The 113,607-nt window shown below is 70.4% G+C and carries 103 protein-coding genes and 3 tRNA genes; 52 read left to right on the top strand and 54 right to left on the bottom strand.

The window, feature by feature from the left end; all coding sequences use genetic code 11:
- Positions 1-29: 29 nt before the first annotated feature.
- Together BOSE125_RS10620 and BOSE125_RS18190 are read left to right on the top strand one after the other, a co-directional pair.
- A complete protein-coding gene (locus BOSE125_RS10620; RefSeq protein WP_159552386.1) occupies positions 30-836 on the top strand; it encodes an ABC transporter permease in 807 nt (268 codons plus the stop codon).
- The gene (locus BOSE125_RS18190) at positions 833-1,450 is read left to right on the top strand and encodes an ATP-binding cassette domain-containing protein (protein ID WP_159552388.1); all 618 of its coding nucleotides are present in this window, start codon (positions 833-835) and stop codon (positions 1,448-1,450) included. Before BOSE125_RS10620 ends, BOSE125_RS18190 begins: the two co-directional genes overlap by 4 nt.
- On the opposite strand, the gene BOSE125_RS10630 is transcribed toward BOSE125_RS18190, so the two are convergent.
- Together BOSE125_RS10630 and BOSE125_RS10635 are read right to left on the bottom strand one after the other, a co-directional pair.
- Positions 1,447-2,094, bottom strand: coding sequence for a response regulator transcription factor (locus BOSE125_RS10630; protein WP_115931925.1), 648 nt, complete (start codon positions 2,092-2,094; stop codon positions 1,447-1,449). The two genes, BOSE125_RS18190 and BOSE125_RS10630, sit on opposite strands and share 4 nt — an antisense overlap.
- Positions 2,091-3,359: an ATP-binding protein gene (locus BOSE125_RS10635; protein WP_159552390.1), complete on the bottom strand. Its 1,269-nt coding sequence runs from the start codon at positions 3,357-3,359 to the stop codon at positions 2,091-2,093. The genes BOSE125_RS10630 and BOSE125_RS10635 overlap by 4 nt, the downstream gene beginning before the upstream one ends.
- Positions 3,360-3,483: 124 nt before the next feature.
- On the opposite strand from BOSE125_RS10635, the gene BOSE125_RS10640 reads away from it, so the two are divergent.
- The 7 genes from BOSE125_RS10640 (at position 3,484) to BOSE125_RS17975 (ending at position 10,115) form a co-directional block, all read left to right on the top strand.
- Complete coding sequence (locus BOSE125_RS10640; RefSeq protein ID WP_159552392.1) at positions 3,484-4,893, top strand: PspC domain-containing protein; 1,410 nt, start codon at positions 3,484-3,486, stop codon at positions 4,891-4,893.
- Between the two features lie 35 nt (positions 4,894-4,928).
- A complete protein-coding gene (locus BOSE125_RS10645; protein ID WP_201301181.1) occupies positions 4,929-5,273 on the top strand; it encodes a hypothetical protein in 345 nt (114 codons plus the stop codon).
- 43 nt (positions 5,274-5,316) lie between these two features.
- The gene (locus tag BOSE125_RS10650) at positions 5,317-5,571 is read left to right on the top strand and encodes a PspC domain-containing protein (protein WP_159552394.1); all 255 of its coding nucleotides are present in this window, start codon (positions 5,317-5,319) and stop codon (positions 5,569-5,571) included.
- Positions 5,572-5,591: 20 nt separating this feature from the next.
- The gene (locus BOSE125_RS10655) at positions 5,592-6,623 is read left to right on the top strand and encodes a 6-phosphofructokinase (protein ID WP_159552396.1); all 1,032 of its coding nucleotides are present in this window, start codon (positions 5,592-5,594) and stop codon (positions 6,621-6,623) included.
- A 68-nt stretch (positions 6,624-6,691) separates the two neighbouring features.
- Positions 6,692-7,471: a GNAT family N-acetyltransferase gene (locus BOSE125_RS10660; RefSeq protein WP_159552398.1), complete on the top strand. Its 780-nt coding sequence runs from the start codon at positions 6,692-6,694 to the stop codon at positions 7,469-7,471.
- A 67-nt stretch (positions 7,472-7,538) separates the two neighbouring features.
- Positions 7,539-7,937, top strand: a complete 399-nt coding sequence (locus tag BOSE125_RS10665) for a VOC family protein (protein ID WP_159552400.1) — start codon at positions 7,539-7,541, stop codon at positions 7,935-7,937.
- A 384-nt stretch (positions 7,938-8,321) separates the two neighbouring features.
- On the top strand, positions 8,322-10,115 hold the full coding sequence (locus BOSE125_RS17975) for a DUF222 domain-containing protein (protein ID WP_159552402.1): 1,794 nt from the start codon (positions 8,322-8,324) through the stop codon (positions 10,113-10,115).
- Positions 10,116-10,252: 137 nt separating this feature from the next.
- Here BOSE125_RS17975 and BOSE125_RS10675 read toward each other — a convergent pair whose 3' ends face one another.
- The 4 genes from BOSE125_RS10675 to BOSE125_RS10690 form a co-directional block, all read right to left on the bottom strand.
- A complete protein-coding gene (locus BOSE125_RS10675; protein WP_201301182.1) occupies positions 10,253-11,419 on the bottom strand; it encodes a folate-binding protein YgfZ in 1,167 nt (388 codons plus the stop codon).
- 14 nt (positions 11,420-11,433) lie between these two features.
- The gene (locus tag BOSE125_RS10680) at positions 11,434-12,084 is read right to left on the bottom strand and encodes an FABP family protein (protein ID WP_159552404.1); all 651 of its coding nucleotides are present in this window, start codon (positions 12,082-12,084) and stop codon (positions 11,434-11,436) included.
- A 160-nt stretch (positions 12,085-12,244) separates the two neighbouring features.
- Positions 12,245-12,592, bottom strand: coding sequence for a hypothetical protein (locus BOSE125_RS10685; protein WP_159552406.1), 348 nt, complete (start codon positions 12,590-12,592; stop codon positions 12,245-12,247).
- A gap of 18 nt (positions 12,593-12,610) precedes the next feature.
- On the bottom strand, positions 12,611-13,405 hold the full coding sequence (locus BOSE125_RS10690; RefSeq protein ID WP_159552408.1) for a hypothetical protein: 795 nt from the start codon (positions 13,403-13,405) through the stop codon (positions 12,611-12,613).
- 60 nt (positions 13,406-13,465) lie between these two features.
- Here BOSE125_RS10690 and BOSE125_RS18195 point away from each other — a divergent pair, with 60 nt between their 5' ends.
- From BOSE125_RS18195 to asd, 8 genes are all read left to right on the top strand, one after another.
- Positions 13,466-14,149: a response regulator transcription factor gene (locus tag BOSE125_RS18195; protein ID WP_159552410.1), complete on the top strand. Its 684-nt coding sequence runs from the start codon at positions 13,466-13,468 to the stop codon at positions 14,147-14,149.
- A gap of 25 nt (positions 14,150-14,174) precedes the next feature.
- Positions 14,175-15,161, top strand: a complete 987-nt coding sequence (mshD, locus tag BOSE125_RS10700) for a mycothiol synthase (RefSeq protein WP_159552412.1) — start codon at positions 14,175-14,177, stop codon at positions 15,159-15,161.
- 87 nt (positions 15,162-15,248) lie between these two features.
- On the top strand, positions 15,249-16,250 hold the full coding sequence (locus BOSE125_RS10705) for an NUDIX hydrolase (protein WP_159552414.1): 1,002 nt from the start codon (positions 15,249-15,251) through the stop codon (positions 16,248-16,250).
- A 14-nt stretch (positions 16,251-16,264) separates the two neighbouring features.
- On the top strand, positions 16,265-16,612 hold the full coding sequence (locus BOSE125_RS10710; protein ID WP_159552416.1) for a GNAT family N-acetyltransferase: 348 nt from the start codon (positions 16,265-16,267) through the stop codon (positions 16,610-16,612).
- A gap of 150 nt (positions 16,613-16,762) precedes the next feature.
- Positions 16,763-17,539: a thymidylate synthase gene (locus BOSE125_RS10715; protein ID WP_236558173.1), complete on the top strand. Its 777-nt coding sequence runs from the start codon at positions 16,763-16,765 to the stop codon at positions 17,537-17,539.
- 22 nt (positions 17,540-17,561) lie between these two features.
- Positions 17,562-18,080 (top strand): dihydrofolate reductase, encoded by a 519-nt coding sequence (locus BOSE125_RS10720; RefSeq protein WP_159552420.1) that lies wholly within the window; start codon positions 17,562-17,564, stop codon positions 18,078-18,080.
- Complete coding sequence (locus tag BOSE125_RS10725) at positions 18,077-18,298, top strand: NF038396 family protein (RefSeq protein ID WP_159552422.1); 222 nt, start codon at positions 18,077-18,079, stop codon at positions 18,296-18,298. Before BOSE125_RS10720 ends, BOSE125_RS10725 begins: the two co-directional genes overlap by 4 nt.
- A gap of 10 nt (positions 18,299-18,308) precedes the next feature.
- On the top strand, positions 18,309-19,484 hold the full coding sequence (gene asd / locus BOSE125_RS10730) for an aspartate-semialdehyde dehydrogenase (protein ID WP_159552424.1): 1,176 nt from the start codon (positions 18,309-18,311) through the stop codon (positions 19,482-19,484).
- Here asd and BOSE125_RS10735 read toward each other — a convergent pair.
- From BOSE125_RS10735 to nirD, 9 genes are all read right to left on the bottom strand, one after another.
- Entirely contained in the window at positions 19,481-20,284 is an 804-nt protein-coding gene (locus BOSE125_RS10735; RefSeq protein ID WP_159552426.1) for an SGNH/GDSL hydrolase family protein, read from the bottom strand. The two genes, asd and BOSE125_RS10735, sit on opposite strands and share 4 nt — an antisense overlap.
- An 80-nt stretch (positions 20,285-20,364) precedes the next feature.
- Positions 20,365-21,348 carry an NAD(P)/FAD-dependent oxidoreductase gene (locus tag BOSE125_RS10740; RefSeq protein WP_159552428.1) on the bottom strand — a complete coding sequence of 328 codons (984 nt, stop codon included), beginning with the start codon at positions 21,346-21,348 and terminating at the stop codon, positions 20,365-20,367.
- 71 nt (positions 21,349-21,419) lie between these two features.
- On the bottom strand, positions 21,420-22,541 hold the full coding sequence (locus BOSE125_RS10745; protein WP_159552430.1) for a UDP-N-acetylmuramate dehydrogenase: 1,122 nt from the start codon (positions 22,539-22,541) through the stop codon (positions 21,420-21,422).
- On the bottom strand, positions 22,538-22,963 hold the full coding sequence (locus tag BOSE125_RS10750) for a MaoC family dehydratase (protein ID WP_371300591.1): 426 nt from the start codon (positions 22,961-22,963) through the stop codon (positions 22,538-22,540). The genes BOSE125_RS10745 and BOSE125_RS10750 overlap by 4 nt, the downstream gene beginning before the upstream one ends.
- A 5-nt stretch (positions 22,964-22,968) precedes the next feature.
- Complete coding sequence (locus BOSE125_RS10755) at positions 22,969-23,415, bottom strand: MaoC family dehydratase N-terminal domain-containing protein (RefSeq protein ID WP_159552434.1); 447 nt, start codon at positions 23,413-23,415, stop codon at positions 22,969-22,971.
- Between the two features lie 68 nt (positions 23,416-23,483).
- Complete coding sequence (locus BOSE125_RS10760) at positions 23,484-26,438, bottom strand: esterase-like activity of phytase family protein (RefSeq protein ID WP_159552436.1); 2,955 nt, start codon at positions 26,436-26,438, stop codon at positions 23,484-23,486.
- 120 nt (positions 26,439-26,558) lie between these two features.
- Positions 26,559-26,798, bottom strand: a complete 240-nt coding sequence (locus tag BOSE125_RS10765; RefSeq protein WP_159552438.1) for a hypothetical protein — start codon at positions 26,796-26,798, stop codon at positions 26,559-26,561.
- Positions 26,747-27,523, bottom strand: a complete 777-nt coding sequence (locus tag BOSE125_RS10770) for a sirohydrochlorin chelatase (RefSeq protein WP_159552440.1) — start codon at positions 27,521-27,523, stop codon at positions 26,747-26,749. The genes BOSE125_RS10765 and BOSE125_RS10770 overlap by 52 nt, the downstream gene beginning before the upstream one ends.
- Positions 27,520-27,915, bottom strand: coding sequence for a nitrite reductase small subunit NirD (nirD, locus tag BOSE125_RS10775; protein ID WP_159552442.1), 396 nt, complete (start codon positions 27,913-27,915; stop codon positions 27,520-27,522). Before nirD ends, BOSE125_RS10770 begins: the two co-directional genes overlap by 4 nt.
- A gap of 185 nt (positions 27,916-28,100) precedes the next feature.
- Between nirD and nirB the strand changes: the two genes are divergently transcribed.
- Genes nirB through BOSE125_RS10790 form a run of 3 tightly spaced genes read left to right on the top strand, consistent with a single transcriptional unit; the run spans position 28,101 to position 32,700 of the window.
- Positions 28,101-30,740: a nitrite reductase large subunit NirB gene (gene nirB / locus BOSE125_RS10780; protein WP_159552444.1), complete on the top strand. Its 2,640-nt coding sequence runs from the start codon at positions 28,101-28,103 to the stop codon at positions 30,738-30,740.
- Complete coding sequence (gene cobA / locus BOSE125_RS10785) at positions 30,737-31,561, top strand: uroporphyrinogen-III C-methyltransferase (protein ID WP_236557922.1); 825 nt, start codon at positions 30,737-30,739, stop codon at positions 31,559-31,561. Before nirB ends, cobA begins: the two co-directional genes overlap by 4 nt.
- Positions 31,558-32,700 carry a uroporphyrinogen-III synthase gene (locus tag BOSE125_RS10790; RefSeq protein WP_236557923.1) on the top strand — a complete coding sequence of 381 codons (1,143 nt, stop codon included), beginning with the start codon at positions 31,558-31,560 and terminating at the stop codon, positions 32,698-32,700. Before cobA ends, BOSE125_RS10790 begins: the two co-directional genes overlap by 4 nt.
- Here BOSE125_RS10790 and BOSE125_RS10795 read toward each other — a convergent pair.
- From BOSE125_RS10795 to BOSE125_RS10820, 6 genes are all read right to left on the bottom strand, one after another.
- Entirely contained in the window at positions 32,672-34,270 is a 1,599-nt protein-coding gene (locus tag BOSE125_RS10795; RefSeq protein ID WP_159552446.1) for an FAD-dependent oxidoreductase, read from the bottom strand. The genes BOSE125_RS10790 and BOSE125_RS10795 overlap by 29 nt on opposite strands.
- Entirely contained in the window at positions 34,267-36,426 is a 2,160-nt protein-coding gene (locus tag BOSE125_RS10800; RefSeq protein ID WP_201301184.1) for a molybdopterin oxidoreductase family protein, read from the bottom strand. The genes BOSE125_RS10795 and BOSE125_RS10800 overlap by 4 nt, the downstream gene beginning before the upstream one ends.
- A gap of 95 nt (positions 36,427-36,521) precedes the next feature.
- On the bottom strand, positions 36,522-37,931 hold the full coding sequence (locus tag BOSE125_RS10805) for an MFS transporter (protein WP_159552448.1): 1,410 nt from the start codon (positions 37,929-37,931) through the stop codon (positions 36,522-36,524).
- A gap of 151 nt (positions 37,932-38,082) precedes the next feature.
- Positions 38,083-38,156: transfer RNA gene (locus BOSE125_RS10810), tRNA-Met, on the bottom strand.
- Between the two features lie 56 nt (positions 38,157-38,212).
- Positions 38,213-38,284, bottom strand: a tRNA-Thr gene (locus BOSE125_RS10815).
- 101 nt (positions 38,285-38,385) lie between these two features.
- Positions 38,386-40,305: a DEAD/DEAH box helicase gene (locus BOSE125_RS10820; protein WP_159552450.1), complete on the bottom strand. Its 1,920-nt coding sequence runs from the start codon at positions 40,303-40,305 to the stop codon at positions 38,386-38,388.
- Positions 40,306-40,677: 372 nt separating this feature from the next.
- Between BOSE125_RS10820 and BOSE125_RS10825 the strand changes: the two genes are divergently transcribed.
- A complete protein-coding gene (locus tag BOSE125_RS10825; protein WP_159552452.1) occupies positions 40,678-41,259 on the top strand; it encodes a hypothetical protein in 582 nt (193 codons plus the stop codon).
- A 35-nt stretch (positions 41,260-41,294) separates the two neighbouring features.
- On the opposite strand, the gene BOSE125_RS10830 is transcribed toward BOSE125_RS10825, so the two are convergent.
- A complete protein-coding gene (locus tag BOSE125_RS10830) occupies positions 41,295-42,008 on the bottom strand; it encodes a FadR/GntR family transcriptional regulator (RefSeq protein WP_159552454.1) in 714 nt (237 codons plus the stop codon).
- A gap of 123 nt (positions 42,009-42,131) precedes the next feature.
- Here BOSE125_RS10830 and BOSE125_RS10835 point away from each other — a divergent pair, with 123 nt between their 5' ends.
- From BOSE125_RS10835 to BOSE125_RS10850, 4 genes are read left to right on the top strand one after another with little or no spacing between them, the layout of a single operon-like run.
- The gene (locus BOSE125_RS10835; protein ID WP_159552456.1) at positions 42,132-43,496 is read left to right on the top strand and encodes an SLC13 family permease; all 1,365 of its coding nucleotides are present in this window, start codon (positions 42,132-42,134) and stop codon (positions 43,494-43,496) included.
- A gap of 55 nt (positions 43,497-43,551) precedes the next feature.
- A complete protein-coding gene (locus BOSE125_RS10840) occupies positions 43,552-44,727 on the top strand; it encodes a CaiB/BaiF CoA-transferase family protein (RefSeq protein WP_159552458.1) in 1,176 nt (391 codons plus the stop codon).
- On the top strand, positions 44,724-46,265 hold the full coding sequence (locus BOSE125_RS10845; RefSeq protein ID WP_159552460.1) for a carboxyl transferase domain-containing protein: 1,542 nt from the start codon (positions 44,724-44,726) through the stop codon (positions 46,263-46,265). The genes BOSE125_RS10840 and BOSE125_RS10845 overlap by 4 nt, the downstream gene beginning before the upstream one ends.
- A gap of 21 nt (positions 46,266-46,286) precedes the next feature.
- Positions 46,287-47,069 (top strand): sulfite exporter TauE/SafE family protein, encoded by a 783-nt coding sequence (locus BOSE125_RS10850; protein ID WP_159552462.1) that lies wholly within the window; start codon positions 46,287-46,289, stop codon positions 47,067-47,069.
- Here BOSE125_RS10850 and BOSE125_RS10855 read toward each other — a convergent pair.
- Together BOSE125_RS10855 and BOSE125_RS10860 are read right to left on the bottom strand one after the other, a co-directional pair.
- Complete coding sequence (locus tag BOSE125_RS10855; protein ID WP_159552464.1) at positions 47,066-48,253, bottom strand: cystathionine gamma-synthase; 1,188 nt, start codon at positions 48,251-48,253, stop codon at positions 47,066-47,068. The two genes, BOSE125_RS10850 and BOSE125_RS10855, sit on opposite strands and share 4 nt — an antisense overlap.
- A gap of 11 nt (positions 48,254-48,264) precedes the next feature.
- Positions 48,265-49,758, bottom strand: coding sequence for a cystathionine beta-synthase (locus BOSE125_RS10860; protein ID WP_159555059.1), 1,494 nt, complete (start codon positions 49,756-49,758; stop codon positions 48,265-48,267).
- Between the two features lie 141 nt (positions 49,759-49,899).
- Between BOSE125_RS10860 and BOSE125_RS10865 the strand changes: the two genes are divergently transcribed.
- The gene (locus tag BOSE125_RS10865) at positions 49,900-50,886 is read left to right on the top strand and encodes a DNA-3-methyladenine glycosylase (protein ID WP_371300592.1); all 987 of its coding nucleotides are present in this window, start codon (positions 49,900-49,902) and stop codon (positions 50,884-50,886) included.
- Here BOSE125_RS10865 and BOSE125_RS10870 read toward each other — a convergent pair whose 3' ends face one another.
- Entirely contained in the window at positions 50,887-51,273 is a 387-nt protein-coding gene (locus BOSE125_RS10870; RefSeq protein WP_159552466.1) for a co-chaperone YbbN, read from the bottom strand.
- Positions 51,274-51,477: 204 nt separating this feature from the next.
- On the opposite strand from BOSE125_RS10870, the gene BOSE125_RS10875 reads away from it, so the two are divergent.
- Together BOSE125_RS10875 and BOSE125_RS10880 are read left to right on the top strand one after the other, a co-directional pair.
- Complete coding sequence (locus BOSE125_RS10875) at positions 51,478-51,975, top strand: hypothetical protein (RefSeq protein ID WP_159552468.1); 498 nt, start codon at positions 51,478-51,480, stop codon at positions 51,973-51,975.
- Positions 51,976-52,023: 48 nt separating this feature from the next.
- Complete coding sequence (locus BOSE125_RS10880) at positions 52,024-52,956, top strand: NADP-dependent oxidoreductase (RefSeq protein WP_159552470.1); 933 nt, start codon at positions 52,024-52,026, stop codon at positions 52,954-52,956.
- A 58-nt stretch (positions 52,957-53,014) separates the two neighbouring features.
- Here BOSE125_RS10880 and BOSE125_RS10885 read toward each other — a convergent pair.
- A tRNA-Tyr gene (locus BOSE125_RS10885) sits at positions 53,015-53,096 on the bottom strand.
- A gap of 240 nt (positions 53,097-53,336) precedes the next feature.
- Between BOSE125_RS10885 and BOSE125_RS10890 the strand changes: the two genes are divergently transcribed.
- Complete coding sequence (locus tag BOSE125_RS10890; RefSeq protein WP_159552472.1) at positions 53,337-53,825, top strand: YajQ family cyclic di-GMP-binding protein; 489 nt, start codon at positions 53,337-53,339, stop codon at positions 53,823-53,825.
- 28 nt (positions 53,826-53,853) lie between these two features.
- Positions 53,854-54,342 (top strand): hypothetical protein, encoded by a 489-nt coding sequence (locus tag BOSE125_RS10895; protein ID WP_159552474.1) that lies wholly within the window; start codon positions 53,854-53,856, stop codon positions 54,340-54,342.
- 30 nt (positions 54,343-54,372) lie between these two features.
- Here the strand turns inward: BOSE125_RS10895 and htpX are convergent, their stop codons facing one another.
- The 5 genes from htpX to BOSE125_RS10920 form a co-directional block, all read right to left on the bottom strand.
- Positions 54,373-55,242 carry a zinc metalloprotease HtpX gene (gene htpX / locus BOSE125_RS10900; protein ID WP_159552476.1) on the bottom strand — a complete coding sequence of 290 codons (870 nt, stop codon included), beginning with the start codon at positions 55,240-55,242 and terminating at the stop codon, positions 54,373-54,375.
- Between the two features lie 104 nt (positions 55,243-55,346).
- A complete protein-coding gene (locus BOSE125_RS10905) occupies positions 55,347-56,657 on the bottom strand; it encodes an MFS transporter (protein ID WP_159552478.1) in 1,311 nt (436 codons plus the stop codon).
- Complete coding sequence (locus tag BOSE125_RS10910; protein WP_159552480.1) at positions 56,657-58,054, bottom strand: FAD-dependent oxidoreductase; 1,398 nt, start codon at positions 58,052-58,054, stop codon at positions 56,657-56,659. Before BOSE125_RS10910 ends, BOSE125_RS10905 begins: the two co-directional genes overlap by 1 nt.
- Positions 58,055-58,296: 242 nt before the next feature.
- Complete coding sequence (locus tag BOSE125_RS10915) at positions 58,297-58,596, bottom strand: hypothetical protein (RefSeq protein WP_159552482.1); 300 nt, start codon at positions 58,594-58,596, stop codon at positions 58,297-58,299.
- A gap of 75 nt (positions 58,597-58,671) precedes the next feature.
- A complete protein-coding gene (locus BOSE125_RS10920; protein WP_159552484.1) occupies positions 58,672-59,037 on the bottom strand; it encodes a hypothetical protein in 366 nt (121 codons plus the stop codon).
- A 274-nt stretch (positions 59,038-59,311) separates the two neighbouring features.
- Here BOSE125_RS10920 and BOSE125_RS10925 point away from each other — a divergent pair, with 274 nt between their 5' ends.
- From BOSE125_RS10925 to BOSE125_RS10955, 7 genes are read left to right on the top strand one after another with little or no spacing between them, the layout of a single operon-like run.
- Positions 59,312-59,737: a hypothetical protein gene (locus BOSE125_RS10925; RefSeq protein ID WP_159552486.1), complete on the top strand. Its 426-nt coding sequence runs from the start codon at positions 59,312-59,314 to the stop codon at positions 59,735-59,737.
- A gap of 1 nt (position 59,738) precedes the next feature.
- A complete protein-coding gene (eccD, locus tag BOSE125_RS10930) occupies positions 59,739-61,091 on the top strand; it encodes a type VII secretion integral membrane protein EccD (RefSeq protein ID WP_159552488.1) in 1,353 nt (450 codons plus the stop codon).
- Positions 61,091-62,188: a hypothetical protein gene (locus tag BOSE125_RS10935; RefSeq protein WP_159552490.1), complete on the top strand. Its 1,098-nt coding sequence runs from the start codon at positions 61,091-61,093 to the stop codon at positions 62,186-62,188. Before eccD ends, BOSE125_RS10935 begins: the two co-directional genes overlap by 1 nt.
- Positions 62,185-66,249: a type VII secretion protein EccCa gene (gene eccCa / locus BOSE125_RS10940; RefSeq protein ID WP_159552494.1), complete on the top strand. Its 4,065-nt coding sequence runs from the start codon at positions 62,185-62,187 to the stop codon at positions 66,247-66,249. Before BOSE125_RS10935 ends, eccCa begins: the two co-directional genes overlap by 4 nt.
- Positions 66,246-67,187 carry an EamA family transporter RarD gene (gene rarD, locus BOSE125_RS10945; RefSeq protein ID WP_159552495.1) on the top strand — a complete coding sequence of 314 codons (942 nt, stop codon included), beginning with the start codon at positions 66,246-66,248 and terminating at the stop codon, positions 67,185-67,187. Before eccCa ends, rarD begins: the two co-directional genes overlap by 4 nt.
- 22 nt (positions 67,188-67,209) lie before the next feature.
- Positions 67,210-67,725 carry a hypothetical protein gene (locus BOSE125_RS10950; protein WP_159552497.1) on the top strand — a complete coding sequence of 172 codons (516 nt, stop codon included), beginning with the start codon at positions 67,210-67,212 and terminating at the stop codon, positions 67,723-67,725.
- Positions 67,722-68,207 (top strand): HIT family protein, encoded by a 486-nt coding sequence (locus BOSE125_RS10955; RefSeq protein WP_159552498.1) that lies wholly within the window; start codon positions 67,722-67,724, stop codon positions 68,205-68,207. The genes BOSE125_RS10950 and BOSE125_RS10955 overlap by 4 nt, the downstream gene beginning before the upstream one ends.
- Before the next feature lie 48 nt (positions 68,208-68,255).
- On the opposite strand, the gene BOSE125_RS10960 is transcribed toward BOSE125_RS10955, so the two are convergent.
- Both BOSE125_RS10960 and BOSE125_RS10965 read right to left on the bottom strand, forming a co-directional pair.
- Positions 68,256-69,311, bottom strand: a complete 1,056-nt coding sequence (locus tag BOSE125_RS10960) for a polyprenyl synthetase family protein (protein ID WP_236558175.1) — start codon at positions 69,309-69,311, stop codon at positions 68,256-68,258.
- Positions 69,312-69,377: 66 nt separating this feature from the next.
- The gene (locus BOSE125_RS10965; RefSeq protein ID WP_159552501.1) at positions 69,378-70,784 is read right to left on the bottom strand and encodes a geranylgeranyl reductase family protein; all 1,407 of its coding nucleotides are present in this window, start codon (positions 70,782-70,784) and stop codon (positions 69,378-69,380) included.
- 65 nt (positions 70,785-70,849) lie between these two features.
- Between BOSE125_RS10965 and BOSE125_RS10970 the strand changes: the two genes are divergently transcribed.
- A complete protein-coding gene (locus BOSE125_RS10970) occupies positions 70,850-72,271 on the top strand; it encodes an isochorismate synthase MenF (RefSeq protein ID WP_159552502.1) in 1,422 nt (473 codons plus the stop codon).
- 91 nt (positions 72,272-72,362) lie between these two features.
- Here BOSE125_RS10970 and menD read toward each other — a convergent pair whose 3' ends face one another.
- From menD to BOSE125_RS10990, 4 genes are all read right to left on the bottom strand, one after another.
- Complete coding sequence (gene menD, locus BOSE125_RS10975; RefSeq protein WP_201301186.1) at positions 72,363-74,321, bottom strand: 2-succinyl-5-enolpyruvyl-6-hydroxy-3-cyclohexene-1-carboxylate synthase; 1,959 nt, start codon at positions 74,319-74,321, stop codon at positions 72,363-72,365.
- A 162-nt stretch (positions 74,322-74,483) separates the two neighbouring features.
- Entirely contained in the window at positions 74,484-76,550 is a 2,067-nt protein-coding gene (locus tag BOSE125_RS10980; protein ID WP_159552504.1) for a PhoX family phosphatase, read from the bottom strand.
- Positions 76,551-76,699: 149 nt separating this feature from the next.
- A complete protein-coding gene (locus BOSE125_RS10985) occupies positions 76,700-77,734 on the bottom strand; it encodes an o-succinylbenzoate synthase (protein ID WP_201301287.1) in 1,035 nt (344 codons plus the stop codon).
- Between the two features lie 100 nt (positions 77,735-77,834).
- Complete coding sequence (locus tag BOSE125_RS10990) at positions 77,835-78,437, bottom strand: hypothetical protein (protein WP_159552506.1); 603 nt, start codon at positions 78,435-78,437, stop codon at positions 77,835-77,837.
- 163 nt (positions 78,438-78,600) lie between these two features.
- Here BOSE125_RS10990 and BOSE125_RS10995 point away from each other — a divergent pair, with 163 nt between their 5' ends.
- Positions 78,601-79,611, top strand: coding sequence for a phosphatase PAP2 family protein (locus tag BOSE125_RS10995; protein ID WP_159552508.1), 1,011 nt, complete (start codon positions 78,601-78,603; stop codon positions 79,609-79,611).
- Here the strand turns inward: BOSE125_RS10995 and BOSE125_RS11000 are convergent.
- The 6 genes from BOSE125_RS11000 to BOSE125_RS11025 form a co-directional block, all read right to left on the bottom strand.
- Positions 79,608-80,912 (bottom strand): MFS transporter, encoded by a 1,305-nt coding sequence (locus BOSE125_RS11000; RefSeq protein ID WP_115931988.1) that lies wholly within the window; start codon positions 80,910-80,912, stop codon positions 79,608-79,610. The genes BOSE125_RS10995 and BOSE125_RS11000 overlap by 4 nt on opposite strands.
- A gap of 90 nt (positions 80,913-81,002) precedes the next feature.
- Entirely contained in the window at positions 81,003-82,268 is a 1,266-nt protein-coding gene (locus BOSE125_RS11005) for an ABC transporter substrate-binding protein (protein WP_236557924.1), read from the bottom strand.
- The gene (locus BOSE125_RS11010; RefSeq protein WP_159552510.1) at positions 82,265-83,314 is read right to left on the bottom strand and encodes a branched-chain amino acid ABC transporter permease; all 1,050 of its coding nucleotides are present in this window, start codon (positions 83,312-83,314) and stop codon (positions 82,265-82,267) included. The genes BOSE125_RS11005 and BOSE125_RS11010 overlap by 4 nt, the downstream gene beginning before the upstream one ends.
- The gene (locus BOSE125_RS11015) at positions 83,314-84,198 is read right to left on the bottom strand and encodes a branched-chain amino acid ABC transporter permease (protein WP_236557925.1); all 885 of its coding nucleotides are present in this window, start codon (positions 84,196-84,198) and stop codon (positions 83,314-83,316) included. Before BOSE125_RS11015 ends, BOSE125_RS11010 begins: the two co-directional genes overlap by 1 nt.
- Positions 84,198-84,908 carry an ABC transporter ATP-binding protein gene (locus tag BOSE125_RS11020; protein WP_159552512.1) on the bottom strand — a complete coding sequence of 237 codons (711 nt, stop codon included), beginning with the start codon at positions 84,906-84,908 and terminating at the stop codon, positions 84,198-84,200. Before BOSE125_RS11020 ends, BOSE125_RS11015 begins: the two co-directional genes overlap by 1 nt.
- The gene (locus BOSE125_RS11025) at positions 84,895-85,707 is read right to left on the bottom strand and encodes an ABC transporter ATP-binding protein (protein WP_159552514.1); all 813 of its coding nucleotides are present in this window, start codon (positions 85,705-85,707) and stop codon (positions 84,895-84,897) included. The genes BOSE125_RS11020 and BOSE125_RS11025 overlap by 14 nt, the downstream gene beginning before the upstream one ends.
- Before the next feature lie 286 nt (positions 85,708-85,993).
- Between BOSE125_RS11025 and BOSE125_RS11030 the strand changes: the two genes are divergently transcribed.
- The 3 genes from BOSE125_RS11030 to BOSE125_RS11040 all read left to right on the top strand — a co-directional run bounded on the left by BOSE125_RS11030 (position 85,994) and on the right by BOSE125_RS11040 (position 90,763).
- Complete coding sequence (locus tag BOSE125_RS11030; RefSeq protein ID WP_236557926.1) at positions 85,994-87,496, top strand: NCS2 family permease; 1,503 nt, start codon at positions 85,994-85,996, stop codon at positions 87,494-87,496.
- A 90-nt stretch (positions 87,497-87,586) separates the two neighbouring features.
- Positions 87,587-88,330, top strand: coding sequence for a 3-hydroxyacyl-CoA dehydrogenase (locus tag BOSE125_RS11035; RefSeq protein WP_159552518.1), 744 nt, complete (start codon positions 87,587-87,589; stop codon positions 88,328-88,330).
- Between the two features lie 93 nt (positions 88,331-88,423).
- Positions 88,424-90,763, top strand: a complete 2,340-nt coding sequence (locus tag BOSE125_RS11040; RefSeq protein WP_159552520.1) for a S9 family peptidase — start codon at positions 88,424-88,426, stop codon at positions 90,761-90,763.
- 25 nt (positions 90,764-90,788) lie between these two features.
- On the opposite strand, the gene BOSE125_RS11045 is transcribed toward BOSE125_RS11040, so the two are convergent.
- From BOSE125_RS11045 to BOSE125_RS11060, 4 genes are all read right to left on the bottom strand, one after another.
- The gene (locus BOSE125_RS11045; RefSeq protein ID WP_159552522.1) at positions 90,789-94,064 is read right to left on the bottom strand and encodes an FtsX-like permease family protein; all 3,276 of its coding nucleotides are present in this window, start codon (positions 94,062-94,064) and stop codon (positions 90,789-90,791) included.
- Positions 94,061-94,789: an ABC transporter ATP-binding protein gene (locus BOSE125_RS11050; RefSeq protein ID WP_159552524.1), complete on the bottom strand. Its 729-nt coding sequence runs from the start codon at positions 94,787-94,789 to the stop codon at positions 94,061-94,063. Before BOSE125_RS11050 ends, BOSE125_RS11045 begins: the two co-directional genes overlap by 4 nt.
- A 68-nt stretch (positions 94,790-94,857) precedes the next feature.
- Entirely contained in the window at positions 94,858-95,541 is a 684-nt protein-coding gene (locus BOSE125_RS11055) for a PadR family transcriptional regulator (RefSeq protein ID WP_159552526.1), read from the bottom strand.
- Between the two features lie 149 nt (positions 95,542-95,690).
- Complete coding sequence (locus BOSE125_RS11060; protein WP_159552528.1) at positions 95,691-96,425, bottom strand: tyrosine-protein phosphatase; 735 nt, start codon at positions 96,423-96,425, stop codon at positions 95,691-95,693.
- Between the two features lie 406 nt (positions 96,426-96,831).
- Between BOSE125_RS11060 and BOSE125_RS11065 the strand changes: the two genes are divergently transcribed.
- A complete protein-coding gene (locus tag BOSE125_RS11065; protein WP_236558177.1) occupies positions 96,832-98,421 on the top strand; it encodes an MFS transporter in 1,590 nt (529 codons plus the stop codon).
- Here BOSE125_RS11065 and BOSE125_RS11070 read toward each other — a convergent pair whose 3' ends face one another.
- The gene (locus BOSE125_RS11070) at positions 98,422-99,396 is read right to left on the bottom strand and encodes a YafY family protein (RefSeq protein ID WP_159552530.1); all 975 of its coding nucleotides are present in this window, start codon (positions 99,394-99,396) and stop codon (positions 98,422-98,424) included.
- Between the two features lie 63 nt (positions 99,397-99,459).
- Here BOSE125_RS11070 and BOSE125_RS11075 point away from each other — a divergent pair, with 63 nt between their 5' ends.
- The 5 genes from BOSE125_RS11075 to BOSE125_RS11095 are packed head-to-tail and all read left to right on the top strand — an operon-like array spanning position 99,460 to position 104,538.
- Complete coding sequence (locus BOSE125_RS11075) at positions 99,460-100,512, top strand: ATP-binding cassette domain-containing protein (protein WP_201301187.1); 1,053 nt, start codon at positions 99,460-99,462, stop codon at positions 100,510-100,512.
- Complete coding sequence (locus tag BOSE125_RS11080; RefSeq protein ID WP_159552532.1) at positions 100,509-101,270, top strand: ABC transporter permease; 762 nt, start codon at positions 100,509-100,511, stop codon at positions 101,268-101,270. The genes BOSE125_RS11075 and BOSE125_RS11080 overlap by 4 nt, the downstream gene beginning before the upstream one ends.
- Before the next feature lie 42 nt (positions 101,271-101,312).
- Positions 101,313-102,305 (top strand): 1,4-dihydroxy-2-naphthoyl-CoA synthase, encoded by a 993-nt coding sequence (locus BOSE125_RS11085; RefSeq protein ID WP_371300593.1) that lies wholly within the window; start codon positions 101,313-101,315, stop codon positions 102,303-102,305.
- Between the two features lie 50 nt (positions 102,306-102,355).
- Positions 102,356-103,609 (top strand): AMP-binding protein, encoded by a 1,254-nt coding sequence (locus tag BOSE125_RS11090; RefSeq protein ID WP_159552534.1) that lies wholly within the window; start codon positions 102,356-102,358, stop codon positions 103,607-103,609.
- Between the two features lie 59 nt (positions 103,610-103,668).
- Complete coding sequence (locus BOSE125_RS11095; RefSeq protein ID WP_159552536.1) at positions 103,669-104,538, top strand: 1,4-dihydroxy-2-naphthoate polyprenyltransferase; 870 nt, start codon at positions 103,669-103,671, stop codon at positions 104,536-104,538.
- On the opposite strand, the gene BOSE125_RS11100 is transcribed toward BOSE125_RS11095, so the two are convergent.
- On the bottom strand, positions 104,535-104,831 hold the full coding sequence (locus BOSE125_RS11100; protein ID WP_159552538.1) for a DUF4229 domain-containing protein: 297 nt from the start codon (positions 104,829-104,831) through the stop codon (positions 104,535-104,537). The genes BOSE125_RS11095 and BOSE125_RS11100 overlap by 4 nt on opposite strands.
- 88 nt (positions 104,832-104,919) lie before the next feature.
- On the opposite strand from BOSE125_RS11100, the gene BOSE125_RS11105 reads away from it, so the two are divergent.
- The 4 genes from BOSE125_RS11105 (at position 104,920) to BOSE125_RS11120 (ending at position 108,436) form a co-directional block, all read left to right on the top strand.
- Positions 104,920-105,351 carry a PLD nuclease N-terminal domain-containing protein gene (locus BOSE125_RS11105; protein WP_159552540.1) on the top strand — a complete coding sequence of 144 codons (432 nt, stop codon included), beginning with the start codon at positions 104,920-104,922 and terminating at the stop codon, positions 105,349-105,351.
- 105 nt (positions 105,352-105,456) lie between these two features.
- Positions 105,457-105,795 carry a hypothetical protein gene (locus BOSE125_RS11110; protein ID WP_159552542.1) on the top strand — a complete coding sequence of 113 codons (339 nt, stop codon included), beginning with the start codon at positions 105,457-105,459 and terminating at the stop codon, positions 105,793-105,795.
- 10 nt (positions 105,796-105,805) lie between these two features.
- The gene (locus BOSE125_RS11115; RefSeq protein ID WP_159552544.1) at positions 105,806-107,782 is read left to right on the top strand and encodes an alpha/beta hydrolase; all 1,977 of its coding nucleotides are present in this window, start codon (positions 105,806-105,808) and stop codon (positions 107,780-107,782) included.
- A gap of 30 nt (positions 107,783-107,812) precedes the next feature.
- Complete coding sequence (locus BOSE125_RS11120) at positions 107,813-108,436, top strand: hypothetical protein (RefSeq protein WP_159552546.1); 624 nt, start codon at positions 107,813-107,815, stop codon at positions 108,434-108,436.
- 8 nt (positions 108,437-108,444) lie between these two features.
- On the opposite strand, the gene ccsB is transcribed toward BOSE125_RS11120, so the two are convergent.
- The 5 genes from ccsB to BOSE125_RS11145 form a co-directional block, all read right to left on the bottom strand.
- Positions 108,445-109,584 carry a c-type cytochrome biogenesis protein CcsB gene (ccsB, locus tag BOSE125_RS11125; RefSeq protein WP_159552548.1) on the bottom strand — a complete coding sequence of 380 codons (1,140 nt, stop codon included), beginning with the start codon at positions 109,582-109,584 and terminating at the stop codon, positions 108,445-108,447.
- A gap of 3 nt (positions 109,585-109,587) precedes the next feature.
- On the bottom strand, positions 109,588-111,315 hold the full coding sequence (locus BOSE125_RS11130; RefSeq protein WP_201301188.1) for a cytochrome c biogenesis protein ResB: 1,728 nt from the start codon (positions 111,313-111,315) through the stop codon (positions 109,588-109,590).
- Positions 111,312-112,100: a cytochrome c biogenesis CcdA family protein gene (locus BOSE125_RS11135; RefSeq protein WP_159552550.1), complete on the bottom strand. Its 789-nt coding sequence runs from the start codon at positions 112,098-112,100 to the stop codon at positions 111,312-111,314. The genes BOSE125_RS11130 and BOSE125_RS11135 overlap by 4 nt, the downstream gene beginning before the upstream one ends.
- A gap of 8 nt (positions 112,101-112,108) precedes the next feature.
- Entirely contained in the window at positions 112,109-112,783 is a 675-nt protein-coding gene (locus tag BOSE125_RS11140; RefSeq protein WP_159552552.1) for a TlpA disulfide reductase family protein, read from the bottom strand.
- A 134-nt stretch (positions 112,784-112,917) separates the two neighbouring features.
- Entirely contained in the window at positions 112,918-113,586 is a 669-nt protein-coding gene (locus BOSE125_RS11145; protein ID WP_159552554.1) for a histidine phosphatase family protein, read from the bottom strand.
- Positions 113,587-113,607: the final 21 nt, after the last annotated feature.

The raw sequence follows: 113,607 nt of genomic DNA on the forward strand, positions 1-113,607 counted from the left end.
CACCGAGCCGAAAGGTGCGGGCCCGAGAGGTGCGGGTCCGCCCGCCGGCCGGGCTGGCCGTCGTCGGGATCCTGGGCGGGGCTGTGCTCTTGGTGCCGTTCGTCGCCCTGGTGGCCGGCGTCGATCTCACCCGGCTGCCCGAACTGCTCACCTCACCCTCCGCCCTGGACGCCCTCGGGCTGTCGCTGCGGACCGCGCTGACGGCTACGGCTATCTGTCTGGTGATCGGCACCCCGCTGGCCCTCGTTCTCACCCGGCTGGACTTCCCGGGCCGCAGCTTCGCCCGGTCCCTGGTGCTGTTGCCGCTGGTGGTCCCGCCCGTGGTCGGAGGGATCGCGCTGACCGAGGCGTTCGGGCGGCGCGGACTGATCGGCGAGCATCTGCAACTGCTCGGGATCGACATCGCGTTCACGTCAGCGGCCGTGGTCATGGCACAGGTCTTCGTGTCCCTGCCGTTCCTGGTGGTGGCACTCGAAGGTGCCCTGCTGACCCGCGGTGAGGCCCATGAGCGCACCGCGCTGTCCCTGGGAGCCTCCCCGCTGCGCACATTCCTCACGGTGACGCTGCCGCTCCTGGTGCCCGGACTCGTCGCCGGACTGGTGCTGACCTTCGCCCGCGCCCTGGGCGAGTTCGGTGCGACGATCACCTTCGCCGGCTCCCTGCAGGGCACCACACGCACCCTGCCGCTGCAGGTCTACCTCGAGCGCGAGACCGATCCGGAGGCCGCCGTCGCCCTCTCCCTCGTGCTCGTGGTGGTGGCCCTCGTGGTCATCACCGTGGCCTATGGACGCAGGGACAGACGCCGGGACGGCCGGCGGACGGGGGCACGGGCATGACCGGCCTGGACTGCCGCGTGGTCGTCCCCGAACGCGGGGTGGACCTCGCCTTCACCATGGACGGGGGCCAGACCCTGGCCCTGACCGGGCCCAACGGCTCGGGCAAGTCCACGGTGCTGTCCGCGCTCGCCGGCTGGCTGCGCCCGGAGACCGGGCATGCCCGGCTCGGGGACAGGACCCTTTTCGACGAGCACACCTGGATCCCGGCACGACGCCGGAATGTCGGCTACCTGACGCAGGACCCCCTGCTCTTCCCCCACCTCACGGCCGAGGCGAACGTCTCCTTCGGGCTGGCCCGCGCCGGCGTCGTGGGCCGGAGGGACCGACGGGAAGCGGCCCGGGACTGGCTCGAGCGGGTGGGCGTGGGGCAGCTGGCCTCACGCCGGCCCGGGGAGATGTCCGGCGGCCAGGCGCAGCGCACGGCGATCGCCCGGGTGCTGGCCTCGGGGCCGGAGCTGGTGCTGCTGGATGAGCCGCTGTCCGCCCTGGACGCCCAGGTGGTCCCGCAGATCCGCGAGCTGCTGGCCGAGGTCCTGACCGGGCGCACCACGGTGCTCGTCACGCACCACGAGGCGGACGTGATGGCGCTGGCGGACACGGAGTTCCGGATCTAAAGCAGCCCCCGCTCCCCCGCCCAGCGCGTGAGCTCGTGGCGGTTGGAGAGCTGGAGCTTGCGCAGCACATTGGACACATGCGTCTCGATGGTGCGCACGGAGATGAACAGGTCCTTCGCGGCCTCGCGGTAGGTGTAGCCACGGGCGATCAACCGCATGACCTCGAGTTCACGGGCCGAGAGCAGGTCGAGCTCCTCGTCCCGTACGGCCACGTCCGCGGTGCCGAAGGCGTCCAGGACAAAGCCGGCCAGCCGGGGCGAGAACACGGCGTCGCCCCCGGCCACCCGCTGCACGGCCGCGGACACCTCGGCCCCGGAGATGGTCTTGGTGACGTAGCCGCGGGCGCCGGCGCGGATGACGGAGACCACGTCCTCGGCGGCGTCGGACACGGAGATCGCCAGGAACCTGACCTCGGGGGCCAGATCCTGGCAGGACGCCGCGACCTCCGCCCCGCCGCCGCCCTTGCCGCCGGGCAGGTGCACGTCCAGCAGCACCACCTCCGGCTCGAGCTCGTGGATGATCCGGATCGCCGAGTCGACGTCCCCCGCCTCCCCCACCACCGCGATGTCCGCCGGATCCAGGTCGGCCTTCAGGCCGGTGCGGAAGATGGCGTGGTCGTCGACGATGACAACGCGTGTGGTCATGGTGTTGCCCCTTCTGTGGCCTCTGCTGAGGCGTCTGCTGCTGCACGGCCTGCTGCGTGCTCGGGCACCGGCAGCTGCAGGCGGACCTCCGTGCCGCCCTCGCCGGTGGAGATCGTGGCCGTACCGCCGGCACGCTCCATGCGGCCGATCACGGATTCGCGGATGCCGAGGCGGTCCTGCGGGATGGCGTCCAGGTCGAAACCATCGCCCCGGTCCTTGACGAAGATCTCGACGGCGGCCGGGCCGGCTTCGGCGTAGACGCGCGCCGGACCCGCGTGGCGGACTGCGTTGAGCATGGCCTCACGGGAGGCCTGCAGCAGCGGGTCGAGCCAGGGCCCGGTGGCCACGCCGACCGTGACGACCTCGATCGGCTGGCCGTGGTTGTCCTCGATGGCGGCCGCCAGGTCCTGGAGGCGGTCCGTCAGGCTGCCGTCCGGGCGGGTCGGGTCGGCGTAGAGGTACTGGCGCAGGTCTCGCTCCTGGGCACGGGCCAGCCGGGCGACCATGGCCGAGTTGTCCGCGTTCTTCTGGATCAGCGCCAAGGTCTGGAGCACGGAGTCGTGCAGGTGCGCGGCGATCTCCGCGCGTTCGGTCTGGACGGCGAGCGCGGACGACTTCGCGGCGGCGTCCCGCCACAGCTTGATCACCCACGGTGCGGCCACGAGTACGACGCCGGCCAGGATGACGATGGCGACGACGAGACCCAGCCACATGTCCTGGGCACCGACGAGCCCGGCGGCGAGCGCCAGGATACCGGCCATGACCAGCAGCAGGCCGAGCACGAGGGAGGTGATGCGGTGGGTCCTCCCGGCCCGGTCCGTGGCATCGCCCCGGAGGGAGTCGAGCTGCAGCCAGGCCAGTGCCACCCCGAGGAGCACGACGGCGGCCGGCCCGATCAAGCCCCAGTTCAGCCGGACCCCGGTCACCTGCAGACCGAGGGCCGCGGCCAGCACGAGGAGCACGATGCCGACGATGACCTGCCAACCGCGACCGTCGGAACTGCTCAGCCGGTCGCCGAAGGCCCACGTCCGGGTCTGCTCGGCTGCTCCGCGCACCGGTTCGGCGGCCCCGATGACGGCCTCCTGCTCATCCGGGACGAAGATCCACAACCAGGCGTAGAACACCACACCGACCCCGCTGAGCAGCGCCAGGGCCACGACGCCGACCCGCACCCAGGCCACGGGCAGACCGAGATGTCCGGCCAGCCCGGCGCAGACGCCGGCGATGGCCCGGTGATCGCGGGGGCGGGTGAGGACAGTGGTCATGCCTCCATCCTGCCTCAATCGGCGGCGTCCGGGTGGCGCTACGGACGTAGATCCGGGGGTTCTCCGGGTCCGATCAGGGGCTCCCCGGATACCGCCCGGCAGCCACAGGCGGAACGATGGAGACATGAACGAGAACCCCGCCCCCGGCAGCACCAGCGGCTTCTACACCTGGATCGACTCGCTGCACACCGTGCGCTCCCCCCACCGCTGGATGGGTGGCGTCGTCGCCGGCCTGGCCGACCGTATCGGCATGGACCGCACCCTGGGCCGCGCCCTTTTCGTGGTCCTGACCCTGCTCACCTCCGGGCTGACCGTGCTGTTCTACGGCCTGGCCTGGATGTTCCTGCCCGAGCCGGACGGCCGCGTCCACTCCCGGGAGGCCGGTCAGGGACGGTGGACCGCCGGCATGACCGGTGCGCTCGTCTTCACCGTGCTCGGCATCGGCAACCTCTTCAACTGGCCCGGCTTCCTCGGCGGGAGCGACGGCTTCTGGAGCTTCGGCAGCGTGATCGGCCTGGGCATCATCGGCTTCTTCGTCTGGCTGGTCCTGTCCCAGGACGGCGAGCGTGGCCGCCCCCGGGAGCTTCCGTCCGGCACCGACCCGGCCGCCGGCCCGGAACCCTCCCAACCCGAAAGCCAGCCCAGCGCCCAGGCCACAGAGCCCCTCTACGTGGCGCCCACGGATACCGGTTGGTACTCAACCCCGGCTGCCGGTACTGCCGGTACTGCCAGTACTGCCCACCGTTCCTCGGAAGGACCCGAACCCATGAGCGCCACCGCCTCATACCCCCACCAGCCCGACTACCGACGTGCCGACCCTGCTCACCCGGCTTCGACAGTGCCGCCCGCTCCCCCAACTGACCGCACCCCGCCGTCACTGTCCGGCGCGACCCAGCTGGTCGTCGTCGGGCTGGCGGTGCTGGCCGGTGCCGCGGTCTCGCTGCTGCGCTATCTCGACGTCTTCACGGCCGCCTGGCCGGTCATCTGGGCCGCCAGCCTGGCCACAACGCTGGCCGTCATGGCGATCGGCGTCATCGCGGGAGCCATAGCCGGCCGCGGCGGTGGCGGACTGACCGTCACCACCGCGATCCTCGCGATCCCCGTGGTGGGCGCGACCGCCAGCGCCTATGTCCAGGACGGCCCATGGGGTACGAACTGGACGGACACCGGCAACTGGGACGGCGGCGTGGTCACCGGCAACGTCACCGAGGGATACGACCTGAGCTTCGGCGAGGGCACCATCGACCTTCGGCAGCTCACGGGAACCAGCGCCGCCGAGGCCACCCCGGTGGACGTGAACCTGAGCTTCTCCACGGCCGACCTCGTGGTCCCGAACAATGTGGACGTCTTCCTGGACGCGGACAGTTCCTTCGGCAGCGTCAACTCCCCCTCCGTCGGGACCGACGACGCCGGCCGCCTCCAGGTGGTGGACGCCCCCGGGGACGAGCAGATCGTGGTGAAGGCGGACGTCTCCTTCTCCACCCTGAACGTACGCGCAGAGGCCCCGACCACGACCGGCACCTCCCAGAACTGACGTCGATTAGCCAAGACTGCCCAGGAGTGAATGACATGAGCACCCATCCCCACGACTTCTCCCACGATCCCACCCACGACGAGGACCAGGCCCTCGAAGACGAGATCACGCGCGGCACGGTTCACGACCGGAACTACGCCGCCCACCGCTCGGACAGCGATGGCCAGCCGGCCGACGTCGGGCCGGAGAAATCCACCCTCCGCACCGGAACCCTGGTGTGGGGCGTGATCGCCCTGCTGCTGGCCCTGTGGTCCCTGTCCGTGACCGTGCTTGACTGGAACCTCGACCCGGTTCTGGTGATGATCGGCCTGGCCGTGGTCGGCGGCGTGGCCCTGGTCGCCGGTGGCATCGCCGGCGCGGCCCGCAGCAAGTCGTTCTGATCCATCCACACTCACCACACAGACAAGCGCATCGAGGAGCACCATGGACACCTTCTACCGTTCCCTGAGGAACATCCCCTTCCGCCGCGGCCCGAAGCGGTGGGTCGGCGGCATTGCCGGCGGACTCTCGGCAAAATTCGGCTGGGACCCTACGCTGGTCAGGATTGTTATTCTGCTCAGTTTCATCCTGCCGTTCATCGGCGTTGCCACGTACCTGGTGGCATGGGTGCTGCTGCCGTGGCAGGACAACACGATTCCGTTGGAGCGCGTGTTCCCCGGAACGCAGCGCCCGCTCTAGCCCCTCCAGAAAGGCACCACATGCGCGTCGGCCTCCTCACCAGCGGCGGAGACTGCCCCGGCCTCAACGCCGTCATCCGTTCGGCGGTCCTGCACGGGATCAAGTCCTACGACTACGAACTGGTCGGCATCCGGGACGGGTGGCGCGGGCTGATCGAGGGCGACGTCGAGGACCTTCCGCGCCAGAAGGTCCGGGGGCTGGCCCGGACGGGAGGCACCATCCTCGGTACCTCCCGCACCCACCCGTACGACCACCCGGGCGGCGGGCCGGAGAACATCAAGGCGCGGATGGCGGAGCTGGGCCTGGACGCGGTGGTCGCCATCGGCGGCGAGGGCACGCTGGCCGGCGCGAAGCGGTTGTCCGACGACGGCGTGCCCCTGGTCGGCGTGCCGAAGACCATCGACAACGACCTCAAGGCCACGGACTACACCTTCGGTTTCGACACCGCCGTCTCCATCGCCACCGATGCCATGGACCGGTTGCGCACCACGGGCGAGTCCCACCACCGCTGCATGGTCGCCGAGGTCATGGGCCGCCATGTCGGCTGGATCGCCCTGCACTCGGGCATGTCCGCCGGTGCGCACGCGATCCTCATCCCGGAACAGCGCACCTCCATGGAGCAGGTGTGCGAATGGGTGAAGCAGGTGCACGACCGCGGTCGCTCTCCGCTCGTGGTGGTGGCCGAGGGCTTCATCCCCGATGGCCACGACGATCCCCTCTCCGAGGCCGGCGCGGACGCCTCGGGGCGCGCGCGGCTGGGCGGGATCGGTGAGTGGGTCACGCAGCAGATCGAGGAGATGTCCGGCATCGAGACCCGCAGCACCGTCCTCGGCCACATCCAGCGCGGCGGGGCGCCCACCGGATTCGACCGCGTCCTGGCCACCCGCTTCGGGATGGGCGCCATCGACCTGGTGGCCCAGGGCCGGTTCGGCCAGATGGTCGCCCTCAATGGCACCGAGATCGTCCAGGTGTCCCTGGGCGCCGCCCTGGACGGCCTCAAAGAGGTCCCCCAGCACCGCTACGACGAGGCCAAGGTACTCTTCGGCAGGTAGCCGACGGGCCGGCGTCGGGCCCGGCGGGGCAGCGTGGAGGGGTAGTGCGGAAGGGTAGCGTGGAGGGCATGCCAGTCGACGCCCACACCCGCCAGATCATCGAGTTGGCCTGGTCCCGGATTCTGGGGCTGGACGACGGCGCCTTCGCCGCTGCTTCTTCCTCTACTTCTTCCTCTCCGGCTTCTTCCTCTGGCGGCCGCCGGATCGAGGTGCCGACCGATGCCGACTCGCAGCAGGGCGAGGACGACCAGATCGCCACGTTCGTCCGGCTGTATGGGTCCTCCGTGCTGTACGGGCCGGCCTGGCTGTTGGAGGCCGCCCGCGGTCTGCACGACGAGGAGCTCGCCCTGGAGTCCACCATGATCCGGCTGGGTGCCGGTCACGCCGCCCGCTCCCTCGGCGAGTGGGTGCTCTACTACGCCGAGGACATCCCGGACATCGCCCGCTCCTCCTCCGTCTCGGTGTCCTACGAGGCCTCCGACGCCCGTGAACTCGAGACCCAGTGCCCCGCGGACGACGTCACCGAGGTGGGCCTGTCCGCCCTGGACTCCACCTTCACCCTCATTCCCGACGACGGCACGGGCACCCCGACCGGCCAGCCGGTCGCGGGCGCGGGGTACGAGGAATGGCAGGGCCTCATCGGCCACCTGGGCGTGTTGGTCCGGCCCGACCTCCGCCTCAAGGGCCTCGGCGCCTACGCTGGGGCGATCGCCATGGAGGAGGCCTTCACCGAGGGGCTCATCCCCCAGTGGCGGGCCGCCCTGGGCAACACCGGCGCGCAGCGGGTGGCGGCGTCGCTGGGATTCGAACTCGCCGGCTCACAGACGACGGTGCTGTTCAACCAGTAGGGGCTGGCCCGCCCGTCCAGCGGGCCGGTGCTGTTCAGCGGGTCGACGTCCGCCCTACCCTGTTGGCATGTCACTGAGATGGTATTCGACAGTGGTGGAATCCACCGATCACCGGGCCCTGGCGCGCTGGTGGGCGACCGCGCTCGACTGGGAGATCGCCTATGAATCCGATCTCGAGTCCGTGGTGATCCCCCGCTGGTCGGCCGAACTCTCGGGCTCGTTGCCGTTCCATCGCGTTCCGCCCGGCATGGTCTTCGTCCCGGTGGAGCACCAGAAGTCCGGCAAGAACCGCCTGCACTGGGATTTCGCGCCCCATACCTCGGACGACCGGGACGCGGAGATCCACCGCCTGGTGACGCTGGGGGCCACCCTCATCGACGTCGGCGAACCGGAGGACGCCACCTGGACCGTCCTCGCCGATCCGGACGGCAATGAATTCTGCGTGCTGTCCGCCCGGGACGAGTAACCGACCGGCGAGGCCAGGTCCTCCACAGCGACTGGAAGCAGGGAAGCCGGGAAGCCGGGAAGCAACTTATCCCCAGCATGGACGACTCTCTTTACCATGTCCGCCATCACACGTAGAGTAGTACACATGTTCGAATCGGCAGGGCGCGCATCAATCCCAGGAGACACCTCCGGGCGCGCTGATGCCAGCCAGACAGTCGAGCTGCCGACGGTTCCCACATTGGAGGGCGCCCGGTCGCTCATCGCCCTACGTGCGTCCCTCGCTGGCATGATTCCCGCCGCCACCACCCCGGTTACCCCTGCAATCCCCAGCAACCCTGCTGGCCCTGCTGCCGCACGCACACCCAGGCCACGCTTCGGTCCGAGCGAGGAGGATCTGGCTGCCGTGGCACGCGAGGCCGAGGCCATCACCCGGATCCGCGCGTTGGAGGACCTCAAGGCCGCCTGTGCTGCAGCCCAGGCCCGCGAGACGGCGGCCCTCCACCAGCACCGACACCGAGAGGAAGCGGCGCGAGGTATCCCGGCGTCCCAGCGCGGGCGCGGACTGGGTGCTGAGATCGCGCTGGCCCGCCGCGTGAGCCAACAGCGCGGCAGCATCCAGCTGCGCCAGGCCCTCCACTTCACCGGGGATCTGACGAACACCCTCTCCGCCTTGCAATGCGGCCAGATCAGCGAGGAACATGCCGCTACGGTGGAACGGCACACCCATTGGCTTCCCGAGCAGGCTCGCAGGAGCGTCGACTCGTCGCTGGCAGACCGACTCCCCGTGCTGGGACTCCACGATCTCAAGCTGGAGACCCAAGCGGTGGCACATCGCGCAGATCCCGAGGCGGCGGCGGAGCAATACGACCAAGCCGTGGCCACCCGGCATGTGAACCTCAAGCCCGCTGAAAACGGTATGGCCTACCTGACGGCCCTCCTGCCCGCATTGGAAGCCGCTGCCTGCTATCGGGCCCTGACCGACCAGGCAGGGTCGGCGGTCGCCTTCGGAGAAGCCGAGGGGCGCAGCCCCCAGCAGGTCCTCACTGACGTCATGGTCGAACGTCTCACCGGCCGCAGCACGGACGAGGCCTCACCGGTGGAAGTCCAGCTCATCATGACGGACGCCGCCCTGTTCGCCGGTGACAACGAACCTGCGTGGATCCCCGGCCACGGGCCCCTGCCGGCCGCCGTCGCCCGGAAACTACTCGCCGGCAGCGCCACCCAGGGCGGGCCTGCAGACAGTGCATCACGCGGGACTTCGGAGGGGACTTCAGGCGAGACTTCACATGGAACTGCAGACGGGTCGATCCGTGGCACCCGCGACATTGATCTCGCGGCTCGACCATCCGCCGCCGGACCACCCGCACGCCCCGAGGCAGCCAAGGCCGTTGAGACCGTTGAGATTCCCGAGACCGATGAGATCGCTGAGGCCCGGGTATTCCTGCGCCGGCTCTACACGTCACCCGAGACGGGGCAGCTGGTGGCAATGGACTCGCAACGCCGTGAGTTCTCCGGAAAGCTACGCCGCATGATCGTTCTGCGTGACAATATCTGCCGCACGCCGTACTGCGGGGCACCTATCCGCCACATCGACCATGCCACGCCTCATCGCCAGGGCGGCCCCACCAGTTACGGCAATGGCTCTGGCCTCTGCGCTCGCTGCAATTACACCAAGGAACACCCTGGATGGTCTCATCGTGCGTCCCCGGACAATCTCGAGATCACGACTCCAACGGGACACCGCTATTCCAGTCGGTCCCGTCCGCTCTCCGCGCCGCCCAACGCGGCCGCACCTGGTTCGTTCGCACCACCCATCGAGTTCGCACCTGGTTCGTCCACACCGTCCAACGCATCCGCACCTGCCATCCCCGCGAGCCCCGCCCCGGCACCTCACGCCGTCATTGACGTCGATGACATTGGCGTTTGCGAAGACGCTGGCGTTGGCATTGGCGTTCGCGATGAGGCTGGCATTGTCGAACGTCGGCGCGAAACAAGGGATCCGGCCTGTGCCACAGATTCCCCCGTAACGGTGAGACTGCCGGCATCCACGCCGCTCCTCGCAGCAGGCTGGCACGGGGATCTCGAAGACCTGAGAACCGGTGACTGTCCCAGTACCAAAGAGCACATCAGAACCGTTGACCATATGTGGCCGCGGATCCGGCCCGGAACACGGGTGGAGTACGCGAGGGCTGCCTAGGCGGACCGACTAGCCGGATCGACTAGGCCGAGGCCTGCTGGAGCTGGACCACCAGAGGCAGGACCGACTAGGCGGAGGCCCGCTGGAGCTGGACCAACCGAGGTAGGGCCGGCTGGACCAACTGGGGTAGGGCCGGCTCAGCGAGCACCCTTGCGGATGAACCCGGACTGGCGTCCGACGACCTGGCCGGCCTGAGGAGAGACCACGGTCTCCTGGGTGGCCGCGGTGAAAGACCAGCCGTCCTCGGCATTGCCGTCGCGGAGCAGGAGCTCGGCCGTGGGGTCGGTGTTGCGCTTGAGGATGGCCAGGGCAATCGGGCCCATCTCATGGTGCTGGGCCACCGAGGTGACGGTGCCGACCGATCGAGCGGTGGCGCCCTCCGCCTCGGATTCGGGACGCACGATGACGTCAGAACCAGGAACGGGCAAGGTGTGGCCGGAGCCGTCGAGTTGCAGGAACGTCAGCCGACGGGGAGGACGACCCAGGTTGTGGACGCGGGCAATCGTCTCCTGGCCCTTGTAGCACCCCTTCTCGAGGTGCACGGCGGTGCGGACCAGATCGATCTCGTGCGGGATCGTGCGCTCATCGGTGTCCATTCCGTGCCGCGGCCGCAGGGCGGCGATGCGCAATGCCTCGGAGGCCATCGTCCCGGCGAGGGTCCACCCCTCGGGCAGGGCGGCGACCTCACTCGCCGTTGCACGAGCCGATGGATCAGCCAGGGCCTCCAGCAACGACATCGGCACCAGGTACTCGTTCCAGGACCAGCCCGCAGCAGGGTGCTGGGCAGGGTCCGGGTCATCGGTGTAGGGGAAGCCGCCCTCGCCGATGCGCGGCCACGGGTCTTCCCAGCGGGCGATGTCCTCCCGCTCGTCCCACCCGGGGACCGCGGCGGTTGATCCCACCACGGCGATCTCGCCAGTGCGATCCGCGATCTCCACGCGGGAGGCGAACTTCATCTTCTGCAGCCAGTCGGCCAGGCCGGCGTTCTCCCCGGGCTCGACGGTGAGCCAGGTGGTCTCACCATCGTCCACCAAGTGGCAGTCGAACTCGATGCGGCCCTGGACGTCCAGGAAGAGGGTCTCCGTGGAGATCCCCGGTGCCAGGCGGTCAAGCTTCTGGCTGGTCAGCACGTGCAACCAGGTCAGCCGATCCGGCCCGGAGACGGTCACGACGCCTCGGTGGGAGAGATCGACGACTGCGGTGCCGGCATCCAGGGCCCGCTGCTCAGCGGTGGGCTGGCCGTAATGCGCGGCCACGGGGGCGTCGGGGCCGTTGCCGGCCACTGCTCCAGGAATAGACAACATGCGGGGCCTCAATCTCAGTTCGAGGTGCGGGGCGTACCAGGGGCCAGGCGCCCGTGGGTGGGATCGGGCATCCGGTCCAGGATGGCCGATGCGTGCGGCTCCTCACCGGCACCAGCGTGGTGGGTGGCGTCCCAACGCCAGAACAACTGGCCGTTGACCAGGCCCATGATCCGGGAGCCACCCTCATAGGGACCGGCCGCCGAACCGCGCAGCACGGAGTCCGTCTTCAGCTGCAGCTGCGGGCCCTTGATGACGCCGTAGTAGAGCTCTGTCAGGGAGCCGGGGTGGGAGATCTGCGCGGTGATCGGGAAGGACCCGTCCTCACGGCGGAAGGCCTCCACGTCATCAGCGGACCGGAGGACCGGCACCACGTCTCCGGGACTCATCCCGGGTCCCACGTCACCGTCACGGCGCTCTCGGTCCAGCGCCCAGAAGCCGTTCTCCACGGTCAGGGGCCGGAGCAGGGTGCCGTCCGCCTCGCTCAGCCAGGTTTCGGCACGGTATTCGATGAACGGCAGGCGATGGTCGGTGAAGTCGACCCGCTGATAGAAGATCTCGGTATCGTCCTCACCGGAACCGAGACGGCCCTGTCCCTCCCACGCGCCGATGAGCCAGGACAGTGGAGCGAGCTCCGGCGTCAGGTCAAAAGGCAGTTCAGTGGGCACGAATGCTCAGCGCTGGCCCTTGTACAGGCCGGAGACCACGAGCACGGCGAACGCGGCCATGGCCAGTCCGGCGATGACGAGAAGAACAGTGAAGAAGACCTCGAGTGCAAGAAGGGACATGCCTCGATCCTACTCCAGACCGGTGGCCCCGCGTGCGGGATTACTCGAGGCGCGTGCCGTCCGCGTCCCGGCCGGCCACATGGCGTCCGTGCTGGACCTGCTCGAGCCAGTAGGTGACGAACTCGTCCGAGGGATAGGTGTCCAGGTCCCGCTGGATCGCCTGCAGGATCTGGTCCCCGTCCTGCTGGTCCACGGCATCGATCCGCAGGACCTCCTCCTCGTCGCTGCGCCGGCGCACCACCACGGAGACCCCGACGACGTCCGCCCCGGAGCCTCCCAGGACCTGGGTCAGCACGCCGCCGACGAAGCGGAAGACCCGCTCGAACGCGTCGTCACCGCCCTCTTCCAACGCCACCGTGTAGTTCGCGGCGGCCATTTCCTCAGACATGTTTACTCCTCCCGCCGGTCAGACCGGCATGATCCTGAACACAAAATAGGTCAGCAGTCCCACGACCGCCACGGGTGCCACCCCCAGGGCCACCGCGGCACGGCGCCCCAGCGGCCTGCCCAGCCCGCGGTCCGGGGCGGTGCGTCCGGTCAGGACGAGCACCAGCCCGCCCAACAGCCCGGCCACCACGGCAGCCGGCAACGGCAGCGCGCCCCAGGAGGCCGGCCACAGCGGCTCCAGAACCACGGGCACGACGCCGGCCAGCACCAGAGACAGCCCAGCGGCGAGACCGCGGCCGCTCCGGCCGGGGAACGGCACCAATCCGGCCAGGGCCGCGAGCGCCAGCGAGAGGCCCACGGAGACGGCGAGCGGGCCGGCGTCGTACCGGGCGAGGGCGACCCACCCGGCACCGGCGCAGATGACGGCCACGCCGGTGATGGTGCCGGCCGTGGACTCCAACCGCTGGGGGCTGCCGGAGCCGCGGAAGAGCTGGACCATGAAGGCGGCCACCACGCCCAGCGCCACGCAGACGGCAATGGGTTCGATCAATGACGCGCCGAAGGCGGTGGGGCCCTCGCCGGGACCCTGACCGGGCCACAGCGACACGGCACCGACGGCCGCCAACCCGGACACGCCGAGGACGGCCGTGAGGGATTTCCGGGCCGGTGCCCCGAGCAGCTGCGGCCAGCCGAGGGCGGCCGCGATGACCAGGATCGCGGCGATGGCGACCGAGAACCACGGTCCGCCGAGGCAGGCGGCCCCCACGAGCACGGCAGTGATCGCGGCCGCGGCGGCCAACAGTGGATGCTTCACGCGTCCATCCTGCCATTGTCCGAGTCCGTATAATCGTCCTGACCCGGAGAGGAGTCCACCTTGGCCCTGTTGCTGTTGCTCTCCGGAGCGTCCGCCGAACCCGAATCGATTCTCGAGGCTCTCGCCTTCCTGGACCACCGCACCGTCACCGGCCCACCGCGGGCCGAGGCGTTGCTGCGCCACCCCGAGGCCGACGTCGTCCTGGTGGACGCCCGCCGAGACCTGACCGGCGCCCGCAACCTGTGCCGGGCCCTCTCGACCGCCTCCCCCGCGCTGCCGCTGCTCCCGGTGCTGACCGAGGGCGGCCTGGCGGGCTTCTCCCCCGCGTGGGGCGCCCGTGACTTCCTGCTGGACACGGCGGGCCCGGCCGAGGTGACGGCCCGGCTGCGGCTGGCCACCCTCCCCGCACCCGGGGACGCCCCGGGCACCGACCAGCCGATCCGCGCCTCCGGGATCTTCGTGGATGCCACCACGTACACGGCCCAGGTCAACGGCGTGCCGATGAACCTCACCTTCAAGGAGTTCGAGCTGCTCAAGCACCTCGTGCAGCACCCGGGCCGGGTCTTCACGCGCGAACAGCTGCTCCACGAGGTGTGGGGCTACGACTACTTCGGTGGCACGCGCACGGTGGACGTCCATGTGCGCCGGCTGCGCGCCAAGCTGGGCCCGGACCAGGAGCAGCTGATCGGCACCGTGCGGAACGTGGGATACCGCTTCGTCCCGCGCGACGCCCCGGGAGAATAATCCGCGCAGCGACTAGGGTTGCCCCATGGACCACCCGCACGAATCCCCGTCCTTGTCCACCAGTGCCGGCCGCCTGGATTCCGGGCTGCTTCGAGACCTGACGGCCCTGGCCGAGGCGGCCGAGTCCGCCGACGGCAATCCCCCGTTCTCCGACCAGACCTGGGTCGAGCTGCGCACCACGGACGACCCGGACCTGGTCCGGACCGTCACCGCGTGGCTGGACCACCAGGACGGCCGTGACGGCGAACTGGCGGGCGCCGCCGTCGCCATCTCCGCGGGGCCGGGTGCTGGGCCGGGAACCCTCGAACTCGTGGTGCATCCGAACTGCCGCTCCCAGGGCGTGGCGACCGCGCTGGCCCGGGAATTGGATGCCGGCTTGACCGAGAAGTACAACGCCTGGGCGCACGGCAACCATGCTGCCGCGGCCCGGCTGGCCGAGCAGTTCGGCTACACGCCGGTCCGCGAGCTGCTCCGGTTGCGCCTCACCCACCAGGTGTCCCAGGACGACGTGGAGAACGGTTCCCACCGCACCAGCGTGTGGGACGGCACCGCACCCGAGGGCATCACCCTGCGGTCCTTCGTGCCCGGCGCGGACGACGCCGCGTTCCTGGAGACGAATGCCGCTGCCTTCGCCGACCACCCCGAGCAGGGCTCGCTGGACCAGACCGACCTGGACGCCCGGAAGGCCGAGCCGTGGTTCGATCCGGCCGGGTTCATCCTGGCCGAGGACGCCGACGGAACGCTGTTGGGCTTCCACTGGACGAAGATCCACCCCGGCGCCGATGGGCATCCACCGCTCGGCGAGGTCTACGTGGTCGGAGTCAGCCCTCAGGCACAGGGCCGCGGCCTGGGCCGGGTGCTGACGGTGGCGGGCATCCGCTACCTGCAGCAGCAGGGCGTGGAGGCGGTGATGCTCTATGTGGATACGGACAACACCGCGGCCGTGGAGCTCTACCGCAAGCTCGGCTTCGTCCGCTGGGACACCGATGTGATGTACACCCCGCGCGGGTAGTCGAAGCCCTGGCCGGTCTTGGCCACCGGGCGTTCAGCGCCGGATACGATGGGGCGCCACGCCCCCTTTTCCGAAAGTGGATCCCGCATGCCCCAGACGGCAACCCGCTCGACCGCCGACTTCCACGACGCCGCACCCTCCGCCCCGGTCCTCGCCGCCGGGGTGGTGCCTTGGCGCGCCTCGGGTCAGGGGCTCGAGGTGCTGGTGATCCACCGCCCCCAGTACGACGACTGGTCCTGGCCCAAGGGCAAGCTGGACGACGGCGAGACCCTGCCGGAATGCGCGGTGCGGGAGGTCCGTGAGGAGATCGGGCTGGTGGTGGACCTGGGGCTGCCGCTGCCGACGACGCGGTACACCATCGGCGCTTCCAAGACGCCCAAGGAGGTCTGGTACTGGGCCGCCGAGGCCTCCCGGACCACCCCGGTCCCGGACGGCCGCGAGGTGGACCGCACCGAGTGGATGAGCGTCAAGAAGGCCCGCGCCGCCCTGACCAATGCCACGGACCGCGAGCCGTTGGAGGCCCTGGTCGCGGCCCACCGCAACAAGACCCTGCGCACCGCCCCGTTCATCATCCTGCGCCACGCGAAGGCGAAGCCCCGCTCCTCCTGGTCCCGCGCGGAGGACCGGCGGCCGCTCGCGGCCACGGGACAGCGGCAGGCGATGTCCGTGCGTCGTCTGCTGGGGGCCTGGAACCCGGACAAGGTCATCACGTCCCCCTACCTGCGCTGTGTGGAGACGGTGACCCCGTATGTGAAGGACACCAAGCGCGGGTTCAAGGAGCTGGGCGCCTTCAACGAGAAGACGGTGAAGAACAAGCCCAAGAAGTCCCGCAAGGAGATGGCCGCCCGGCTGGGCAAGCAGCGCTCGACCCTGCTGTGCACCCATCGGCCGGTGTTGCCGGAGATCCTCGAGGTGCTCAAGGACGAGGTGTTGGTGAACGGGGCATCGGAATCCCGGGACGCCGTCCTGGCCGCCCTGCCCCGCAAGGATCCCTATCTGAAGCCCGGTGCGGTCATCGTGGCCCACCAGGCCCTGGACGCCGGCGGAAAAATCGTGTCGGTCGAGGTCTACGACGTCTGGGACGACTGAAGTAGCCTCATCGCATGAGCACCCAGGGCAGCAGCACCGAGACCCCGAAGATCGTCCATGACGACCTGCACGTGGAGCGCGACCCGGACCGCGGCCGGATCGAACTGTGGCAGAAGGAGCAGTTCATCGGCTTCCTCGGCTACACGGAGCAGACCGTGGGCGAGGACACCGTGGTGATCCTGCAGCACACCATCATCGACGAGGCCTTCGGCCGCCGCGGCTACGCCCGTGCGCTGGTGACGATCGTGCTGGAGCGGCTCAAGGCCGAAGGCTTCCTGATCGTCCCGGAATGCTCCTACGTGCAGGACTACCTGCGTCGCTACCCCGAGTACGCGCCGTTGGTGTTCGACGGCGAACTGTGATTCTTGCGCCCGCCGCGCGCGCCGGGCGGGGCTGTGGTCGAGGGCGGCGGGTTTCAGCCCTGAGGAGACGGTGGAACTGCTGACGGGGGTGGCCCGTAGAATGCACGGGTGAGCATCTCCACCCCGTATGAGGACCTGCTGGCCGATGTCATGGCCACCGGCGCCGCCAAGACGGACCGCACCGGCACCGGGACGCGCAGCGTGTTCGGCCGGCAGTTGCGGTTCGACCTCGGCGGATCGTTCCCCTTGATCACCACCAAGCGCGTGCACTTCAAGTCCGTGGCGCTGGAGCTGCTGTGGTTCCTGCGCGGCGACTCCAACGTCCGCTGGCTGCAGGAGCGCGGCGTGAAGATCTGGGACGAGTGGGCGGACGAGGACGGTGAACTGGGCCCGGTCTACGGCGTGCAGTGGCGGTCCTGGCCCACGCCGGACGGCGGGCAGATCGACCAGATCGCGAAGGTCGTGGACTCCATCCAGACCACCCCGGACTCGCGCCGCCACCTGGTCACCGCATGGAATCCGGCGGAGGTGGACCAGATGGCCCTGCCCCCGTGCCACGCGATGTTCCAGTTCTACGTGGCCCCGCAGGAGAGCGGCCCCGGCCGCCTCTCCTGCCAGCTGTACCAGCGCTCGGCGGACCTGTTCCTCGGGGTGCCGTTCAACATCGCCTCCTACGCCCTGCTGACCGTGATGATGGCGCAGCAGACGGGACTGGAGCCCGGCGAGTTCGTCTGGACCGGCGGCGACTGCCACATCTATGACAACCACGTGGACCAGGTCACCGAGCAGCTCTCCCGGGACCCGTTCCCCTACCCGCAGCTGAGGTTCAACCGGACCCCGGAGGACATCTTCAGCTACGCCCTCGAGGACTTCGAGCTGGTCGACTACCAGCACCACCCGACGATCAAGGCCCCCATTGCCGTCTGACAGTACCCCCATCCGCATCGGCATGATCTGGGCCCAGACCCCGGATCGCGTCATCGGCGCCGACGGCTCCATGCCGTGGCACCTGCCCGAGGACCTCGCCCACTTCAGGGACCGCACCCACGGCCACCCGGTCATCATGGGCCGGCGCACCTGGGACTCGTTCCCGGAGAGGTTCCGGCCCCTGCCGGGACGGACGAACATCGTCGTCTCCCGGCGCCAGCAGTCGGCGGACGCCATGCGGGCGGCGGGCGCCGTCGTCGTCCCCGGGTTCCAGGAGGCCCTCGAGGCCGCGAGCGAGGCGGACGGACTGGACCTGATCTGGGTGATCGGCGGGGCCACGCTGTACGAGCAGGCGCTGGATGTGGCGACCCTGGCCGAGATCACCGTGATCGAGACCGACGCCGCCGGTGACACGTACGCCCCCGCACTGGACGGCCAATGGACGCGGACCTCTCTCGAGGAGCACCGCACCGGCTCCGGCACCGGCTACCGCTTCGAACGGTGGGAACGCGCCCACGACGACCACGAGGACCACTCATGAGCGAGCTGCTGAACAAGACCACCCTGACGTTCATCGCCTTCGTCGCCTGCCCGATCCTGGGCCTGGTGACCGCCGTGATGGGCCTGGTCATGATCTTCACGGACAACGTGGTGATGGGCGTCGTCTTCCTGGTGGTGCTCACCCAGGTGTTCATCTTCGGCGGACTGTGGGCCACCCTGAAACGCAAATCACTGACCGAGGACAGCTCCGGCCAGTAGACTGGGGGGCATGCTTTCCCCAGATTCAGCACTCCAGACCGCTTCCGACCCCGCCGCCAACCCCACGGTCGGCCTCATCGGCTGGCGCGGCATGGTCGGCTCCGTGCTCCTGCAGCGGATGGCCGAGGAAGGGGACTTCGACCGCCTGAACCCGGTGTTCTTCTCCACCTCTGCCGCCGGTCAGCCGGCGCCCGCCGTGGACGGACTGCAGGGTGATGCGGGCATCCTGCAGGACGCCTACGACATCGAGACGCTGGCCAAGCTGCCCGTCATCCTCACCACCCAGGGCGGCGGCTACACCTCCGAGGTCTACCCGAAACTCCGCGCCGCGGGCTGGGACGGAATCTGGATCGACGCCGCCTCGACGTTGCGCATGGAGGACTCCTCCATCATCGTGCTCGACCCGGTGAACCGGAACGTCATCGACGCCGGCCTGGCCGCGGGCGTCAAGGACTTCGTGGGCGGCAACTGCACCGTCTCCTGCATGCTCATGGGCCTGGGCGGGCTGTTCAAGGCCGGCCTCGTGGAGTGGGGCACCGCCATGACCTATCAGGCGGCCTCCGGCGGGGGTGCCCGCCACATGCGCGAACTGCTCACCCAGTTCGGTGACCTCCACGGCGTGGTGGCGAACGAGCTGGCCGACCCCGCCTCCGCCATCCTCGAGATCGACCGCAAGGTCACCGCAGCCCAGCGTGACGGGTCCCTGGACGCCTCCCAGTTCGGCATGCCGCTGGCCGGATCCCTCATCCCCTGGATCGACGCGGACCTCGGCAACGGCATGTCCAAGGAGGAGAAGAAGGCCGGGGACGAGACGAACAAGATCCTGGGTCACTCGGCAGCCCAGCGGGTGCCGTTCGACTCCCTGTGCGTACGCATCGGCACCCTGCGCTCGCATTCCCAGGCGCTGACCCTGAAGCTGACGCGGGACGTGCCGCTGGACGAGATCGAGCAGATCATCGCCTCGGACAACGAGTGGGTCTCCGTGGTGCCGAACACCAAGGAGGCCTCCATGGCGGACCTGACCCCGATCGCCGCCTCCGGTGCCATGACCATCCCGGTGGGCCGTCTGCGCAAGATGGAGATGGGCCCCGAGTACCTCTCCGCGTTCACCGTGGGCGACCAGCTGCTCTGGGGTGCCGCCGAGCCGGTGCGCCGCATGCTGGCCATCGCCACCGGCAACCTCTAAGGCTTGCGCCGCTGACGGTACGTCTTCTTCATGCCGTCCGCAGGCAGGAAGGGCTCGGGCCATTTGGGCTGCAGCTCATCGCCCAGCGTGATTCCCCGGAACCGGCGGCCGAACATGGGCAGCACCCACTGGCGCAGCCACTCCACGTCCCGGCTGACGGACTGAACGGGCCCCACCCGCTCGCTCGGCCCGAAGGGGTCGAACTCCAGCTGGTGCCGGACCCCCAGGATGTTGAGGATCTGGATAGCCATGTAGCGGTGCCCGGCGCGGTTCATGTGGAGCTTGTCGATGTCCCACATGCGGCGGTCGCGGTAGGCGTCCCACGTCCAGTAGTCCACCAGGGTGACATTGTCCGAGTACCGCCGGGCGAGCGTCCGCACGTGGTCGTTGAACGCCCAGTTCCGGCGCTTGAACGGCTCCAGCACGGGGTGCAGCGGTATGTCGAACCCCGTGAAGAGGAGCACCCGCGCCCCGGAGGACACGAGGCGTTCCACCGCCCGGGTGTACGTCTGCAGGACGGGACCCAGGTCCTTGCGCAGTTCGAGCAGGTCGTTGCCGCCCGCGTAGAAGCTGATGAGGTCCGGATTCATCGCCAGAGCCGGTTCGATCTGCTCCTCCACGACCCCCGCGAGGCGCCGGCTGCGGATCGCCAGATTGGCGTAGCGGCTGTCCGGGTCCGCCTTGGAGAGCTGTTTGGCCACCCGGTCCGCCCAGCCTCGCACCCCATTGGGGTGCCGGGTGTCCCAATCCCCCACCCCCTCGGTGAAGGAGTCCCCGATGGCCACAAACAATCCGCCCATGGTGGGTGACGGTAGGCACGCCACCGGTCAGCGCCGTGACGAGCCGGTGACGGCCATGTGAAGCGCGGCCGAATGTTGCCTCACGCGTCCTGCAGCCGCTCCATCACCAGTTCCGCGTTGAGCCGGGCGGCCGCCAGGGTCCCGGCGGCCGCAGCGGCCCCGACCTGGGCCGAGAGGTCCGCGACGTTGCCAGCGGCCCAGACTCCCGGGACACCGGTCCAGCCGGTGGCGTCGACCGGGATGAAGCGGCCCATCGGGTTCTCCTCCGTCGGCACTCCCAGGCCCTCGAAGGCCTCCGTCCGGGCAAGCATTCGCGGGGCCACCACGAGCACCTCTGCGGGCAGCAGTTCGCCGCTGCCCAGGCGCACCCCGGTCAGCCGGGCCTCACCGTTCTGAATCTCAGACTCGACGACGGCCGCCTCCCCCGCGATCACCTCGACCCCGCAGGCGGCCAGCTGGCGGGCCTGCTCCGCGTCCAGTCCAGGCCCATGCAGGGTGTCCTCCAGGAATCGCACGTCAGCACTGAGCTGGCTGAACAGCAGGGCCTGATGCACCGAGTTCGCGGAGGTGCCCAGGACCAGGATGGAGCGGTCCCGCACCTCCCAGCCGTGGCAGTAGGGGCAGTGGATCACGCTGTGACCCCAGTGCTCGGCCAGACCGGGAATCGGCGGCAGCTCGTCGACGAGCCCCGTGGCGATGAACAGCTGGCGCGCGGTGAGGACCGTTCCGTCTGCCAGGGTCGCCTCGAAGCCGGCATCTCCATCGCCACTCTTCAGCCGGCGGACCGAGGCGATCTCCCCCTCCAGGACCACTCCCCCGTAGCCGGTGACCTCGCTGCGCCCGGCGGCGAGCAGCTCGGCGGGGCTGACGCCCTCGCGGCCCAGCAGGGCATGCACGCCGTCAGCGGGGGCGTTGCGCGGTTGGCCGCCATCCACCACGGTGACGGAGCGCCGGGACCGGGCCAGGGTTACGGCGGCGGCGAGGCCGGCCGCACCGCCTCCGGCGATGAGGACGTCCAGGGCTTCAGGACTGCGAGGGCTACCGGGGGTCTGGTTCTGGTTCATGACACCATCATCGAACCGATGATCCCGTTTGGCAATCATTCTTGCCGAATGGCAAACCCGGCGGGTGTGGGTTAGAGCACGCACCCCACGAGCACCGGCTCGGGGTGCAGGCGCACACCCCACTGCGCCTCGACGCCGTCCCGCACCGTGCGGGCGATCGCCAACAAATCCGCCGTGCTCGCATTGCCTCGGTTGGTCACCGCGAGCGTGTGCTTCGTGGACAACGACGCGCGGGCGCCGGCGATGGCCTGCTCGTCCGGCCCCAGCCCGAAGCCCTTGCCGAAGCCGGCGCGGTCGATGAGCCATGCGGCGGAGAGCTTGACGAGCTTCTCGCCGTCCTCATCCTGGCCCGCGCCGTAGGCCGGAGCGTCGGCGGGCAGGTGCGCCCGGACGGACGCGGGGACGATGGGATTGGTGAAGAAGGAACCCGTGGACCAGGTGTCCTGATCCTCGGGGTCCAGGACCATGCCCTTACCGGCCCGTAGCCGCAGCACCTGGTGGCGGACCGTCTCCAGCGGAGCCGCCTCCCCCTCGTCCACGCCGAGGGCCTGGGCCAGTTGGGCGAAACGGACCGGGGCGATGCTGCCCGAGCGGTGCAGCCGGAAGTCCACGGAGAGCACCACCCACCGGGGAGTGGAGTCCAGCATGCTCCGCTTGATGACGGAGTCGCGGTATCCGAACCGCAGGTCCTCGTGGCTCAACTCGACCAGCTCGTCCGCCTGGCGGTCCCAGGCCTGGACGGACACCAGAGTCCGGGAGACGTCCGAGCCATAGGCGCCGACGTTCTGCACCGGGGTGGCGCCGGCGGAGCCCGGGATGCCGGAGAGCGCCTCGAGCCCCGTCAGGCCCTGCGCCACCGTCCAGGCGACGGCCTCGTCCCAGTCCTGGCCGGCGGCCATCCGGACGAGAACTGATTCGCCTGTCTCCTCCACAACCTGGACCCCGCGGAAGGCGAGCTGGACCACGGTGCCGGGGAAGCCGGCGTCGGCCATCAGGGTGTTCGAACCGCCGCCCAGGATCAACAGGGGCGTGCCGGCAGCATCGACAGACCGGATGGCCTCCGTGGCGGCCTCGGTGGAGTCTGCCGCGACCCACCCGGCGGCAGGGCCTCCGACCCGGCTCGTGGTGTACTCGGCCAGGCGGACGCCGGCCTCGATCTCCGCAGGCCCCGTGGTGGCCGCCCGCCCACTCACGCGGCAGTCCCCTCCGAGACCCGGACGACGGCCTGCGCCTTGGTCAGGACTTTGGCGTCCCCGTGCCCGGCATCGGTGACGCTGAGATCGATCCGGACCGTGCCGGCGTCGTCATCGATCTTGCCGACCTTGCCGGAGACGGTCAGGGTGGCGCCCTCGGTCTCATCGACGGGGACCATGGCGGAGAAGCGGGTCTGGTAGTCGAGGATGGCGCCGGGGTCCCCGCACCAGTCGGTGACGAGCTGGACGGCGGCGCCCATGGTCAGCATGCCGTGGGCGATCACGCCCGGCAGGTCCACCGAACGGGCCGTGGACTCGGACCAGTGGATCGGGTTGAAGTCGCCCGAGGCCCCCGCATACCGGACCAGGTCCGCACGGGAGAGCGTGACGGTGGTGGTGCCGATGGAATCGCCTTTGTCCATGGTGATCATTCCTCTCCGCGGACCAGCAGGGTGGACCGCACGGTGGAGACGGCCTCACCGCTGGTGGTGGTGATCTCGGTGGCCGTGGTGACCATGGTGTGGCCGCCGAGCGACTTGACCGATTCGACCGTGGTGGCCCCGATGAGCTCGTCGCCGGCCACGGCCGGGCGCCGGTGGGTGAAGCGCTCGTCCGCGTGGACCACCCTCGAGAAGTCGATGCCGGCGTCCGGATCGGCCACGACGGCGGCCTCGGCCCGCTGCGCGAGCGTCACCAGGAAGGTGGGCGGGGCCACCAGGTCGGAGTAACCGAGACCCCGGGCGGCGGCGAGGTCCGTGTGCGCGGGATGCGTGGCCTGGACGGCCGCGGCGAACTCGCGGATCTTCTCCCGCCCGACGACGTAGGGCTCGGTGGGCGGATAGGTCCGCCCCTGCAGGTCCGGGTTCACGCCCACTGCGGTACTCCTCAGGTCCGGTGACATCGACTGACAGCCTACCGCCCGGCGCCCCCTGCCCTGGTTCCTCAGCCCTCCTGCGCGAGGCCGTGCTGGTGCATGACCTTGGCGACCTCGCCGCGGCTGATCGGCTCGTACGGGCGGTACTCGCCGTCCCGGTAGCCGTTGACCAGCCCTTCGGCGGCGGCCCAGGAGATCGCCTCGTAGTACGAGCCGGAAGCCGGCACGTCCGGGAACACCGAGACCTCGGGAGCGGTGAAGCCCTCAGGATCCACAGCCCGGTAGAGGAAGGTCACGAACTCCGCCCGGGTCACGTCCTGGCCGGGCCGGAAGGCACCGTCCGTGTAGCCCTCGGAGACCGGGGTGCCGTCGGAATCGTCGGCGGCCCAGGCGATCGGGGTGAAGTGCGGGGCCCCGGCCGGCACGTCCGGGAACACCGGGGTGTCCTGGTCAGCCGGGTCGGTGGTGTAGTCCGGGGCCAGGTAGCGCTGCAGGAAGGCCACGGACTCGCCACGGGTGATCTCGGCCGCCTTGCGGTAGGTGCCATCGGTGTAACCGGTGGTCACCCCAGCGGCCTGCATCCACCGCACCGGTGCGTAGTACACCGAACCGGGCTGATTGTCCGAGAAGTCCGCCACCGGCTCACCGGAGTCGCCGAAGACGTCCGCGGCCGGGCCGAGGTTCAGGAAGACGGTCTCACCGGTGGCGTCTTCCACCCCGTCGTTGTCCGTGACGGCGTAGACATTCCCGTTGCCGGCGATCGTCAGCCCCTCCAGCTTCTCCTGGGTCCAGCCGTTGAGGTCCTGCAGCTGGGGCAGCACGTCGACGGCTCCGGTCTTCTCGAGCACCGGAACCTCCTCGGCTGCCTTGCCGCCACCGGCACCGGTGGCGGCGCCGGCCTCCGGCACGTCCGCCGTGAACACCTTCTTCAGGGCCGCGTCCGGGCCGTTGAGCTTGTCCCGCTCGATGACGGCGAGGGTGTCCTCGTCCACCGCGGTGATCTCGCTCAGGCCGATCCAGTCACCCTCCACGTCCGTGGACTCGAGCTCGTAGCCGAACCACTCCCACGCGCCTGCGCCGCCGTCGGCGGCCGGGGTGAACTTGCCGATGCGGGCGAAGTCCTCGCCGGCGGCCTCGCGCTGGACGGCGGTGTAGAGCACCGCGTCCTCACCGGAGCCGACGCCGGTGACGCCCTCGAGGCCTTGACCCTTCAGGCCCGCAGCCACCTCGGCGGGCAGGTCGACCGAGGCGAGTTCCTGTCCCTCGGCGTCCACGTGGATCAGCTGGTTGCCCTCGGATCCGACCTCACCGTCGGTGAGCGCGGTGCCCTCGACGGCCAGCCAGAACGTGCCGTCCGCATCGGCCCACAGGCCTTCAATGTCGTACCCGTGCTCCAGGGCAAGCTCGGAGGTGATGGTGGCCGGGCCGCCGTCGTCAGCGGTGGTGGTGTCCACCGTGTAGATCCGGGACGGAGACAGGAAGTCGTCCGGTGCCGCATAGAGCTGGTCATTCTCGCCCGGCACGGCGGACAGGGCGCCCAAGGCGGACCAGGTGATGGGCTGGCCGGCCGACCCTGCCGGCCCGGTCGCGTCCGCGGACTTCAGGGTCGGTACCGCCGCGGGCCCGTCCCCCAGTTCGAAGACCTGGACGGTGGCGCGGACGCCCACCTCGGCGTCGTCCTCCTCGGAGGAGACCACCATGAGGTTGCGCTCCGGGATGGCCAGCAGGCCCTCGGGGCCGTTGGTGGACGGCATCAGCTGGGTGAAGACCGGGTCGGACGGATCGTCGACGTTGTACACGGCCACGAAGTTGCCGCGTTCGGAGCCGACGAAGGCGTAGGTGGTGTCGCCGTAGGTCTCCACGGTCAGGCCTTCGGGCTCGGCGCCCTTGTTCTCGGAGCGGTGTTCGGGGAACTGGCCGTAGCGGTGGGCGAGGTTCTCGAAGGAGTTGCCGGCATCCCAGACCACGCTGCCGAAGTCCTCCGACTCCGGATCGGCGTTGAAGACGGTCCAGCCGCGGCTGCCGCCCTTCCAGTCACCCTCGTTGGCGGTGGCCACGTGGTCGTTGCCGATCCAGCCGATGGCGTCCGGCTCCCGCACGGTGTCCGTGATCGAGCCGTCCAAGGACAGGTTGCCGTCCTCGGAGGCGTCGATGCCGTCCACGGAGACGGCACCGGCGCTGAAGTGGTCGATGACCTCGCCCGTGGCCGCATCCAGGATGACGACGCCGTTGTTCTCCTGCAGGGTCAGGGCGGCCTTGGTGCCGTCCGGGGAGAATTTGATGTACTCCGGCTCCGGGTCCTCGGGGGTGTCCAGGCCGGCCAATCCGGTCAGGTCCGTGTACCGGATCGTCTCGGCGGTCAGCGCGGTGATGTCCTGGGCGGCCAGGTCGATCACGGCCAGCTCGCCGGCGGGCAGCTGCGGCAGCCCGCCGTCCACGTCCTCCCGGTCCTCATCGCGCTGGTTCTCCATGGCGATCATCGCGGTGGTGCCGTCGGGCGAGACGTCGATCGAATCGGGCTGGCCCTTCAGCTCCACGCCGTGGATCAGTTCGAGGGTCTCCGGGTCCCAGAACTCGACCTTGCCACTCGGGTGGGTGAAGTCCTCGGAGGTGTCCGCGACCACGATGATGAAGGCCTCGGTGGCGTACACGGAGGTCGGGGATCCGTCCGTGGCCTTGAACCCGGCCGCCCGCGGGTTCTCCGGGTCCGTGATGTCCACGAAGCCGATGCCCCCGGCCTCGGCGTCGGTGTGGATCACGGTGTTGCCGTCCGCGGTGACGGTGGAGATCTCGGCGACCGTGGGGGCGGACGGGTCCGCCTGGGGGTCCGCGGCCAGCTGGTTCTCGAAGGCCGGCAGGGTGGCCAAACGGTGGAAGGACTGGCCCTCAGCGGCCTCGCCGTCGGGCACTGCGGGCACTGCAGGCGCTGCGGGTGCGGCGAAGGCCGGAGCGGCGAAGGCGCCGGTCAGCACGGCAGAGAGGCCGAGTGCCACGGCACCGGACAAGCGACGGTGAGTACTCATGTCGGGGATACCCTTTCGGGGAACGGGAGGGGACCTCACCATCCAATCCCCCCTGCCCCCTCCTTCCGTGGCCGCCAGGAGTCCACCGGATGAACGCTGGGCCAGCGGACGGTGACGGGCCTAGCGTCCGGCCTGCCGCGCCTGCCGGTGGCGGCGCTGGGCGTCCCGCGCCCGCAGCACCTGCGCCACGAGGTGGGTCACGAGTCCGAAGCCGATGAGGCCGATCGCGGCCCACTGGATGGGCTGGACCTGCACCCCGCCGCCGATCAGTGCCAGCACGATGCCGAGCAGGATGAGTCCCGTGCCGGTCAGCAGGGTGATGCGATAGGCCTTCGAGCCGTTGTCCCAGGGGTTGAACACGCATCCACCGTATCCCTGAATCGCCTCAACACGAGATCCACGAGCTCTTCGGGCACCGGGCCGGCCTGCCCCAGCAGCGGAATCGTGGTGGCCTCGGCCCCGGCGGCGGCGGCCTCGGAGACCAGCAGCGACTGGAAGTATCCGGGCGCCAGGAGGTAGCTGAGCACCAGGACCGGCCGTCGGGGGTCTCGAGAGCACAGGGCCCCGACGGCGGCCGCGACCCGGGGTTGCGCGGCCGAGAGGTAGGCCTCGGCCACGGGCGTGCCGAGCCGTTCGGCCAGGCGGTACGCGACGGTGCGGCAGTCGGCGACGGCGCCGGCGTCGGTGGATCCGGCCGCGCCGAGGACCACCTGGTGGTGCCCGCGCACGAACCCGGCGTCCACGGCCCGGCGCGCGAGAAGGTCGACGAGGAGCTCGTCCGGACCCAGCGCGGGGGCCACGGGGATGCCCTGGGCGGCACGCCTGAGGTCCACCTTGACGTGGTAGCCGCCGGACAACAGCACGGGCACGACGACGGCGCTCCGGTCCGCCGGCAGGCCCGCCAGGACCTCCCCCACCTGCGGCGTCTGGACGTCCACATGCGTCAGCAGGACCTCGACCTCGGCTTCGCTCTGCTCCCGGACGGCCAGGGCGAGCGCGGAGATCCGCGCCTGTCCTACCGGGTCCGCGGTCCCGTGGGAGACGGCGACGAGGGTGAGCGGTTGGTCATGATTCTGCTCCGTCATGCGGCCTGCTCATGGCGTCCGACAGCGACGATCCCGTCCCGCACCCGCACGGGAAAGGTGGCCAGTCTCAGCGCCGGGTCGGTGAGGCACTCCCCCGTGGCCAGGTCGTAGACCTGCTTGTGCAGGGGCGAGGTCAGGGTGGGGCGGCCGCCCCGGGAGCCGACGATCCCGCGGGCCATCACGTGCGCCTTCGCATACGGGTCCCAGTGTGAGACGGCGACCACCTCGTCCGAGGGCAGCCGCACCACGGCGACCTGCACGTGGTCCACGAGTGCTGCCTCCGCCCACAGGGGCTCGAGCGCCTCGAGCGGGCAGACCGGCTGCCAGTCGGTGGTGGCGTGGGTGGCGGAGGTGGCGGGTTGGGTCGCGGGGTGCACAGCCGTGAGTGTCATGGACCCACCGTACGAATCGGTTGTTTCCGTGAGTCTCGCGGGATGTTTCACGCGTGCAACGTTGTGCTCTCCCCGCCCCTGGCCACCGGTGTGAGAGCCACGTCATGCAGCCGTTACACGAGGGACACGGCCGGGAAACCGCCGGCTCGTAGCGTCGATGGCCTACGACGCAAGGGGATGGACTCATGACCGTGCAACCCGACCAGCAGCCCGACCAACCGCCCGCAGGGCGATCCGCGGAGCACCACACAGGGCGAACCACCGAGCGGCCGGCCCTCCGGACGATCGCCGTGATCGGCGGTGGCCCGGCTGCCCATCGGCTGGTCGAGGCGCTGTTGGCCCGCAGCGGGGACGACCTCCGGATCGAGGTCTTCGCCGAGGAACCCTGGGCTCCCTATGACCGGGTGGCGCTGTCCCGGCGGTTCACGGATCCCCAGGACCCACTGGCCCTGGAGCCCCTGCCGGCCGGGGACTCCCGCCTCAAGCTGCACGTCGGTTGCCGGGTCACCGGGATCGACCCTGAGGCGCGGACCCTCACGGCCCTCAACGTCGGCAGTACCGGGAATGCCGCCGGAGACGAATCCATCCTGCCCTGGGACGAGCTGGTCCTGGCCACCGGCAGTGACGCCGCCCGGCCGGCGATCCCCGGGGCCGGGGACATGACCGTCTACCGGACCATCGAGGACGTGGACCGGTTGCGGCAGCACGTGGCGGACTTGGCCGAGCGGCTCGGGCGCACTCCACGCGCGGCCGTGATCGGCGGCGGCCTGTTGGGACTGGAGGCGGCCGGTGGCTTGCGGGTGCTCGGCGCGGACGTCACCGTCGTCCACTCCCGGCCCTGGGTCATGAACGCCCAGCTGGACGAGTTCGGCGGACGGACGCTGAACCGCCTGCTGCGCGGTCAGGGATACGTCCTGCGGCTCGGCGAACGCCCCAGCGCCCTCGAGAGGTCGGCCCGGGGAGATGTCCTGCGCTTCCCCTCCGGCGAGGACCTCGAGGTGGACCTGGTGGTCGCGGCCACGGGGATCACAGCGCGGGACGAACTCGGAGCGGGGATCCTCGAACTCGGTCCACGGGGCGGGTTCGCCATCGACGAGCGGTGCGCCACCTCGGCACCGCACGTGTGGGCCATCGGCGAGGCCGCCAGTTTCGAGGGCGAGTGCATGGGCCTGGTCGCACCGGCCAACACGATGGCAGAGGTGGTCGCCGACCGACTGTGCGGCGGGACCGGCACGTTCCCCGGCTTCGACACGGCGGCCAAGCTCAAGCTCTCCGGGCTGGACGTGGCCAGCTTCGGCGACGGCTTCGCCTCAGCCCCCGGCGCCCTCGAGGTCGTCTACGCGGATCCCACCGGCGGCCTCTACCAGAAGCTCGTGGTGTCCGAGGATGCCCGCACGCTGCTCGGGGGGATCTTCGTGGGCGATGCCACCCCCTATGCGTCCTTGCGGCCGTTGCTGGGGCGGGAGCTTCCCGGGGAGGCGGGGGCCTTCCTGTCCGCCGCCGGCAACGGGGCGCCCGTGGACCTGCAGATGCCGGACGACGCCCAGATCTGCTCCTGCCGGGACGTCAGTGCCGGCGATCTGCGCGCCGCCGTGTGCGGCGGCTGCCCGGACCTCGGGGCACTCAAGGCGTGCACCGGCGTCGGGACCCAGTGTGGTTCCTGCCTGCCCGCGGCCCAGAAGGTCATGGAGCAGCAGATGGCCGAGCTGGGAATGGAGGTCTCCACGGCGCTGTGTGAGCACTTCGCCCTGTCCCGGTCCGAGATGTTCGAGGCCGTCCGCACCACGCGGCTGACCACGTTCAGCGAGATCGTCGCCCGTTTCGGCACCCCGGCGGACCCGTCCGTGAACCTCGGCTGTGATCTCTGCAAGCCCGTGGCGGCCTCGGTTCTGGCCACCCTCCATGGGGAGTACATCCTCGGCGGGGACCGCGGCGGCCTGCAGGACACCAATGACCGTGCGCTGGCGAACATGCAGAAGGACGGCACCTACTCGGTGGTCCCCCGCATCCCGGCCGGCGAGATCACGCCCGCCAAGCTCGCGGTGATCGCCGAGGTCGCCGGGGACTATGGGCTCTACACCAAGATCACCGGCGCCCAGCGGATCGACCTGTTCGGGGCCCGCCTGGATCAGCTGCCTGGCATCTGGGAGCGCCTGGTGGCGGCCGGGTTCGAGTCCGGCCAGGCCTACGGCAAGGCATTGCGCAACGTGAAGTCCTGCGTGGGCTCCACGTGGTGCCGCTTCGGCGTGCAGGATTCCGTGGCCATGGCCATCACGCTCGAGGAGCGGTACCGGGGCCTGCGCTCCCCCCACAAGATGAAGTTCGGCGTCTCCGGCTGCGCCCGTGAGTGTGCCGAGGCCCGCGGGAAGGACGTCGGCGTCATCGCCACGAGTGAGGGCTGGAACATGTACGTGGGCGGCAACGGCGGAGCCACCCCGGCCCACGCCCAGCTGCTGGCCAAGGACCTCGACGACGAGACGCTGCTGCGGTACATCGACCGGTACGTGGTCTACTACATCCGCACCGCCGAACGGCTCCAGCGCACCGCCCGGTGGATGGAGGAACTGCCCGGGGGCCTCGACCACGTCCATGATGTGGTGGTCAAGGACTCCCTGGGGATCGCCTCTGACCTGGAGCAGGTCGTGGCCGAACACCTGGAGACCTACCGGGACGAGTGGGCGGCGACCCTCGAGGACCCCGAACGGCTGCGTCGCTTCCGCGGCTTCGTCAACGCACCGGAATCACCGGGCCTGCCAGACGCACCGGAGGCCGGCCCCGTCGTGGTGGCAGGCCCACGGATCCCGGTGCGGGGAGGCCAGCGATGAGCCCGGCAACGGACATGGAATTGGCCCCCGGGAGCGTGGCCCTCGTCGGTGGGGGGCCGGGTGCGGCCGACCTCCTGACGGTGCGGGCGATGCGCCTGCTGCGGCAGGCCGACGTCGTGTACTTCGATCGGCTGGCCCCGAGCGATGACCTGGCCGTCTGGGCCCCCCGGGCCCGGCTGGAGGACGTCGGCAAGCGGCCCGGGCACCACAGGGTCCCGCAGCCGGAGATCAACCGGCTGCTCGTGGCCTCGGCACTGGCCGGGCTGCGCGTGGTCCGCCTCAAGGGCGGGGACCCCTTCGTGTTCGGCCGCGGCAGTGAGGAGGCCGCCGCCTGCGAGCAGGCCGGGGTGCCCGTGACCGTGGTCCCGGGCATCACCTCGGCCGTGTCCGTGCCGGCCGCGGCGGGGATCCCGGTCACCGCTCGCGGGATCAGCAAGTCCTTCACGGTCGTCTCCGGCCACGACCCCCTCAGCGAGGAGGAACTGGCCGGGTTGGCCCAGCTGGGCGGGCAGGGAGGGACGGTGGTGGTGCTCATGGGCATCGGCACCCTGGGCCACACCGCCGCCGGCCTGATGCGGCACGGGTTGGACGCCCGGACGCCGGCAGGCCTCGTGGAACGCGGTTGCACCCCTCAGCAGCGGGTCTGCCTGGCCCCGCTCGAGACGATCCTGCTGGCCTCGGCGGTGGAGGGCATCGCCTCACCGGCCGTGCTGGTCATCGGCGAGGTGGTGCGGCTGGCCCCCGGTGCAGAACTGCCCTGGTCCGGGCTGACAAGTTTGGCGGGGCTCACTGGGCTGACCGGTCTCGTGGACAACGCATGAGTGAGCCGACCACCGTGGCCTCCGTGGCTCCGGCCCTGCCCCCGACGCTCGCCGGCTTCCGGATCGGCGTCACCTCGGACCGGCGCAGCGAGGAGCTCATCAGTGCCTTCGAACGCCGCGGTGCCGAGGTGATGCACGCCCCGGCCCTGCGGATCGCCCCGCTGACGGAATCCGTGACCCTGCACCGGGACACCCGCCGTGTCATCGGGGCCCTGCCGGACTATGCCGTCATCACCACCGCGTATGGGATGCGCCGGTGGATGGAGGCCGCGGACGCCTACGGTCTCGGCACGGACCTGCACCGCACCCTCGCTGCCGCCGCCATCCTCGTCCGGGGTTCCAAGGCCCGCGGTGCCGTCCGGGCCGCTGGACTCGACGACGTCGGCTCACCCGAGGACGAGCGAACGGCGTCCGTGGTGGACCTGCTCCTGGCACGGAACCTGTCCGGTCGCACCGTGGCCTTCCAGCTGCACGGGATGCTGGACCATCACCAGATCGCCCGGCTGGAGAAGGCCGGCGCCCGGGTGCTGACGGTGATGCCCTACACGTGGGCCCGGCCCACGGAGGACTCGGCGCTCCTGCGGATGATCGAGGCCGCCATCGACCGCCAGCTCGATGTGCTCACCTTCACGGCGGCCCCGGCGGTGGAGGCCTTCCTCGCCGTGGCCCAGCAGTACGGACGGCTGGACCCCCTCCTCGAGGCGTTGCGGACGGATGTGGCGACGGCCGTCGTCGGGAAGGTCACCGCCGGGCCGCTGCACGAGGCAGGACTCCAACCGCTGATTCCCTCCCGGTGGCGCCTCGGCGCGATGATCCGGTTGGTGTGCGATCACCTGGAGCAGCAGCAGGTCCTGCGCATCCGGACCCAGTGGGGTCCCGTGGAGATCCGCGGCGCGCAGGTGCACCTGGTGGATCACGCGGCCGATCCCGTTCAGCTCGCCCCGGGGCCGATGGCCCTGCTGCGTGAACTGGTGGGCGCCCAGGGAGCCGTGCTCTCACGCGGGCACCTGCTGGAGGCCCTGCGCCACTGCGAATCCGAGCATGCCCTGGAGATGCTGGTGTGGCGGCTGCGCCAGCAGTTGCCGGTTCCTGGACTGGTGGCCACCGTGGTCAAGCGAGGCTACCGGCTGGCAGTCTGACCGGCGGTCCCGCCAGCAGCGCCTCGATCCGGCCCCGGCACGTCCCACAGCCGGTTCCCGCGCCGCAACGGCCGCCGACCTCGTCCACGGTGGCGCACTCCATGGCCGCCTCGTGGACCTGTCCGGCGGTAGCCCCCGAACACCGGCACAGCACGTCCTCCGGTCCCAGCTCGCGGTCAGCGGCGGCGTGCTCCGTCGCCAGTAACGCGGAGCGATCCGCCACGGGCAGGGTCCCGGTGAGGGCGTGCCGGGAGAGTTCCGCGGCCGAGCGGGGCAGGCCGATGGCCACGAAGCCCAGCAACCGGGACCCCTGCGTGACGATACGCAGGTACTGTCCCGCCACCGGGTCCGCCCAGGTGGACACGCTCGGGCCCTGCGGATCCCATGGGTCTGCGGTGAGATCACCCGCGCAGGCCACGGACAGCGTGTGGGACTTCACCACGATGGGGTCCAGGCGGCTGGTCGAGGCCGGGGTGCCGGGAGTGGGCCTGGGGACGGGGCGGCCAGCGGCATCGCGTTCCACCGCCTCCGGGACGCCGGCCTCGGTCCGGAGGGCACCGGCGGCGGCACGGGCCTGGTCCCAGCCTGGCCCGATGAGTCCACTCGACCGGGCCCCCAGGACCGCGGCACAGTCGCCCACCGCGAAGACGGACGGATCATCCGGGCAGCGCCCGTTCCGGTCCACCACGATTCCGCCGCGGGGCAGTGTGTCCAGTCCGGCGGCCGCGGCGAGCTCGTCACGGGGGCGAACCCCCGTGCAGGCCACGAGCAGGGTGGCCGGGATCCGGCGCCCCTGGGTGGTGCGGATCGCGGTGAGGTGGGGGACGCCGTCGTGCACGGTGGCCCGGTCCTGTGCTCGGGCGGCGACCACGAGTTCCTGCACCCCGCAGTCCGGCCGGACCTGGATGCCGGCGGCGAGGAGCTGGCGCAGCAGCAGCCGGCCGGAGTCGGGATCGAGCTGACCGCCCAGGGGAACGTGGCCGCGGTGCAGCAGGGTGACCGCGGCACCGACCTCGGCGAGCGCCAGGGCCGCCTCCACGCCGAGGACGCCGCCACCGAGCACCACCACCGGCTCGGCGTCCCGCACCGCCTGGTGCAGGCGCCGGGCCTCGGCCAGGTCCCGCAGCGCCATGACGCCGACCGGACGGACCCCGGCAGCCGCCGGGACGGAGATGCCCCGTCCCACGGAGCCGGAGACCGGGAAGTCCGGGATGACGGCCTGGGCGCCGGTCGCCAGCACGAGCCGGTCATAGGGAACTGAGGCGCCAGGGGTCCCGTCGAGAATCGCGGTCTTCCGGTCCCGGTCGAGGGCCACCACCTTGACCCCGCACCGGACCACGACGCCGGCCAGCTCCCCGTCCTGCGCGTCGAGCAGGGACAGGGCGGCGCCGTCGACGCGGCCGCTGGCCACGTCCCCCAGGCGGATCCGCTGGTAGGCCGGGACGGGCTCCTCCCCCAGGATCGTCACGTGGGCCGCGCCCGCCTCCAGGGCCGGGCGCAGCTCCTGGACGAGCCGGGCCGCCACCGGCCCGCCACCCACCACGACGATCCGCAGGGGCCCGCGGCTCATGACGGTGCCCCGTCCACGGATGGCGCAGGGTGCAAGGTCACGGGGGTGTTCTTGAACTCCGGCATCTGGCTCTGGGGATCCAGTAAGCCGGCCGTCAGCCGGTTCGCGGCGCCCCGGCCAGCGAAGTGGAAGGGGACGAACACGGTGTCCGTGCGCAGGCCGGCATCGAACACCACGCGGGCCTGCATGCTCCCCAACGTACTGCGCAGTTCGGCGTGGGCGCCCTCGACCAGCCGGAGCCCGCCAGCCGTGGCGGGGTGGACGCTGACGGTGGCCTCGGGGTGCACGCTGAGCAGGTCCGGCACCCGGCGCGTCTGGGTCCCGGACTGGTAGTGCTCCATCAGCCGTCCGGTGGTCAAAGTGATTCCCTGGGCCGAGGGAGGCTGCGGGTCCCGGACAAGGATCGGCCCGAGATGTGCTTTGCCGTCCGGGTGGCCGAAGGACTCGGTGAAGACTCGCGGGGTGCCGATCACCGGTTCGCCGCTGACGGTGACCTCCTGGGTGCCGGGGTGGGTGCCGGGGTCGTGATCGTCGAGGGGCCAGTAGGCGGCGACCTCGCCGAGACGATCCCAGGCCACGCCGGAGTAGTCGGCCCGGGAGCCCGCCGTCACCCGGCGGATCTCCTCGAAGACCTCGGTGGGTTCCGAGGCCAGCGGCACGGCACTGCCCAGGCGGCGGGCGAGTTCGGCGAGGATCCAGAGCTCGGAGCGGGCCCCCTCCGGTCCGTCCACGGCCCGGGAGCGACGCAGTAGGCGGCCCTCGAGGTTGGTCAGGGTGCCGTCCTCCTCAGCCCACTGCAGGACGGGCAGGACGACGTCCGCGAACTCCGCCGTCTCGGACCGGAAGAAGTCGCAGACCACCAGCAGCTCCAGGGCCCGCAGCCCCTCCTGGACGTGCTGGACGTCCGGGGCGGAGACCGCCACGTTGGCACCGTGCACCAGAAGGGCCTTCACGCCGTGCTCGGTCCCGAGGGTGTGGAGCAGTTGGGTGGCCGCCAGGCCGGGTCCGGGCAGGGCATCCGCCGGGAGGCCCCAGTGCCGGGCCGTGACCTCGCGGTCGGCCGGGTCGGTGATGGAGCGCAGGCCGGGCAGCTGGTCCGCCTTCTGGCCCATCTCCCGTCCGCCCTGGCCGTTGCCCTGACCGGTGAGGGTGCCGTAGCCGCCGTGCCGGGTGCCGGGCAGGCCGAGGAGCAGGGCCAGACTGATGGCCGCCTTGGCGGTGTCCGTCCCGTCCCGGTGCTGTTCCACGCCGCGGCCGGTGAGGATGAAGACCGGATCCCCACCGGACTTCGACGCGCGGGCGGCCGCCGCCAGGTGCCTCGCCAGCCAGCGGATGCGCCCGGCCGATACCCCGGAGACGCTCTGGCCCCGCTCCGGCCACCAGTCAGCGACAGAGCGGCGGAAGGATGACAGTCCCGTGGTCCGGCGGGACAGGTAGTCCTCGTCCGCGAGTCCCTCGGCGAGGAGCACGTGGGCCACGGACAGCAAGAGGGGCAGATCCCCGCCGGGGGCCGGGGCCAGGTGGTGCCCGGCGCCATCCCCGGTGAGCTGCGCGGTGGCCGAGCGGCGGGGGTCCACCACGATCAGTCCGCCGTGGCTGCGGGCCTTCTCCAGGTGCTGAACGAAGGGCGGCATGGTGTCCGCCACGTTGGATCCCAGGAGCAGCACGGTGCAGGCCGTATCCAGGTCGGTCAGCGGGAACGGCAGGCCGCGGTCCAGGCCGAGGACCTCGGTGGCGGCCTTGGCGGCGGAGGCCATGCAGAACCGCCCGTTGTAGTCGATCCGGGAGGTGCGCAGCGCGGTCCTCGCGAACTTGCCCAGGGTGTAGGCCTTCTCATTGGTCAGCGAGCCTGAGCCGAAGACCCCGATGGCGTCCCGGCCGTGGCGCTGCTGGAGGGCCGTGATCCGGGAGGCCACGAGGTCCAGGGCCTCGTCCCAGGTGGCCTCGCGCAGGGGTGCACTGTCCCGGTTCGCTCTGCCGCGAGGGACGCGGTCCCGGATCAGCGGGGTGGTGAGCCGGTCCGGTCGGTCCCCCAGCAGCACGGCGGAGGTGGCACCCTTGCGGCAGAGCCGGCCACGGTTGGTCGGGAACTCGGCGCCCGTGACGGTGATGGGGCTGGCGGCGGGACTGGCGGCGGGCTCGACGGTCAGGGTCATCGAGCACTGGAGCGCGCAGTACGGGCAGTGCGTCCGGGTGGCTGTGGCTGTGGCTGCAGGGGCGGGCGAGGGGGGTGGGCGAGGGGGTGGCCAGCTCAGACATTGGCTCGGGCCAGGGCCGTGCCGGGGCGGCGGTAGACGAGGTAGGTGAACACGGCCAGTCCCAGGTACACGGCGGCGAGGACCCAGAAGGCGGCGTCGAAGGAACCGTTCGCGGTGTGGGAGGCCCGGAGTACCTGCGGGATCATGAAGCCGCCGAAGCCGCCGACGGCCCCGATCAGGCCGAGGGCGGCGGAGGCCTTGCGCTCATGGCCGACCGGGTCCCCGGCGGGGACGGTCAGGCGGAACACCAGCGGGATCATCCGGTAGCTGGAGCCGTTGGCGATGCCGGTGAGGGTGAACAACGCCAGGAACAGGCCCAGGTAGAGCCAGAAGTTCTGCCACGGCAGGGTGAGCACCACGGCGGCGGTCACGGCGGACATCGCGATGAAGCAGCCCAGGGTGACGCGGGCCCCGCCGCGGCGGTCGGCCAGCCTGCCGCCGAAGGGCCGGGCCAGGGAACCGACGAGCGGCCCCAGGAAGGCCATCGAGATGGCGGCACCCCAGAGTTCCAGACTCGTGAACGCGGGGAACATGAGCGAGATGAGGGTGGGGAACACGGAACCGAAGCCCATGAACGAACCGAACGTCCCGATGTAGATCACGGAGATCAGCCACAGGTGCGGCTCGCGCAGGGTGGACAGCGAGCCCCTCAGGTCGTTGCGGGCGTGGGAGAGGTTGTGCATGTAGCGGTGCGCGCCCCACGCGGCGAGCAGGATGAACGGGATCCAGATCAGCCCGGCCATGGGCAGGTTCGGCCCGAAGGTCCCGAAGGCCAGCAGGGTGACGGCGAGGGGGACGAGGAACTGGGCCACTGCCACGCCGATGTTGCCGCCGGCCGCATTGAGCCCGAGGGCGGCCCCCTTCTCGCGGGCCGGGAAGAAGAAGGTGATGTTGGCCATGGAGCTGGCGAAGTTGCCGCCGCCGAAACCGGCCAGGGCGGCCACGAGGTAGAGCACCCACACCGGGGTCTCGGGGGTGGACAGCGCGAAGGCGAGGGCCGTCGTCGGGATCAAGAGCAACAGCGCGGAGATGACGGTCCAGTTGCGGCCGCCGAACAGGGCCACGGTGAAGCTGTAGGGCACCCGCAGCACCGCGCCGACGAGCGGTGGCAGGGAGACGAGCCAGAACTGCTGGGAGGTGCTCAGGTCGAAGCCGGCGGCAGGCAGGAAGACGACGGTGACGGACCAGAGCTGCCAGACGGCGAACCCGAGGAACTCGCAGAACACGGACCAGTGGAGGTTACGCCGGGCGGCAGACCGTCCGGGGCCGTTCCAGAAGTCTGGGTGTTCCGGTTGCCAGTTGCTGATCCAGCGGCCGGGGCCCATGACGAGCCGGTCCGTGGGTGGTGCCTCGGTGGTGCTCGGGGTGCTGTCCGTGCCGGCTGGTGTGCTGGTGATGGCCATGACGTCACCCTGCCAAGAGGGTGTTTCCGTCAGCGTCGCCGGAAGATTTCCGCGAGGGAAAAGGTATCTCACCGGGTGCCGGGAACGGGGTGAGACGAGGGTGAGACGAAAGAGGACCCGGATCCTCGCCGAGGGTCCAGGTCCTGTTCCGTAGCGGCGGGGGGACTCGATCCCCCGACCTCACGATTATGAGTCGTGCGCTCTAACCAGCTGAGCTACGCCGCCATGGAATGAGTCAGCCCGTGGCCGCGACATCTCGCAACGCACGGGCTCTCATTCAGAGCCCCGACCGGGAATCGATCCCGGGACCTCAGTCTTACCAAGACTGCGCTCTACCACTGAGCTATCGGGGCAACGACGTGAAACTCTACCAGCGATTTCCGTACGAATGAAATCGAGGTGGTTCCACGGTCGTTCGGCCGATTTTCACCGACCTCTTACCAGTCAGTACCCGTCAGTACCGGTCGCGTGAGGGCTTCTCGAAGGACTTTCGACCGCCCTTGAATCCAGCCTTGCCGCCGCCCTTGTGACCGCCGTAGCCGCCCTTGTGGCCACCCTTGTAGCCTCCGCCACCGGAGCGGAAGGGCTTGCCCTCGCGCTCGGCGTTCGTCGGACGGCCGGAGTCCTTCTGGATCTCGATCGGGCGGCCGTTGATGGTGGTGTTGCCCAGGGCGTCCCACTGCTGGCTGGTCAGGTCCGCCGGCAACTCCACGAGGGCGTGGTTGGAGCGGATGTCGATGTGGCCGATCTGGTTGGAACGCAGTCCGGCCTCGTTGGCGAGGGCGCCCACGATGTTGCCCGGCTGCACGCGGTCCTGACGGCCCAGGGAGATCCGGTAGGTGGCATTGCCCTCGGCCGGGCCGCGCTGCGGACCGCGGGAGCCGCGTCCGTCACGATCGCCACGGTCCTCACGTCCACCGCGCTCCGTCCTGGCCGGGGGCATGTCCTGCTCCTCGGCCAGCAGCGGGCGGCCGCCCTGGGCCATCTTGGCGAGCGCCGCGGCCACGTCCTCGGCGTTGACGTCGTTCTCCTCCACGTAGGAGTCGATGAGTCCGCGGAACACGTCCAGGTCGCCCGCCGAGAGAGTCTCGGTGATCTGGGCGCTGAAACGGCCCAGACGTGAGTTGTTGACGTCTGCCACGGAGGGCATGTTCATCTGCTCCACGGTCTGGCGGGTGGCCTTCTCGATGGCTCGCAGCAGGTACTTCTCGCGAGGGGTCATGAACAGCACGGCATCTCCGGAGCGCCCGGCGCGGCCGGTACGGCCGATGCGGTGGACGTAGCCCTCGGTGTCATGCGGGATGTCGTAGTTGATGACGTGGCTGATCCGCTCCACGTCGAGGCCGCGGGCCGCCACGTCGGTGGCGACCAGGATGTCGATGCGGCCCGAACGCAGGTTGTCCACGGTCTTCTCGCGCTGGTTCTGCGCCACGTCGCCGGAGATCGCCGCGGCCCGGAAGCCACGGGCGTTGAGCTTGGTGGTGAGCTCCTCGGTGGCGTTGCGGGTGCGGACGAAGGCGATGACGCCGTCATGCTCCTCGGTCTCGAGGATGCGCGTCATGGCCTCGAGCTTCCAGGAGCCGGTGACCTGCATGAAGCGCTGGCGGATGTTGCCGGCCGTGGTGTTCTTCGCGGCGACCGAGACCTCGACGGGGTTGTTGAGGTACTTGCCGGAGATCCGCTGGATGGCGCGCGGCATGGTGGCGGAGAACAGGGCGGTCTGCTTCTGGTCCGGGGTGGCGGACAGGATCTGGTCCACTTCCTCGGCGAAGCCCATGCGGAGCATCTCGTCGGCCTCGTCCAGGACCATGTACTGCAGGTTGGACAGGTCCAGGGAGCCCTTGGACAGGTGGTCGATCACGCGGCCGGGGGTGCCGACGACCACCTGGGCGCCACGGCGCAGGCCGGAGAGCTGGGGGCCGTAGGGGGCGCCGCCGTACACGGGGAGCACGGTCACGCCCTTGATGTGCTTGGCGTAGGTGGTGAAGGCCTCGGCGACCTGCAGGGCCAGCTCGCGGGTCGGGGCCAGCACGAGGATCTGCGGGGTGTTGGCCGGGCCGTTGACGTCAGCGGTCTCGGCCAGGCGGGACAGGGCCGGAACGGCGAACGCGGCGGTCTTGCCCGTGCCGGTCTGGGCCAGGCCCACCACGTCACGGCCGCTGAGCAGCAGCGGGATGGTCTGGGCCTGGATCGGCGAGGGGTTCTCATAGCCGAGGTCGGAGATGGCGGCGAGGACGCGGCCATCGATGCCGAGATCAGCGAACGCGGGGATGCCCGACTCTGCCGACTCTGCCGACTCGGTGTTCTCGGCGTTCTCGGTGTTTTCCGAGTTCTCGGCGTTCTGGATGGTTTCGTTTTGGGCGTGTTCAGACACGGTATTTCCTCACGGGGATCGGTGATTGCGGCCGGTTGGGTGCCGCAACGCATCGGATTGGTTCTCTCCGGTGCTCCCCGTGGCGTGGTCCAACATCACGCCCGTTCCATTTCTCCTGGCGGTCCCCGCCCTGCCGGTTCCGTTGGCGTTCCGGGCCGCAGGGGCGGCACAGTTCAACAGCGGAGGAACGGAAGGGGGTTCGGGACCGGCCGCCCGCGCAGCCGACACGTTGCCGAAAGCGGGCCACACAACTTGATGCCTTGCTGCCGTATTCAACAGCGGGGCATGCACAGGGGATTTGACCGGAATGGTCCCCCAAGTCTAACGCATCACGGCGGCCGAGGGATCGGGCCGAACAGTTAGGCTCGTCACGTGCCCGAGCAGACCCCTGGACAGCAATCCCCTGGCCCACAGCCCCACCATCGTTTCGCCCGTGCCGCAGGCCGTGCGACCCGTTCCTTCCTCGATGCTTCCCGGGACGACGCCGAACGCGTCCGCGCAGAGCGCCGGGAACAGGAGGACCGCCGCGCGGCCGAACAGCACGCTGCGGCTGAACGCCAAGCCGCCACACCCACCACCTTGAAGGTGGCCCGCTGGTGGTGGGTCATAGCCACCGTGCTCTTCGCCCTCGTGGCCACGGCCTTCCTCCTGTCCGGACTCAACGCCCCGGCCGGCGCCGCCGGCGGGCTCGACCTCGCCGCGCCGGAGGCCACCGCCACGGGACAGTTCGTCCTGGCGGGGCTGGCCGGCGTCCTGGCCCTCGCCACCGGCACCGGCGCCGTTCAGCTGCTGCGGTCCCGGCGCAGTGCGGTCGGCCTGCTGACCGGTGTGGCCGTGATCGTCGGGATTCCCCTGATCGTCCGCGGCCACCCCCTGCTCCTGACCCTCGCCCTGGTGCTGTTGGCCGGCGCCGCCCTGCTGTGGTTCCCACCGCTACGGCGATTCCTGCGCTGAACTGATGAGCCACTGAGCCACTGAGCCGCTGGCGATCAGCCCTCGGCGTCACGGAGCAGCAGGACGTCGGAGACGACGTCGATATGACGCTGCATCGCCCGGGCGGCTCCGTCCGAATCACCTCGGCGAATGCCCTCGGCAATAGCGCGGTGCGCTTCGAGGGAGACTTCCGGGCGCCCGGGCTGCCCCAAGGACTCAATGCGGGTCTCCCGGATCCTCTCACTCAGGAAGTCCATCATCTGCGCCAGGACCCCGGAATGCGCAGCCTGCGTGATGGCCCCGTGGAATCTCTCGTCGCCACCCACTCCCCGGTCACCCTGCTCGATCTCGCCCGCCATCACCTCGATGGCCGCGTCAATCGCCGCCAGGTCCTGCTCCGTCCGCCGCTCGGCCGCCAGGGCCGCGAGCTTGACCTCGATGGTGCTCCTGGCCTCCACGATCTCCGGCAGCAGGCTCCGATGGTCACTCAGCTGCCGCAGCAGCGTTGCCGCATTCGGGCGGTAGACCAGGACGGCTCCGGTGCCATGGCGGACATCGATGACGCCGAGCACCTCCAGCGCCACGAGGGCCTGGGCCAGGGTCGCCCGGGAGACGCCGAACTGTTCGGCCAGGTCGCGCTCCGAGGGGAGCCGGTCGCCGGGCGCCAGTCCCTCCTCATCGATGTACTCGAGGATCCGCTCCATCAGCTGCTCATACAGCCGAGCACGCGTGACACGGCGCGTCCCGTGGCCCCTGCCCTGTTCCGTCATCTGCAGCCTCCCGCGTCCTCGTCCGTGAGTTCGTCACAGCATATTGACAACTTGTTCATGAGTCTAGGAGGCTAGGCCACTAGCAGAGTGATCCACCTCACCCGCACCCTGGAAGGCATCCCTATGTCAGAACCCATCATCGCGATCATCATCCTGGCCGCCATGTTCATCCTCGCCACCGTGCTGCCCATCAACATGGGCGCGTTGGCGTTCGTGGGTGCCTTCGTTCTCGGGGCACTCTTCCTGGGGATGGAGGCCGATGACATCATGGCCAACTTCCCGGGGGGCCTCTTCCTCACCCTCGTGGGCGTGACCTATCTCTTCGCCATCGCCCAGAACAACGGCACGATCGACCTGCTGGTCAGACGGGCCGTGAAACTCGTGGACAACCGTGTCGCCCTCATCCCGTGGGTCATGTTCACCCTCACCGCGATCATCACGGCCGTGGGCGCGCTCGGCCCGGCCGCAGTGGCCATCATGGCCCCCATCGGCCTCAACTTCGCCGCCAAGTACAAGATCAACCCCCTGATGATGGGCATGCTGATCGTCCACGGCGCCCAGGCCGGAAGCTTCTCCCCCATCGCCGTCTACGGCGTGATCGTCAACGGCCTGATCGCCGACGCGGGCTTCGCGTTCAGCCCGACGGCCTTGTTCCTCAGCTCCCTGATCTTCAACGCGGTCATCGCCGTCGTCCTGTTCTTGGTCCTCGGCGGCAGGTCCCTCGTAGGAACCCGGGTGTCACAGTTCGCCGAGTCCGTCTCGGACGCCCGCCTCCACGCTTCTGTGGGCGCCCGCGCGGCCGGCGTCGACTTCAAGGGTTCCGGCAGTGGCACCTACGGCCCCCGGGACCCGGCCGGCGACGGCCCGTCCACCTCCCCCTCGCAGACGGTCACGTTCCCCCAGGTCGCCACCATGCTCGGCCTGGTGGCCCTGGCCGTGGTGGCGCTCGGATTCCAGGTGGACATCGGCTTTGTGTCCATCACCATCGCGGTCATCCTGGCGCTGCTCTCGCCGAAGGCCCAGAAGGGCGCGGTCAACAAGATCAGCTGGCCGACCGTCCTGCTGATCTGCGGCATGCTGACCTTCGTCGGCACACTCCAGGAGGCCGGAACCATCACCTACGTCTCCGACGCCGTCGCCCAGATGGGCATGCCGCTGCTCGCCGCCCTGATGATCTGCTATATCGGCGCCGTGGTCTCCGCCTTCGCCTCCTCCACCGCCATCCTCGCGGCCCTGATCCCCCTGGCCGTCCCCTTCCTCGACTCCGGCTCCGTCAGCGCCATCGGCGTCGTCTGCGCCCTGGCGGTCGCCTCCACGGTGGTGGACGTGTCCCCGTTCTCCACGAACGGCGCCCTGGTGCTCGCCAATTCACCGGAGGGGACGGACCCTGACCGCTTCTACAAGCAGATCCTCACCTACGGGGCGATCGTGGTGGTCGCCGCCCCGCCGCTCGCCTGGCTGACCATGGTGGTCCCCGGATGGATGTGAGCCGGCACCGCCCCGAGCCACGGGCGGATCCACAGACCGACCGCGAGAGGACACCATGACCACCACCGCAGGACCGCTCAGCGGCTACACCGTCCTCGACCTCACCCGCGCCCTGGCCGGCCCCCACGCCGGGATGATGCTCGGCGACCTCGGTGCCCGGGTGATCAAGGTCGAGACCCCCGGCACCGGCGACGACACCCGGTCCTGGGGCCCGCCGTTCGTGGGCCCGGAGGACGACCCGCAGGCCACCTACTACCTCTCCTGCAACCGCAACAAGGAGTCCATCGCCCTGGACCTCAAGAGCGAGGACGGCCGGGCCACCCTGGCCGAGCTCATCCGGAGGTCCGACGCCCTGCTGGAGAACTTCCGGACCGGCGTGCTGGACCGGCTTGGTTTCCCGGTGGAGACCCTGCATGAGATCAACCCCCGGCTCGTCATCCTCTCCATCACCGGGTTCGGCCATGACGGCCCTGAGGCCACCCGCAGCGGGTACGACCAGATCGTGCAGGGCGAGGCCGGACTGATGTCCCTCACCGGCTCCGGTCCGGACGACCCCCAGCGCGTGGGCGTCCCGATCGCCGACCTGCTCTCGGGGATGTACGGGGCCTATGGCCTGCTGGCGGCGCTGCTGGAACGCGAGCGGACCGGGCGGGGACAGGTGGTGAGGACCTCGCTGCTCGCCGCGGTGGTCGGCGTCCACGCCTTCCAGGGGACCCGCCAGACCGTGGCCGGGCAGACCCCGCAGGCCCAGGGCAACCACCATCCCTCGATCGCCCCCTACGGCCTCTTCCACTGTCAGGGCGGCAGCGTTCAGATCAGCGTCGGCAATGAGCGGCTCTGGAGGACGTTCTGCACCACCGTCGGCCTCGATCCCGAGGACCCGGACTTCGCCACGAACGCGCTGCGGGTGGAACACCGGGACCGGCTCATCCAGGTGATCGAACAGGCCTTCAGCACCCATCCACCCGCCGAACTGCTGACACGGCTGGATGCGGCCGGCATCCCCGCCGGAAAGGTGCGGTCCCTGGACGAGGTCTATGCCTGGGACCAAGTCGAGTCCCAGGGTCTGCGCGTGACCGTGGACCACCCCCTCCTCGGTGGCATCGACCTCCCCGGACCCCCGCTGCGGTTCTTCGACGCGTCCTCGGGGCAGGAGACCACCAAGCGGTCCCACACGGCCCCGCCGCTGCTGGACCGGGACGCCGAGGCCATCCGGTCGTGGCTGGCATGACGGGCACCGAGGTGAGGCTGCGGCGGTCCGCGGCACAGCTCCTGGACCTGGTGCTGGACAAGGGCACCTTCACGCCGTGGGATCGTCCGGCCGAGCAACCTCCCACCAGCCCCCGGTATGCCGCCGAGTTGGAGAAGGCCCGCCGCGTCACCGGGGCGGACGAGGCCGTCACGACCGGCCGGGGACTGATCCGTGGCCGCCCGGTGGCCGTGATCGCCTCCGAGTTCGGCTTCCTGGCGGGATCCATCGGCCGTGCCGCATCGCGCCGCATCACGGACGCCGTCCGACGCGCCACCGAGGAAGGCCTGCCCCTGCTCGCCTGCCCGGCCTCCGGCGGCACCAGGATGCAGGAGGGGACCCCCGCCTTCCTGTCCATGGTGGACATCACCCAGGCCATCCACCGGCACAAGGACCGGGGCCTGCCCTACCTGGTCTACCTCCGGCACCCCACCACCGGCGGCGTGATGGCCTCCTGGGGGTCCCTGGGCCACGTGACCCTCGCCGAGCCTGGCGCCCTGCTCGGCTTCCTCGGGCCCCGGGTCTTCGAGGCCCTCAACTCGGAGCCGTTCCCCAGCGGGGTGCAGACGGCGGAGAATCTCCACCGCCTGGGGATCATCGACGGGGTCGCCGCCCCCGAGGACCTTCCGGACCTGCTCGACCGGGTGCTGCGCATCGTCGCCCCGGCTCCCCAGTCCAGCCAGTCCGGCCAGTCCAACCAGTCCAATTCGGCCTGCCCGACGCCGGCCCCGGCCAGCGCCGCTGCCGGCCCCGGCACCACCTCCACCTGGCACTCCATCGAGCGATCCCGCCACCCCGGGCGGCCTGACCTGCAGCGCCTGCTGGAAGAAGGCGCGGATGACGCCGTGATCCTGCACGGCACGGGGCAGGGCGAGGCCGATCCGGGGCTGACCCTCGCGTTGGCCCGCTTCGGCACCCAGCCGTGCGTCGTCGTCGGGCATCAACGGCCCGGTCCCGGGGAGCGGGAGATGGGCCCGGCCTCCCTCCGTCAGGCCCGGCGGGGCGTCCAGGTGGCGCAGGAGCTGCGCCTGCCCCTGCTCACCGTCATCGACACGGCCGGAGCGGAGCTGTCCCGCGAGGCCGAGGAGGGCGGGCTGGCCGGCGAGATCGCCCGGACCCTCGCCGACCTGATCGGGACGCCGGCGCCCAGCGTGTCCGTCCTCTGGGGACAGGGCGCGGGCGGCGGTGCCCTGGCCCTGGTGCCCGCCGACCGGGTCATCGCCGCCGAGCATGCGTGGCTCTCGCCCCTGCCCCCGGAGGGTGCCAGCGCGATCGTGCACCGGGACACCCTCCACGCCCCCGAGCTGGCGGAGGCACAGGACGTCAACGTCGCCGCACTGCACCAGATCGGGCTCGTGGACCACGTGGTACCGGAGGAACCGCCAGCCGAGCTCGACCCGCACGGCTTCTGCACGGCCATGGCCTCGGCCATAGAGTACGAGCTGTCACGGGCGGTCTGCGTCCCGGACGCCGACCGGCTCGGCTTGAGGGCCGCCAGATTCCATCAACTGGGCTGCTGACGCGGCCGGAGGGAGGCGCCGGTGGACGTGCTGACGGCACTCGCGATCCTCGCCGCCGGACTCGGCGGGGGCCTGGTCGTCACCGCCATCGGGGCGGGCTCCCTGGTGACCTTCCCCGTCCTGCTGGCCGTCGGCCTGCCGCCGGTGGCGGCAAACGTCTCCAACACCATCGGACTCGTGCCGGGGAACATCACCGGCACCTGGGGGTACCGACACGAGCTCGTGGGTCAGCGCGGCCTCGTCATCGGCGTCGCCGTGACCACCGCCGTCGGCGCGGTGGGCGGGGCGCTGCTGCTCCTCTCCCTGCCCTCGGAGGCCTTCTCTCTGCTGGCACCCTGGCTGATCCTGCTCGCCGCCACCCTGGTCGGCGCCCAGCCCATCATCTCCGGGGCGTTGCGGCGGCGGGCGCGGCGCCGTGGGGATGCGCCCCGCGGCACCAGCGCCCGCCTACCGGCGCCCCTGGCCTGGGTGTCAGCGGCCATCGGCGTCTACGGCGGCTACTTCGGGGCAGGCCAGGGAGTCATGCTCGTGGCCTGCCTCGCCCTGGGACTGGAGCAACGGCTCCAGACCGTCAACGCCCTGAAGAACGTGGCCGTGCTGGCGGCCAACGTCGTGGCAGCCCTGATCTTCGTGTGGATCGCCCCCGTCGACTGGGCCGCCGTCGGCCTCCTGGCAATCGGATCCATGGTCGGGGGCTGGCTCGGCGCCCTCATCGGGCGACGACTGCCCGGACCGGTCTTCCGGGTCCTCGTGGTCCTCTTCGGCTACGTCGTCGCCCTCCGGCTCCTGCTGGACACGGCCTAGAGCGAGGCGATGGCGCGGTCCAGGTCGTCGATGAGGTCGGCCACGTCCTCGATGCCCACGGACAGGCGCACCAGATTGTCCGGCACCGCGAGCTCCGTGCCGGCCACGGAGGCGTGGGTCATCTCGGCCGGGTAATTCATCAGCGACTCGATCCCGCCCAGGGACTCCGCCAGCTGGAACAGCCGGGTGGTCTCGGCGACCTGCTTGGCGGCCGCCGCCCCGCCGGTGAACTGCACCGAGACCATGCCGCCATAGCCTCGCATCTGGCGGGAGGCGAGCTCATGGCCCGGGTGGTCGGACAGGCCCGGGTACAGCACCCGTTCCACGCCGGGGACACCCTGCAGGTGCTGGGCGATCGTGGCGGCGTTCGCATTGTGGCGGTCCATGCGCACCCCGAGCGTCTTGAGCCCCCGGGTGGTCAGATAGGCGTCCAGCGGCCCGTTGACGGCGCCGGCGGCGAACTGCTGGAACTTCACCTTCTCGGCCAGTTCCGGGTCGTTGACCACCACGGCACCGCCGATCACATCGGAGTGCCCGCCGATGTACTTGGTCGTGGAATGGACCACGACGTCGGCGCCCAGTTCCAGCGGCAGCTGCAGGTACGGCGTCGCGAAGGTGTTGTCCACCACCAGCAGCGCCCCGGCAGCGTGCGCCGCCCCCGCCAGTGCGGCGATGTCCGAGACCTTCATCATCGGGTTGGACGGCGTCTCCAGCCACAGGATCCGGGCACCGGAGGCGTCGGTGCTCGCCAGTGCCTGTTCCACAGCGGAGACGTCTGCCATGTCCACCACGGTGTGGGTGACGCCCCAGGGGCCCAGGATCTTGTTGATCAGGCGGTAGGTGCCGCCGTAGACGTCGTTGCCCATGACGATGTGGGCGCCGGGGCCGGCCACGGCATGGATCAGGGCGTTCTCAGCGGCCAGGCCGGAGCCGAAGGTGAAGGCGCGGGCCCTGCCATCCACGCCGCCTTCCAGGGCGGCCAGCTGCTCCTGGAGGGAGTCGCGGGTGGGGTTGGTGCCGCGGCCGTAGTCATAGCCGTGGCGCAGCTCGCCCACCTTCACGGGCGCGTAGGTGGTGGAGAGGTGCACGGGCGGGACCACCGCCCCGTAGACCTCCTCGTGGGCCTGGCCGGCGTGGATGGCGCGGGTGTTGAAGCCCTCGTAGCGGGGGGTCTCGTTGGTCATGTCCAGTCCTTTCAGCGGGCCACGCGGGCCAGCAGGTCGTGCAGGGTCACGATGCCGGTGACCACGCCGTGGTGGGTGGCCATCACGGCGGGGGCGGAGCGCAGAGCCTCGCGCACCGCGGAGAGCGGGGCGTTGACGTTGACCTTCGGCAGTGGGGCACCGACGTGGTCGAACACGGTGTCCGCGGCGGTCGCCCGCCCGGTGGCCAGCAGATCGGTGAGCGTGGCCACGTCCACGGCGCCCAGGATCTCGCCGACGCGCAGGTCCTCCCGGGGCGCGCCGACCACGGGCAGAGCGTCCACTCCGTAGCGGTTCATGGTGGAGATGGCCTCGGCCAGGGTGGCGTCCTTCGGGGCGGTGACCACGGACGGCAGGGCGCCGGGCAGCCAGGCGGACTTCTCCCGCAGGAGGTCGGCGACCGTCGCGTTCCAGGCCGCCGGAGCCGAAGACACCGCGGAGGGTGAGGAACCCGCGGTGCCCGAGGGGCCGGCGTCGTGCGCGGGTTGCAGGTCCACCGGCAACACCGACTCCGGTGTGGAGGCCTCGAAGCCCATCTCGTCCATCCAGCCCTCGTTGAAGATCTTGCCGAGGTAGCCGCGGCCGGAGTCCGGCAGGATGATGACCATCACGTCGTCCTCACCGAGGTCCTGCGCGGCCCGGAGGCCCGCGACGACGGCCATGCCGGAGGATCCGCCCACGAGCAGGCCCTCCTCTGCGGCGAGGCGGCGGGTCATCTCGAAGGAGGCGGCGTCCTCCACGGCGAGGACCTCGTCCGGCACCGACTTGTCATAGTTGCCGGGCCACATGTCCTCCCCCACGCCCTCCACGGAGTAGGGCCGGCCGGTGCCGCCGGAGTAGACGGAACCGTCCGGATCGGCCGCGATGACCTTGACGGGACCGGAGGCGCGGTCGGCGGAGACCTCCTTGAGGTAGCGGCCCGTGCCCGTGATGGTGCCGCCGGTGCCCGCACCGATGACCACGTGGGTGAGCCGGCCGGCGGTGTCCCGCCAGATCTCCGGGCCAGTGGTCTCGTAGTGGGACTCCGGGGCGGAGGGGTTGAAGAACTGGTTGGGCTGGTAGGCGCCAGGGATGTCCCGCTCCAGGCGGTTGGCCACCCCGTAGTAGGACTCCTCGGACTCGGGGGCCACGGAGGACTTGGTGACCACCACCTCGGCACCGTAGGCCCTGAGGACATCCCGCTTCTCCTCGCCGACCTTGTCCGGGGTGACGAACACGGAGCGGTAGCCCTTGAGCTGGGCGACCATGGCCAGGCCCACGCCCGTGTTCCCGGAGGTCGGCTCCACCACGGTGCCACCGGCGGTGAGTCTGCCCTCGGACTCGGCGTTCTCGATCATCTTCAGCGCGATGCGGTCCTTCACCGAGCCGCCGGGGTTCAGGTACTCGGGCTTGACCAGGATGGTGGCCTTGAGCCCCTCGGTGACCCTGTTCAGCTTTACCAGCGGGGTGTTGCCGATGAGGCCGAGGACATTCTCGGCGTAGGTCATGCCGTCCTGGTGGCCGGATGGGGTCTCTGGAGTGCCGGCGTTCTCGGGCTGCGCGTTCATGGGCTCAACGGTACCGCCGGGGCCGCCTCGAGCGGCAAGAGCATGAATCCGCATGACCACTCGACGCGGGACAATGGCAGGGTGTTAGGTTCCCTGCCCACCCCGGACGCCACCATGGTCTTGGAGCCCGGCGTCCCCGTGGACGTGCGCCTGACCCTGGGCGTCCTGCAGCGCGGACATGCCGATCCCACCGTGCAGTCCCGCCCCGATGGCGTCTGGCTCTGCTACCGCGTACCGGGCTCGGGTGATCCGGTGACGGTGCTCGTCCGGCCGGCGCCCTCGGCGCTGGTCCCGGGTCCGGTCCCAGTGCTCGCGTGGGGCCCTGGAGCCCCGGCCGCGGTGGCGGACGCACACCGGCTGCTGGGGCTCGACGACGACTGGTCGGCCTTCGATGCGCTCCTCGCCCCGCGCTCAGCAGGGGTCTCGGGGGCAGCCGCTCTTCCGCATGCGGTGGCACAGGCCCGCCGTGCGAACCCCGGGCTGCGGCTGCCGGCCACCGGGAGGATGGTGGACCAGCTGCTGACCGTGGTCCTGGAGCAGAAGGTCACCCATGACCAGGCCCGGTCCGGGTGGCGCTGGCTGGTGCGGGGCTTCGGCGAGGCGGCCCCGGCTCCGGCGCCACCGGGCATGTTGTTGCCGCCGACCGCCCACGCCGTCCGGCGCATCCCCAGTTGGGCGTGGCACGCCGGCTGGGTCCAGCCCGCACAGTCGAGGGCGATGCTGCGGGTGGCCGAGCGGGCGAGCGCCCTGGAACGGCTGGCCGGCCAACCCGCGGGAGTCGCCGCCGAGACGTTGACCACCGTACCGGGGATCGGCGTCTGGACGGCCGCGGAGACCGTCCAGCGGACCCATGGGGCCCCGGACACGGTGGCCGTGGGTGACTACCACCTGGCCCATCATGTGGGCGAGGCGCTGACCGGCCGGCGCACGGATGATGCCGGGATGCTGCGGCTGCTGGAGCCGTGGGCCGGCCACCGGCAGCGCGTGGTCCGGCTCGTCGGCCTGTCCGGCATCCGGTTCCGCCGGTTCGGTCCGCGGCTGGCACCGGCGGACCACCGGCGGCGATAGTCAGTTCTGATCGGTGTTCTGGTCGGGATTCTGGTTCTGGGCGACCTTCTCCCGGACCTCGTCCATGTCCAGTCCCTTGACTGCCGTGACGAGCTCCTGCAGCTGGGTGGCGTTGACGGCGCCGGGCTGGGCGTAGACCAGGACCTTGTCCCGGAATGCCATGAGGGTCGGGATCGAGGTGATGTTCGCGGCGGCGGCGAGGCCCCGCTCGGCCTCGGTGTCGACCTTGCCGAACACGATGTCCGGGTGCTCGCCGGACACCTGCTCGTAGACCGGGGCGAATTGCTTGCAGGGTCCGCACCAGCCGGCCCAGAAGTCGACGAAGACGATGTCATTCTCGGTGATGGTCTGTTCGAATCCGGCTTCGGTGATCTCGGTGGTTGCCATGCCTTCCACCCTAACGGCCGACGGCCGGGCCGCGGGAGCCGGATCCACAGACGACGGATCACTCCTCCACAGCGTCCGACTGCCTCGCGCGTTGCCCACGGTTGGCCCCCGGGCCCCTGATGCGGGGCCGGCCGGCTTCCTAGCGTCGGATCATCCGGTCAGCAGAAGACCTGCCCATTGGACCGACCAGCCGAGGAGAACCCGATGTCACACGACGTCCCGCAGCAACCGCGCCGTTCCGAACGGCGCCCATCCCCACAACGGCCGAGATCGGCGCCCCACCCCAAACACGGCCCGTCCGGCCCGGGGCGCATGGCGCCCGGCCGGCGTACGACCGTCATGGTGGTGGTGGACCGAGAGGAGCCGGAGCACGCCCTGCGCGAGTCCATGGAGTGGGTGCAGGCGTTCGAGCGGGACTGCGGGCTGGTCCTGGACACGGATGCCACGGAGCTCTACGGGGTGGCACTGGCGGCGGACCTCAAGGACTCACTCCAGCCGCCCCGGGACGGTTCCGTGGCCGACTATCTCGATTTCATCTGCGTGGACGGCCGCTGGTTGAATCCTGGTGACTGCCCGGTTGCCCCACCCGATTCGAACGAGGCCCCGGCCTGGGCGTGGGCTTACTACGAGTCCGTCATGGGGGCCCCGGATCACGCCTATTGCACCATCTGGGACCTGATGCCCCTGCCCATGGCGGCGTGAGTCACACTGAGGCGGAATAATCCTCAGGGAGATCCGGTTGCGCGAGTTATGCGAGCCATTGGAATCCATGAACCAGGAACACCGGACGCCCTGCAGGTCGTTGACCTGCACCAACCTGCCGTTGCGGAGGGAGAGGTACGGATCCGCGTCCATGCGGCCGCCGTCAATCCGACGGACACCCTGCTCCGATCCGGACAACGGGACCTGTCCGGGCAGCCTCGACCCCTGGTCCCCGGAATGGATGTCGCCGGGGTACTGGAGGAGATCGGGCCCGGCACCGAGACCCCGCTCCGCGTGGGTGACGCGGTCATGGCGATCGTCGTGCCGCGCGGCACCCACGGCGCCTACGCGGAACAGGTGGTCGTGCCCGCCGAGTCCGTGGCCGCCGCTCCACGGGACACCAGCCACCTGGAGGCCAGCACCCTGCCCATGAACGGGCTCACCGCACGGTTGGCCTTGGACACCCTCGATCTGCCGTCCGGCAGCGTCATCGCCGTCACCGGGGCGGCGGGTGCCATGGGCGGATACGCGGTCCAACTGGCGAAGGCGGACGGGCTGACCGTCGTCGCCGATGCCGCCGAGAAGGACCAGGAGCTGGTCGCCAGCCTGGGGGCCGACGTCGTGCTGTCCCGCGGCGATGGATTCGCCGGCCGCGTTCGTGAGCGGTACCCCGACGGCGTGGACGGAGCCGTCGACGGAGCGATGCTGCACGCCGCCGTCGCCCCCGCCGTCCGGGATGATGGCACCGTCATCACCATCCGGGGCTACGACGAGCCGGGCGAACGCGGTGTCAGGTTCCAGCCGATCCTGGTCGCGGACTATGCCCGGGAACAGCAGAAGCTGGACACGCTCAGGCAACAGGTGGAGGACGGCCTGGTGAGCCTGCGGGTGGCCGCGTCCCTGCCGAAGGAACAGGCCCCGGAGGCCCATCGACGGCTGGAGGCCGGCGGCGTCCGTGGGCGACTGGTACTGAGCTTCTGAAGATCCCGGAAACGAGAAAACCGCGGGAGTCTGGTGACTCCCGCGGTTTTCCGCGGTGTGGCAGATACTGGATTCGAACCAGTGAAGGCAATGCCAGCTGATTTACAGTCAGCCCCCTTTGGCCGCTCGGGTAATCTGCCGCGGCCCCTCCCGTACGAAAGTGGTCTGAACCAGTCCGTTCGGTCGGCGACAACTCACTTTACCGGAGCTGGGCCAGGATTTCGAATCGGCGCTTTCGTCCCACCGTCATGTCCGCTCTCGCCCGGGCACCGGCCCGGTATGCCACGGCACCCGGGCCCACCGGTAGGCTGTCCGCGAGGAACGTCCCACCCAAGTCCACCGCCCTCTCATCGCGGCGGACACAACAGTGAAGAGGAGCCATGGCCAGCGATTCGACGTTTGATGTGGTCAGCAAGGTCGACAAGCAGGAGATCAGCAATGCCCTGAACCAGGCCCAGAAGGAGATAGCCCAGCGCTATGACTTCAAGGGCGTGGGCGCGGAGGTCGATTTCAGCGGCGAGTCCATCCTGATGAAGGCCGCCTCCGAGGAGCGCGTCAAGGCCGTCCTGGACGTCTTCCAGTCCAAGCTGGTCAAGCGCGGCATCTCCCTGAAATCCCTGGAGGCCGGCGAACCCTACGCCTCGGGCAAGGAGTACCGCATGGAGGCGACCATCAAGGAGGGCATCGACCAGCCCACCGCCAAGAAGATCACCAAGCTGATCCGCGATGAGGGCCCGAAATCCGTCAAGGCCGCCATCCAGGGCGACGAGCTCCGCGTCTCCTCCAAGTCCCGCGACGACCTGCAGGCCACCATGGCCATGCTCAAGGACTTCGAGGACGCCGACCTGCAGTTCATCAACTTCCGCTGAGAAGCCCGCTCGACCGACCGAGGACACCATGCTCTACCTGATCACCCCCGACGGCTTCGTCAGCACCCTGCAGGCATCCCTCGGCGACGTGCTCGTGGACGCCCGCCGTGGCCGACCCCTGGCCCGGCAGGCCTGGGTGGCACAGGACCCCGGCCTGGCGGGCGTCTCCGCGGAGACCGTCCTGGCCGTGGCCCTGCGCCACGGCCTGGACGGGGGCATCGGCCTCGTCGTGCACGGCGGCTTCATCGACCAGGTCCTGGAACCCGAGCGATTGCGGGCCGTGGAACGAAACCAGAACCGTATCGCGGCGCAATTGGCCGCGATCGCGCCGGAACCGCGCTTTGAGGACCGCGACTGGCACCGCCAGCAGCGGTCCATCGCCGAGGAGGCACGGCAGGCGGCCGGCGGTTCGATCCGTCAGGCCGAGAAGACGGCCGACGAGGTGCTGTCCGCCTCAGTGAAGGACCATCTGGCTCGCGCCTGGGAACGCGCTGGCGGGCTCCTGCCCACATCCTGAGGCGGGCTGGCGGCCTGCCACGTCAAGCGGTCAGGCCTGGCCCAGCTCCCGAGCCATGCCCTCGAGGCGCTTGACCCGCTCGTTCATGGGCGGGTGCGTGGAGAACATCTTCTTCACGTTCCGGAACGGGTTGGCAATCATCAGGTGCGCGGTGTTCTGCAGCCGCTGTTCGGACGGCAGCGGAGCGGCCTGGATGCCATTCTGCAGTTTGTAGAGGGCCGAGGCCAGGGCAAGCGGATCTCCGGTGAGCCGGGCGCCGTCCTCATCCGCGTCGTACTCCCGGGTCCGGGAGATCGACATCTGGATGAGCGAGGCCGCGAGCGGGGCCAGCAGTGCCAGCGCGATCATCGCCAGGGGGTTCGCCCCGCGATTGTCCCGTCCAGCTCCGAAGAACAGCATGAACTGGGCCACCGAGGTGATGACGCCGGCCACGGCGGCCGCCATGGAGGACGTCAGGATGTCCCGGTTGTAGACGTGCATCAGCTCATGTCCCAGCACCCCGCGCAGTTCACGCGCATTGAGCATCTGCAGGATCCCCTCGGTGCAGCACACGGCGGAATTCTGTGGATTGCGGCCCGTGGCGAAGGCGTTGGGCGAGGCACTCGGAGCCACGTAGAGCCGCGGCATCGGCTGCTGGGCCGCCTCGGAGAGTTCGCGGACGATCCGGTACATCTCCGGCTGCTCCTGCTCGGTGACCGGATAGGCGCGCATGGAACGGATCGCGATCTTGTCACTGTTCCAGTAGCTGTACGCCGTGGTCGCCACACCGATGACGGCGAAGACCCCGATCCACACGGCCCGACCGGTCCCGGCCGCGATGACACCGCCGATGGCCAACAGCACGGCGAACAGGCCGGCGAACAGCAGGGTGGTCTTCAGTCCGTTGTAATGCCGGTGCATCCGGGGGCGGTCCTTCCATGGGGCGCAGAAAACTGAGGGACGGTCGATCAGACGTCAGTGGGTACAACGTACGGCACTGGCCGGACATTCCGGGCGCGAGGTGCTCAGGGAACGGGGTGGCGGGAGTCGTACTTCAGGAAGCCGGGCTGCCAGCGCATCAGGGCGCTGACCCCGAGCACGCAGAGCACCCCGCCGGCCATGAGCGTCACCGGCTCGGTCAGCAGCTCGGCGGCGCCCCCGGTCAGCATCTCCCCCACCCGCGGCCCGCCGGCCACCACCACGATGAAGACGCCCTGGAGCCGCCCTCGCAGATGGTCCGGGGTGGCCGACTGCAGGATGGTGTTGCGGAAGACCGAGGAGACGGAGTCGGCGCAGCCGGCCAGGGCCAGGAAGGCCGCGGCGCCCCACAGGTAGTGCTGGGGCTCGCCGCCGGAGGCCCCGGAACGGGCCGCCAGATAGACCACCACGCCGAACCCGGCCACGGAAAGCCCCCAGGCGACGATGGCCCAGTACACCGCCGCCCCGTGCCGGACGATGCGCGTCAGGGGCCCGGAGAACAGCCCCGTGAGGAAGGCGCCGAGGGCCATGGCCGCCAGCAGGATCCCGACGGCGGCCTCCCCGCCGCCCAGCACCACCGCGCCGATCGCAGGCAGCAACGCCCGCGGGAAGGCGGTGGCCATCGCGACGATGTCGGCGATGAAGGTCATCCTCAGGTTCGGGCGGGAGCCCAGGAAGCGGAACCCCTCCACCACGGAGCCCCAGCCGACCCGGCGCCTAACCCCGGCCGAGCCAGCCGAGCCAGCACCGTCCTGCCGCTGCGGTGGCAGGGAGGGCAAGCGCCAGACGGCATAGAGAGCAGCCAGGAAGGTCACCACGTCCACGGAGTACGTCCAGGCGTAGCCGACCTGGGCCACCAGAACGCCGGCGAACAGCGGCCCGACCATCATGGCCACCGAGAACGTCATCATGTTCAGGGCGTTGGCGGCCGGCAGCAGCTTGAGGCCCACGAGGGCGGGGATGATGGCCCCACGGGTGGGTTGGTTGATGCCGGAGGCCCCGGAATGGACAGCCACCAACACGTACAGCACCCACACGCTCTCCAGCCCCAGCCAGGCCTGGGCCGCGATCAGGAGGGCGGTCAGCCACAGCACGGAGGAGGAGGCCAGGGCGAGCTTGCGCCGGTCCATGTGGTCGGCCACAGCCCCGCCGTAGAGCCCGGCCACCACCAGCGGCACCAGGGCGAACGCGCCCAGCATCCCGACGGCCAGCGACGAGCCGGTGAGGTGGAAGACCTCGAGGCTGACCGCCACCAGGGTCAGCTGGGTGCCGATCGCGGACAGCGAGTTGCCGATCCACAGCCGGCGGTAGGCGGGGCTGACCCGCAGAGGGGTGAGATCTGCGAGCAGCCGCGCCATCAGCCGCGGCTGATGCGGGTCATGTCCTCACGGGGAACCACCTTGACGCGCTCACGCTGCACGGGACCGGAGCCGGTGGCGGTGGCACCGAGGCCGAGCTCATGCTCGTCCAGCTTCAGCCAGCCCTCCCAGGTGGTGTATTCGATGCCGCGCGATTCCAGCAGGTCGAGGACCGCCTGCTCATCCGGGTTCGCCGCGGACCACAGGTCCGGCTGGTCCTCGAGCATGCAGCCGATGGTCTCCAGGGCGTCGCCCTTGGTGTGGCCGATCAGGCCCACCGGGCCGCGCTTGATCCAGCCGGAGGCGTACAGGCCGGGCACCGGGGCGCCGTGCTCGTCCAGGATGCGGCCGGCGTCGTTGGGGATGACACCCTTGCGCTCGTCGTAGCCGAGCCCGGGCACGGGGGAACCGTGGTAGCCGATGGCCCGGTACACGGCCTGGACCGGGTAGTCGATGTACTCGCCCGTGCCCTTGACGTTGCCGGTGCCGTCCAGCTCCATGCGCTCCATCCGCAGGCCGGCGACCTGGCCGGCGTCGTCCCCCTCACCGGCGAGGATCTCCACCGGCTGCTGCAGGAAATGCAGGTGCAGGCGGCGCGAGGCGCCGGAGTCCTGGTCCTCGACGAGCCAATTGGTGAGGGTGCCGACCATGGTCTTGACCTGGTTGTTCGTCGCTGCCAACTGCTCCGAGGCCTCATCGAACTCGAAGTCCTCCGGGTACAGCACGATGTCCACGTCCTTGGAGTGCGCCAGCTCGCGCAGCTCGAGTGGCGTGAACTTCACCTGGGCGGGTCCGCGGCGGCCGAAGACGTGCACGTCCGTGACCGGGGAGGACTTGAGACCCTCGTAGACGTTCTCCGGGATCTCGGTGACCAGCAGGTCGTCGGCGTGCTTGGAGAGCATGCGGGCCACATCCAGGGCCACGTTGCCGTTGCCGATCACCGCGACCTCCTTCGCGGTCAGCGGCCACTGGCGCGGCACGTCCGGATGGCCGTCATACCAGGAGACGAAGTCGGCGCCGCCGAAGGAGCCCTCGAGGTCCACGCCGGGGACGGACAGGTCTGCGTCCCGGACAGCGCCGGTGGAGAAGACGATGGCGTCATAGTGCTCGCGCAGGTCCTCCAGGGTGAGGTCCGCGCCGAAGTCCACGCCACCGATGAAGCGGATGTCCCCGCGGTCCATGACCTTGTGCAGGGCCTTGACGATTCCCTTGATCCTCGGGTGGTCCGGAGCCACTCCATAGCGGATGAGTCCGTAGGGGGCCGGGTAGCGGTCGAAGAGGTCGATGCTGACCTCGAAGTCCCGCTCGGCCTTGGTCAGCAGGTCTGCCGTATACACGCCGGCCGGTCCGGCACCGATGATGGCGAGGCGGAGGGGGCGGGTGGGGGCAGAGGTCACTGGTCGTCCAATCGGCTGGGCTCGGCGGTGGCGGGCAGGCCACCAGCGGACCATTCTACCGATGCCTTCGGAATACGCATGAGGGGCGTGATGGAATGCACGTTCTCCGGTGAACGCGTGACCTGCCCTGGACGTCATGTCGACTCGTTGCCGACTCGTCGCCGACTCGTTAAAGTCCAGAGGACCGGCCCCACGCGGGCCGGCCCCCTGATGGTACGCCGCGAGGGGCGCGTCAGCTGTGGTCAGCCGCCCATGCCGCCGACGGCGACACCGGCCGCTCGAGCGGCTTCCGAAGCGGTGACGTCGTTCTTCTCCATGAGGTCCTTGGCCTCGCGGACGAGGTCGCGAACCTGCTCGCAGGCGTTGAGCCACTTGGCCTCCACGCCGGAGAGTTCCTCCGAGGTGTTGGTGGCCTCGTAGTTCTCCTCCACGTAGGCCTTCTGCTGCTCGCGGTCGCCCAGGATGCCCTCGATGCGGTCGGCGATCTGGCCGACCTCCCACTCGTAGGCGGCTGATGCTCCGGCGTCATACTTGATAACCATGGTCTAGTCCTTTCGGGGTCCGGGTGTCCCGGCAAATCTGAAGGGCGAAATCTGAAATGGGTGTGGCAGGGAAGATCAGGCCATGGAGCCGCCGCCACCGCCACCGGTGCCGCCCCAGGAGAGCTCGAGGTTGTCGCCGCCGGCGGCGTTGGCGTCGTCCACCGTGGTCTCCTCGGAGATGTTGTACGCCTTGTAGAGTTCGCCCTGGCCGGCGTTGATCAGGGACAGGGCCTCGACCAGGGTGCCCTGGCACTCGTTGACCTTGACCATGAAGTTGTTGTAGGCGGTAGCGCCGGAGCCCTTGAAGGTCTCCTTCAGCGAGACGACCGCCTTCTCGAGGTTCTGCACCTCGATGACCAGCAGCTCTCCGGAGTCACCGGAGTCACGGGCGGCCTTCTCGAACGTCTCCAGGCCCTCTGTGAGCTCTAGCTTGTCATTCATGTTCATCCCCTTGTGGTGATCAGTCTCGGACCGGTGGTCCGCGGTTGGTGTGCCTGACGTGTGCCCTGTTCGGCAACCCGCCGGCCCGATGACTCCATAGTTCTGCCTGGGACGGACTCCGGTCAACCGGATCAGATGGGTAGAACTCCCCATGCACATCCGGTGCCGTTGTTTCCGCCGCCGTCCAAACACTGGAATGATGTGGGAGGTCACGGCGCCGGGATGCGCCGCACCAGGACGAGCCCGGCGCGTACCGGGGAAAGGGGGACCGCCCATGGCCATGGATTTCGACTCGCAGCTCATCGAGTCGGTCGAGGTTCGGCGCAATCGGCTCAACGCGTCCTTCCTGTTCGGGCTGAACCCCACCGAGCGCCGGTGGAAGGACCGCACCAACTCCTTCGTCTACGGACTGATCATCGCGGCCCTGATCTGCGCCTTCTGCGTGGCACTCTCCTTCGTCATCAACATCCTCACGAACTACATCAACGATCGCAACGAACGCGACCAGCAACGCGAGCAACAGGAGCTGGAGCGTCAGCAGATGGAGCAGGACGGACAGCCCCAGGGCACCAGCCGGCACCCCGAGTTCTCGGGTGCCCCGGTCTCCCCCGCTGCCACGGCGATGCTCATGTCCCTGCCCGTCTCACAATCTTCCGCTCCGCAGGCTGACACCCTTCCGCCGACCCCCTGGAGGTCCTGACGTGCCCAGCCCCTACACGCGAGTCTCCCTGGTCGGTCAGCGGCGCAACGCGGACCTCCTGCTGCCCTCGGACACTCCGCTCGGAGCCCTGATGCCCCAGATCCTGGACGTGCTGGACGACCGTCCGGACGACTCCCTCGGGGCCAAGCTGCTGGTCCGGCCCGATGGCGGGGAGCTGCCCGCGGGGCAGACCCTGGGCGAGACCGGCGTGCTCGACGGCGAGCGGCTGCGTCTGGTCTCCCGCACCGAGGCCCCGCCCTCCCCGATCGTCTACGACCTCAATGACACCGTGTCAGACCACACGGAGGCCGTTCCGGGCCGGTGGTCCCCGGTGTACCGCTTCATCATCTGCGGCTTCCTGGCCGCCGTGGGATCCTGGCTCGCCATCACCGGGCTGCTGGAGGCGTTTGCGCCGGAGCAGCAGCACTGGATCGCACTCGGACTGGCCGCTGTGGCCTTCGTGGTGGCAACCACGGTCTCCGCCCCGGGGCGCCAGCAGGCGGTAGCGGCCACCCTCGCTGGAGCCGGGACCCTCTTCGCCATCACCGGTCTGGTGGGACTGGAGCTGCCGGAGCCGTGGTCCTTCATCGCGCTCGCCGGACTGGCCGCCGTCGTGCAGGGGGTCCTGGGCTTCATCGTCAACCGGCCCCTGTCCATGTTCATCTCCGCCGCGGTGACCGGCGTGCTGGTGGCCGTCTGGGCCGTGGCCCCGGCGATCTCCGTGTGGGCGATCGGAGATCGGAGCGCCGATCCGTTGGTCGGCGCGGCAGCCATCGCCGGCATCGTCACCCTGCTGGTGCTGGGAATGCTCCCCCAGATCGCCCTCGGCGTCTCCGGCCTGGCCGGGATGGACGACCGGCATGCCAACGGGGCCGCCGTACTGCGCCGCGACGTGGCGACCGCCATCGACTCCGCGCACGGGGGCCTCGTCTCCAGCGCCATCGTCTGTGCCGGCTCGGCCGCCCTGTCCGTGTGGCTGGTGGGCGGGGACACCCTGGCCTACCCCTTCTCCCTGCCGCTGCTCGCCTGCCTCGTCCTCGCGCTGGGCCTGCGTGCCCGCTCCTTCCCCCTGGCCGCCGAGCGCATCCCGCTGTACCTGGCCACCGGGCTCGGCGTCCTCGCCCTGATCCGGGTGGCCACGGGCTTCCTCCCGGACTACGAGAGCGCCTTCCTGGCCGCGCTCCTCGTGCTGGCCCTCGTGATCGGGGCCGGCCTGTCCGTCGACCTGCCCGAACACTCGCAGGCCCGGATGCGCAAGACCGGGGACACCATCGAGGCCATCGCCCTGCTCGCCCCCATCCCGCTGCTCATCGGCTACTACGGGATCTACGCCACCCTGTTGGAGACCTTCTGATGTCCTCTGCACCCCTGGACCCCTGGAACGACGCCGGCCCCGCCCCCTCCCGGCCCCGTCCCGGTTCCGGCTCCGGCCGAACGGACGGCGGCGAGGTGCAGTGGTCCAGCCGGTCCGATCTGCGGCGGGACGTCCACCGCGCCCAGGACGATCCCGACACCGGGTTCGAGTCCGTGGCCTCCCGGGTGCAGCGTGACTACTCGCGCCGGCCGGCCCTGTCCCTATGGACCCGCGGCTGGCGGGCCCTCGGCGGCCTGTGGGGCCACGACCGCAGCGGTGAGCGGCTGGCGGCCTCGGGGAAGATCGTCCAGTCCCCCGTCACCACGGGGCGCCGCCTGGCCGTGGTCTCCCTGCGTGGCGGTGCGGGCAAGACCACGGTGGCGGCCCTGGCCGCTTCGACCTTCGCCGCCCTGCGCCCCGAGCCCGTGGCCGCCCTCGACCTGGACCCGGCCTGTGGATCCCTGGCGTTGCGCCTCGGCAACGCTCCCGCCCGAGGAGCGGACCAACTCGCCGCCGACCTGACGGCCTTGGACTCCACCACCTTCGACGCCGTGGCCTCCCGGATGGCCCTGGGCCGGAACGACCTGTACTACACCGGGCCCCGGGTCGCCGGCGGACCCCTGGGCGAGGCGGCCGCCACCACGCTGCTGTCCGGGTTGTCCCGGTACTTCCCGGTCACCGTGATCGACTGCCCCACCGGACCGGAGCACCCGGACACGGCGGCTACCCTCACCCGGGCGCACGCCGCCGTCTTCGTGGTGCCGGCCACGGCCGCGGCCGTCGACGAGGCCGCCGGCTACCTGCGCCACTGGCAGGCCGATCCGTTCCTCTCCGCCATCCCGGTGGTCGCCGCCGTCGTCGGTACCGACCGTGACGCGGTGCTGGACCCGCTGGCCCAGGCCGCGGCCCTGACCCGCACCGGTGTGGGTGCCGTGGCCCTCCGTCACGACCGCCACATCGCCGGCGGGGTGGGGATCTCCCTGCCGCTGATCCGGCCGGAGAACCGGCTGGCCGCCGCCGAACTGACGGCACAGGCGCTCGCAGCGGCGAACTCCTCCGGTGCCCCGGCACCGGCGGCGAGGGGACTGGTCTGGTGACGCAGAGGATCATCCACCGCCCGGCCCGCACCTCGGCACCGGCCCGCCTGTACCGGCCCTTCCGGATCGAGGGCCCCCAGCCACTGGACCCGGCGGCAGCTGAGGGCGAGAGCAACGCGGGCTTCCTGCGCATCATGCCGATGTTCGCTGCGGGCGCGTCCATGATGGTCATGATGACCTTCCGCCAGAGCCCGTTCGCGGCCGTCGGGGCCATCGCCATGATGCTCTCCCTCATCGTGGCCGTGGTGATGATGTTCTCGCAGCGGGGTAAGGCCGGCCGGCTGCGGAAGACGGTGCGGGACACCTATGCCCGGTACCTGGAGCGGACGCGGGTCAGGCTGCGGGATGACGAGCAGCGGGCCCAGCTGGCGGCCCGGGCCTCCTCCCCGCCCCCGGCCGCCCTGTTCGACATCGTCCGTGACCCCGCCCGGGTGTGGGAGCGGCGGCGCTACCACGAGGATTTCCTGCGGATGCGCCTCGGCTCGGGACGCCGCCCCACCCGGGAGATCGACATCTCCCTGACCGAGACCTCCACCGCGCTGCAGGACGAGTTCATGCTGCGTGAGGCCGAGGCCCTCAAGAGCAGGTTCGAGGTGGCCCCGGACATGCCGGTGACCGTTCCCCTCGACTCGGCGGGCAACATCTCCCTGGTGGGCCCCCGGGACCTGACCGTCCAGGTGGTCCGCTCGCTGGTGGCCGGTGCGGCCGCCCTGCAGTCCCCGGAGGACGTGCGGATCGCCCTCATCACGCCACGGGCCACCCGCGCGGACTGGGACTGGCTCGAGCTGCTCCCCCACTTGGATGACAACGCGGCCAAGCACTTCACCGGTCCGGTCAAGCTGATCGCCCCGGACCCCGAGGCCCTGGTGGACCTGCTGAACGAGGACCTGCAGTACCGCTCCAAGGTGGCCGGTGAGCACACCAAGTTCGGCGAGGAGACGCTCAAGGGCCCGGCCCTGCTCTCACGGCTCATCGTGATCGTGGACCGCTACGGCCACACCTCCGCGGACCTGACCTTCGGCGACTCGCACTTCAGCCTGCAGTCCCGCGGGATCACCGCCGTCCACCTGTGCGAGAACCGTCTCCACGAGCCCTCCGAGGTCTCCTACCGGATCACCGTGCACGACGGCTTGGAAGGCCGGCAGGACGACGGACGACCCAGATTCCTGCTGGAGGACCGCACCCGGGACCAGGGCAACCCGGTGCGCACCGAGGGTGTCCTGGACCCGCTGGACACCAGCACCGCCTCGGGGCTGGTCCGCGAGCTGGCACCGCTGCGCCTGGCCCTGGACTCCCTGGAGCACACCGGCGCCGAGGCGGCGTCCTCCTCCTCGTTCCTGCAGATGCTGCACCTCTCCCCGGCACTGGACCGGGCCGACGTCGAGCGCAATTGGCGGCCGCGCTCCCAGGCCGACTTCCTCCGGGTCCCGCTGGGGCCGGACGACAAGGGCAAGCCGGTGCTGCTGGACCTCAAGGAGGCCGCCCAGCTCGGGATGGGTCCGCACGGGCTCTGCGTCGGCGCCACCGGCTCCGGCAAGTCCGAGATGCTGCGCTCGCTGGTGTTCGGCCTGTTGACCACCCACTCCCCGGACAGCCTGGCCATGGTGCTGGTGGACTTCAAGGGCGGCGCCACCTTCGCCCCGTTCGAGGGCGCTCCTCATGTCACCGGCATCATCACGAACCTCTCCGACGACCTGACCCTGATCGAACGCGTCTACGCGTCGCTGAACGGCGAGATCCTGCGCCGGCAGGAGGTCCTCAAGGCCGCCGGCAACATCGCCAACATCACCGATTACCAGATCCACCGTGACGAGGAGCGGTCCAAGGGCAGGGACATCGAGCCCCTGCCGCATCTGGTCGTCATCATCGACGAGTTCGGCGAGTTGCTCACCGCCCGTCCGGACTTCATCGACCTGTTCCTCTCGATCGGTCGCATCGGCCGCTCCATCGGCGTGCACCTGCTGCTGAGCTCGCAACGCGTGGAGTCCGGCAAGCTCCGCGGCCTGGAGACATACCTGTCCTACCGGATCGGCCTGCGCACCCTCTCCGAGTCCGAGTCCCGCACCGTGCTGGACACCCCGGACGCCTTCCACCTGCCGCCGCTGCCCGGCTACGGCTATCTCAAGGTGGACACCACCGTCTACTCCCGCTTCAAGTCCGGCTACGTCTCCGGCCCGCTGGAGGACGAGGTCATCGAGGAGCACGAGGTGACGCCGCAGGACGAGATCCCCGAGGTGCTCTCCGCGCCCGAGTACTCCCTCCTCCTGGAGGAGCGCTCGACGGCCCCCGGCCAGGATCAGGCTCCGGCCCCGAAGAAGGACGGCCCGGCCCGGCGCACCACGGGACCGACCGTGATGTCCACGATGATGGACACCCTGCGGACCTACCCGCCGTCCGTGAAGCCGATCTGGCTGCCGCCGCTGCCGATGGAGACCACCCTGGACCGGGTCGTCGGCGAGCCGAAGAACACCGAGGGCGGCCTGCGGCTGCCCGCCGGCGGGAACCTCACCGTGCCGGTCGGACTGCTGGATGACCCGGCGCGGCAGTGGCAGGGCCTGTGGGAGATCGACTTCACGTCTGGTTCGGGGAACATGATCGTCCACGGCGGCCCCCAGTCCGGCAAGTCGACGGCCCTGCGGACCATCGTGGCCTCCTTGGCGCTGACCCACTCGCCCCAGCAGGTCGGCATCTACTGCATCGACCTGCTCGGTTCCGGCCTGCTGCCGCTGCAGGGTCTGCCCCACGTGGGCGGGGTGGCCATCCGGACCAACACCGAGGTCATCTCCCGGACCGTGGACGAGATCCTGGGGATGCTCTCCCACCGCGAACGCGTCTTCGAGAAGCACGCCATCGACTCACTGCAGACCATGCGCCGGATGCACGCCGAGGGACGGCTGCCCGAGCTGCCCAGCGCGGACATCTTCCTGGTGGTGGACGGCCACGGTCAGTTCCAGGAGGAGTTCGACGACCTGCTGCCCAAGATCGTCTCGATCATGACCCGTGGCGCCGGCTACGGCATCCACATCATCTCCTCCGTGAACCGGAACAACGAGATCCGGGCCACCCATCAGACCTACTTCACACACCGGATCGAGTTGGCCCTCGCGGAGCCGGGCGACTCACAGGTCGACCGCAAGCTGGCTGCCAACGTCCACCCGGAGGCCCCCGGCCGCGGCCTGACTCCCCTGAAGCTCCAGGGCCACCTGGCCCTGCCGCGGATCGACGGCCAGGCCGAGAGGGAGTCGGCCACGGACGGCTTGAAGGACCTCGTGGAGCAGGTGGGCCGGTTCTCCACCGGTGCCGCCATGAAGGTCCGCGTCCTGCCGCCCGTGGTGGAGGCCTCCTCGGTCCCCACCTCGGAGCAGAAGGGCCTGTTCCCGCTGGGGTTGCGTGAGCTGGACCTGGGCGTCCAGCAGCTGGACCTGGAGCGAGCGGACCGGAACCTGATCGTCATGGGAGACGAGGAGGCCGGCAAGACCAACCTCCTGCGCCAGGTGGTCCAGAGCTTCACCGCGAACCACCGGGACGACGAGCTGATGTTCGTGGTGTTCGATCCGCGCCGCGGGCTGGGGGACGTCGTCCCGGACGACTACCTGGGCGGCTACGCCACCAATGCCGAGGTGGCGAAGAACCTGGTGGGAGCCGTGGTCAACGAACTCCGCAAGCGGCAGGACCCCAAAGAGGACCAGAAGACGGTGCAGCGCCAGACGCGCATCGTGGCTCTGATCGACGACTACGACGTCCTGACGGTCGGCGGCGGCCAGTCTCCCCTCGGCGGATTCGTCCCGTTCATCCCCATGGCCGCCGAGCTGCGGCTGAACTTCGTCCTGACCCGCCGCGTGCGGGGCGCCTCCCGCGGCATGTATGAGACGTTCTTCTCCACCCTGCGGGACAACGGGACCTCGGCGCTGATCATGTCCGGTGACAAGCGCGAGGGCAACCTCATCAACGGCCTCAAGGCCCGCAAGATGCCCCCCGGCCGCGGGCAGCTGATGATGACGGGCAAGCCGGTGATGACGGTGCAGACGTTCTTCGGCGAGCTCGGCGACCTGCCGGCGTGACCGCCTCCGCTCCCGCCGCCGGTCGCACCCCACGCCCCGTCACCCCGGCCGGGCTCGCCTACGGTGCCGGGGCGTACACGTTCTGGGGCGGGCTGCCGCTGTACATGGCGGCCACGGCCCCTGCCTCCGCCCTCGAGGTGGTCTTCGCCCGGATCGCCTTCACGCTCGTCACCTGCGCCGTGCTGCTCTTCGCCCTGCGGCGCTGGCGCGACGTCGGCCGGCAGTTGGGCAGCGGGCGGCGCCTGGGCGCCACCGCCCTGGCCTCCGTGCTCATCACCGGCAACTGGGCGATCTACACCTACGCCGTGATCTCCGGCCAGACCCTTGAGGCGGCCCTGGGGTACTTCATCAACCCGCTGGTCTCCGTGCTGGCCGGCGTCGTCCTGTTCGGGGAGCGGCTCCGGCGGGCCCAATGGGCGGCCGTCGCCCTGTCCGTCACGGCCGTGGTGGTCATGGTGGTCGGGCACGGGGCGTTCCCGTGGCTCGCGATCCTGCTCGCCCTCACCTTCGGCGGCTACGGCGTGGTCAAGAGCCGGCTGTCCACCGCGGTCAGCCCGGTTGCCTCCCTGGGGGCCGAGACGATCCTGCTGATGCCGGTGAGCCTGGCCGGGATGTGGTGGCTGGCGACCTCGGACCAGATGACGCTGCTCTCCCACGGGGCCGGGCACTTCTGGATCCTGGCCCTGTCCGGGGTGGTGACGGCCATTCCGCTGATCCTTTTCGGGGCGGGCGCCAGCCGGTTGCCCCTGACCCTGCTGGGGCTGCTGCAGTACATCAACCCGCTGATCCAGTTCCTCATCGGCCTGCTGCTGTTCCAGGAGGCCATGAGCACCGGCCGGTGGATCGGCTTCATCCTCATCTGGTGTGCCCTGGTGGTGCTCATGGTGGACTCATTGCGGGCGGCCCGGCGGAATCCCCGGCCGCGCCACGGCCCGTAGGAGGGGACCCTAGACTGGAGGCATGCCCGCAGACTCCTCCGCTCCCGCCGTCTTCCTCCCGACCTTTCAGAAGCTCGTCCCCACCCACCTGGAAACGCCGTGGACTGCCGAGGACGGACTCGGCGCCGGGGAACTGGAGGCCCTGCTGGAGGCCTCGCCCGCTGCCGAGGCCGCACGGGAGGCCAACGGTGAATCCGACGGCGTGCCGATCCCACTCTCCCTCTACGAGTTCCACCGTGCCCTGGGCAACTGCCCGGACCTGCTGGAGACCGACCACTTCTTCTTCGACGCCGATGAGCTGGAGATCCGGGACGGCTTCCTGATGTTCCTCGAGGACGCCGGGGAGAGCACCGTCTGGGGCCTGCCCGTGGCGGATGCCGAGCTGCCGGACCCGCTGGTCTGGCGCCGCTCCACCGGGGCGGACGCCGAACACGGCGTGTGGACGTGTGAGGGCGGGACCTTCAGCGAGTTCGCGGTGGACCTGCTCGCCTGGACCTTCGAAGACCCCGAGGATCCCGAGAACCCCGGGAACGAATGATCGCCTCCCACGCCCCCGAGGGCTATGTGTGCCCCTTCTGCGGCCTGGTGGCCGGTGACGTCTCCGATCCGGAGAACCGCTGCGAGCTCGCCGACCTCGTCTACCAGGACGAGGACGTCATCGTCTTCATCGCGGTGGACGGCTTCGGCGACCACGAGGGCCACGCCATGATCTCCCCCAGCGGGCACTACGAGACGTTGTACGACCTCCCCGACCGGGTGCTGCAGCGGATCGGGCTGATGGCCCGCCAGGTGGCGCTGGCCATGAAGCAGGCGTGGTCCCCGGATGGCGTCTCCACCCGCCAGCACAACGAGCCCGCCGGGAACCAGCACGTGTGGCACTACCACCTGCACGTGTTCCCGCGCTGGCACGAGGACCAGCTCTACCGGCACCTGCGCCACCCGGTGGCCCCGGAGGTGCGGGCGGCCAAGGCCCGAGAACTGGCGGCCGTGCTCGACGCCGGCCCCACCCGCCTGCCCTAGACCACGAGCGGGGCGTCTGGTCGGTCGTCCGGTCGGTCGCTCGTTCGGTCAGTTGTCGCGGTCGACCACGTAGTCGGCGAAGGCCACGAGGGCGCTCTTGACCGGTGAGGCCGGCAGCGGCGCCAGGGCCTCCACGGCGTCCGCGGACCAGCCACGGGTGATGTCCCAGGCCTGCGCGATCACCGGGTGCGCGGAGACGGCGGCCACCGCTGCGGCCAGCTGCTCCTCGGTGTCCAGGGGGCCGTCCACCAGTTCGAGGACGGCGGCCGCCGTCGCATCGGCCGGGGCTGCCTGGCGCAGCAGCAGCACCGGCAGCGTGGGCACCCGTTCCTTGAGGTCGGTGCCCGGGGTCTTGCCGGAGGCGTGGGAGCTGCTGGTGAGGTCGATGACGTCGTCCGCCAGCTGGAAGGCCATGCCGACCTTCTCGCCGTAGTCCTCGAGGATCCGCACGGTGGTCTCGTCGCAGCCGCCGAAGTGGGCGCCCAGGCGCCCGGCGGAGGCGATCAGCGAACCGGTCTTGCCGCCGATCACGCGCAGGTAGTGCTCCAGGTGGTCGTCCTGTTCCTCCGGGCCCACGGTCTCCCAGAGCTGGCCCATGACCAGCCGCTCGAAGGTGCGCGCCTGGATGGCCACGGCTTCGGGGCCGAGCGAGGCCATCAGCAGTGAGGCCCGCGCGAAGATCAGGTCGCCGGCCAGGATGGCCACCGAGTTGCCCCACACCTGGTGGGCGGCGGGGGCGCCACGGCGCACGGGGGCCTCGTCCATGACATCGTCGTGGTACAGGGTCGCCAGGTGCGTCAGCTCCATCACGACGGCGGCCGAGCGGACCTCCGCGGCCACCTCGCCGACCTGCCCCGTGCCGACCCCGGGCTCACCCAGCAGCGAGGACAGGATGGTCAGCAGGGGGCGGATCCGCTTGCCACCGGCCTCCAGCAGGTGCCGAGAGGTGTGATCCGCCAGCTGGTCCGCGTTGGTGACGGCCTCGGACAGCTCGAGTTCAACGCGCTCAAGGGCGGTGGTGACCACGTCGAGCAGGTCGCCGTGCTCCGCGAGGTTCTCGAAACCGGCGGGCAGGGCCAGGCCGCCGACGGGGTCACCGGGGATGCCGGAGGAGACGCCGGTGGAGACGTCAGCGCGGGATACGGGCTCGGGTGAAGTCACCGGGCCAGCCTAACCAACGTTGGCCGGGGTCGGCGCATCCGGATCGGACCGCATGCCGGTGGCGGACGCTGTCACCGGCCCTGACCCCGGTGCCGCCCCCGGTGCCGCCCCCATCGTCGTGGCGGTGGGGACCACGGACTCCAGCAGCCGCACCACCCGGTCCACCGGTGCGGTGCCGCGCTCGTCCACGAGGTTGGCCATCACCTGCACCACGGAGCGCAGCAGCGGCCTGACCCGCATTCCCGTGGCCAGGGCTGCCTTCAGTACGGCGGGGTGACCGATGAGCTCGGCGAATCGGCTGCCGATCGCGAAGTGCCCGCCCCAGGTCTCCTGCGTGAGCACCGGGTAGCGGGCCAACTCGGCCTCCCGGCCGGCCGCCGTCGGGCGCTTCAGGGCCGTGACGGCCAAGTCCGCTGCGATGCGGGCCGCCTCCATGGCGAACGAGATCCCCTCGCCGTTGAACGGGGAGACCATGCCGGCCGAGTCCCCGACGAGCAGCATGCCGGGCACATGCTGCGGGGTGCGGTTGAAGCCCATGGGCAGGGCGGCTCCGAGGATCCTCGAGGTGCGGGTGTCCTCGGACAGTCCCCAGGTGGCGGTCAGCGCACCGGACCAGTCCTTGAGGATGGAGCGGTAGTCGAGCTTGCCGAACTGCGGGGACGTGTCCAGGATGCCGAGGCCCACGTTCACCGTGCCGTCCCCCAGCGGGAACAGCCAGCCGTAGCCGGGCAGCAGGTTGCCCGCGGCGTCCGGCAGCTGCAGCCAGGACTCCATCCAGTCGTCGCCGTGGCGCGGGGCACCCTCGGGGATCGAGTAGTAGGCGCGGACGGCCACGCCCATCGGACGGTCGTCCCGCTTGGCCAGGCCCGCGGAGACGGCGGTGCGCGTGGAGTTGCCGTCCGCCGCGATGACGATCGGGGCGTGGAAGTCCTTGAACTCACCGGTCTTGCGGCCGCGGCCGTCCAGCAGCTCGGCGCGTAGGCCGTTGACGGTTCCGTCCTCGGCGCGCAGCACGGTGGTGACGGAGTGCCGTTCGAGGATGGTGGCCCCGGCCGTCCGGGCGTGCTGGGCCAGGACCTCGTCGAAGTCGTGGCGGGTGCGCACCAGGGCGTAGTCCGGCCACGTCTGCGTCACCGGCCAGGGGACCTCCACCGCGCGGCCCTCGGCCACCAGCCGCAGCCCCTTGATGTGCTGCCACCCGTCCTCGGCGGCGTGCGGGATCCCCATGAGGTCCATCTCCCGCACCGCCTGCGGGGTGAGCCCGTCCCCGCACACCTTCTCGCGCGGGTAGGCCGTCTTCTCGAGCACCGTGACCTCGACGCCGGCGTTCGCCAGGTGCCAGGCCGCCGTGGCCCCAGCCGGGCCGCCGCCGGCGATGAGGACTTGGGTCTGGACGGATGTCGTTGCGCGTTCCACCCTGCCATTCTCCCAGAGCACCGGCGCGCACCCGCCCAGGGCGCTGACGGTAGGCTTGACAGGTCATGAACAACCCTGGATCCGCGACGCCCGCACCCCGGCTGGCGTCCGTCACCTATGCCCGCGCCCTTCCCGGCGGTGCCGGTCTCGCGGAGGTCGTGGCCACCGGCACCGAGTGCGCGTGGATCCGCTACGGCGAGGGCATGGTCGGCCTGGGGACCGCCGCCCGCTTCACCACCACCGGGTCTGGCCGCTTCGAAGCGGCCCGCCGCTGGTGGATCGCCGCCACGGAGGCCGAGGCGGCTGAATCAGGGGGTGCGGACCGGAGCACCGTGCCCGACGACGGCCTGCCCCGGCGCTCCCCGCTCGCCTTCGCCGCATTCGCCTTCGCCGACGACAGCCCCGTGGAGTCGGTCCTGTTGGTCCCCGAATTCGTGGTCGGCTCCGCCCACGGCCGGTCCTGGCTGACCTGGCAGGTGGACCTGGACAGTCCGGCCAACGCGCAGCGGGCCGCTGCCGGTTGGCGTCCCGGTCAGGCCGAGGCCGAGCAGCGGCTGGAGGAGCTGCTCGCGGAGGCTGGGCGCGGGTCGCGCGGCGGGTGGGCCAACGCTGGGCCGGCCGCAGGTCTTGAGCTCAGCGATGGTGCGCTGTCCCAGGAGGGCTACCGGGCCGCCGTCGCCCGTGGGGTCCGGCTGATTGAAGCCGGGGACCTGACGAAGCTCGTGCTGGCCCGAGACGCCGTGGTCCGCTCCGACGGCCCGGTGGACGTGCCGCACGTGCTGCGTACCCTGACGGAGCGGTACCGGGACTGCTGGACCTACGCCGTGGACGGGCTCATCGGCTCCACCCCGGAGATGCTGGTCAAGGTGGACGGGGACACCGCCCAGGCCCGGGTGCTGGCGGGGACCCTGGACCGGGACGGGGCGCCGGGGGGCACCGCCGGAACCGACTATGCGCGGCGGCTGCTCACGGACGATCCCAAGCAGCGCCACGAGCACCGGCTGGCCGTGGACTCGCTGACCGAGCGCCTGGAGCCGTTCACCACCAGTCTCGAGGCCGCGGACGAGCCGTTCGTCCTGGAGCTGCCCAACGTGTGGCACCTGGCCACGGACGTCACCGCGCGGCTCGTCGGGGCGGAGGGGACGCGGCGCACGGGTCCCGGCGCACTGGCCCTCACCGAGGTGCTGCATCCAACGGCGGCCGTGTGCGGCACCCCACGCGAGGCGGCCGCCGCGCTCATCTCCCAGCTGGAGACCGCCGACCACGGCCTGGACCGCGGGCTCTTCGCCGGGCCGGTGGGATGGCTGGACGGCAATGGGAACGGCGAGTTCGGGATCGCCCTGCGTGGGGCCGTCGTGGAGGACGATCACACGGTGCGGCTGTACGCGGGCTGCGGGATCGTGGCGGCCTCGGATCCGGATTCCGAGCTGGCCGAGACCCACGCGAAGATGCGTCCCATGCTGCAGGCGCTGGGCCTGCGGGCCTGATCGCCCATCCCACCACCACCTGCGCATCACGGCCGCAATTGGCGTCGAGACACGCCGATGAAGACCACAGTTGGCGCGCTCGTGATCGGGGTCAGAAGGTCCGGCGGACCGCGGCCTCCACCTGCCGGCGGACGCGGGGTCGGGCGGAGCGGTCCGCACGCAGCTCGAGCACCCGGCGGCCCGGGCCCGGGCTGCCACCGAGGGTGGACAGCAGGTCATCCTCGCTGTCCACCGGGATCCACTCCAGGCCGTAGGCGGCGCACAGGGCGCGCACCTGGACATCCTGCGGGGTTCCGAAGAAGCGCTCCACCACCTCGGCCATGCCCTCGCGCTGGGCCACCAGGCCGTGTTCGAGGCCGGCGAAGATCGCCCCGCCGGCGTCATTGACCACCACGATGTCCAGGTCCGGTTCCCGCTCTCCCGGCCCGACCAGCAGGCCGCCCACGTCATGGAGCAGGGTCAGGTCCCCGCACAGCAGCACGGTGCGCTGGCCGGTGCCCAGCGCAACGCCGGAGGCCGTGGAGACCGTGCCGTCGATGCCGGCGAGTCCGCGGTTGGCATAGACGATGGACTGCGGCACCGTGGGCGGACGCCAGGACAGGTCCACGTCCCGGATCACCGAGGACGAGCCCAGCACGAGGGGGCCACGGACGGTGCTGGCCACGAGTTGGCTGGTGCGCAACGCGCCAGGCCGGCCGATCTCGTCATGCCGGGTGGCCAGGGCGTCGTCCAGGGCGGATTGGGCCCGCACTCCGGCCTGTTGCCAGTCCGTCAGCCAGCCGGCGGGACCACGGCCGGCGACGACGGCCAGCTCCTCCAGGTCCTCCACCGGACGTTCGCGGCGGGCACCGGGTTCGAACCAGGCCACCGGCTCGGGCTGGTGGAACGCCGTGGCCAGGTCGGCCCGGGCCAGCAGCGCGGAGATCTGCCGGGTCAGGGTCGGCCGGCCGAAGAGGATGACCTGCTCGATCCGGGCGGCCAACGGATGGGAGTCCTCCCCCAGCCCGCCGGCGGAACCGATGAGCCACGGGTAGGCGCCGACGGCGTTGTGGCCGAAGCGGGCGTTCGAGCTCGGCTCGGCGAGCAGGGGCAGGCCGAGGGCGTTCGCGAAGGCGGCCGGCAGCGGTCCGGAGCCATGGCCCGCCACCACCACGGTGCGGGACTCGTGCAGCTCGGAGACGTCCAGGTCCAATTGCTCGGTCAGGTCCATGGGGTTCACCCGGACGGGGCCGGTGGTCGTACTGGTGCGCGCGCTGGTGGTCGCGCTGGCGGGCTGGGCGGCCACGTCACCGTCCCACGCCTCCGGGCCGGCGTCGTCCTCGGCCGGGACCAACGGCTCACGGAAGCGCAGGTTGAGGTGGATCGGACCGGGGGCGGACTCGCGCACGGCGACCCCCGGCACCCCGGCAAACCCCTCCACGTCCTCGGTGTCGAATCCGCCGGCCGCGAGCAGTGCCCGGGAGACCACGGAGGCCAGGTGCTCCCGGTGCCGGCGCAGAGCAGTGGTGCGCGGATGGGCGTCTGCCCCGGAGACCTCAGCGGCCTCAGCGGCCAGCCAGTCCGGGATCTCGTCCGGATCCACCTCCGGAACGGTGTCCCCGCTCAAGGTCTGCGCGAAGCGCACGTGCAACGGGAAGAGCCCGTCCTGGCAGGTGGTCTGGTTGGCGCCGGTGCCCTGCAGCTCCTCCGGGCGGTCAGCGGTCAGTGCCACCAGCTGGATCCCGGCGTGGTCGGCCTCCATGAGAGCCGGCAGCAGATTGCCCACGGCCGTCCCGGACGTGGTCACGACGCCGACCGGCCGCCCCGAGGCCAGGGCCAGTCCCAGCGCGGTGAAGGCCGCCGAGCGCTCGTCGACGCGCACGTGGAGCCGGATCCGGCCGGACCGCTCTGCCTCGGCGAGGGCGTAGACCAGGGGCGCGGAACGGGAACCGGGGGCGATCACGGCCTCGCGCAGGCCGCCGTCGACCAACGCTGCGGTCACGGTCCGGGCCACCTGCAGGGCGTCCAGGGCCGGATTCAGGGTGGGCTGGTCATCCGGGATTCGCTCCATGGCCCTCATCCTACGGAGGAAGCCTGAGTGGGAGGTTAACTCCGGTGCTGGTCTGGCTGGTCTGGCTGGCCCATTAAATGCACCGTGACGCCACCCCCGTCAGCGTCTCCGGCGCGGAGCCGGGCGCGGTGGCGGGGATGGCGTCACTCTGTGCGCCGCGGGTCAGCGGCCGTTGTTGCCCGTGGTCGAGAAGACCTGGACGACGGCCGGGCGCGGCACGGCGACCTTGTCTCCCTTCAGCGGGCCCTCTGGGACGAAGTCCGGGAAGTAGGAGGTGTGGGCCCCCCAGTCGCCGCCCTCGCCGGGGTGCTGCACGGCCACGAACACGGAGTTGTCCTGGTCGTGGATCACCGGCCCGCAGGTCTCGGCATCGGCCGGCACCGCCAGGAACTGCTCCACGCGGCCGCGTTCGCGGCCGTCGAGGGTGACCTTGTGCAGGGCGTCCGAGTAACCGATCTTGCCGGGCTGGCCGTCCGTGGAGATCCAGAGGTTGCCCTCGGAGTCGAAGGCCAGGTTGTCCGGGCAGGAGATCGGGGAGACCTGGTCCGCGGGGAACCCGGAGAAGTACACCGAGTCGGAGACAGCCGGGTCACCGGCGAGCAGCAGGATGTTCCAGTTGAAGCGCTCGGAGGTGTGGTCGCCGCGGCGTTCGATCATCTCGATGACGTGGCCGTCGCGGTTGCCGCCGTCTGGCTTGGAGACCGGGTTGGCCTCGTCCACGCCCTCGCGGGTGCGGCCGGAGTTGTTGGTCAGGGCCAGGTAGATCTTGCCGGTGACGGGGTTGGTCTCCATGTCCTCCGGGCGGTCCATCTTGGTGGCGCCGACTTTGTCCCCTGCGAGCCGGGTGTTGACCAGCACCTGGTCCACGGTCATGTCCGGCACCAGGGACTTGTCGTTCTTCACCAGCGGGATCCAGCGGCCCCAGCCGTCGAAGTCGCCATCCGAGGGGACCGCCCCGGTGCCGTCGATCTCGGACGCCGGGGAGTTGCCGGAGTACTGGGCCACGTACAGGGTGCCCTCGGAGAGCAGGGTCATGTTGTGCTTCTTGTCGCCCTTGCGGTACTTCTGCTTCGAGACGAACTTGTACACGTAGTCATGGGCTTGATCGTCACCGGAGTAGACCACGGCGTGGCCATCCCGGGAGATGATCGCGGTGCCGGCCTCATGCTTGAAGCGGCCCAGGGCGGTGTGCTTGACCGGGGTGGACTTCGGGTCCTCCGGGTCGATCTCCACGACCCAGCCGAAGCGGTTGGCCTCGTTGGCGTAACCCTCCGTGTTGAGGTTGAACCGCGGGTCCACGGTCTCCCAGCGACGCGAGGTCGGCCCGGGCGAGATGCCGATGCGGGTCTGTTCCGGTGCCCCGGAGCCCACGAAGTACTGGTCGAAGTTCTCCTCCCCGGACAGCACGGTGCCCCACGGGGTGGTGCCGCCGGCGCAGTTGTTCAGCGTGCCGAGCACCTTGGTCCCGGTGGTGTCGTCCTTCGTCTTCAGCAGGTCCGAACCGGCGGCTGGCCCGTCCACGGTGAACAGGGTGGAGCCGGTGATGCGGCGGTTGCGGCGGCCGCCCCGGACGTACTCCCACTTCTGGCCCTTGCCGCCGCGCTTCAGGTCCACGATCGAGAGCCCGTGGGCCTCGATGGCGGCCTCGATGACGTCCTGGGGGTTGGACTTGAGGTACTCCGGGGAGAACATGATGTTCTCGTTGGTGTACTCGTGGCTGTTCACCAGGAAGCCGGTGCGGTCATTGCCGCCGTCCGAGAAGACGTCGAGGTAGTCCGAGTTGTAGCCGAACTGCTTGGCCTGGGAGGCGCCCGTCTGGTTCTCCAGGTCGAACTCCGGGGAGTCATCGAACAGCGGGTCTCCCCAGCGGATGATGGCGGCCCAGTCGTAGCCGGACGGGACGGTCATGGCATCCACGGTGCGCTCCACCGGGGCGATGGCCTCGAAGGGCAGCTTGCCGCCGCCGGTGGGGTGGAAGGCGTTCGTAGCCTGGGCCGCGGGGGCGTTCTGCAGGGCCGTGGCGCCGACGACCACGGCTGCGGCGAGGCCGCCACCCAGCCCGAGTGCAGCACGGCGGGAGATCGCGGCGTTGGCGATGTCCCGGAAGTGAGGATTGTCCGAGGTGTTCGGAACCGGGTGGGAACAGGCGCTGCCGCACTTGAGTTCACAGGTGATCGGCAGGCGGTTGCCGCGGGTGTGCCCGACCATGGGCAGGTGGCGCTTCAGCATGGGTTTCCCTCTTCAGGTGGTGACGGTGGCGTTCACAAGGCCTTCACAGCCTGGCCTCGTCAATCCGCCGTCCGGTCACCGCCCGGTGACCTCCCGGTGAACACTGGGTGAGGTGTATTTAGGTCACGCCCGTGCCACTCAATTCCCCGTCAGGTCGCGGACAGCACCCCGTGGGCCTGCACCAGGCGCTGACGCCACCACTGCTGCCGGTCCTCGTCCGCGCGCAGTCGCGCCAGGGCCGAAGGGTCGGGGACGGGACGGGCGCGAGTAGCGCCGGAAGCCAGCCGGCCGGCGTCGGGAATCCATCCGGGGACCACCACGTCCTCGGTGAACAGCGCCACGGTGCCCAGCCCGCAGGCATAGGGCAGCGCGGGCAGGCTCGCGGCGAGCGCCACCCCGGCGGCGATCCCCACGGAGGTGTCCAGGGCGGAGGACACCACGGCGTCCAGGCCGGCCGCCCCGACGATGCCCAGGGCGCGCCGTACCCCGCCGAGGGGCTGGACCTTGACCACCACGAGGTCCGCCGCGCCGGCCCGGGCCACGGCGAGCGGGTCGGTCTCCTTGCGCACGGATTCATCGGCGGCGATCCGCATCGGCGTCCCCGCGGCGTGGAGAGCCTCGCGCAGCCTGGCCAGCCCCTCGATCCCGGCCACGGGCTGCTCGGCGTACTCGAGTTCGTGCTCCGCGAGCTGCTGCAGGGCGGCGAGGGCCGTGGCGTGATCCCAGCCCTGGTTGGCGTCGATCCGCAACGCGGCCCCCGGCCGCAGCCGGCGGACCTCGGCCACACGGGCCACGTCCTCGGCCACCCCCTCGGGGCCGGTCCGGCCTGATTCCGCCACCTTCACCTTGACGGCGGGCACCTCACCGAAGGAGTCCAGCACCCGCCCGACGTCGGCCGCGGCCACCGCGGGCACGGTCGCGTTCACGGGGACCAGGTCCCGCACCGGCGCCGGCCAACCCTGCCAGCCCGCCTCGATGGCGGCGGCCAGCCAGCGCGAGGATTCCTCCGGGCCGTACTCCGCGAACGGGGAGAACTCCGCCCAGCCTGCCGGCCCGCGCAGCAGCATGGCCTCGCGTACGGTGACGCCGCGGAAGCGGGTGTGCATCGGCTGGGCCACGACGACGGCACCCTCCAGGAGCTCGTCCACCTCCGGCAGCCGCGTGCCGTCCAGCAGGGGCGGAATCCCGTCCCGGGCGCCGTTGGGGTCCTGGGAGCCGAGGGAGTCGCGGTGGCGGTTGCTCGATGCAGTCACCCCGCCAGTCTATGGACGCCGGTAGACCCCTCTAGACGGCGGCGTAGTAGCCGAACTTGCGCGCCACGGAGACGGCGCGGGCGCGATCGCCGAGGACGGACTCCAGGGCCTCGACCACGGAGGCCGTGGTCTCCGGGCGCAGGTTCCAGTCCTCGTCGAACGGGTCGTCCCAGCGCGCCCAGGCGTTGCCGGTGGCGGTGAGGGCCAGCGTCATCTCCTCCAAGGAGCCGAAGGTGGGCTCGGGCTCCTCGAGTCGGTCCTCCCAGCCGTCCTCGCCCGGCGCGGTGAGGACCTTGCCGGTCAGGCCGTCCAGGATGAAGGGGTCGGGGCCCTGCTTGGCCACCACCGTCCACTCGTCGTTCCAGTCCACCAGCAGAGCGCCGGTGCGGGGGTTCCAGCGGTAGCCGGCCTGTTCGTCCCAGAGCCGTTCCAGCGGGAAGAACAGGAAGGGCAGGCCAGCGGTGTCGATCTCGATCCACTCCGGCCCGACCTCCCGGTAGAACCGGGCGAGTTCGGGAGCCAAGGGCGACTCCCCGGCCCAGTCGAGGGGTTCCTGGCGGCTCATCGGCCCGAAGACGGACAAGGCTTGACGGACCGAAGACAGCTCGGGAGTGGGACCCGCAAGGTGTGCCATGGCCCCTACAGTAAGCCGGAACCCACACCGGCGGTCCAGCATCCGCTGACCCCGGGATGACAATTCGGCGAAGAACACCCGACTCTGAGGTGGACGGTCGAGTGATGACCGCCACGGCCGGATGTTCGGAGTCCTCACAGCCGTGTGGACCACAATGGCGTGCATGTCCCCTGCTGTCTCCGACCCCGCGGGCGCCGGCACCGGCCCTGGCCGGCGCGTCCGTGCCGCCAGTGCCACCGGTTCCACCGGTGCCACCCGTGCCACTGTGCTGCTTCGGCCGGCACGCAGCACGTGGGCCTGGGTGCTGGCCGCAGCGGTGACCGCAGCCCTGCTGCTGTTGGTGTTCCGCGTCCTCGTGACCACGCAGACCGGCCAACTGGCCGAGTTCATGGCCCTGGAAGCGGCCACACACCGGCTCGAGGGACTGCGGGGGTCCACCCTCACCGTGCTCAACCGGCTGCCGGAGATCGTGGGGGTGGCCGGCGTCGGGGTGTTCCTGGTGTTGACGGTCTACCGGCGGCGCTGGTTCGCGTCCCTGGTGGCGGCGATGGCATTCGGGGCGGCGAACCTGACCACGCAGCTATTGAAGAACTGGGTGCTGGTGCGCCCTGACCTGGACAACGGGGTGCCGTACTACACCGGCAATTCCCTGCCGTCCGGCCACACGACGTTCGCCGCGGCCGCCGTGGTGGCGGTGTTCCTCATGGTCGCTCCGCGGTGGCGTCCGTTGACCGCCGCCGTGGGGGCCGTGTTCGCCACCGCGGTGGGGGCGGGGACCTTCATCGGAACGTGGCACCGCCCCGCGGACATGGTGGCGGCGTACCTGGTGGCCGCGTTCTGGGGGCTGGTGGCCGGCTACGTGATCCTGCGGACCGGGCCCGACTGGAACATCCGCGGCACCCGGACCGCCCGCCATCCGCATCCCGGCGGCCACCCCCTCTGGGACGTGGCCCTCTGGGTCACCGGTGGCGCGATGCTGCTGGGTGCCTGGTGGGGCTTCGAGTCGGCCGGGGGGACCGCAGCCCTGACCGCCGAACCGGAATGGTATTCCGGCTGGCACTTCCTCTACGGCGTGCTGTTCGCCACCGGTCCGGGGCTGCTGGTCTTCGCGGCTCTCTCCGGCTTCTTCCGCTGGCAGTCCGGGCGGCGCCGGCTGGCAGCACCACGCGACTAACGGGCCACCAGGTCCGCCACCGAGCCGGGCCCCTTGGGGAGCGAGCGGGCGAAGATGACGGCACCGGCCGCCGCGATCGCCGCGACCGCCCAGATGCCGAAGGCCAGCCCGGCCAGCCCCGTGACGGCGGAGAGCACCGCCGGTCCGGTGAGCATGCCGACATCGGACAACTGCCGCCACAGCGCCAGAAACTGGGGCCGGCCCTCCGGCGGCGAGTAGTCGGCGCCGAGCGTCATCACGATCCCTGAGCCGAAACCGTTGCCCAGGCCCACCACCACGGCCATCGCGGCGAACCACCAGGGAGATCCGGTCAATGGCACCAGTGCCGTGCCCAGGGCCAGTCCTGCCATGCAGAACACGGCCACCACGCGGCGTCCCCGTCGGTCCATGAGGAACCCCGAGGGGTAGAACATCACCAGGTCGGCCAGCCCCGTCAGCCCGTAGACCGCCGACGCCGCCGCTGGGCTCAAGCCGAGTTCCGTAGCCCACAGAGGGATCACCGCGGACCGGCTGGCCCGCGCCGCGGACAGGCACATCACGCCGATGCCGGCGGTCAGCAGCACCCGGCGGTGCCGGCGTGCCAGCCACCGCATGGTGGGCCGGGGGCCCGGCCCGGCAGTGACTGAAGCTGTGGGCGAGGCGGGCTGGGTGCTGCCGGCCGGCGTCGTTCCCGGTACGGGCAGGTCCTTGATGGTGAAGCTCATGCCGGCGGCGAGCACCATGGCCGCCGTGGCCACCACGAAGGCTCCCTGCAGGCCCATGACGGTCTGCAGTCCGGCCCCGAGGAAGGGCCCGGCGAACATGCCGATGCGGATGGTGCCGCCGAGGGTGGACATCGCCCGGGCCCGGTGGCTGCCGGGGACGGCCACCGCGAGGTAGGACTGCCGGGCGAGGTTGAAGCCGGCGCCGGCCATGCCCACGATCACCAGACCGGCGAGCAACAGGCCGAGCCCGGTGTGATCCGCCACCGGCAGCCATCCGGCCACGGCGGCCAGGGTCACCAGGGCGCCGAGGGATCCCACCCAGGCGGAGACGATGATCGTGATGCGTTCGCCGGCGCGGGAGGCCAGCCAGGCGGCCGGTGCATTGGCGACGAGGGAGCCGATGCTGACCAGGGTGACCGAGGCGGCCGCCAGCGCCAGCGAGGCGCCGAAGGCCGTGGCGGCGGGCGCCATGGCCGGCATGATCGCGCCGAGGCCCACCGCGTAGACGGCGGAGGGCGCATAGATCTGGAAGGCCTGTTCCAGCGGTCCGCCGCGGAAACCCCCGAATCGGCGACGCCGGCGCTCGGCTGCGGACATGGCTCGCCTTTCGCTGGACTCGGGAGCCACGCTACCGGAGCGCGCAGGCCCGGCCGGTCAGAGGACCGGCCGGGCCTGCGCGGGATGGGCCTAGTCGAAGGACTCCGCGGTCTCGTAGCCCTGCCCGTTGTACTTCTGTACCACCACGGTGGACACGGCCGGCTGGCCGTCCTCGGTGGTGTTGACCGAGGTGCCCTCGAGCATCAGCGGAGCCTGCAGGTCCTCGATGCTGCGCAGGGCCTCCATGAAGTTCTCCCGGGTCGGCTCGGTCATGTTCTTGAAGGCCTCCTCCAGGGTGGCACCGACCATGTAGCTCCACATGCAGTGCGGGAAGTCCGGCGTGGTCGTGTAGTCGGCGGCGTACTGCTCGAGGTTCTCCAGGAAGGCCACCACGTCCTCGTCCTCGGCGAAGACCGGGCTCTGCGGCGCTTTGGCGAAGGACACCGAGTAGAAGCCGTCCTCGGCGTCAGCGGCGGCCGGCTCGAGGATGGCGACCGGGCTGGAGGTGTTGGACGGCAGGAACCAGCTCGGGGACCAGCCCAGCTCGCGGCTCTTCTCGATCGAGGAGATGACCAGCGGGGTGATGGACATGGCGTTGAAGAACACGTCCGCGTCCGTCCCGGCGAGTTCGGTGAGCTGGGCATCGACCGAGGTGTCCGTGGCCTCGTAGGTCAGTTCCGAGACGATCTCGATGTTGTCAGAACCGGAGATGGCCTCCTTGAAGCCCTCGACGTAGCCTTCACCGTAGTCGTCGTTCTGGGACAGGATGGCGACGGTCAGGTCCTCGTCGGAACCGGCCAGCAGTTCACCGAAGGCCTCACCCTCGTTCTGGTAGATCGGCACGAAGCCCAGCTGCCAGGGGCTCTCGGTCTGGTCGCTGAAGATCGGGTCACCGGTCTGGACGAGCACCTGTGGGACCTCGGAATCGATGGCGGCCTCCCGGTAGGCCCGGTTGGTGGGCGTACCGAGGCCGGAGGTGAAGGCGAAGACGTTGCCCTGGTTCTGCTGGAAGTTGGACAAGGCCTTCTGCGGATCGTAGGTGTCGTCGAACGCCTCGATCTCCACCGTGCGGGTCTTGCCGTCCCCGAACTCGATGCCGCCGGCGTCATTGGCCGCGCCCATGTACGCGGCCAGGCCGGCCACCGTGCAGGTGCCCGGGCCGGCCGTGCCACCGCTGAGCGGCGTGGTGACGCCCAGGGTGATGGTCTCGTCCGTGATGCCGGGGCTGGCTGCCGTGCCCCCGCCGTCTCCACCGCCGTCCGATCCGCCGCCGTCGGAACGGCCGCATCCGGACAGGGCCATAGCGGCGACGGCGCCCATGGCAACGGCACTGAGGACCTTCTTCTTCAGGATCATGGCGAGTCTTCCTTTGCTGAGGCGGAACTGGGAGGGGTGTTGGGTGGAGTACTGGGTGGAGTACTGGGTGACGAGCGTGATGAGCGGCCGGTCCAGCGGCGCAGCACCCGGGGCAGGCTGGCGATGCCGCCCGGCAGGACGAACAGCACCAGCAGCAGGATCGCGCCCTGGATGAGCGAGGTGAGGGTGGGGGCCACCTCGTTGGTGAAGTTGGGGACCAGCACGTAGTACACGCCACCGATCAGGGAGCCGATGATGCTGCCGGCGCCGCCGACCACCATGGCGGCCAACAGGCTGATCGAGTGGTGGAAGGCCAAGGTCTCGGGGGACGTGTACTGCACGACCACCATGTAGAGGAACCCGCTGACACCGCCGACCATGGAGGCGATCGTGAAGGCGAGGACCTTGTACCGGTAGGGCGAGATGCCCATGGCCCCGGCCACGGCCTCGTTCTCCTTGACGATCCGGAAGGCCCGGCCGTACTTGCCGCGGACCAGGTTGAAGACCAGCAGGAAGGTGATTCCGCCGATGCCCAGCACGAGGTAGTACTGCCACTGGTCATCGGCCAGACCGGTCCAGTCGGGCGCGGAGGAGAACCGGGCGGAGATGCCCTGAGAGCCGCCGGTGAACTCGCTGAGCCGCTTGGCCAGGGGGACGCCGACGATCGGCAGGGCGATAGTGACCATCGCAATGGCCAGTCCGCCGAGCCGGGCGGCGGCCAGGGCCACGATCAGGCCGGCCACGCCGGGGATGACGACGGCGGCGAGGAACACCAGCGCGATGTTCCAGCCGTGCTCCACCCCGTAGGCGGTGACGTAGGCGCCGAGGCCCAGGAAGAAGATCTGGCCCAGAGAGACCTGCCCCGTGTAACCCATGATGACGTTCAGGCCGAGCACGGCGACGGCGAAGACGCCGATCCGCGCCAGCGTCTGATTGACGGGGATGGGCAGCAGCAAGGGGGCCACCACGAGCAGCACCACGGCCACCAGGGCGAGGGTGAGCTGAAACCACGGCGTCCGGAGCAGTCCGGTCTTCTGCGTGCCCATCAGACTCGCACCACGGTCTTGCGTCCGAACAGGCCCTGGGGCCGCAGCAGGAGGACCACGAAGAGCAGGATGAAGGGCACCGCGATCTTCAGGTCATGGCCGATGATCGGCACGTAGACGGCGGCCAGGTTCTCCAGGACGCCGATCAGCCAGGCCGCGACGACCACCCCGACGGGGCTGGTGATCCCGCCGAGGATGACGGCAGCCAGCGCGTAGACGAGGGTGGTGTCCAGCATGCCCGGCGTCAGGGAGAGCCGCGGTGCCACGAGGGCGCCGGCGACCGCGCCGAGTGCGGCGGCCAGCCCCCAGCCGACCATGAGCAGCCGCCCGACCGGCAATCCCGCGAAGGACGCGGACTGCCGGTTGTCCGCCACCGCCCGCAGGGCCAGGCCCAGCTTGGTCTGGCGGAACAGCAGCTGCAGCAGGACCATGATCCCGGCGATCGCCAGGAAGGTGCCGAGGGACCGCCAGCTGATCGCGGCACCCAGGAAGGTGAAGGCCGAGGACGGGAACAGGGAGGGGAACTGCAGGTTGTTGTAGGACCAGAGCCATCCGCAGATGCCGGTGAGCAGGGTCAGCAGGCCGACCGTGACCACCACCTGGGTGTCCTCCGCCCCGCCCATGAAGCGGCGCATCAGGAAGCGTTCGATCAGTGCCCCGATGACGAACGAGGCCGCCACGGAGAGCAGGATGGCCACGATCAGGGGCAGCCCCAGCCCGAGGAAGGTGAAGGCCAGGTAGGCCGAGAGCACGGCCATGCCGCCCTGGGCGAAGTTGATCATGCCGGTGGACTGGTTGACCAGGACGATCGCCAGCGCGATCGCCCCGTAGACAGAGCCCATGGCGAGGCCGTCGACCACCAATTGGATGAAGGTTCCCATCATCAGCCTCCCAGGTATGCTCTGCGGATCTCGTCACGGCCCTTGAGCTCCGCCGAGGTTCCACTCAGGACGCTGCGGCCCGTCTCCAGGACGGTCGCCGTGTCCACGATCGTGAAGGCGAGGTTGGCGTTCTGCTCCACGAGGAGCATGGCCACGCCGGTCTCCTCGCGCAGCACCCGGATCGCGTCATAGACGGTCTTCGCGGTGCTGGGCGCCAGCCCGAGAGAGGCCTCGTCCAGCAGCAGGAGCCTGGGGCGCGCCATGTAGGCGCGACCCACGGCCAGCATCTGCTGCTCTCCTCCGGACAGGGCCGAGGCATTCGCGGTGTAGCGCTCCTGCAGGTTGGGGAACAGCTCCAGCAGGTGGTCGATGTCCTGCTGGATCCGCTTGCGGTCCTTGCGCAGGTAGGCCCCCACCTGGAGGTTCTCCTTGACCGTGAGGTTGCCCAGGGTTCCGCGCCCCTCCGGCACGTGGGCGATCCCGAGGGCGGCGACCTCGTTCGGCTTCCGGCCGCGGATGTCCTGGCCTTCGAAACGGATCTGTCCGCCGGCCCTGACGGCACCGCTGATCGCGCGCAGGGTGGTGGTCTTCCCCGCTCCATTGGCACCGAGGATCCCCACGGCGCCCTGCTCGGGGACGCTCAGGGACACCCCGTGAAGCACTTGGACGGGGCCGTAGTGCGCCGTCAGGTCCGTGATCTCAAGCAACGTCATCGCCGATGCCCTCCGCACTGTCCGCACTGCCCGTGCTGTCCTTGCCCAGATACGCCTCAATCACCCGGGGATCGGACTGGGCCTCCGCCGCGGTGCCCTCCATGAGCTTGCTGCCGTGGTCCAGTACGACGACCCGGTCCGCCAGTGCCGAGATCACCCCCATGTGGTGTTCCACGATCACGAGCGTGATCTCGCCGGCGGCCTTGAGTCCGTGGATGGTCTGGATGAACGAGTCGACCTCTCCGTGGGACAGCCCGGCGGCGGGCTCGTCCAACAGCAGCACCTGCGGCCGCGCCATCAGAGCCCGGCACAGTTCCACTCCCTTGTGCAGGCCATGGGAGAGTTCGTCCGCGCTGCGGTGCGCCGCCCAGCCGAGACCGAGGTCCTCCAACCGCCCCAGTGCCTCGGCCCTCAGTTCGCGTTCGCTGCGGACCATCGGCGGCAGGCGCACGGCCCACGACGCCGGCCCACCCGGCAGGCGCGCGTGTCCTCCCAACAGCACGTTGTCCAGGACGGTGGACTCCAGCTGCAGCGCCGGATGCTGGAAGGTCCGGGCGAGGCCGTGACGGGACATGCCGGCCGGGCGGACCTGGCTGATCTCGGCATCGTCGATCCGGATGGAGCCGGAGCTCGGCCGGTAGTGGCCGGAGATGCAATTGAACAGAGAGGTCTTGCCCGCGCCGTTGGGGCCGACCAGGCCGAGGACCGTTCCCGGTTCCACAGCGAAGCCGACATCCTTCAGAACGGTCACTCCTCCGAAGTGGAGGTTGACCTCCGCCAACGTCAAACGTGCTGCCATGTGCCCACTGACTCTTCCGGTGCGGGGTGAAAGGGACACCACTCCCGTGGGAGTAGCGCAGACGGGTCGAGCCGGAGGGGGGTGATCCAGATCACAACCGCGTCTGGCTTGGATCGTAGGCGCATCCGGGTGGGATTGCCAACAATATTGGTGGCAATCAGTGGGACCGTGCCCTTTTCGTGACGTCCGGCCAGCGTCCCCGTCGCCTGTGATCTCCCGCACAAGCCTGTCTCCGGGGGCTCTCCGCCCGCATCGGCACCAGTCCGTCGCAGCTAACATGTCCTCCATGCCTTCGCCAGAGTCGCCCTCCGCTCCCGCCACACTGGACACCGTGAATTCCGTGGACACCCCGGGCCCGAAGAACGCCCTGGACCGGTTCTTCCTGATCTCCAGACGCGGCTCGACGGTGGCCCAGGAGGTCCGCGGCGGCCTCGCCACGTTCCTCGCGATGAGCTACATCATCGTGCTGAACCCGCTCGTGCTCTCCGGCCCTGACGCCAACGGAGACACCCTCGGGATCGCCCGGGTGGCCGCGGTGACCGCCCTGGTGGCCAGCATCTCGACCATCGCCATGGGCGTGTGGGCCCGCCACCCCTTCGCCCTGGCCGCCGGCCTGGGCGTCAACGCGCTCGTGGCCATCACGGTCGCCACCACCACCGGGATCACCTGGCCCGCCGTCATGGGCCTGGTGGTGATCGCCGGGCTGGTCATGGTCCTCCTCGTGGCCACCGGCTTCCGGCAGGCCGTGTTCAACGCCGTCCCGGACGCCCTGAAGACCGCGATCGTGGTGGGCATCGGCCTGTTCATCGCCCTGATCGGCCTGGTCAACTCCGGCTTCATCCGCCGCGTGCCCGATGCCGCCGGGACCACCGTGCCGGTCGGACTGGGGACCGGCGGGGAACTGGAGGGCTGGCCGGTGCTGGTCTTCATCGTCGGGCTGCTGGTGACCGCCGTGCTCGTGGTCCGCAAGACCCGCGGCGCCATCCTCATCGGGATCGTGGTGGCCACGGTGCTGGCCAACATCCTGGAGGCCGTCTTCCACATCGGCCCGTCCGTGGACGAGGCGGGCAACGCCAACCCCACCGGCTGGTCCCTCGTGGCACCGTCCTTCCCCGAATGGACCGCCCCGGACCTCTCCCTCGTGGGCCAGGCCGACCTCCTCGGCGCCTTCACCCAGGTCGGCCCGCTGATGGCCCTGCTGCTGGTCTTCGCCATCCTGCTGTCCGTGTTCTTCGACGCCATGGGCACCTCCGTGGGCCTGGCCCGGGAGGCCGGAAACGTCACGAAAGACGGGGACATCCCGCACCTGAACCGGGTCCTCATGGTGGACGCGCTGGCCGTGTCCGGCGGCGGCGGCGCCTCCGGCTCGGCCAACCAGATCTTCGTGGAGTCCGGCACCGGCATCGGCGAGGGCGCCCGCACCGGCTTCGCCTCCGTGGTCACCGGCGTGCTGTTCCTGCTGGCGATGTTCCTGACACCGCTGATCCATCTGGTGCCGTTCGAGGCCGTGGCCCCGGCCCTCGTGGTGGTCGGCTTCATGATGGCGACCCAGGTGGTCCAGATCGACTGGGCGGACTGGGGCGCCGCCCTGCCGGCCTTCCTCACCTTCATCCTGATGCCGTTCACCTACTCGATCGCCAACGGCATCGGCGCCGGCATGATCGCCTACGCCGTCATCCGCACAGCGCAGGGCCGGGCCAAGGACGTCCACCCGCTGCTGTGGGTGGTGGCGGCGGCCTTCGTCGTCTACTTCGGCATGGGCGTCTTCCGGGGCCTATTGGGCGCGTGACTGCGGTTGTGACACACCCCACAGTCACCCTGCGGTACGGTCTGAGTCGTTAAGAACCATTAACCCAACGAACCGCACCCCAGGAGCACCATGGAGTTCACCGACCGCACGTTCCTCGTCACCGGCGGAGCCTCCGGCCTCGGCGCCGCCACGGCCCGGGCCCTGCTGGCCCGTGGCGCCCATGTTGTGGCTGCAGATCTCAAGGGCACCCCGCCTGCAGGGGCCGTCCTCGTCGAGACGGACGTGACGGACCCCGCGCAGGTGACCCACGCCGTGGAGGTGGCGGGCCAGCAGGGCGGGCCGCTGGCCGGCGTCGTGAACTGCGCCGGTATCGCCACCGCGGAGAAGGTGCTCGGCAAGACCGGCCCGCACGAGCTGGAGTCCTTCGCGCGGACCGTGCAGATCAACCTCGTCGGCACGTTCAACGTGATCCGCCTGGCGTCCGAGGCGATGGCACAGAACGAGCCCGGAGAAGACGGCGAGCGCGGGATCATCATCAACACCGCGTCCGTGGCGGCCTTCGACGGCCAGATCGGCCAGGCCGCGTACTCGGCCTCCAAGGGCGGCGTGGCCGCCATGACCCTGCCGATTGCCCGCGAGCTGGCACGCCACGGCATCCGGGTCATGACGATCGCCCCGGGCATCTTCTGGACGCCCATGATGGCGGGACTGCCCGAGGCCGCGCAGGAGTCGCTGGGCCAGCAGGTCCCCTTCCCGTCCCGCCTCGGCCAGCCGGAGGAGTATGCGGAGCTGGCGATGCACATCGTGCAGAACCGGATGCTCAACGGGGAGACCATCCGCCTGGACGGCGCCATCCGCATGGCCCCGAAGTAAGCCCTGCCCGCACAACGCGGCAGCTCCTCAGCCGAGAGCGGACCGCCCGCCCCCACACCCGGGGCCGGCGGTCCGTGCTGTTGAATGGCCTGTATGACTTCCGCGAGCTCCCAGCAGACCAGCACGGATACCACGACGCCGGCCGGCGGCTCCCAGCCCCCGGTGGCCGAGGCGCGGCCCGTGGTCCGCACGCACCACGGTCACACGTTCACCGACGACTTCGACTGGCTGCGGGACAAGGAGTCCGACGAGGTCATCGCGCACCTCAACGCCGAGAACGCGTACACGGCGTCCGTGACGTCGGACCAGGAGCCGTTGCGCGCGGCGATCTTCGGGGAGATCAAGGCCCACACCGTGGAGACCGACCTGTCCGTGCCCTCCCGCAAGGACGGCTGGTGGTACTTCGTGCGCACCGAGGAGGGTCAGCAGTACGCCACCCACTGCCGCGTCCGGGCCACCGACACCGGTGACCGACTGGCCGACTGGACCCCGCCGGTGATCGAGCCCGGCGTGCCCGTGGCCGGCGAACAGGTCATCCTGGACGGCAACGCCGAGGCCGAGGGCCAGCCCTTCTTCTCCCTGGGCGGGATCGCCGTCTCGCGGGACGGCAACCTGATGGCCTACGCCGTGGACCACGCCGGGGACGAGCGCTTCACCCTGCACATCCGGGACCTGCGCACCGGTACGGACCTGGAGGACGAGATCCCCAACGTGTCCTACGGGCTGGTGTTCGACGCCACCGGCACCCGGGTGTTCTACACCGTCCCGGACGACTCCTGGCGCCCCTACCGGATCCTCGCCCACACCCTCGGCACCGGCGTGGAGCAGGACCAGCTGCTGTTCCAGGAGGACGATCCCGGCATGTGGTCCGGCTTCGGGCTCTCCGCGGACCGCACCGAGTTGCTGGTCTCCGTGGGCAACTCGGAGATCGCCGAGACGCTCGCCCTGGACCTGCCCAACTCCCCCGACGAGCCGCTGGGCGAGTTGCGGATGCTGGTCTCCCGGGACCTCGGCCTGCTGCACGACGTGGATCCGGTCACCCTGGACACGGCCGGCATTCAGGGCGGCCAGGACGGCCAGGACGGCCAGGACGGCCAGGACAGCACCGGCCGGTACTACGTGATTGTGCACAACAAGGACTTCTCCAGCGAGGACGAGGAGCACGGTCCCACGCCGGCCCCGAACAACATGGTGTCCCTGGCCGCCCGGGACACGGTGACGGATCCGCGGTTCTGGCGCACCGTCGTCGGGCATTCAGACACCACGAAGGTGGACGGTGCCGCCGTCACCGCCACGCACCTGGCCCTCGCCGTGCGGCGCGAGACGACCCCGCGCACCCTGGTGATGCCGCTGGCGGGACTGGGCACCGAGGGGCAGGCGGCGCCGGTGGAGCCGGACTTCGGCGAGGAGCTGTACTCCTGCGAACTGGGAGGGGCTCCCTTCGACTCGCCGTTCCTGCGGCTCGGTTACTCCTCCTGGGTCACTCCCACGCAGGTCCTGGACTATGAGGTGGACGGCGGCCAGCTCCACCTGCGCCGGCAGGTCGAGGTCCCCGGCTATGACCCGGAGCAGTACCTCGTGGAGCGCTGGTGGGCCCCGGCCGAGAGCGCCGCCGGGGACGCCCGCAAGGCCGCCATCCCGCTGACCGTGATCCGCCGCCGGGATACCGAGTGGGACGGTTCGAACCCGTGTGTGGTCTACGGCTACGGCAGCTACGAGATGTCCATGGACCCGGGCTTCACCGCGGCACGGCTGTCCCTGCTGGACCGGGGCGTCGTCTACGTGGTGGCGCACGTGCGCGGTGGCGGCGAGCTGGGCCGTGGCTGGTACGACCACGGCAAGAAGCTGCACAAGAAGAACTCGTTCACCGACTTCGTGGACGCCACCCGCTTCGTGGCGCAGTCCGGCTGGGTGGACCCGGACCGGATCGCGGCGATGGGCGGCTCCGCCGGCGGCCTGCTGATGGGCGGCGTGCTGAACCTGGCCCCCGAGCTGTACCGGGCCTGCGTGGCCCAGGTGCCGTTCGTGGACGCGCTGACCTCCATCCTGGACCCGGACCTGCCGCTGTCCGCCCTGGAGTGGGAGGAGTGGGGCAACCCGATCACCGATCCCGAGGTCTATCGATACATGCAGGAGTACACCCCGTACGAGAACGTGCGTGCCGTGGACTACCCGGCGATCGCCGCGGTGACATCCCTGAATGACACCCGCGTGCTGTATGTGGAGCCGGCCAAGTGGGTCCAGCAGCTGCGCCGCACCACCACCTCGGACCAGGCCACGCCGCTGACTGAGGGCGGCGCCCCGATCGTGCTCAAGACCGAGATGGACGGCGGCCACGGCGGCGCCTCCGGCCGGTACCGGGCCTGGGAGGACCGCGCCTGGGACTACGCGTTCCTGCTGACGGCTCTGGGCGCCACCGAGCTCCGCGCCTGATCAGCGCAGCTGGTGCCTGATCAGCTCAGTCGCGGTCCCGCTGGCGGATCGGGAGTGTACCGGGCACCACGAGCCACGTCAGGGCCGCGGCCAGCACCGGCACGCCGATCACCAGGACCGCCAGTTGCAGCCACGGGATCCATTCGACGGAGTAGAACTGCACGGCTCCGATCCCGATGACGGCCACCGCCCCCACGGGCACGCCTAGCAGGGTACCCAACAGGGCGCCGGTGAAGGTCTGGGCGGCCGCCATCGACTTCCGGGTGCGGGGATTGGCACCGACGGAGGACAGAACGGTCTGGTCACGCCGCGCGTCAGCGAGTGCGAGACCTGTGGTCATGCCGGCCACCGAGAACACCAACAGCGCGGTGGCCCCGGCGATGCCCCACAGTAGCGGTTGCATCCCACTGCCGCCCTCGAACATCGAGGACAGCCAGAGGTCTTCCGAGCCCAAGACGTCGCTGGCCAGGGCGTTCTGCTCCTCCGTGACCGGTTCGGCGAACCGTGCCAGTACGCCGTCCAGCACCATGGACTGGTCCATACCGGCCAAGGCGGTGACCGGGATGATGGCGATCGGCTGGTCTCCTTCGAGTTCGGGGACCACTACGGCGTCCAGGCTCACCGAGTGCTCGGGCTTCCACAGGACACTGCTGCCCTGGACGGCACTGAACCCTGTGATGCCGGCCGTCGGATCGCCGCTGGCCTCCATCTCCTCGATCCAGATTCGGTCCTCCTCACCGAGTTCCACGCCCGGAACCGCGTCCACATCCAGGGTGAACTCGCCCAGGGTGACCCGACCGTCGGCGTCCACATACTCCGGATCGGAGACCACCGCCTGCCCGGACCGCACCGCTGCCAGCAGGTCCTCATCCCCGCCGAACATCGGCAAGGGGACCGTCTCGGGGCGTAGCGGATCGACCACCATGATGTTCGTCAGCGGGTCGGGGTCTAGGGGGCTGCCCATCGTCCCCGCCTCGATCCCACAGGTCACGCCGTCCGCGCGGGACATCGCCTGCCCGGCTTCATCCACCGCCAGGCGCCGGTCGTCCACGGTCGGCCCGTCCGGGATCGGGATGTGGCAGGTGGAGCCCTCCGGATACAGCGGCAGGAGTTCGAAGCAGTCGGCCGAGTAGTCCACCGCGCAGGAGGACTGCGGCCGGTGGACCTGCCACTGCTCCACCATCCGGGGCGCCCCCGGCACGGCGGAGAGACCTTGCAGTTCCTTCACCACGCCTCTCGCGCCTCCGGTGTACAGGCCGAGGTCATCGGCCGTGGGTGCCTCACCGCCCTCGGCATAGCTGGCCTCCTGGTCCAGGGCGCGCTGGATCTCCGCCCGATCCTGGACCCAGACATAGCCGGTGTCCGCCGTCGGTGCGCCCTGCCGACCGCCGTCAATCCCGTGGGCCGTCATGGCGACGGAACACAGCACCGCGGCCCCGACGGCGGTGGCGGCCACCACGGCAGCCGCCACCGGCACGGTGCGGGTCCTGTTCCGGTGGGCGTCGCGGGCCGCCATCCGCAAGGACACGGGCAGCCGGCCACCCAGCCGTGCCAGTCCCGTGACGGTCGAGGGCAGCAGCATCAGCATCCCGAGCAGCAGGAGCATGGCCGAGCCGACGAACAACAGGGCCAGTGCGCCCATAACGCGGTTGAGATCCCCGATGGTGGGCACCGCCATCCCGACTGCCATGGCCCCGGCCGCGATCAGCACACCGGCGCCCACCAGGACCAGTCCGGCCACGAACAGACGGCGGCTGGCCGGCTTGCGCTCTCCGGACGCCCCCTTGATGGCAGCCCAGGCGTCCTGCCGCGCGGCGGCCCGGGCCGGGATCCAGGCGGCGACGACGGCGCAGGCCAGCCCCAGCACCACGGCCAGTGACACGACCCACCAGGGCACATGGGGTCCGTAGACCAACACGTGCCGGGCGTCAGCGGCCCACAGAAGCCCCAGGGCGAGGCCCACGCCAAGCAGAGCCGCGCCGAATGCACCGACCAGTCCGCACCAGAGTCCGGAGAACACCATGGTCTGGCGCAGCGTGGCAGGCTCCGCTCCGGTCACGGAGAGCAGGGCGGTGGCCCGCCGCTGCTGGCGCGCACCGACGGCGAAGGCCGCCCCGGCCAACAGACCGGTCTCGGCCAGGGCCAGGACACCGATGAACACCAGGGGAAGGTAGATCATCCACCTCTGGGCCGAAGACCACAGGCTGTCGAAAATTGCGCCGATCTCGCCGGGGTTCTCCATCACAGGGGCGAAGAGGACGCTGAAGCCCGCCTCGTTGAAGGCGCGGTAGGAGGCATAGTCGTCCGGGACGTCACCCGTGAGGTAGGCGGTGACCTCACCGGGAACCTCGAAGGCCGCCGCTGCCTCGGACCCGGCCGGAACATAGAGCACGGGGTGCCCGTCTCGCAGCGGCAGGACCAGGTCCATGGCCGTGGCCCATTGTTGGGAGCGGTCCAGCTGGGTGCCGCTGATGGCCAGGCTGATCGGGTCAGAGGAGCCGGCCGTGCCACCACCGGGTAGCTCCAGCTCGACTCGATCCGTGGGTGCCGCCGCCAGGCCTCGGACTTCAGCCCTCTCGTTGGCCGCGTCCAGCTCCGTCAGCAGGCCCGGACTGGCCATGACCTGCCCATCTCCGGCCAGGCCACCGTCCAGCAGCTGGAACCGCCGGTCCTCACCCTGCAGGTCGGGACGGCTGAAGTCGGCGATGACGATCTCCACGTCCACGCTCGAGCCGGGCATCTCAAGGGAGCCCCTGGCGGTCGTCACGAAGGTCGCGTCCGCGCCGGCCGGGAGCGCCTCCTGAAGGGAACAGCCGGCGGCCGGGTCAGTGCCGGCAGGGCAGACCGGCCAGTCCTGGGCCGCTTCATCCAGGGCTTCCAGGTCGATCGTTGCCCCGTAGGTCCCATCAGCGGCGTCCTGGGCGTTGATAGCGCCGTGCGGGTCGGTGGGCGACTGCAGATCCCGGTCCCCGAACTCCCCGGGCGCCAGGTAACCGTCGAATCCCCACAACCATTGCCGGTGTTCCTCGGCCTGCGACGGTAGGGAGGTGGAGGCCGTGATCACGGAGCCGAAGGCCACCCCGAACACGGGCAGGCCGATCAGCAGCAGGATCAACAGGGTCCGCCAGGGGTGGCGGCGCAGGTCCCGTGCGGCCATGCGGGCCGCGGAGCGCCGGGAGCCGCTGGCAGCACCCGGCTGGGGGCCGACGTCGGCAAGGGGCCTTTCGTCCTCAGGTCCGGCCGGTTCGTCGGGTCCAGAGGGTCCAGCAGGGCCTGGCACCTGGATCACGTCCGCGCTCACCGGACGGGGTCCGCGAGCAGGGAGTGGGGATCGTTCTGGGCGATGGCCTGGTCCACCACGCGGCCGTCCCGCAGGAAGACCACGCGGTCGGCCCAGCCGGCATGGCGGGCCTCATGGGTCACGAGCACGACGCCGGCGCCGGCATCCGCGCGGCGGCGGAGCACCGCCATGATTTCCTCGCCGGTCACGGAGTCCAGGGCACCGGTGGGTTCGTCGGCGAGGATGAGCGCCTTGTCCCCCACGATGGCCCGGGCAATGGCCACGCGTTGCTGCTGGCCGCCGGAGAGCTCATCGATGAACCGGCCGGCCAGATCCTCGATGCCGACTTGGCGCAGGGCGTCCATGGCCTGGCGCTGCGCCTTGGCCGGCTTCACGCCGTCCAGTTCGAGCGGCAGGGACACGTTCTCGGTGGCATTGAGGGTCGGGATGAGGTTGTAGTCCTGGAAGACATAGCCCACGGTACGGCGCCGCAGTCGCGCCCGCTCCGCCTTCGAGAGGGCGCTCAACGGGGTGCCGCGGACATAGATCTCCCCGTGGCTGGTGGAATCCAGTCCACCAGCGAGGGCCAGCAGGGAGGACTTGCCCGAGCCCGAGGGGCCCATGACGGCCACGAACTCTCCGGCGTTGACTTTGAGGTCGACCTCTCGGAGGGCCGCCACCACGGTGGTGCCGTCACCGTAGACCTTGGAGACCTGGTGGAGTTCCAGGATCTGGCGGGGTGGCATGCCCTGAGTGGCCGGGCGGACCGTCGGTTCCAGGGGGCCCTGGGGGATGCTGTGCCGTGCCACGCCGGTCACCGGTCTTTCTGCTGGTCGGAGGAATGAGTCCGGGACGGCTGGGACGAGGCGGGGTGCCGTGAGGCGCCGGACGGCGTCGGGACGGTGATCCGGGAAGACGTCGGGACTGACGCTGGGGCTGGCGGTGCGGCCGGCACCGCCGGCAGGTGGCCGGACCGGGCGGCGCGCAGCACGGCGGCCTCGCAGTGGTCGAGCCAGCGGATCTCGGCCTCCGCGGTGAAGATGAGGGATTCCAGCACGAGCAGGCCGGCCAGGCCCGCCGGGCGGGGTTCCCCACCCGTGGTTCGCTTGGCCCGGGTGAAGTCCTGCAGCGCTCGCAGCGTGGCCGAGCGCTGGGCCTGGATGACGCGTTCCACGTCCACGCCGGGGGTGGTCACGGCGATCGCGAGCTTGATGGCCAGCTCGTTGCGCGGGGGGTTCGAGGGGCGGGAGGGCTGGGCGAACCAGTCCTCGGCCTCCGCACGGCCGGCCTCGGTGATGGCGTAGAAGCGGTGGCCCGCGCCGTCGTCGCCCTGGTCCTCCACGAGGCCGTCCCGCTCCAGGCGGTCCAGCGTGGTGTAGACCTGACCGATGTTCAGTGGCCAGGTGCTGCCCGTGCGCTCCTCGAACTCGGCGCGGAGGTGGTAGCCGTAGCGCGGGCCCTGGGTGAGCAGGGCCAGCAGGCTGTGTTTGACGGACATGGATTCTCCTCGGCGGGCGAGCGGAACGAGCGGGACGAAGGGGTCGCGCGCCGGGGCCGCCGAACGTCATGGCCTACCCGGTATGCACACTCAGTATGCATACCGGGTAGGCGCCGGGCAAACCGTGGCGACGATCCTCGCCACCGGAATCAGCCGCGGAGCTTGGCCCGCACCGCTTCCACGTCGGCGGGCGTCATGCCATGAGCGGTGAGGAGATCGGCCACGGCCTCGGCATCCGGCAGCGAGGCGGCGAACTCCTCCAGGGCCTCGATCCGGCCGGAGAGGAACGCGTCCAACTCCGCACCGTCCAGATGCCGCTCATGGGGATGGGGCACGGGGCTGATGCGGTGCCATTCGTTGATGCCGCGAGCGCCGGCGTCGTACTGGGAGGCGACCAGGTCCCGGCGCCCGGCGAGCAACAGCAGCAGGGTGACCACCAGGCCGGTCCGGTCCCGTCCGGCCGAGCAGTGCAGCACCACCGAGCCGGGGGCGGCGGCGATGGCCGTGAACACGGCGGCCACGCGGTCCGGGAAGTACTGGAGCGTGGCCGGGTAGTACCGCGGGTGGTTGGGATACGGGGCGCCGTCGGCCAGCGCAGGGGCCAGATAGTCCTCATAACCGTCATGCGTGGGATCCTCCACGGGGCGGTGCAGGATCTCGATGCCGGCGTGGGCCTGATCGGACACCTCGGGGTCGGTGGGGCGGCGCCGGCGCTCGGGGGTGCCGCGGAGGTCGATCACCGTACTCACGCCGTCCCGGCGCAGCTGCTGCCAACCGTGATCCGTCAGCCATTCCTGCCGTCCCATCCGGTAGACGCCACCCAGGACGCGGCGGGCGTTGACCGCCCCCTCCCAGGTCACGGGGGCCGTGAAATCCTCGCTCATGCATCCCACTGTGCCATTTCCGCCATCCTCGGTGCCGGCCGTGATGCACCTCACGCGGATTTGACCTGGCCCCCACCGCCTCGGCTACGGTCGATTGTCTGCAATCCCAGGTGGGTCCCGAGTCAGCATTCCGGGGCCGTCCTCACCGGACTCGACTCCGGCGCCCCTGGTCCACCCTCCCCGGGAGGACCGGGCCTCACGCCCGATCGGCCCTGGAACACCCCTGGCGGGGTGAACCGCACCAGGAAGATCACCTGTGTCCGAAACAGAGTCCCATCCCTCGGTAGTTCTCCCCTCTGGCTCGCCCCAGACATCCGGGCAGTCCGCGCTGTCCGCGCAGTCTCGACGGCGCAACCGCTTCTCCCGGCCAACCCGTCCACCGCGGAAGAAGACCCCGGCCGCCGCCATCCGCAAGGCCACGGCCGCCTCGGCCCTCGGCAACGCGACGGAGTGGTACGACTACGGCGTCTACGCGGTGGCCACCGCCTACATCACGCAGAACTTCTTCCCGGGCGAGGGCGGCATGCTGCTGACCCTGGCGACGTTCGCGATCTCCTTCCTGGTCCGCCCGATCGGCGGCCTCGTCTGGGGTCCGCTGGGTGACCGGATCGGCCGCAAGGGCATCCTCGCCCTGACCATCCTGATGATGTCCGGTGCCACGTTCCTCATCGGCGTGCTGCCGACCTTCGAGCAGGTCGGCGTCCTGGCCCCGGTGCTGCTGATCGTGCTGCGCATGGTCCAGGGCTTCTCCACCGGCGGCGAGTACGGCGGTGCGGCCACCTACATGTCCGAGTACGCCCCGGACCGCCGCCGCGGCTTCCTCGGCTCGTTCCTGGAGTTCGGCACCCTGGGTGGATTCGCCCTGGGCACGGCGATCATGCTGCTGCTGGAGCTCATCCTCTCCCCCGAGCAGATGGCCTCCTGGGGCTGGCGCCTGCCCTTCCTGCTGGCCGCCCCCATGGGCCTGATCGGCTTCTACCTGCGCTCCAAGCTGGACGACACCCCGGTCTACGAGGAGATGAACGGCTCGCCGGACCACGGCACCGCGCACGACGCCGGCGCCCCGGCCGGTGCGCCCACCGCACCGGCCGCTTCGGCCGGCCCCACCACCGCGGAAGGCACCCCGGAAAGCAAGACCCCCGCGCCGCCGTCGCTGCCGGCGCTGTTCCGCGAGCACTGGAAGCCGATGCTGGTGATGACCGGGCTGGTGATCTCGGTGAACGTGGTCAACTACACGCTGTTGTCCTATATGCCGACCTACCTGGAGCAGCAGATCGGCCTGCCGGCCGCGGCCGGGCTGATGGTCATCCTCATCGGCGAAGTCGCCATGATGGCGCTGATGCCATGGGCTGGCGGTCTCTCCGACAAGCACGGGCGCAAGCCCTCCTGGTTCTTCTCGCTGGGCGGGCTGATCCTGCTGGCCATCCCGATGTTCATGCTGATGGGCATGAACTTCGGCCTGGCGATCCTCGGCTTCGCCGTGCTGGGCCTGCTGTACATCCCGCAGCTGTCCACGATCACCGCCACGTTCCCGGCCATGTTCCCGACCCAGGCCCGGTTCTCCGGCTTCGCGATCACTTACAACATCGCCACCTCCATCTTCGGCGGCACCGCCGCCCTGGTGAACGAATGGGGCATCGGCGTCACGGGCGATGTGCAGTTCCCGGCGTACTACATGATGGCGGCCTGCGCCGTGGGCCTGGTCTGCGCCTGGTTCATGCGGGAGACCGCCGGCGCCTCCCTGCGCGGCTCCGAGGTCCCCGGCTCCATCGGCTCCGCCGTGGTCCCCGGCTCCCCGGCCGAGACGGCCCTCGAGGAGGGGCGCCAGCCCGAGCAGCGGACCATGGACGAGGAGCAGATGCTCACCCTGGCCGCTGAGGCCCGCCAGGCCGCCGCCACCGGCGCCGGTGGCGTAGCCATGCAGACGGATTCCGAGCCGCTGGAGGACGCCAGCGACGGTGGCGCCCCGGGCGTGGCCGACCCGGCCCTGCGGTAGTCAGCGACGGCGGGCTGCGTCCGCCATCCGGTCAACCAGTTCGAGCACCTGCGCGCGCAGTGGCTCGGGCACCTCCAGGACATAGCGCACGCCCTCCGGGACCCAGGACAGTCCGAACACCACGTCCTGGGCCCGGCGGCCGGACAGGGGCCAGGCGGTGCGGCCGTCGGGCAGTTCCTGGGCGCCCTCGGCCCAGGGCCCGAACGCCTGCCGCATCGCGGCGAGATCCATCTCCAGCACGGCTCGGCCTGTCACCGGCTGTGGCCCGGCGTGGACGGCATGGACCGCAGCTGCCACGAAGGCCGCCGTTCCCTCAGGCGGCAGCGGCCGGGGTGCGAACGCCGCCCGGGTGTGGAACAGGGAGGACAGGCGGTCCACGCGAAAGGTCCTCCAGTCGGCCCGGTCCAGGTCCCAGGCCAGCAGGTACCACCGCGATTCGGCCGGCACCAGGGCGTAGGGCTCCGCGTGACGGACGGATTCCGTGCCTCCCGCCGCCGTGTAGGCGAAGCGCACCCGCTCCTGATCGCGGCAGGCCAGGGCCAGTTCCCCGAGGACCTCGGGTGAGGTGCTCGGGCCGTCCGGCCCGGTGGGCTGGATGAACTCGCCCAGCGCACCCACCCGCCGGCGCAAACGGGACGGGAGCAGCTGTTCCAGCTTCGCCAGCGCGGCCAGCGTGGTGTCCGGGCCTCCGACCAGCCGCTGTGTGGCAGCCGCCCGCAGGCCGATCGCCAGGGCCACCGCCTCCTCGTCCGTCAGCAGCAGCGGCGGCACCGCGGCTCCTGCCTCCAGCCGGTAGCCCCCGTCCAGCCCGGGAACGGATTCCACCCGGTATCCGAGCTCCCGCAGCCGCTCCACGTCGCGGCGCAGGGTGCGGTCCGAGACGCCCAGGCGGCGCGCCAGTTCCGAGCCGCCCCAGTGACGGTGGGTCTGCAGCAGGCTGAGCAGGTTCAGGGTCCGTGCGGTGGTGTCGGCCATGACCACCATTTTGTCCTGAGATGCGGACAGAAACTGACCGCAGTGGTTCATAGCGTGGTCTCCATGACCACAGACACCATCATCCACAGCCGGGGTCTGGCCAAGCGCTTCACGGCCCCGGGCTCCCCGGGCAAGCACGTGCAGGCGGTGGCCGGGCTCGACCTCGACGTCTCCCGTGGCGAGCTCCTCGCCTTCCTCGGACCCAACGGCGCGGGCAAGTCCACCTCCCTGCGTCTGCTCACCACACTGCTGCGCCCCTCGGCAGGCACCGCCACCGTGGCCGGTTGCGATGTGCACACCGATCCCGCGGGGGTGCGCTCCCGCATCGGCTACGTGGGCCAGGGCACCTCCGGCAGCCTGTCCCAGCGGGTGCGGGACGAGTTGCTCAGCCAAGGCGCCTTCCACGGAATGGGGCGGCGCGAGAGGGCCCGGCGTGCGGACGAGCTCATCGAGTCGCTCGAGCTGGGACCCTTCGCCCGGCGCACCGTCCAGCAGCTCAGCGGCGGCCAGAAGCGGCGCGTGGACATCGCGCTGGGCCTGGTCCATGCCCCCACGCTGCTCTTCCTCGATGAGCCCTCCACCGGCCTGGACCCGCAGAGCCGGGCCAACCTGTGGCAGCACATCCTGGATCTGCGCGAGAGCCATGGCACCACCGTCTTCCTCACCACGCACTACCTGGACGAGGCGGACCGCTACGCCGAGCGGGTGCTGGTCATGGACGCCGGCCGGGTCATCGCGGACAACACGGCTGAGCACCTCAAGGCCGGGCTGGCTGGGGACGCCGTCACCCTCGGCTTCCCGGACGCCGGCTCCGCCGAGGCAGCCCGCGCCCGGCTCGGCCGCCTCCTGCGGAGCGAGGCCACCGCGGTGACCGACGACGCCGGCCGCCCCGGCCTGGCCGTCACGGTCCCCGACGGCGCGGGCCGGCTTCCGGACCTCATCCGCGCCCTCGACGCCGAGGGGTTGCCGCCGGCGTCGGCGGCCGCCGTCCCGCCCACCCTCGACGACGTGTTCCTGTCCCTGACGGGGCGCTCGCTGCGCGAGGCCGACCTGGCCTCTGCCAGCCCAGATCCGTCCCACCCCGACCACACCCTCCAGGAAGCGAGCCGATCATGAGCTCCATCGCCACCGACAGCTACCACGTCCTGGTCCGCGAGCTGCGGCCCATGGTCCGTGATCCCTTCTCCCTGATCTTCAGCCTGGTCCAGCCCCTGGTCTTCCTCGGGCTGTTCACGCCCCTGCTCATCGGCCAGTCCGGCGGGTCGACCGCCGAGACCCTGCAGTGGTTCGTCCCGGGCGTGCTCGTGATGATCGTGCTCTTCGGCACCGGCGCCGTCGGGTCGAACCTGCAGTACGACCTGATGACCGGTGCCCACGAGCGCACCCTCGTGGCCCCGGTCTCCCGCTCCTCGCTCCTGGTGGGCCGGGCCCTGAAGGAGGTCGTGCCGATCACCGTGCAGTCCCTGGTCATCGTGGCCGTCGCGTTCCCCTTCGGCTTCCGCGCGGATCCCGTGGGCCTGGTGGCGGGCCTGGCACTGCTGGCGGTGTTCGGGATCGGCCTCGGCGCGTTGAGCTATTCCCTGGGGTTGGCCACCAAGGAGCACGAGTGGCTTTTCTGGGGCGTGCAGCAACTGCTGATCTTCCCGCTGCTCATCCTCTCCGGCATGCTGCTGCCCCTCGAGGACGGTCCGGCCTGGATGCGGGTGGTGGCCGCCGTCAATCCGGTCAGTCATGTGGTCACGGCCGAGCGGGTCCTGCTGGCCGGGGATCTGGCGGCCCTGGTGGACCTGGAAATACTGTGGGGTGCGCTGGCCGCCGTGGCGGTCGCCGGCGTCGGGCTCGTGGTGGGTGTGCGCACCATGCGGCGCGACTGACCCCGCGCCCGGAGCGCGGGGCCTCTGGCTAGACTCGGCCGGGTGAACGGACAGCAGACGCCCCAGACCCCGACCGACCCCACATCCGCAGCTGCCCTGCCGGAGAAGGTGTCGGACCTCTTCGACCCGCAGCGCTGGCGGGTGGTGAACGGTTTCGACTTCGAGGACCTCACCTACCACCGCCAGGTGGAGCGGGACGCCTCCGGGGCGATCGTGCGGGACCTGCCGACCGTCCGCATCGCCTTCGACCGCCCGGAGGTCCGCAACGCGTTCCGTCCCGGCACCGTGGACGAGCTCTACCGGGCGCTGGACCACGCCCGCATGACCACGGACGTCGGCTGCATCCTGCTCACCGGCAACGGCCCCTCCCCCAAGGACGGCGGCCATTCGTTCTGCTCCGGCGGCGATCAGCGCATCCGCGGCCGGGACGGCTACCGCTACGCCGAGGGGGACACCGCCGAGACCGTGGACCCGGCCCGCGCCGGCCGCCTGCACATCCTCGAGGTCCAGCGGCTCATGCGGACCACGCCCAAGCCGGTCATCGCCGTCGTCAACGGTTGGGCGGCCGGCGGCGGGCACTCCCTGCACGTGGTGGCCGACCTGACGATCGCCTCGAGGCAGCACGGGAAGTTCAAGCAGACCGACGCCGCGGTCGGCTCCTTCGACGCCGGCTACGGCTCCGAGCTGCTGGCCCGCCACGCCGGCCAGAAGAACGCCCGGGCCATCTTCTTCCTCGGCCGCGAGTACTCCGCCGAGCAGATGGTGCAGATGGGCGCGGTGAACGAGGCCGTGGACCACGAGTGCCTCGAGGAGGTGGCCCTCGAGTACGCCGCAGACATCAACCGTCAGTCCCCGCAGGCCATCCGCATGCTCAAGTTCGCCTTCAACATGGCCGACGACGGCATGGCCGGCCAGCAGGTCTTCGCGGGCGAGGCCACCCGCATGGGCTACATGACGGACGAGGCCGTGGAGGGCCGGGACGCTTTCCTGCAGAAGCGCGATCCCGACTGGTCGGCGTTCCCGCACCACTTCTGAGCGGGGCCCACGGGCGCGAGACCGGTCCCGCCACTGGCTAGACTCGATCCGTGCCCGTGACCCCTGCCGACCTCGACCGCGCCCAGCGTGCGCTGGCCGCTGCCCTGGACGGTTCCGGTCCTCCGGTCGAGTTCACCGAGGGAGGCCAGATCGTCCTCCGCCCCGAGGCCGCGGATCCGGCGGCCGGCGGTGCCGAGGGGACGGTCGCCGTCGTGCGCACCTCCGGCTCCACCGGGACCCCCAAGCAGACCCTGCTCACGCCCGAGGCCCTGGCCGCCTCGGCCGCGGCGACCGCCAGCCGGATCGGCGGCGAGGGCCAGTGGCTGCTGGCCGTGGGCCTGCACTACGTGGCCGGGCTGGCCGTGCTCTCCCGCTCTCTCACGGCCGGCACCACCCCCGTCGCCCTGGCACCGGGCCCGTTCACGCCGCAGTCCTTCGTGGAGGCCGTGGACCGGATGGAGCGCGGCACCGGCTTCCGCGCCCTGTCCCTCGTGCCCACCATGCTCTCCCGCCTCCTGGTGCCCGACGCCGGCCCGGGCGCCTCTGCCCCTTCTGGTGCCGGATTCGCCGGGGCCGCGGTCGATGCCCTGCGCACCTTCGACGCGATCCTCATCGGCGGCGCCCGCCTCCCGGACCGGGTCCGGGAGGCCGCCGCCGAGGCCGGACTGCGGATCCACCTGACGTACGGCATGAGCGAGACCTGCGGCGGCTGCGTGTATGACGGCGTGCCCCTGGACGGGGTGACCGCGGACCTCGTCACGGACCCGGACACGGATGCGGACGGCGGGGGCCGCCCGGGCGTCCCCCGCCTGCGGCTGTCCGGCCCGATGGTCGCCGCCGGCTACTTCAACGACGCCGACCGCACGGCCGCGCATTTCGGCATCAGCGGTGACACCCGCAGCGGAACCAGCACCCGCTGGTTCCTCACCGGGGACACCGGCACCGTGGACGGGGCCCCCGGCCGGCAGCACCTCACCGTGACCGGACGCGTGGACGACGTCATCAACACCGGCGGCGTGAAGGTCTCGGCGGCGAAGGTCCAGCAGGTCCTCGAATCGCTCGCGGGCGTGCAGGCGGCCTTCGTCGGAGCGGTGCGCGACGACGAGTGGGGCCAGCGCGTGTGCGCCGCCGTGGCAGGGGGTCAGAGTCGCCCGCCGTTCGACCAGGCCGCCGCCCGCGAAGCCATCCGGGCCCGGCTGGGACCGGCAGCGGTGCCCAAGCAGTGGCTGGTGCTCGAAGCCCTGCCGCTGCTGCCGAACGGCAAGACCGACCGTCAGGCCCTGCTCACCCGCTTCTCCACCTGACCCGCACCTGAACCCCACCGCTCCAGAACGTTTCAGAACCCCAGGAAGGTACCCACCCCATGGCCACAGCCGCCCAGTGGATCGAGGGCGCACGGTTGCGCACCCTGCCGATGGCGATCGCCCCGGTACTCATCGGCTCCGCCGCCGCCTTCGCACTGGACGGATTCCACCTGGGCAGGGCGGTGCTGGCCCTGATCGTGGCCCTGGCCCTGCAGGTCGGCGTGAACTACTCCAACGACTACTCGGACGGCATCCGCGGCACCGACGACGACCGCGTCGGCCCGTTGCGGTTGACGGGTTCTGGGGCGGCCCCGGCGCGCGCCGTCAAGGCGGCCGCGTTCTCCTGCTTCGGCGTCGCCGCCGTGGCCGGCCTCGGCCTCATCGCCTGGTCGGGCACCTGGTGGCTGGCCGTCGTCGGGGTCCTGGCCATCGTGGCCGCCTGGTACTACACGGGGGGCCAGAAGCCCTACGGATACCGGGGCCTCGGCGAGGTCTTCGTCTTCATCTTCTTCGGCCTCGTGGCCGTCCTCGGCACCACCTACACGCAGGCCCTGGCCGTGTCCGGCCCGGCGTGGGCCGGGGCCGTGGGCTGTGGCCTGGTCTCCACGGCACTGCTCATGGCCAACAACGTCCGGGACATCCCCACGGACCGCCTGACCGGCAAGATGACGCTGGCCGCCCGGCTCGGGGACACCCCGGCCCGCTGGTCCTATGTGGTGATGGTGGCCGTGGCGATCGTGCTGCCGTTGTGCTTCACCGGCCAGTACCCGTGGCTGTGGCTCGTGGCGCTCACGGCCGCCGTGGCCGTGCGGCCCTCGATCACCATGGTCCGCTCCACCGAGCGCCGGGACCTCATCCCGGTGCTCAAGCTGACCGGCATCCTGGGCCTGGTCTACGCGGTGCTGTTCGCCACGGGGCTGGTGCTCTAGCGCTTCTCGTCGCTGCCGGGATCGAAGTACCGGCCCTCGGTGTAGGAGTCCTCGGCCTCCGCATCAGCCTGCTCTGACTTGAACTGCTCCCGCTTCCCGCGGCCCTCCCAGGCGCTGGCCACGTCACTGCCGGCGCCGGTGCGCAGGTCATTGAAGAACAGGTAGCCCGCGGCCAGCGCGATGACGGCCGCCGCGATGGTGGAGAAGATCCATCCGAGGCCGAGCAGCATGCAGGCGCCCCAGACCACGAAGAAGACGGCCAGGCGGATCACGGCATACTTGAAAACTCGCACCACGGCAGTCTACCGGGATCAGCCGGTACGTGATCGGCGCGCAGCCAGCCGGTTTAGCTGTGCTGGCACCGGTCCGTAGACTGGAGCCATGCCCCGCTTCCTCATCCCCCTCGGCATCGTCGCCGCCGGCCTCATCATCTATTCGCTGATCGAGTGCCTGATGACCCCGCGGCACCAGGTGCGGGCCATGCCGAAGGCCGTCTGGATTCTGATCGTCGTGCTGGTCCCGCTGGTGGGTGCGCTGTTGTGGCTCTTCCTGGGCCGGCGTCGCGGGTCCTCGAGCGGCGGCGGCACCGCTGGCGGCCCGGCGCGTCCCCAGCGCCCGCAATCCCCGGACGACGATGCGGCCTTCCTGCGCCAGCTCGACGTCCAGCGCAAGCAGGCCGCGCGCCAGGCCGAACTGGATCGCCGCGAGGCCGAGTTGAAGGCCCAGGAGAAGCGGAAGCCGAAGGACAACGGCACCGGCGAGTCCGGTGGATCCAACACCTCCAAGCCCGACGGCGGCGCCGACCAGTCCTGACGCCCCGCCCCGGGTGCCCGGCATCGTGGCATGAACCGGGACGGGAACCGCGATGGGGAGTTGTCCCCATCGCCGCGTCCCGTCATCGGTGCGAGGCTGAGGATCGTGGCACACGACATCCAGCCCCAAGGCATCCACTCCACCCTGGTCCGGGTGGCCGGAGACGGACAGATCCTGGACACGGCAGCCGTGGCGGCCCGCACGGCCGGGGATGACCTCTCCGGTGCCTTCGGCACGGCAACCACGGCGCAGACGGCCTTCTCCGGCTTCTGGACAGAGCGCTCCGGCACCGGTGAGCGCATCTCGAATCTGATCCTGCACCAGGCCTCCTGCGTGGCCGGTGCCGCCGATGCCTTCATCGAGTCCGACGGGATCATGAACTCCGATGGTCGCGCGGCCATGGGCTCCCTGGCGGACATCACCGCACCCGAGGACGAGGGGTGATCCGCAGACCATGACCCTTCCCGCACTGAAGACCTACCCGGCGGTCGAGTCCGCGTGGGACACGCTCAGTGATGCGGCCGCGGACCTGAAGACCGAGTCGAAGAACGTCCAGGATTCCATGGCGGATGCCCAGGCCTCCTGGCAGGGGTTCCGAACCTGGTACCGGCATGATGACACCGAGGACGCGGTGTGGACCGGGCTGGACGTCCTCGAGCCCCACGCCGAGGACTGGGCCTCCGCGCTGGCCTCCGCCAAGGACGCCATCGACGATTTCGTCGCCACCGGCCAGCCGCTGCAGACCGAGCGGGAGGACTTGGACCAGGAAGAACCCGGGCTGTCCTCACGGCGCAGCGCCGCCCTGTCCTCGGACGATGAGGCCGAGGTGGAGGAGGTCCGTGCGGCCATCCTGACCTTCAACGAGCGGGCCACCAGCCTGACGACCGATTGGGACAACGCCCAGGAGACCTTCGAATCGGCGATCGGGGCCATCTCCATCGGCACCACGGAGGGCTTGCCGGCCGTCGATGGCCCCCGGGATGAGGGCACCTTGGACTGGGCGGCCATGACGAGCGAACTGGACGAGTCGTTCGGCGAGCTTGATCCCCGGAGCATCTGGCGGGACCTGCGGGGCCTGACCGAGGAGGAGCTGCGGGATTGGCTCGAGGCCAATCCGGAGGCGGCGCGGGCCCTGGCGGAGAACGAACTGCCGGGAAACCCGATTCCCGGTTCGGCCGAGGAGACCATGATCGAGGCCATGGCGGACGACGCGCAGCTCAGCGAGGACGGCATCGCAGGCATCCGCGCGGCCTGGCTGGGCCTGGAAGACCACGAACGCGAGCGCCTGATGCTGTTGTTCCCGGGCATCATCGGCAACCTCAACGGCATCCCGCTGGCCACCCGCGGGCGGACCAACCAGGTCACCGTGGCCGGGCTGCGTGAGCAGACGGCGGAGCGGCTGGCGGAGCACCGGGATAACAGGCCACAGCATGCTCCGGGCAACGCGTACGAACGCGGCCAGTGGGAAGACGAGGAGAAGCGCCTGGAGACGCTGCTAGACGGGCTGGGCAAGGCATGGGATGCCTACGGCGAACCGCACTTTCCCCGGGACAAGACGGAGACCCCGGGATACTCCACGGTGTTCGTCTCCACCGACGGGCTCGGACAGATCGCCACCATGCGCGGCGAACCCTCCGCTGACACCCAGCGGGCCGTGACGTTCGTGCCGGGCACCAACACCACCATCGCCAGCGTGGACCACTACAACGACGCCCTGAACGCGATGGACGGTGACGATCCCGAGGGCACCGTCTCGATCTATTGGCAGGGAACCCATCTGCCCCAGGACCTGGTTCGAGACAACGCGACGCCGCACTACAACGAGGAAGGGGCCCCCCTGCTGGCCGCCTTCGACCACGCGGCGGACCTCGAGATGGCCTCCAATCGGCACCGCGACGTCCCCACCACCTACGTGGGCCACAGCGCGGGAGGCTCACTGCTGGGAACGGCCGAACGCGAGGGCCTGGACTCCACGAACATCGTCTACGTGGCCCCGGCGGGCAACGGCCATGAAGTCTCCTCACCCGAGGACACCGAAAACGAGTACGCCTATCGGTACCTCGTCCAAACCAATGACGATTCGATCTCCTGGGCCCAGGCACTGGGAGGCGGCGCTCAGAGTGGGTCCTTCTGGGAAGGCTCCAACCCTGTTCGGCAGATGGGCGCGGTACGACTGGAGTCCGGTCTCAAGGACGACGGCAGCATCATGGAAGGTCACACCGACTACTTCGAACGTGGATCGACCTCTGCCCGCAACATCGAGGGCGTGGTCTACGGTGAGGACGTCTCCCCGTATCTGGAACCGGAGATCCATACCTATCCGGGGTCCTATCAACCCGTCATCACCTACCCTCTGGAACAGGATCTGGAACACTACCAACAGCACGGCATCCCCCAGGTCCCCGTGGGATCCCTGCACGATGCCGACTGACCACCCGCCGACCAGCTCACGGAAGGCAGCATGCCCCGCCGCCACCTGCTGAACCGAACCACCATCTCCATCACGGCACTCACCGTGGCCCTGTCCCTGGGAGGATGCATGAACTCCGGATCCGACGGAACCCCCGACGCCGAAGAGCGCTCTGCCGCGCAGGGCCGCCAGATCGAGGAGGACCTCCCCCTTCTGGTGGAGGCAGCCGGATGGCAGGGCATCGGCGCCCTGGCCGAGAAGAGCTGCCTTGGCGATCCGGAACCGGCCGCGGCCTCACGAGAGACCAAGTGGATCGGCTCCGCGTCTCGCGATCTTGACGGTGCCGATCCCTCCGAGCTGGCCGCGTCCATTGCCCGGCAGGCCGAGGACCTCGGATGGACACCGCAGGAGGGGAATGGTCCACACGGGGACCGGATCTACGGGGCCGTGAAGAACGAGCTGACGCTGGTGGTCAACCACACCACCAGCGGCGGGGCGGACGCTGTGGCGCTGAGCATCCACTCACCCTGTCTGGAGATGCCAGAGGGCCACACCATGACCCGCTCCGAGCTGGATCCGATGTACGGCTCTGGTGACGAGCTGTACCCAGGCGAGGACAGTTCGAAGTTCACCAACGGTGAGCCCAAGCCCCTGCCCGAGCCGTCCTCCAGCTGACCCCGCGACTACTCCGGGATGCCCGCGTAGGAGTGCAGGCCCGGGAAGTACGTGTTGACGATGGTGAAGTTGAAGACCAGGCAGGCGAAGCCGATGATCGAGAGCCAGGCGGCGCGGTCACCGGTCCAGCCGCGGGTGGCCCGGGCGTGCAGGTAGCCGGCGTAGACCACCCAGATGACGAAGGTCCACACCTCCTTGGTGTCCCAGCCCCAGTAGCGGCCCCAGGCGGCCTCGGCCCAGATGGCACCGGCGATCAGGGTGAAGGTCCACATCACGAAGCCCACCGCGTTGATGCGGTAGGACCAGTTCTCGAGGCTGAAGGCGGACGGGACCAGACGCATGAAGGCGGGCTTGCCCTCGCCCCCCGTCCGCAGACGGGCCTCGCGGCGGTGCTGAAGCAGCTGCAGCACGCTCATCGCGCAGGTCAGGCCGAAGAGTGACGAGGCGAGCACGGCCACGGAGACGTGGATGACGATCCACGGGGACTGCAGGGCCGGCTGCAGGTGCGCGATCGGGGTCGGGAAGCCCATGGTGGCCGCGCACATCATGACGACGACCAGCCCTGAGACGAAGGTCCCCAGGAAGCGGAGGTCCTTCCGAATGAGGAACAGCAGGTAGACCGCGGCGACCAGCAGTGCGCCGGTGGTGCAGAACTCGTACATGTTGCCCCACGGAACCCGGTTGGCCGAGACACCGCGGGCGACCACTGCGAAGGCGTGCAGCAGCACGCTGATGACCATCAGGGCCACGGCCACGTTGGCGGCCGGGCGCCGGGTGGTGCCCAGGTACGCCATGTCATCGTCCACGAGGTGCTGCTCGGGGTGCCCGGCACCTGAGTTCTTCCCCGTCCCCCTGCTGCCCGTGACGGCAGAGGAGGAGCCGGCTGCCGGCTGCGTACTCGCCTCCGTGCTCGCCTCCTGGCGCACGACGCCGGCCCCCACCAGCTGCTCGCGGCGCTCCAGCGCCGCTGCCGAGGCGTCATTGGACGCGCCGGACTCGGCGGCCAGTTCGGCCTCGAGGGTGCGGATGGTTTTGGATGAGGTCGCCATGTCGATGGCGAACACGATGAAGGCCGCGGCGTAGACCAGCGCAGCGATCAGCATGAACAGGTCGCTGTAGCTGGCCAGCTGCAGATTGATGGACTGCATGGGTTACTCCGGTCGGTTCTCGGTGGCGCCGGTGGTCCCGGCGGTGGATGATGCTGTCTGGCGGTTGCCGGAGTCGTCCTCCGGGGCGATCACGGGCCAGGTCTTCTCGAACTGGCGGCGCAGGGAGACGTTCTCCTCGCGCAGCCCGAAGTCCTCGCCACGGGCGAGCAGGCCGTACTCCACCATGGTGGACCCGTCCGGGCCGGTAGCGCTACGGACCCACACGCGGCGGCGGCGCACGAACAGGCTCACGCCCAGGGACACCAGGGCCAGGACGGCGAAGAAGCCGACGCCCCACTTGCCCGGATCGTGGTGGATGTCCAGGCCGACGTACCGCTGGACGCCGTCGAAGCTGATGGAGCCCTTGCCCTCCGGCAGGTCGTAGGACTCCCCCGGGCTCAGCGTGATGCCGCCGGACTCGAGGTCCCGGTTGTTCAGCTCGGTGAGGTTGTCCGTGTCCAGCACGTACACGTTCTGCGGTTCGCCGTCGTCCAGGCCGAGGTCGCCGTAGTACGAGTTCAGGTTCAGCTCGGGCTCGTACAGCTCCGGGTCGATCGAGACGGCCACGCCATCCTCCCCGGTGTAGGCCGTCGGCAGGAAGAACCCGACGAAGCCCAGCTGCTCCGGCTGCGCATCCGGGGCCTTGATGACCATCAGCGAGGTGTAGAGCTGGTCCTGGACCTGCGCGACGACGGGTCCCTGGAACGCGATGTCCCCGTTGCCGTCCCGGACGGTGACCTCCGGCGCGTAGCCGTTGCCGACGAGGTAGACGCGGGTGCCGCCGATGTCGAACGGGTGGTTGACCTTCAGGTCCTGCTGCGTCGCCTCGCCGCCGGTCCCCTCCTGGACGGTCATGTGCGCGGTGAAGTCCAACGGCTGGCCGTAGTGGGTCTCCGACTCACGGTCGAACACCGCCTCGAAGCCGTCCAGGGTCATCGAGAACGGCTCCAGCCGGTCCTCGGAGAAGGCGCTGCCGGGCGTGAAGGAGTCATAGGCCACGAGGGTGTTGGCGAAGCCCTCCCCCTCCACGATGATCTTCTGCCCCGAATAGCTGAGCAGGCCGCCGACGGCCATGAACGCCAGCACTCCGATGAGGGACAGGTGGAAGAAGATGTTGCCGATCTCCCGGACATAGCCGCGCTCGGCACCCACGGAGGCGCCGCCGTCGGGCTCCTCGCGGACGTCCGTGCGGTAGCCGCGCTTCTTCAGGATCCGTGCGGCCTGGGCCACCGCGTCCCGCGGGGACGGCCCGGTGGACTCGAGAACCACCTTGCCGTACTCGGGCAGGCGGTTCAGCCGGCGCGGGGTCCGCGGCGGGGCGGAGCGCAGGTCCTTGGCGTGCTTGGCGGCCCGCGGCACCACGCAGCCGATGAGCGAGACGAACAGCAGGATGTAGATGGCGGAGAACCAGACGGACGAGTACACGTCGAACATCTGGAAGCGGTCCAGCCATTCACCCTGGACGGGGTTGTCCTTGAGGTACTGGTTGACGATCTCCGGGCCGGCCGGGCGCTGCGGGAACAGGGATCCGGGCACGGCGGCCACGGCCAACAGCAGCAGCAGCATCAGCGCGGTGCGCATGGAGGTCAGCTGCCGCCAGGCAAAGCGCAGGGACTCCTTGAAGCCCAGCGCGGGGACGGCAACATCCCTGCGGTCTTCCCGCTGGCGGTTCGTCCGGCCCGATTGGGCCTCCTCGGCCCGGGTGGCCCGAACGTTGTCCTCTTGACTCAAATCGGCAGCCTCACTTCGTTGGCGAACCAGGTCTGCAGCTGAATGACCCAGGAGTTCCACAGCCCGGACACCATCAGCGCGCCGAGCACGATCAGCAGCCCGCCGCCGAAGCGCATCACGGCCACCCGGTGCCTGCGGAAGAAGGCCATGGCACCCATGCCGCGGCGCAGGCCGAGGGCGATGAGCAGGAACGGCAGGCCCAGGCCCAGGCAGTAGATGAACGCCAGCAGCGCGCCCTTACCCGGATTGGTGGACCCGGCGGTGGACATGGCAAGGACGGCGGCCATGGTCGGGCCGATGCAGGGGGCCCAGCCCAAGCCGAAGGTCACGCCGAGCACCGGGGCACCCCACAGCCCGGCCTTCGGCTGGACGTGCAGGCGGCGGTCCTGCTGCAGCCGGTCGAGCCCGCCCATGAACACGACGCCCAGGACCATCACCACCACGCCGAGCACGCGGGTCAGCCATTCGCCGTCCCCCTGCAGCCAGATGGTGACCTGGGAGAAGACGATTCCCACGAGCACGAACACCGCGGAGAAACCCAGGACGAACAACGCGATGCCGAGGAGCATCCGTCCACGCTTCTGGTCCTGCAGATCCGCCCCGGTCAGCCCGGTCACATAGCCCAGATAGCCCGGCACGAGCGGCAGCACGCACGGCGAGAGGAAAGAGACGAGACCGGCCAGCAGGGCGATGGGCATGGCCAACAGCATCGAGCCGTCCATGACGATCTCGGCGAAGGGGTTGTTGACAGTGGTGGTGGCGGTGGTGATGGCGGCCTGCAGCATCGGGCAGCTCAGGCCTGCTCGTCGGCAGGGTCGGCCGGTTCATCGACAACGGTGGCGATCAGCGTCTTGAGGGTGGAACGCTCCGCGACCCCGAGGATGCGGGCCGAGACGCGGCCCTGGCGGTCCAGGACGATGGTGGTGGGCACGGCCTGCGGCGGCACATAGTCCGTCATGGCCAGCAGCACCTGGCCGCCGCGGTCCTCCAGCGAGGGGTAGGTGATCCCGAAGTTCCGCTCGAACGCCTCGGCGGTGCCGGCGGTGTCCCGCACGTTCACGCCCACGAACCGAACGCCCTGCGGCTCCCATTCCTCATGCAGGGACTGCAGGTCCGGAGCCTCCACGCGGCACGGGGCGCACGCCGCGTACCAGAAGTTCAGCACCACGGGTTCCCCGAGCCAGTCCGCAGAACCGACGGATTCACCAGAGAAGGCGGTGGACGTGAACTGCACGGGTTCGCCGCGGTCCTCGGCGGCGATCTCCAGGACGGAGCCGTCACCGGCGATGTAGTTCTTTCCATCCGCGTTCCCCGCCTGGGCGGCCAGGGGGTCCTCGGTGGAGCAGGCCGCCAGCAGCGGCAATACTGCCAGCCCGGCGAGTCCGGCCAGCACGTTCCGCCGGCTCGGGCCGGTCCCGGATCGGGGACCGGAGCCGTGGGCTGGTCGGTGCTGATGTGGAACGGTCATGGCAGCTCGGGTACTCCAGTGGGGAATGGGCGTCCGTTGGATTCTACCGCCTGTAGTAGACGCGGGTGGAATCCGGTTGGACGAAGCAGCCGGCGTGGTGCGGGGCTGGGGTGGCCGGGGCCGTGTGGAGCGCGTCAGGCGCCCGGCAGGTTGGAGGCGTGGGCCAGCAGGGCTGCGTTGGGCTCCCGGTACTCCACCCGCGGGGCGGAGCGTCCCCGTTCGAAGTGCAGTGAGGTGACGGAGGTCAGGGTGCACTCGCGCTGGCGCGGATCGTGCCAGAGCGGCTTGCCCTCGGCCGAGAGCCGGGTGACCCAGATGGGCAGTTGGTGGGAGACGACGATCGCCTCGGCACCCTCGCCCCCGATGTCCACGGCCCGGTCACGCAGCTCCAGGATGCCCTCGCTCATCCGGCTCACCTGGGATCGGTACGGCTCACCCCAGGAGGGGCGCCACGGATTGAGCAGGAAGGGCCAGTGGCGCGGCTTCCAGAGCTGCCTGGCCACCCGCGACCCGCCCTCGAAGTGGTTCGTGGCCTCGATGAACCGGTCATCGATGGCCGGCTCCAGTGACAGTGCCTGGCCGATGGGTGCCGCCGTCTCCCGGGCGCGCTGCAGGGAGGAGGAGACGAGCAGGGCCGGCGTCCGGCTGGAAGCGCGAGCCTCACCGGCGAACCAGTCGCCGATGTCCGCCGCCATCCGGTGCCCGAGTTCCGAAAGGTGGTAACCGGGAATACGACCGTAGAGGACCCTGTCCGGGTTGTGGACTTCTCCATGGCGGACAAGGTGGACGGTCGCAGAAGGCATGAGTCCATACTGTCAGAATCG

It is taken from the genome of Citricoccus sp. K5, from assembly GCF_902506195.1.
GTDB lineage: Bacteria > Actinomycetota > Actinomycetes > Actinomycetales > Micrococcaceae > Citricoccus.

Coding starts and splice junctions, on each gene's coding strand:
- BOSE125_RS18190 (WP_159552388.1), top strand. CDS start 833: ATGACCGGCCTGGACTGCCGCGTGGTCGTCCCCGAACGCGGGGTGGAC.
- BOSE125_RS10630 (WP_115931925.1), bottom strand. CDS start 2,094: ATGACCACACGCGTTGTCATCGTCGACGACCACGCCATCTTCCGCACC.
- BOSE125_RS10635 (WP_159552390.1), bottom strand. CDS start 3,359: ATGACCACTGTCCTCACCCGCCCCCGCGATCACCGGGCCATCGCCGGC.
- BOSE125_RS10640 (WP_159552392.1), top strand. CDS start 3,484: ATGAACGAGAACCCCGCCCCCGGCAGCACCAGCGGCTTCTACACCTGG.
- BOSE125_RS10645 (WP_201301181.1), top strand. CDS start 4,929: ATGAGCACCCATCCCCACGACTTCTCCCACGATCCCACCCACGACGAG.
- BOSE125_RS10650 (WP_159552394.1), top strand. CDS start 5,317: ATGGACACCTTCTACCGTTCCCTGAGGAACATCCCCTTCCGCCGCGGC.
- BOSE125_RS10655 (WP_159552396.1), top strand. CDS start 5,592: ATGCGCGTCGGCCTCCTCACCAGCGGCGGAGACTGCCCCGGCCTCAAC.
- BOSE125_RS10660 (WP_159552398.1), top strand. CDS start 6,692: ATGCCAGTCGACGCCCACACCCGCCAGATCATCGAGTTGGCCTGGTCC.
- BOSE125_RS10665 (WP_159552400.1), top strand. CDS start 7,539: ATGTCACTGAGATGGTATTCGACAGTGGTGGAATCCACCGATCACCGG.
- BOSE125_RS10675 (WP_201301182.1), bottom strand. CDS start 11,419: ATGTTGTCTATTCCTGGAGCAGTGGCCGGCAACGGCCCCGACGCCCCC.
- BOSE125_RS10685 (WP_159552406.1), bottom strand. CDS start 12,592: ATGTCTGAGGAAATGGCCGCCGCGAACTACACGGTGGCGTTGGAAGAG.
- mshD (WP_159552412.1), top strand. CDS start 14,175: ATGGACCACCCGCACGAATCCCCGTCCTTGTCCACCAGTGCCGGCCGC.
- BOSE125_RS10705 (WP_159552414.1), top strand. CDS start 15,249: ATGCCCCAGACGGCAACCCGCTCGACCGCCGACTTCCACGACGCCGCA.
- BOSE125_RS10710 (WP_159552416.1), top strand. CDS start 16,265: ATGAGCACCCAGGGCAGCAGCACCGAGACCCCGAAGATCGTCCATGAC.
- BOSE125_RS10715 (WP_236558173.1), top strand. CDS start 16,763: ATGGCCACCGGCGCCGCCAAGACGGACCGCACCGGCACCGGGACGCGC.
- BOSE125_RS10720 (WP_159552420.1), top strand. CDS start 17,562: ATGATCTGGGCCCAGACCCCGGATCGCGTCATCGGCGCCGACGGCTCC.
- BOSE125_RS10725 (WP_159552422.1), top strand. CDS start 18,077: ATGAGCGAGCTGCTGAACAAGACCACCCTGACGTTCATCGCCTTCGTC.
- asd (WP_159552424.1), top strand. CDS start 18,309: ATGCTTTCCCCAGATTCAGCACTCCAGACCGCTTCCGACCCCGCCGCC.
- BOSE125_RS10735 (WP_159552426.1), bottom strand. CDS start 20,284: ATGGGCGGATTGTTTGTGGCCATCGGGGACTCCTTCACCGAGGGGGTG.
- BOSE125_RS10740 (WP_159552428.1), bottom strand. CDS start 21,348: ATGAACCAGAACCAGACCCCCGGTAGCCCTCGCAGTCCTGAAGCCCTG.
- BOSE125_RS10750 (WP_371300591.1), bottom strand. CDS start 22,963: ATGGACAAAGGCGATTCCATCGGCACCACCACCGTCACGCTCTCCCGT.
- BOSE125_RS10760 (WP_159552436.1), bottom strand. CDS start 26,438: ATGAGTACTCACCGTCGCTTGTCCGGTGCCGTGGCACTCGGCCTCTCT.
- BOSE125_RS10770 (WP_159552440.1), bottom strand. CDS start 27,523: ATGACGGAGCAGAATCATGACCAACCGCTCACCCTCGTCGCCGTCTCC.
- nirD (WP_159552442.1), bottom strand. CDS start 27,915: ATGACACTCACGGCTGTGCACCCCGCGACCCAACCCGCCACCTCCGCC.
- nirB (WP_159552444.1), top strand. CDS start 28,101: ATGACCGTGCAACCCGACCAGCAGCCCGACCAACCGCCCGCAGGGCGA.
- cobA (WP_236557922.1), top strand. CDS start 30,737: ATGAGCCCGGCAACGGACATGGAATTGGCCCCCGGGAGCGTGGCCCTC.
- BOSE125_RS10790 (WP_236557923.1), top strand. CDS start 31,558: ATGAGTGAGCCGACCACCGTGGCCTCCGTGGCTCCGGCCCTGCCCCCG.
- BOSE125_RS10795 (WP_159552446.1), bottom strand. CDS start 34,270: ATGAGCCGCGGGCCCCTGCGGATCGTCGTGGTGGGTGGCGGGCCGGTG.
- BOSE125_RS10800 (WP_201301184.1), bottom strand. CDS start 36,426: ATGACCCTGACCGTCGAGCCCGCCGCCAGTCCCGCCGCCAGCCCCATC.
- BOSE125_RS10805 (WP_159552448.1), bottom strand. CDS start 37,931: ATGGCCATCACCAGCACACCAGCCGGCACGGACAGCACCCCGAGCACC.
- BOSE125_RS10830 (WP_159552454.1), bottom strand. CDS start 42,008: ATGACGGAACAGGGCAGGGGCCACGGGACGCGCCGTGTCACGCGTGCT.
- BOSE125_RS10835 (WP_159552456.1), top strand. CDS start 42,132: ATGTCAGAACCCATCATCGCGATCATCATCCTGGCCGCCATGTTCATC.
- BOSE125_RS10840 (WP_159552458.1), top strand. CDS start 43,552: ATGACCACCACCGCAGGACCGCTCAGCGGCTACACCGTCCTCGACCTC.
- BOSE125_RS10845 (WP_159552460.1), top strand. CDS start 44,724: ATGACGGGCACCGAGGTGAGGCTGCGGCGGTCCGCGGCACAGCTCCTG.
- BOSE125_RS10855 (WP_159552464.1), bottom strand. CDS start 48,253: ATGACCAACGAGACCCCCCGCTACGAGGGCTTCAACACCCGCGCCATC.
- BOSE125_RS10860 (WP_159555059.1), bottom strand. CDS start 49,758: ATGACCTACGCCGAGAATGTCCTCGGCCTCATCGGCAACACCCCGCTG.
- BOSE125_RS10870 (WP_159552466.1), bottom strand. CDS start 51,273: ATGGCAACCACCGAGATCACCGAAGCCGGATTCGAACAGACCATCACC.
- BOSE125_RS10875 (WP_159552468.1), top strand. CDS start 51,478: ATGTCACACGACGTCCCGCAGCAACCGCGCCGTTCCGAACGGCGCCCA.
- BOSE125_RS10880 (WP_159552470.1), top strand. CDS start 52,024: ATGCGAGCCATTGGAATCCATGAACCAGGAACACCGGACGCCCTGCAG.
- BOSE125_RS10890 (WP_159552472.1), top strand. CDS start 53,337: ATGGCCAGCGATTCGACGTTTGATGTGGTCAGCAAGGTCGACAAGCAG.
- BOSE125_RS10895 (WP_159552474.1), top strand. CDS start 53,854: ATGCTCTACCTGATCACCCCCGACGGCTTCGTCAGCACCCTGCAGGCA.
- htpX (WP_159552476.1), bottom strand. CDS start 55,242: ATGCACCGGCATTACAACGGACTGAAGACCACCCTGCTGTTCGCCGGC.
- BOSE125_RS10905 (WP_159552478.1), bottom strand. CDS start 56,657: ATGGCGCGGCTGCTCGCAGATCTCACCCCTCTGCGGGTCAGCCCCGCC.
- BOSE125_RS10915 (WP_159552482.1), bottom strand. CDS start 58,596: ATGGTTATCAAGTATGACGCCGGAGCATCAGCCGCCTACGAGTGGGAG.
- BOSE125_RS10920 (WP_159552484.1), bottom strand. CDS start 59,037: ATGAATGACAAGCTAGAGCTCACAGAGGGCCTGGAGACGTTCGAGAAG.
- BOSE125_RS10925 (WP_159552486.1), top strand. CDS start 59,312: ATGGCCATGGATTTCGACTCGCAGCTCATCGAGTCGGTCGAGGTTCGG.
- BOSE125_RS10935 (WP_159552490.1), top strand. CDS start 61,091: ATGTCCTCTGCACCCCTGGACCCCTGGAACGACGCCGGCCCCGCCCCC.
- BOSE125_RS10950 (WP_159552497.1), top strand. CDS start 67,210: ATGCCCGCAGACTCCTCCGCTCCCGCCGTCTTCCTCCCGACCTTTCAG.
- BOSE125_RS10955 (WP_159552498.1), top strand. CDS start 67,722: ATGATCGCCTCCCACGCCCCCGAGGGCTATGTGTGCCCCTTCTGCGGC.
- BOSE125_RS10970 (WP_159552502.1), top strand. CDS start 70,850: ATGAACAACCCTGGATCCGCGACGCCCGCACCCCGGCTGGCGTCCGTC.
- menD (WP_201301186.1), bottom strand. CDS start 74,321: ATGGAGCGAATCCCGGATGACCAGCCCACCCTGAATCCGGCCCTGGAC.
- BOSE125_RS10980 (WP_159552504.1), bottom strand. CDS start 76,550: ATGCTGAAGCGCCACCTGCCCATGGTCGGGCACACCCGCGGCAACCGC.
- BOSE125_RS10990 (WP_159552506.1), bottom strand. CDS start 78,437: ATGGCACACCTTGCGGGTCCCACTCCCGAGCTGTCTTCGGTCCGTCAA.
- BOSE125_RS10995 (WP_159552508.1), top strand. CDS start 78,601: ATGTCCCCTGCTGTCTCCGACCCCGCGGGCGCCGGCACCGGCCCTGGC.
- BOSE125_RS11000 (WP_115931988.1), bottom strand. CDS start 80,912: ATGTCCGCAGCCGAGCGCCGGCGTCGCCGATTCGGGGGTTTCCGCGGC.
- BOSE125_RS11005 (WP_236557924.1), bottom strand. CDS start 82,268: ATGATCCTGAAGAAGAAGGTCCTCAGTGCCGTTGCCATGGGCGCCGTC.
- BOSE125_RS11010 (WP_159552510.1), bottom strand. CDS start 83,314: ATGGGCACGCAGAAGACCGGACTGCTCCGGACGCCGTGGTTTCAGCTC.
- BOSE125_RS11015 (WP_236557925.1), bottom strand. CDS start 84,198: ATGATGGGAACCTTCATCCAATTGGTGGTCGACGGCCTCGCCATGGGC.
- BOSE125_RS11020 (WP_159552512.1), bottom strand. CDS start 84,908: ATGACGTTGCTTGAGATCACGGACCTGACGGCGCACTACGGCCCCGTC.
- BOSE125_RS11025 (WP_159552514.1), bottom strand. CDS start 85,707: ATGGCAGCACGTTTGACGTTGGCGGAGGTCAACCTCCACTTCGGAGGA.
- BOSE125_RS11030 (WP_236557926.1), top strand. CDS start 85,994: ATGCCTTCGCCAGAGTCGCCCTCCGCTCCCGCCACACTGGACACCGTG.
- BOSE125_RS11035 (WP_159552518.1), top strand. CDS start 87,587: ATGGAGTTCACCGACCGCACGTTCCTCGTCACCGGCGGAGCCTCCGGC.
- BOSE125_RS11040 (WP_159552520.1), top strand. CDS start 88,424: ATGACTTCCGCGAGCTCCCAGCAGACCAGCACGGATACCACGACGCCG.
- BOSE125_RS11050 (WP_159552524.1), bottom strand. CDS start 94,789: ATGCCACCCCGCCAGATCCTGGAACTCCACCAGGTCTCCAAGGTCTAC.
- BOSE125_RS11055 (WP_159552526.1), bottom strand. CDS start 95,541: ATGTCCGTCAAACACAGCCTGCTGGCCCTGCTCACCCAGGGCCCGCGC.
- BOSE125_RS11060 (WP_159552528.1), bottom strand. CDS start 96,425: ATGAGCGAGGATTTCACGGCCCCCGTGACCTGGGAGGGGGCGGTCAAC.
- BOSE125_RS11070 (WP_159552530.1), bottom strand. CDS start 99,396: ATGGCCGACACCACCGCACGGACCCTGAACCTGCTCAGCCTGCTGCAG.
- BOSE125_RS11075 (WP_201301187.1), top strand. CDS start 99,460: ATGACCACAGACACCATCATCCACAGCCGGGGTCTGGCCAAGCGCTTC.
- BOSE125_RS11080 (WP_159552532.1), top strand. CDS start 100,509: ATGAGCTCCATCGCCACCGACAGCTACCACGTCCTGGTCCGCGAGCTG.
- BOSE125_RS11095 (WP_159552536.1), top strand. CDS start 103,669: ATGGCCACAGCCGCCCAGTGGATCGAGGGCGCACGGTTGCGCACCCTG.
- BOSE125_RS11105 (WP_159552540.1), top strand. CDS start 104,920: ATGCCCCGCTTCCTCATCCCCCTCGGCATCGTCGCCGCCGGCCTCATC.
- BOSE125_RS11115 (WP_159552544.1), top strand. CDS start 105,806: ATGACCCTTCCCGCACTGAAGACCTACCCGGCGGTCGAGTCCGCGTGG.
- BOSE125_RS11120 (WP_159552546.1), top strand. CDS start 107,813: ATGCCCCGCCGCCACCTGCTGAACCGAACCACCATCTCCATCACGGCA.
- ccsB (WP_159552548.1), bottom strand. CDS start 109,584: ATGCAGTCCATCAATCTGCAGCTGGCCAGCTACAGCGACCTGTTCATG.
- BOSE125_RS11135 (WP_159552550.1), bottom strand. CDS start 112,100: ATGCTGCAGGCCGCCATCACCACCGCCACCACCACTGTCAACAACCCC.
- BOSE125_RS11140 (WP_159552552.1), bottom strand. CDS start 112,783: ATGACCGTTCCACATCAGCACCGACCAGCCCACGGCTCCGGTCCCCGA.
- BOSE125_RS11145 (WP_159552554.1), bottom strand. CDS start 113,586: ATGCCTTCTGCGACCGTCCACCTTGTCCGCCATGGAGAAGTCCACAAC.